Annotated in this window: 94 protein-coding genes and 1 pseudogene (1 of these 95 running past the window's edge); 43 read left to right on the plus strand and 52 right to left on the minus strand. The window is 58.8% G+C overall.

All coding sequences use genetic code 11. The features are described 5' to 3' along the window. Positions 1 to 127: 127 nt before the first annotated feature. The 3 genes from H8F21_RS12460 to H8F21_RS12470 form a co-directional block, all read right to left on the minus strand. The gene (locus H8F21_RS12460; protein WP_203584432.1) at positions 128 to 1234 is read right to left on the minus strand and encodes an NADH:flavin oxidoreductase/NADH oxidase; all 1107 of its coding nucleotides are present in this window, start codon (positions 1232 to 1234) and stop codon (positions 128 to 130) included. Positions 1235 to 1351: 117 nt separating this feature from the next. Beyond that, on the minus strand, positions 1352 to 3061 hold the full coding sequence (gene recJ / locus H8F21_RS12465) for a single-stranded-DNA-specific exonuclease RecJ (protein WP_203476166.1): 1710 nt from the start codon (positions 3059 to 3061) through the stop codon (positions 1352 to 1354). Between the two features lie 38 nt (positions 3062 to 3099). Further along, the gene (locus H8F21_RS12470) at positions 3100 to 3642 is read right to left on the minus strand and encodes a YaeQ family protein (protein WP_136477879.1); all 543 of its coding nucleotides are present in this window, start codon (positions 3640 to 3642) and stop codon (positions 3100 to 3102) included. A 131-nt stretch (positions 3643 to 3773) separates the two neighbouring features. Between H8F21_RS12470 and H8F21_RS12475 the strand changes: the two genes are divergently transcribed. The 3 genes from H8F21_RS12475 to H8F21_RS12485 all read left to right on the plus strand — a co-directional run bounded on the left by H8F21_RS12475 (position 3774) and on the right by H8F21_RS12485 (position 6765). After that, the gene (locus tag H8F21_RS12475; RefSeq protein ID WP_203542058.1) at positions 3774 to 4973 is read left to right on the plus strand and encodes a CaiB/BaiF CoA transferase family protein; all 1200 of its coding nucleotides are present in this window, start codon (positions 3774 to 3776) and stop codon (positions 4971 to 4973) included. Between the two features lie 106 nt (positions 4974 to 5079). Further along, the gene (locus H8F21_RS12480; RefSeq protein WP_203542127.1) at positions 5080 to 5907 is read left to right on the plus strand and encodes a TIGR02285 family protein; all 828 of its coding nucleotides are present in this window, start codon (positions 5080 to 5082) and stop codon (positions 5905 to 5907) included. 195 nt (positions 5908 to 6102) lie between these two features. Beyond that, positions 6103 to 6765: a response regulator gene (locus H8F21_RS12485; RefSeq protein ID WP_203542059.1), complete on the plus strand. Its 663-nt coding sequence runs from the start codon at positions 6103 to 6105 to the stop codon at positions 6763 to 6765. An 8-nt stretch (positions 6766 to 6773) separates the two neighbouring features. Here H8F21_RS12485 and H8F21_RS12490 read toward each other — a convergent pair whose 3' ends face one another. The 6 genes from H8F21_RS12490 to xerD form a co-directional block, all read right to left on the minus strand. Then, complete coding sequence (locus H8F21_RS12490) at positions 6774 to 7988, minus strand: EAL domain-containing response regulator (protein ID WP_203584433.1); 1215 nt, start codon at positions 7986 to 7988, stop codon at positions 6774 to 6776. A 76-nt stretch (positions 7989 to 8064) separates the two neighbouring features. Continuing rightward, the gene (locus H8F21_RS12495; protein WP_236042993.1) at positions 8065 to 11664 is read right to left on the minus strand and encodes a transporter substrate-binding domain-containing protein; all 3600 of its coding nucleotides are present in this window, start codon (positions 11662 to 11664) and stop codon (positions 8065 to 8067) included. Between the two features lie 83 nt (positions 11665 to 11747). Then, positions 11748 to 13157, minus strand: coding sequence for a threonine synthase (thrC, locus tag H8F21_RS12500; RefSeq protein ID WP_203542061.1), 1410 nt, complete (start codon positions 13155 to 13157; stop codon positions 11748 to 11750). A 104-nt stretch (positions 13158 to 13261) separates the two neighbouring features. Continuing rightward, a complete protein-coding gene (locus H8F21_RS12505) occupies positions 13262 to 14566 on the minus strand; it encodes a homoserine dehydrogenase (RefSeq protein ID WP_203476177.1) in 1305 nt (434 codons plus the stop codon). Positions 14567 to 14647: 81 nt separating this feature from the next. After that, entirely contained in the window at positions 14648 to 15382 is a 735-nt protein-coding gene (gene dsbC / locus H8F21_RS12510) for a bifunctional protein-disulfide isomerase/oxidoreductase DsbC (RefSeq protein WP_203476186.1), read from the minus strand. Between the two features lie 145 nt (positions 15383 to 15527). Beyond that, on the minus strand, positions 15528 to 16424 hold the full coding sequence (gene xerD / locus H8F21_RS12515) for a site-specific tyrosine recombinase XerD (RefSeq protein WP_203542062.1): 897 nt from the start codon (positions 16422 to 16424) through the stop codon (positions 15528 to 15530). A gap of 76 nt (positions 16425 to 16500) precedes the next feature. Here xerD and H8F21_RS12520 point away from each other — a divergent pair, with 76 nt between their 5' ends. Continuing rightward, complete coding sequence (locus H8F21_RS12520; protein WP_203584434.1) at positions 16501 to 18303, plus strand: cation:proton antiporter; 1803 nt, start codon at positions 16501 to 16503, stop codon at positions 18301 to 18303. Positions 18304 to 18358: 55 nt separating this feature from the next. Here the strand turns inward: H8F21_RS12520 and H8F21_RS12525 are convergent, their stop codons facing one another. From H8F21_RS12525 to ffh, 6 genes are all read right to left on the minus strand, one after another. Continuing rightward, a complete protein-coding gene (locus H8F21_RS12525; RefSeq protein ID WP_136477888.1) occupies positions 18359 to 18766 on the minus strand; it encodes an acyl-CoA thioesterase in 408 nt (135 codons plus the stop codon). Between the two features lie 94 nt (positions 18767 to 18860). After that, entirely contained in the window at positions 18861 to 19211 is a 351-nt protein-coding gene (gene rplS / locus H8F21_RS12530; protein WP_038996821.1) for a 50S ribosomal protein L19, read from the minus strand. A gap of 43 nt (positions 19212 to 19254) precedes the next feature. Continuing rightward, on the minus strand, positions 19255 to 20007 hold the full coding sequence (trmD, locus tag H8F21_RS12535) for a tRNA (guanosine(37)-N1)-methyltransferase TrmD (RefSeq protein WP_136477889.1): 753 nt from the start codon (positions 20005 to 20007) through the stop codon (positions 19255 to 19257). Positions 20008 to 20010: 3 nt separating this feature from the next. Continuing rightward, a complete protein-coding gene (rimM, locus tag H8F21_RS12540) occupies positions 20011 to 20547 on the minus strand; it encodes a ribosome maturation factor RimM (RefSeq protein ID WP_136477890.1) in 537 nt (178 codons plus the stop codon). A gap of 5 nt (positions 20548 to 20552) precedes the next feature. Further along, a complete protein-coding gene (gene rpsP, locus H8F21_RS12545) occupies positions 20553 to 20804 on the minus strand; it encodes a 30S ribosomal protein S16 (protein WP_136477891.1) in 252 nt (83 codons plus the stop codon). A 263-nt stretch (positions 20805 to 21067) separates the two neighbouring features. After that, positions 21068 to 22444 carry a signal recognition particle protein gene (ffh, locus tag H8F21_RS12550; RefSeq protein ID WP_203542064.1) on the minus strand — a complete coding sequence of 459 codons (1377 nt, stop codon included), beginning with the start codon at positions 22442 to 22444 and terminating at the stop codon, positions 21068 to 21070. 196 nt (positions 22445 to 22640) lie between these two features. Here ffh and H8F21_RS12555 point away from each other — a divergent pair, with 196 nt between their 5' ends. From H8F21_RS12555 to H8F21_RS12565, 3 genes are all read left to right on the plus strand, one after another. Next, positions 22641 to 23453: a cytochrome C assembly family protein gene (locus H8F21_RS12555; protein WP_203476195.1), complete on the plus strand. Its 813-nt coding sequence runs from the start codon at positions 22641 to 22643 to the stop codon at positions 23451 to 23453. A gap of 13 nt (positions 23454 to 23466) precedes the next feature. Then, positions 23467 to 24681, plus strand: coding sequence for a transporter associated domain-containing protein (locus tag H8F21_RS12560; protein WP_203584435.1), 1215 nt, complete (start codon positions 23467 to 23469; stop codon positions 24679 to 24681). 267 nt (positions 24682 to 24948) lie between these two features. Then, positions 24949 to 26253 carry an MFS transporter gene (locus H8F21_RS12565; RefSeq protein WP_203476203.1) on the plus strand — a complete coding sequence of 435 codons (1305 nt, stop codon included), beginning with the start codon at positions 24949 to 24951 and terminating at the stop codon, positions 26251 to 26253. 63 nt (positions 26254 to 26316) lie between these two features. Here the strand turns inward: H8F21_RS12565 and purT are convergent, their stop codons facing one another. The 5 genes from purT to H8F21_RS12590 all read right to left on the minus strand — a co-directional run bounded on the left by purT (position 26317) and on the right by H8F21_RS12590 (position 29503). Next, positions 26317 to 27498 (minus strand): formate-dependent phosphoribosylglycinamide formyltransferase, encoded by a 1182-nt coding sequence (gene purT, locus H8F21_RS12570; protein WP_203584436.1) that lies wholly within the window; start codon positions 27496 to 27498, stop codon positions 26317 to 26319. Between the two features lie 94 nt (positions 27499 to 27592). Continuing rightward, positions 27593 to 28060, minus strand: a complete 468-nt coding sequence (locus H8F21_RS12575) for a VUT family protein (protein ID WP_203476211.1) — start codon at positions 28058 to 28060, stop codon at positions 27593 to 27595. Between the two features lie 63 nt (positions 28061 to 28123). Continuing rightward, the gene (locus tag H8F21_RS12580; protein ID WP_203476213.1) at positions 28124 to 28336 is read right to left on the minus strand and encodes a DUF1289 domain-containing protein; all 213 of its coding nucleotides are present in this window, start codon (positions 28334 to 28336) and stop codon (positions 28124 to 28126) included. Next, the gene (locus tag H8F21_RS12585; RefSeq protein WP_203476215.1) at positions 28336 to 28860 is read right to left on the minus strand and encodes a gamma carbonic anhydrase family protein; all 525 of its coding nucleotides are present in this window, start codon (positions 28858 to 28860) and stop codon (positions 28336 to 28338) included. Before H8F21_RS12585 ends, H8F21_RS12580 begins: the two co-directional genes overlap by 1 nt. 43 nt (positions 28861 to 28903) lie before the next feature. Then, complete coding sequence (locus H8F21_RS12590; RefSeq protein ID WP_203476451.1) at positions 28904 to 29503, minus strand: CoA pyrophosphatase; 600 nt, start codon at positions 29501 to 29503, stop codon at positions 28904 to 28906. Between the two features lie 133 nt (positions 29504 to 29636). Here H8F21_RS12590 and H8F21_RS12595 point away from each other — a divergent pair, with 133 nt between their 5' ends. The 4 genes from H8F21_RS12595 to H8F21_RS12610 all read left to right on the plus strand — a co-directional run bounded on the left by H8F21_RS12595 (position 29637) and on the right by H8F21_RS12610 (position 37240). Continuing rightward, positions 29637 to 30191 carry an NUDIX hydrolase gene (locus H8F21_RS12595; protein WP_203476217.1) on the plus strand — a complete coding sequence of 185 codons (555 nt, stop codon included), beginning with the start codon at positions 29637 to 29639 and terminating at the stop codon, positions 30189 to 30191. A 19-nt stretch (positions 30192 to 30210) separates the two neighbouring features. Continuing rightward, entirely contained in the window at positions 30211 to 30768 is a 558-nt protein-coding gene (locus H8F21_RS12600) for a L,D-transpeptidase family protein (RefSeq protein ID WP_203584437.1), read from the plus strand. Positions 30769 to 30946: 178 nt separating this feature from the next. Further along, positions 30947 to 32653, plus strand: a complete 1707-nt coding sequence (locus H8F21_RS12605; protein ID WP_203584438.1) for a ShlB/FhaC/HecB family hemolysin secretion/activation protein — start codon at positions 30947 to 30949, stop codon at positions 32651 to 32653. A 30-nt stretch (positions 32654 to 32683) separates the two neighbouring features. Next, entirely contained in the window at positions 32684 to 37240 is a 4557-nt protein-coding gene (locus tag H8F21_RS12610) for a hemagglutinin repeat-containing protein (protein ID WP_203584439.1), read from the plus strand. An 84-nt stretch (positions 37241 to 37324) separates the two neighbouring features. Here H8F21_RS12610 and H8F21_RS12615 read toward each other — a convergent pair whose 3' ends face one another. Together H8F21_RS12615 and purL are read right to left on the minus strand one after the other, a co-directional pair. Then, the gene (locus H8F21_RS12615; RefSeq protein ID WP_203584440.1) at positions 37325 to 37636 is read right to left on the minus strand and encodes a YqfO family protein; all 312 of its coding nucleotides are present in this window, start codon (positions 37634 to 37636) and stop codon (positions 37325 to 37327) included. A 2-nt stretch (positions 37637 to 37638) separates the two neighbouring features. After that, the gene (purL, locus tag H8F21_RS12620) at positions 37639 to 41538 is read right to left on the minus strand and encodes a phosphoribosylformylglycinamidine synthase (RefSeq protein ID WP_203584441.1); all 3900 of its coding nucleotides are present in this window, start codon (positions 41536 to 41538) and stop codon (positions 37639 to 37641) included. Between the two features lie 245 nt (positions 41539 to 41783). Between purL and mltF the strand changes: the two genes are divergently transcribed. Continuing rightward, a complete protein-coding gene (mltF, locus tag H8F21_RS12625) occupies positions 41784 to 43244 on the plus strand; it encodes a membrane-bound lytic murein transglycosylase MltF (RefSeq protein ID WP_203542129.1) in 1461 nt (486 codons plus the stop codon). A gap of 30 nt (positions 43245 to 43274) precedes the next feature. On the opposite strand, the gene tadA is transcribed toward mltF, so the two are convergent. After that, on the minus strand, positions 43275 to 43757 hold the full coding sequence (gene tadA / locus H8F21_RS12630) for a tRNA adenosine(34) deaminase TadA (RefSeq protein WP_203476229.1): 483 nt from the start codon (positions 43755 to 43757) through the stop codon (positions 43275 to 43277). Further along, on the minus strand, positions 43757 to 45136 hold the full coding sequence (locus tag H8F21_RS12635; protein ID WP_203476452.1) for a multicopper oxidase family protein: 1380 nt from the start codon (positions 45134 to 45136) through the stop codon (positions 43757 to 43759). Before H8F21_RS12635 ends, tadA begins: the two co-directional genes overlap by 1 nt. A 227-nt stretch (positions 45137 to 45363) precedes the next feature. Here H8F21_RS12635 and H8F21_RS12640 point away from each other — a divergent pair, with 227 nt between their 5' ends. Continuing rightward, entirely contained in the window at positions 45364 to 48033 is a 2670-nt protein-coding gene (locus H8F21_RS12640) for a dermonecrotic toxin domain-containing protein (protein WP_203584442.1), read from the plus strand. Positions 48034 to 48098: 65 nt separating this feature from the next. Here the strand turns inward: H8F21_RS12640 and guaA are convergent, their stop codons facing one another. The 3 genes from guaA to H8F21_RS12655 all read right to left on the minus strand — a co-directional run bounded on the left by guaA (position 48099) and on the right by H8F21_RS12655 (position 51914). Continuing rightward, a complete protein-coding gene (gene guaA, locus H8F21_RS12645) occupies positions 48099 to 49676 on the minus strand; it encodes a glutamine-hydrolyzing GMP synthase (RefSeq protein WP_203476234.1) in 1578 nt (525 codons plus the stop codon). Positions 49677 to 49801: 125 nt separating this feature from the next. Then, positions 49802 to 51271 carry an IMP dehydrogenase gene (gene guaB / locus H8F21_RS12650; RefSeq protein WP_136477910.1) on the minus strand — a complete coding sequence of 490 codons (1470 nt, stop codon included), beginning with the start codon at positions 51269 to 51271 and terminating at the stop codon, positions 49802 to 49804. An 85-nt stretch (positions 51272 to 51356) separates the two neighbouring features. Then, positions 51357 to 51914 carry a sugar ABC transporter ATPase gene (locus H8F21_RS12655; protein WP_203584443.1) on the minus strand — a complete coding sequence of 186 codons (558 nt, stop codon included), beginning with the start codon at positions 51912 to 51914 and terminating at the stop codon, positions 51357 to 51359. A 72-nt stretch (positions 51915 to 51986) separates the two neighbouring features. Between H8F21_RS12655 and xseA the strand changes: the two genes are divergently transcribed. From xseA to H8F21_RS30000, 5 genes and pseudogenes are all read left to right on the plus strand, one after another. Further along, complete coding sequence (xseA, locus tag H8F21_RS12660; protein WP_203584444.1) at positions 51987 to 53366, plus strand: exodeoxyribonuclease VII large subunit; 1380 nt, start codon at positions 51987 to 51989, stop codon at positions 53364 to 53366. Between the two features lie 3 nt (positions 53367 to 53369). Continuing rightward, a complete protein-coding gene (locus tag H8F21_RS12665; protein ID WP_203584445.1) occupies positions 53370 to 54194 on the plus strand; it encodes a M23 family metallopeptidase in 825 nt (274 codons plus the stop codon). A gap of 311 nt (positions 54195 to 54505) precedes the next feature. Then, the gene (gene leuA, locus H8F21_RS12670; RefSeq protein WP_203476242.1) at positions 54506 to 56179 is read left to right on the plus strand and encodes a 2-isopropylmalate synthase; all 1674 of its coding nucleotides are present in this window, start codon (positions 54506 to 54508) and stop codon (positions 56177 to 56179) included. Positions 56180 to 56576: 397 nt separating this feature from the next. Next, a pseudogene (locus tag H8F21_RS29995) lies at positions 56577 to 57557 on the plus strand (nitrate- and nitrite sensing domain-containing protein); the annotation flags it as partial. 156 nt (positions 57558 to 57713) lie between these two features. Then, positions 57714 to 58421, plus strand: a complete 708-nt coding sequence (locus H8F21_RS30000) for a methyl-accepting chemotaxis protein (protein WP_408004445.1) — start codon at positions 57714 to 57716, stop codon at positions 58419 to 58421. An 80-nt stretch (positions 58422 to 58501) separates the two neighbouring features. Here the strand turns inward: H8F21_RS30000 and H8F21_RS12680 are convergent, their stop codons facing one another. Genes H8F21_RS12680 through zwf form a run of 3 tightly spaced genes read right to left on the minus strand, consistent with a single transcriptional unit; the run spans position 58502 to position 61363 of the window. Next, entirely contained in the window at positions 58502 to 59176 is a 675-nt protein-coding gene (locus H8F21_RS12680) for a bifunctional 4-hydroxy-2-oxoglutarate aldolase/2-dehydro-3-deoxy-phosphogluconate aldolase (RefSeq protein WP_203584447.1), read from the minus strand. Between the two features lie 17 nt (positions 59177 to 59193). Further along, a complete protein-coding gene (gene pgl, locus H8F21_RS12685; RefSeq protein ID WP_203476249.1) occupies positions 59194 to 59907 on the minus strand; it encodes a 6-phosphogluconolactonase in 714 nt (237 codons plus the stop codon). Then, the gene (gene zwf, locus H8F21_RS12690; protein WP_203476251.1) at positions 59894 to 61363 is read right to left on the minus strand and encodes a glucose-6-phosphate dehydrogenase; all 1470 of its coding nucleotides are present in this window, start codon (positions 61361 to 61363) and stop codon (positions 59894 to 59896) included. The genes pgl and zwf overlap by 14 nt, the downstream gene beginning before the upstream one ends. A gap of 215 nt (positions 61364 to 61578) precedes the next feature. On the opposite strand from zwf, the gene hexR reads away from it, so the two are divergent. Next, positions 61579 to 62439: a DNA-binding transcriptional regulator HexR gene (gene hexR, locus H8F21_RS12695; protein WP_176794343.1), complete on the plus strand. Its 861-nt coding sequence runs from the start codon at positions 61579 to 61581 to the stop codon at positions 62437 to 62439. On the opposite strand, the gene H8F21_RS12700 is transcribed toward hexR, so the two are convergent. The 10 genes from H8F21_RS12700 to edd all read right to left on the minus strand — a co-directional run bounded on the left by H8F21_RS12700 (position 62432) and on the right by edd (position 74128). Beyond that, positions 62432 to 63286: a D-hexose-6-phosphate mutarotase gene (locus H8F21_RS12700; protein WP_203476253.1), complete on the minus strand. Its 855-nt coding sequence runs from the start codon at positions 63284 to 63286 to the stop codon at positions 62432 to 62434. The genes hexR and H8F21_RS12700 overlap by 8 nt on opposite strands. A 116-nt stretch (positions 63287 to 63402) precedes the next feature. Continuing rightward, a complete protein-coding gene (locus H8F21_RS12705; protein WP_203584448.1) occupies positions 63403 to 64749 on the minus strand; it encodes a carbohydrate porin in 1347 nt (448 codons plus the stop codon). 54 nt (positions 64750 to 64803) lie between these two features. Beyond that, positions 64804 to 65961 (minus strand): ABC transporter ATP-binding protein, encoded by a 1158-nt coding sequence (locus H8F21_RS12710; RefSeq protein ID WP_203584449.1) that lies wholly within the window; start codon positions 65959 to 65961, stop codon positions 64804 to 64806. 6 nt (positions 65962 to 65967) lie between these two features. Then, a complete protein-coding gene (locus tag H8F21_RS12715) occupies positions 65968 to 66813 on the minus strand; it encodes a carbohydrate ABC transporter permease (protein WP_203476257.1) in 846 nt (281 codons plus the stop codon). Next, positions 66806 to 67714: a carbohydrate ABC transporter permease gene (locus H8F21_RS12720; protein WP_203476258.1), complete on the minus strand. Its 909-nt coding sequence runs from the start codon at positions 67712 to 67714 to the stop codon at positions 66806 to 66808. Before H8F21_RS12720 ends, H8F21_RS12715 begins: the two co-directional genes overlap by 8 nt. A gap of 56 nt (positions 67715 to 67770) precedes the next feature. Continuing rightward, the gene (locus H8F21_RS12725; RefSeq protein WP_203584450.1) at positions 67771 to 69033 is read right to left on the minus strand and encodes an ABC transporter substrate-binding protein; all 1263 of its coding nucleotides are present in this window, start codon (positions 69031 to 69033) and stop codon (positions 67771 to 67773) included. 142 nt (positions 69034 to 69175) lie between these two features. Continuing rightward, a complete protein-coding gene (locus tag H8F21_RS12730; protein WP_328824468.1) occupies positions 69176 to 70570 on the minus strand; it encodes an ATP-binding protein in 1395 nt (464 codons plus the stop codon). Positions 70571 to 70613: 43 nt separating this feature from the next. Then, the gene (locus H8F21_RS12735; protein ID WP_203476262.1) at positions 70614 to 71330 is read right to left on the minus strand and encodes a response regulator; all 717 of its coding nucleotides are present in this window, start codon (positions 71328 to 71330) and stop codon (positions 70614 to 70616) included. 15 nt (positions 71331 to 71345) lie between these two features. Beyond that, positions 71346 to 72305, minus strand: a complete 960-nt coding sequence (locus tag H8F21_RS12740) for a glucokinase (RefSeq protein ID WP_203476264.1) — start codon at positions 72303 to 72305, stop codon at positions 71346 to 71348. Then, positions 72302 to 74128: a phosphogluconate dehydratase gene (gene edd / locus H8F21_RS12745; protein WP_203476266.1), complete on the minus strand. Its 1827-nt coding sequence runs from the start codon at positions 74126 to 74128 to the stop codon at positions 72302 to 72304. Before edd ends, H8F21_RS12740 begins: the two co-directional genes overlap by 4 nt. A gap of 263 nt (positions 74129 to 74391) precedes the next feature. Between edd and gap the strand changes: the two genes are divergently transcribed. The 6 genes from gap (at position 74392) to H8F21_RS12775 (ending at position 81035) form a co-directional block, all read left to right on the plus strand. Beyond that, positions 74392 to 75393, plus strand: a complete 1002-nt coding sequence (gap, locus tag H8F21_RS12750) for a type I glyceraldehyde-3-phosphate dehydrogenase (RefSeq protein ID WP_203584451.1) — start codon at positions 74392 to 74394, stop codon at positions 75391 to 75393. A 152-nt stretch (positions 75394 to 75545) separates the two neighbouring features. After that, a complete protein-coding gene (locus tag H8F21_RS12755; RefSeq protein WP_203476276.1) occupies positions 75546 to 76064 on the plus strand; it encodes an RNA polymerase sigma factor in 519 nt (172 codons plus the stop codon). A 68-nt stretch (positions 76065 to 76132) separates the two neighbouring features. Continuing rightward, positions 76133 to 77095, plus strand: a complete 963-nt coding sequence (locus H8F21_RS12760) for a FecR family protein (protein ID WP_203476279.1) — start codon at positions 76133 to 76135, stop codon at positions 77093 to 77095. Positions 77096 to 77213: 118 nt separating this feature from the next. Then, the gene (locus tag H8F21_RS12765; RefSeq protein WP_203584452.1) at positions 77214 to 79808 is read left to right on the plus strand and encodes a TonB-dependent receptor; all 2595 of its coding nucleotides are present in this window, start codon (positions 77214 to 77216) and stop codon (positions 79806 to 79808) included. Between the two features lie 127 nt (positions 79809 to 79935). After that, positions 79936 to 80550, plus strand: coding sequence for a biliverdin-producing heme oxygenase (locus H8F21_RS12770; protein ID WP_203584453.1), 615 nt, complete (start codon positions 79936 to 79938; stop codon positions 80548 to 80550). A 59-nt stretch (positions 80551 to 80609) separates the two neighbouring features. Further along, the gene (locus tag H8F21_RS12775) at positions 80610 to 81035 is read left to right on the plus strand and encodes a YbaN family protein (RefSeq protein ID WP_203476285.1); all 426 of its coding nucleotides are present in this window, start codon (positions 80610 to 80612) and stop codon (positions 81033 to 81035) included. 169 nt (positions 81036 to 81204) lie between these two features. Here H8F21_RS12775 and arcD (H8F21_RS12780) read toward each other — a convergent pair whose 3' ends face one another. Further along, positions 81205 to 82632, minus strand: coding sequence for an arginine-ornithine antiporter (gene arcD, locus H8F21_RS12780; protein ID WP_203476287.1), 1428 nt, complete (start codon positions 82630 to 82632; stop codon positions 81205 to 81207). Between the two features lie 441 nt (positions 82633 to 83073). Here arcD (H8F21_RS12780) and arcD (H8F21_RS12785) point away from each other — a divergent pair, with 441 nt between their 5' ends. From arcD (H8F21_RS12785) to H8F21_RS12840, 12 genes are all read left to right on the plus strand, one after another. Continuing rightward, positions 83074 to 84501, plus strand: a complete 1428-nt coding sequence (gene arcD, locus H8F21_RS12785; RefSeq protein ID WP_203476289.1) for an arginine-ornithine antiporter — start codon at positions 83074 to 83076, stop codon at positions 84499 to 84501. A 31-nt stretch (positions 84502 to 84532) separates the two neighbouring features. Next, the gene (arcA, locus tag H8F21_RS12790) at positions 84533 to 85789 is read left to right on the plus strand and encodes an arginine deiminase (RefSeq protein WP_136477937.1); all 1257 of its coding nucleotides are present in this window, start codon (positions 84533 to 84535) and stop codon (positions 85787 to 85789) included. Between the two features lie 70 nt (positions 85790 to 85859). After that, the gene (locus H8F21_RS12795) at positions 85860 to 86870 is read left to right on the plus strand and encodes an ornithine carbamoyltransferase (RefSeq protein WP_203584454.1); all 1011 of its coding nucleotides are present in this window, start codon (positions 85860 to 85862) and stop codon (positions 86868 to 86870) included. A 105-nt stretch (positions 86871 to 86975) separates the two neighbouring features. Then, on the plus strand, positions 86976 to 87908 hold the full coding sequence (gene arcC / locus H8F21_RS12800; RefSeq protein WP_203476291.1) for a carbamate kinase: 933 nt from the start codon (positions 86976 to 86978) through the stop codon (positions 87906 to 87908). A 54-nt stretch (positions 87909 to 87962) separates the two neighbouring features. Next, positions 87963 to 88325, plus strand: coding sequence for a DUF5064 family protein (locus tag H8F21_RS12805; RefSeq protein ID WP_203476293.1), 363 nt, complete (start codon positions 87963 to 87965; stop codon positions 88323 to 88325). Between the two features lie 97 nt (positions 88326 to 88422). Next, positions 88423 to 89931, plus strand: a complete 1509-nt coding sequence (locus H8F21_RS12810) for a sigma-54-dependent transcriptional regulator (RefSeq protein ID WP_203476295.1) — start codon at positions 88423 to 88425, stop codon at positions 89929 to 89931. A gap of 273 nt (positions 89932 to 90204) precedes the next feature. After that, positions 90205 to 90588, plus strand: coding sequence for a glycine cleavage system protein GcvH (gcvH, locus tag H8F21_RS12815; RefSeq protein ID WP_136477941.1), 384 nt, complete (start codon positions 90205 to 90207; stop codon positions 90586 to 90588). 9 nt (positions 90589 to 90597) lie between these two features. Then, complete coding sequence (gene gcvP / locus H8F21_RS12820; RefSeq protein WP_203584455.1) at positions 90598 to 93453, plus strand: aminomethyl-transferring glycine dehydrogenase; 2856 nt, start codon at positions 90598 to 90600, stop codon at positions 93451 to 93453. A gap of 92 nt (positions 93454 to 93545) precedes the next feature. Next, complete coding sequence (locus tag H8F21_RS12825) at positions 93546 to 94922, plus strand: L-serine ammonia-lyase (RefSeq protein WP_203584456.1); 1377 nt, start codon at positions 93546 to 93548, stop codon at positions 94920 to 94922. A 28-nt stretch (positions 94923 to 94950) separates the two neighbouring features. Next, entirely contained in the window at positions 94951 to 96075 is a 1125-nt protein-coding gene (gene gcvT, locus H8F21_RS12830) for a glycine cleavage system aminomethyltransferase GcvT (protein ID WP_203542093.1), read from the plus strand. Positions 96076 to 96424: 349 nt separating this feature from the next. After that, positions 96425 to 96637, plus strand: coding sequence for a cold-shock protein (locus H8F21_RS12835; RefSeq protein WP_007931076.1), 213 nt, complete (start codon positions 96425 to 96427; stop codon positions 96635 to 96637). 172 nt (positions 96638 to 96809) lie between these two features. Next, positions 96810 to 97298, plus strand: a complete 489-nt coding sequence (locus tag H8F21_RS12840) for an RDD family protein (RefSeq protein WP_203476302.1) — start codon at positions 96810 to 96812, stop codon at positions 97296 to 97298. Between the two features lie 49 nt (positions 97299 to 97347). Here the strand turns inward: H8F21_RS12840 and lptG are convergent, their stop codons facing one another. Both lptG and lptF read right to left on the minus strand, forming a co-directional pair. After that, a complete protein-coding gene (gene lptG, locus H8F21_RS12845) occupies positions 97348 to 98409 on the minus strand; it encodes an LPS export ABC transporter permease LptG (RefSeq protein WP_203476304.1) in 1062 nt (353 codons plus the stop codon). Continuing rightward, complete coding sequence (gene lptF, locus H8F21_RS12850) at positions 98402 to 99517, minus strand: LPS export ABC transporter permease LptF (RefSeq protein WP_203476306.1); 1116 nt, start codon at positions 99515 to 99517, stop codon at positions 98402 to 98404. The genes lptG and lptF overlap by 8 nt, the downstream gene beginning before the upstream one ends. Positions 99518 to 99802: 285 nt before the next feature. On the opposite strand from lptF, the gene H8F21_RS12855 reads away from it, so the two are divergent. The 5 genes from H8F21_RS12855 (at position 99803) to rlmF (ending at position 106157) form a co-directional block, all read left to right on the plus strand. Then, entirely contained in the window at positions 99803 to 101296 is a 1494-nt protein-coding gene (locus H8F21_RS12855; RefSeq protein ID WP_203476307.1) for a leucyl aminopeptidase, read from the plus strand. Between the two features lie 53 nt (positions 101297 to 101349). Next, on the plus strand, positions 101350 to 101778 hold the full coding sequence (locus H8F21_RS12860) for a DNA polymerase III subunit chi (protein WP_203476308.1): 429 nt from the start codon (positions 101350 to 101352) through the stop codon (positions 101776 to 101778). Positions 101779 to 101783: 5 nt separating this feature from the next. Continuing rightward, the gene (locus H8F21_RS12865; protein WP_203584457.1) at positions 101784 to 102143 is read left to right on the plus strand and encodes a DNA polymerase III subunit chi; all 360 of its coding nucleotides are present in this window, start codon (positions 101784 to 101786) and stop codon (positions 102141 to 102143) included. A 121-nt stretch (positions 102144 to 102264) separates the two neighbouring features. Further along, positions 102265 to 105111: a valine--tRNA ligase gene (locus H8F21_RS12870; RefSeq protein WP_203584458.1), complete on the plus strand. Its 2847-nt coding sequence runs from the start codon at positions 102265 to 102267 to the stop codon at positions 105109 to 105111. 101 nt (positions 105112 to 105212) lie between these two features. Further along, a complete protein-coding gene (gene rlmF, locus H8F21_RS12875; RefSeq protein WP_203476316.1) occupies positions 105213 to 106157 on the plus strand; it encodes a 23S rRNA (adenine(1618)-N(6))-methyltransferase RlmF in 945 nt (314 codons plus the stop codon). A 77-nt stretch (positions 106158 to 106234) separates the two neighbouring features. Here the strand turns inward: rlmF and H8F21_RS12880 are convergent, their stop codons facing one another. Further along, complete coding sequence (locus tag H8F21_RS12880) at positions 106235 to 106516, minus strand: HU family DNA-binding protein (RefSeq protein ID WP_009398256.1); 282 nt, start codon at positions 106514 to 106516, stop codon at positions 106235 to 106237. 408 nt (positions 106517 to 106924) lie between these two features. On the opposite strand from H8F21_RS12880, the gene yejK reads away from it, so the two are divergent. Further along, positions 106925 to 107932, plus strand: a complete 1008-nt coding sequence (gene yejK / locus H8F21_RS12885) for a nucleoid-associated protein YejK (RefSeq protein WP_203476318.1) — start codon at positions 106925 to 106927, stop codon at positions 107930 to 107932. Here the strand turns inward: yejK and H8F21_RS12890 are convergent. From H8F21_RS12890 to murA, 8 genes are all read right to left on the minus strand, one after another. Beyond that, the gene (locus tag H8F21_RS12890; protein WP_203476320.1) at positions 107913 to 108212 is read right to left on the minus strand and encodes a GIY-YIG nuclease family protein; all 300 of its coding nucleotides are present in this window, start codon (positions 108210 to 108212) and stop codon (positions 107913 to 107915) included. The genes yejK and H8F21_RS12890 overlap by 20 nt on opposite strands. 39 nt (positions 108213 to 108251) lie before the next feature. Then, positions 108252 to 108722 carry a nuclear transport factor 2 family protein gene (locus H8F21_RS12895; protein ID WP_203476322.1) on the minus strand — a complete coding sequence of 157 codons (471 nt, stop codon included), beginning with the start codon at positions 108720 to 108722 and terminating at the stop codon, positions 108252 to 108254. Between the two features lie 128 nt (positions 108723 to 108850). After that, positions 108851 to 110134 carry a CynX/NimT family MFS transporter gene (locus H8F21_RS12900; RefSeq protein WP_203476324.1) on the minus strand — a complete coding sequence of 428 codons (1284 nt, stop codon included), beginning with the start codon at positions 110132 to 110134 and terminating at the stop codon, positions 108851 to 108853. Then, a complete protein-coding gene (locus H8F21_RS12905) occupies positions 110124 to 110801 on the minus strand; it encodes a FadR/GntR family transcriptional regulator (protein ID WP_203476326.1) in 678 nt (225 codons plus the stop codon). The genes H8F21_RS12900 and H8F21_RS12905 overlap by 11 nt, the downstream gene beginning before the upstream one ends. A 136-nt stretch (positions 110802 to 110937) precedes the next feature. Next, positions 110938 to 111984 carry a histidinol-phosphate transaminase gene (gene hisC / locus H8F21_RS12910; protein WP_203584459.1) on the minus strand — a complete coding sequence of 349 codons (1047 nt, stop codon included), beginning with the start codon at positions 111982 to 111984 and terminating at the stop codon, positions 110938 to 110940. A 2-nt stretch (positions 111985 to 111986) separates the two neighbouring features. Then, complete coding sequence (gene hisD / locus H8F21_RS12915) at positions 111987 to 113312, minus strand: histidinol dehydrogenase (RefSeq protein ID WP_203476330.1); 1326 nt, start codon at positions 113310 to 113312, stop codon at positions 111987 to 111989. A 126-nt stretch (positions 113313 to 113438) separates the two neighbouring features. Further along, entirely contained in the window at positions 113439 to 114074 is a 636-nt protein-coding gene (hisG, locus tag H8F21_RS12920) for an ATP phosphoribosyltransferase (protein ID WP_203476332.1), read from the minus strand. Between the two features lie 107 nt (positions 114075 to 114181). Beyond that, positions 114182 to 115343, minus strand: the 3' portion of a protein-coding gene (gene murA / locus H8F21_RS12925; protein ID WP_203476335.1) for a UDP-N-acetylglucosamine 1-carboxyvinyltransferase. It continues 104 nt past the right edge of the window; only the last 1162 of its 1266 coding nucleotides appear in the window; its start codon lies off the right edge, out of view; its stop codon occupies positions 114182 to 114184.

Genomic DNA, 115343 nt, shown 5'->3' on the forward strand with positions numbered 1-115343 from the left:
GAGCCTCATCACAAGCCCACCACCACCACCGGCTGCACTTGCGACAAAACTGGATCGCCAAAAAGCTCGACCCGATCGCATACGCTCTGCTGAAAGCCAGTCAGTGGCAGCAAGCTTGCCCCACGATTCAGTCACGCAAATCAGACTCATGAATGGGATTAGCCCGACTGGTGGCACGCTGATACTGTGCCGGCCAGGTCGCCCGATTCCCCCCCAGATCATCATCCGCATGCAATGGCCAGTACGGATCGCGCAGCAGTTCCCGGGCCAGGAAAATAATATCGGCCTGGGCCGTGCGCAGGATAGTTTCAGCCTGCATGGGATCGGTGATCATCCCAACCGTTCCCGTGGCGATGCCTGACTCCTCGCGCACTTTCGCAGCAAACTGCGTCTGATACCCAGGGCCGGTAGGAATCTCGGCGTTGACCGAGGTGCCACCCGATGACACATCGATCAAGTCCACACCCAGCTTTCTCAAGCGCTTGGCCAGCTCTACGGTTTCATCCGGGTTCCAGCCATCTTCCACCCAGTCGGTAGCCGACAGGCGCACGAACAACGGCAATTCCTCAGGCCACACTTCCCGAACCGCTTCGGTCACCTGCAAGGTCAAGCGAATGCGGTTTTCAAAACTGCTGCCATAGTCGTCGCGACGCTGATTGCTCAAGGGTGAAAGAAACTGATGCAGCAGATAACCATGCGCGGCATGCACCTCGACCACCTTGAAGCCCGCTTCCAGGGCGCGCCTGGCTGCGTCAGCAAAGGCCTGGATGATCTCGTCTATCTGCTCCTGAGTCATTTCCACGGGCGCAGTGTGCTGCGGATCAAAGGCGATTTTCGACGGTCCCATGGGGATCCAGCCGCCCTCCTCCACCTTGACGCTGCCATGCTTGCCAAGCCAGGGTCGATAGGTACTGGCCTTGCGCCCGGCATGAGCCAGTTGAATGCCGGGCACGGCGCCCTGGGCGGTAATGAAGCGGGTAATGCGCTGCAACGGCGGGATCTGCGCATCGTCCCACAACCCCAAATCCTGGGCGGTGATTCGTCCGTCAGCAGTAACGGCTGTTGCCTCGGTAAAAATCAACCCAGCGCCCCCCACCGCCCGGCTACCCAGATGAACCAGGTGCCAATCATTGGCCAGGCCATCGACACTGGAATACTGGCACATGGGTGAAACTGCAATTCGGTTGGGCAGGGTCAGGTGACGCAGGGTGTAGGGATCAAGCAGCAGGCTCATGGGGCACCTCTCAAATCAAGTGGTAAGGCTCCAGATGGTTGACCGGTCGACCACAGAATCTTCCCCGCAGGTTCATCGACCAATCATTCTGAGCCTAGACCAGTTTGATCCGAGGGTTCAGCGTGGCTCCATATGAGCGATCATCAATTGCACACTTTCCTGCCCGCGGAACTCGTTGACGTCGAGTTTGAAGGCCAGTTCGACCCAGCGCACCGTCGGATTGGGCCAGACATCACGGTCCACGCCGAATGCGATGCCGTCGAGCTTCACCGAACCACACTCGCTTTTGAGCACTACTTTCAGGTGTCGCTCACCGACCACCCGCTGCTCGACCAACTGGAATACCCCATGAAACAGAGGCTCGGGAAAATGTTGTCCCCATGGCCCGGCATGGCGCAGGGCGCGAGCAAGCTCCAGATGAAACTCCTCCACGGCCAGGGTGCCATCGGAAAGCAAGCGCCCGGTCAAATCGTCCTCGCACAGTTGACGACGAACTTCTTCGTCGAATGCCTGGGCAAAGGCCGGGAAATTTTCGCCGGGCAACGACAGACCCGCGGCCATGGCATGACCACCGAATTTGCTGATTAGTTGCGGATGACGAGCGGCCACTGCATCCAGTGCGTCACGAATGTGAAAGCCTGGCACCGAACGGGCCGAGCCTTTGAGCATGCCCTCGCCAGCATCGGCAAAAGCAATGGTAGGACGGTGATAGCGTTCCTTCAGGCGCGAAGCAAGAATACCGATCACGCCCTGGTGCCAATCCGCCTCGAACAGGCACAAGCCGAAAGGCATGGATTCCAGCGGCAGGTCCTTGAGCTGAGCGAGTGCCTCGCGCTGCATGCCCTGCTCGATGGATTTGCGGTCCTGGTTCAACTCATCGAGCTGCCCAGCCATCTCACGTGCCAGGTTTGGATCATCACTGAGCAGGCATTCGATGCCCAAACTCATGTCATCCAGACGACCGGCCGCGTTCAGACGAGGGCCGAGAATGAAACCAAGGTCAGTAGAGGTGATCCGCGCATGATCACGTCGCGCAACCTCCAGAATGGCCTTGAGCCCCGGCCGTGCCCGCCCCGCCCTGATCCGCTCAAGCCCCTGGTGAATCAGGATACGGTTGTTGGCATCCAGCGGCACGACGTCGGCAACGCTGCCCAACGCCACCAGATCGAGCAGTTCGCCAATATTCGGTTGTGGTGCATTGTTGTAATGCCCAAGGCTGCGCAATCGAGCACGCAAGGCCATCAGCACGTAGAAGATAACCCCGACTCCGGCGAGTGCCTTGCTCGGGAACTCGCAACCCGGTTGGTTCGGGTTGACGATGGCATCGGCTGCCGGCAGGTCATGGCCCGGCAAGTGGTGATCGGTCACCAGCACTTTCAGGCCGGCCGCCTTGGCCGCAGCCACCCCCTCCACGCTGGAAATGCCGTTATCCACGGTAATCAGCAGTTGCGGCTGGCGCTGCAGCGCAACCTCGACGATTTCCGGGGTAAGGCCGTAGCCATACTCGAAGCGATTGGGCACCAGATAATCGACGTGGGCCGCCCCCAGCAGACGCAAGCCCAGCACCCCGACCGTACTGGCCGTGGCGCCATCGGCGTCGAAGTCGCCAACGATCAGGATGCGCTGGCGCTGGGCCAGGGCTTCTACCAGCAGGTCTACCGCCGCATCAATGCCCTTGAGTTGCTGATAAGGCAGCAGTCGCGCCAGGCTTTTGTCCAGTTCGGCCGCGCTTTGTACGCCACGGGCGGCGTACAAGCGGGTCAACAGCGGCGGCAGGTCGCCGAGGAACGGCAAAGTAACTGGCAGGGGACGCGATTCGATACGCATGGGACAGTAAAAGCTTCTCTATGGATGAAGGGAAAGAATCAGCCGCGCTCGCCAAGCAGCCATTGCAGCTGCACTTCATGTTGGCCACGGTCGTCGGTAACGAACACCGTGCCTTCGCTAATCATTACGTCCCACTTGATCGCCCGCGGCATATCGGTGGCCAGGGTCTCGAGGACCTCCTGCGGCACTGCTGCAATATTCACGTTCTTCAAATTTTTGACGGCCGGGAGCACCTTGGTCTCCCACACCCGCAGGCTGCCATAGGCCAGCAGGCTGGTGCGTTCGGTACGACGCGAACACCAGGTCAGACGGTCAGCGTCCGGTTGCCCTACTTCGATCCAGTGGAGGATGCGATCGTCCAGACTTTTTTCCCACAGCGCAGCTTCATCCACATCTGAAAGACCCCGACCGAAGGACAACTGTTCGTTGTACCACAGGGCATAGGCCAGCAACCGAACGGCCATGCGCTCCTCGGTTTCCGACGGATGACGGGCGATGGTCTGCTTTACGCTTTCGTATACGCCGCGATCGAGGTCGGTGAGGTTCAGTTCAAACTTGTAGGTGGTGGACGGCTGGGCCATGGGCGGGGCTTCTTGCGACAGGGAAAGTCGCCCAGTCTAACCGATCCGCATGTTCCTTGCCCCGCGGCAGTATCTGAGCGCGCCAAGCTATGATAAAAACGGGAGTTCTGATCAGTTGCTACGGACGCCCCATGCCTACGCCCAGCAAACCCCTCGCCGGCCTCAAAGTCATCGAACTCGGCACCTTGATCGCCGGCCCGTTTGCCTCGCGCATCTGCGCAGAATTCGGCGCGCAGGTCATCAAGGTCGAGTCGCCCGATGGCGGTGACCCCTTGCGTAAATGGCGCAAGTTGTATGAAGGCACCTCGCTGTGGTGGTTTGTTCAGGCGCGCAACAAACAGTCTCTGACACTCAACCTCAAACATGCCGAAGGCATCGAGATTCTCAAGAAACTGCTGGCCGAAGCCGACATTCTTATCGAAAATTTCCGTCCCGGCGTGCTGGAAAAGCTTGGGCTGGGCTGGGACACCCTGCACGCCCTGAATCCGAAACTGGTCATGGTGCGCCTTTCAGGTTTCGGCCAGACCGGTCCGATGAAAGATCAGCCGGGTTTTGGTGCCGTGGGTGAGTCCATGGGCGGCCTGCGCTATATCACCGGTTTCGAGGACCGTCCGCCCGTACGTACCGGCATTTCCATTGGCGACTCGATTGCCGCGCTGTGGGGGGTGATCGGCGCGCTGATGGCGCTGCGTCATCGCGAAGTCAACGGCGGTGAAGGCCAAGTGGTGGATGTGGCGCTGTATGAAGCCATTTTCGCCATGATGGAAAGCATGGTGCCGGAGTTCGACGTGTTCGGTTTCATTCGCGAACGTACCGGTAACATCATGCCGGGCATCACCCCCTCCTCGATCCATACCAGTGCCGATGGCAAGCATGTACAGATCGGTGCCAACGGCGACGCGATTTTCAAGCGTTTCATGCAAGCCATCGGGCGCCAGGATCTTGCCGACGACCCGACCCTGACTAGTAATGACGGACGCGACCTGCGCCGCGATGAACTCTACGGGGTCATCGACCGCTGGGCGCGCACTTTACCGCTGGATGCGCTGATGCAACTGCTCAACGAGGCTCAAGTGCCGGCCAGTCGAATCTTCAGTGCCGAAGATATGTTCAGTGACCCGCAGTTCCTGGCTCGGGAAATGTTCCTGCAAGCCAAGCTGCCGGACGGCAAGCCATTCAAGATGCCCGGCATCGTACCCAAGTTGTCGCAGACGCCAGGCTCCAGCGAGTGGGTCGGACCGGAACTGGGCGCACACACCGAGCAATTGCTGGGTGAGCTGGGTTACGACGGGGCAGAGATTGCTCGTCTGCGTCAACAAGGCGCGGTATAAACATTGCGCCTGGCCCAGTGAGCAGCCCGACAGTGGAGACTGGTACATGACCCGACGCAGGCAACAGCGCTGGCGTACGCTGCTGGCATGGGCCTTCTCTGCCCTGATGGGGGTCGGCATTGCGGGTGCGGCCGGGGCCAAGGAACGTCTTGTCTGGCTGCTGCGTGATCTACCGCCGCTGACCGTCTTCGAGGGCTCGAGCAAAGGTCAGGGTATCGTCGATCAACTGCTGCCGATGCTGATCGAAAAAATGCCTGAGTACGATCACAGTATTCTTCGGGTCAACCGCGCTCGGGGTAACCAGATGCTGCAGGAGGGACGCTTCACCTGCGACCCGATGCTGCTCTGGACCCCGGAACGAGCCAAGTACATACACTTCTCGCAACCCAGCCTGGGCGTACTCAGCAGTGGCCTGGTAGTACGCCAGAAGGACCAGCAACTGCTCACCCCGTTCCTGAACAAGGGTGAGATCGACCTGCGCAAACTGCTCGAAGGCACCGAACTCAAGCTGGGGGTCGTCGCCGAACGCAGTTACAGCCCGTCAGTCGACACGTTGCTCAAATCACTGCCATCGGCAACCCTCAGTCGCCATTTCGGCAATGATGCCGTCACCAACCTGCTGCAGATGCAAAAGCGCGAACGCCTACAGCTGCTCCTCGGCTATTGGCCGGAAGTTCGCTACCTGATCAAGCAACAAGGGTGGACCGTAGCCGACTACGGCTTCTATCCGATCCAGGGTGTGGCACGCTATCAGTTCATCCACGTTGGCTGCGCCGACACCCCACAAGGGCGCGAAGCCGTCACCCATATCAACCAACTGCTCGACAGCTTGCGTCGGGACACCCTGCCAAACCTGTATGCCCAGTGGCTGGATCCGGAGCTGCGTGAGCTTTACCTCGATGACAGTCGGCAGTTCTTCGCCGCCCCCCAGTGAACAGGCAAAAGAAACCCCGAACGTTGGGGAGACCGCTCGGGGTTAAACAAAAGCCCCGTAGGACTTTTAGCGACAGTTGGAAGACATCGGAGCAAAATGCCAATCAACTGACCTTACATGTTCTGATTACCTAGCGGGGCAAAGGTTCATTCTCAGACAGTCCGAGTCTTCCCATTGGTCTACCGGAGCCGCAATTTGAGCACCTTTGCAAAGTCGCCTTTGCGTATCGTCCTGGCGGACGATCATCCGATTTTTCGCATCGGACTACAGGCTGTCCTGGAACAGATACCCAACGTAAAAGTGGTCGGCCAGGCAGCTAGCCCGCTGGAACTCAAAGACCAACTGCAGACACTGGAATGCGACATACTGGTGACCGACTTTATGATGCCGGTGGACCAGCAGAACGATGGTCTGAAACTACTCGAGCAGATTCGCCGTCAGCACCCGCAACTTCCGATCCTGGTGGTGACCATGCTCAACAATGCCGGACTGTTCAGGGCGATGCTTGGCCTGGGAGTGAGTGGCCTTTTGAGCAAGGCCAGCCTGGCTGACGAACTTCCCCAGGCGATTGGCAGCATGTCACGGGGCAAGGTTTATCTGGCCGCCTCGGTCCAGCATCTGCTGATGCAGGACGGTGCGGTACGCGAAGACATGATGGCGGTCAAAGATCCACTTTCACCCAAAGAACTGGAGGTCACCCGGCTGCTTGCCGCAGGTCATACAGTGAACCAGATCGCGACATTGCTCAGTCGTAGCAAGCAGACTGTCAGTTCCCAGAAAGTCAGCGCGATGCGTAAGCTGGGCGTAAGCAACGATGCGGCACTTTACCTTTATCTGCAGGAAAATGGCCTAGCCTGAACAATACCTCAAGCAATGGCCTGGTGGTTGAATCGCGTACGTTCATCCATCCATTGCTGCAGCTCGGCCTCGGGCATGGGGCGGGCGATGAAATACCCCTGCATGACCGGTTGCCCAAGGTCCTTGAGTGCCAGCAGATCGTCAGCGGTTTCCACGCCTTCGACCACCACATTCAAGTTCATGCGCCGCGCCATCATCAGGGCGCCTGCCACCACCGCAGCCTTGCGCCCGTCATGGGCCATGCCGCGAACGAACTCGCTCGGCAGCTTCAACTCACTGAACGGTAGCTCCAGCAGACGCTGGACATTGGAAACGCCCGTACCGAAATCATCGATGGACAACTGACAACCCAGAATCCGCAAGCGCAGCAACCCTTCGAGCTGTTGGTTATCCAATGCACTGCCAGCGGTTTCAACGATCTCCAGGGTCAACGCGCTTGCTGGAACGTCATGACGCTCCAGCGCTGACTTCACCTGGTCGTGGAAATCATCACGAACCAACAGATCGGGAGCAATATTTACCGCTACCGGCAATGCCTTACCCGCGCAGGCCTGATGCTGCGCACTCAGTGCCAGGGCTTGATCGAGAACATGCCAACACAGGGTATCGAACAAGCCAGTGCGCTCGATAAGCGGAAAAAACTGCGCGGGCGACAAAATACCCAGCCTAGGATGCTGCCATCGCACCAAAGCCTCGACGCCCACCAGCTTGCCATCGAAGCAGACCTTGGGCTGATAGTGAACGGTCCACTGATCTTTACTCTGCGCCAACTCAGCCGCAGTGACTTCCGACAGTTCCAACTGTAATACCGGCCTGGTAGGGCTGGGCTCGACCTGAACCTGCTCCAGGTAGCGGCGGAACAACTGGTTCAAGACAACGCTGTTGGCCGGTTTCTGCAGGCAACCCAGCACATTCAGTCCAAGTTGCCGAGCCAGCACGCCGACACTGTCGATAACACAGGCCTCGGCGCTGCTGAGAATGATCAACGCTGCGGCCAGATTGTTTTCCGCCAGATGGCGGATCAACGCCAGGCCATCTTGCCCGTCCATCTGCAGGTCACAGATGGCAATGTCAACGCGACCGCGACGCGCCAGGGTCTGCCGGGCGACCTCAACCGAGTCAGCGGTCAGTACGTCAAACACGCCGATGGCATTGAGCATCTGATGCAACGCCATAAGTTGGAAAGGATGATCTTCTAGAATCAGAACCTTGAGTGAGTGCATGAGTCTTACCCGCGTCTGCAAACATGTGCGTGCGACACTTTAGGAAAGAACCCCTCCGCAACCTATCGGACAAGTCCTAAAGTTGGACCGGAATTTTCGTTAGTTCCTTATCGATATCACGGTTGAGCTGCGATAACACCCGCGACATCTCCTCCCAAGCGCCATGCAAGGCACCCGGCACCCCATCAGCACACGCGCGACTCAAGGCAGAACACGCTTGCGCCAACTGCACTGCATCAACCAAGCAAGCAATGCCCTCGAGTCGATGCAAGGAAATTCGAATGGCGCCCACGGCCTGACTCGCGACCGCTTCGCTGAGCAACAACTGCTCCTCAATCAAATTTTTATGAAGCTCCTCCAGCATGCGCCGCATCACCAGGTGATTGGCTTGAGTCATTTGTTGTAGCAGTTGCATGCGAAAGCCACACACCGGCGCCTGTTCCTCGATCATGGCCGCCAGATGGTCGAGGGACACCGGTTTGACCAGCAGTTCATCCATTCCCGCTGCCAGGCAGCGCTCGCGCTCCTCTTTCATGGCATTGGCGGTGCACCCGATAATGGCTATGGCCGAACGCTGCTTACGGCCTTCCAACTGACGAATACTACGGGCCAAGGCATAACCACTCATGACTGGCATGTTGCAATCTGTGATTACCAGATCGAAGTGATCCGCTTGCCAGGCATCCAACGCCTCTTGACCATTTTTCACCGCCAGCACGTGATGCCCGAGGAACTCCAGTTGCTGGCTGAGAACCAAGCGATTGGCAGACAGGTCGTCAACGACCAGGATGCGCCTTGCCTGACTTTCCTGACGAAGCGTAACCATCGCGGCTTGAGCCGGCACCTGCGCCAGCGGTTCCAGAGTCAGTGTCACCCGGACCTCTGTTCCTTCGCCCAGATTGCTGTGCAAGCTGATGGTGCCGTCCATCAACTCCACCAGTTGCCGACAGATACTCAGCCCCAAGCCAGATCCACCGTACTCGGAAGCCAGGCGCGCATTGGCCTGGGCAAATGGGGTGAACAGTTCTGACTGCTGCTTCGCGCTGATACCAATACCCGTGTCGCGCACGCTCAAAAGCAGACCGACACCCGCTGGCGAGTCTTCCCCGGTACGACTGACCTTCAGGCTCACTTGCCCCAGGTGGGTAAACTTGAGGGCATTGCCCAGCAAATTGACCAGCACCTGGCGCAGTCGCAACGGATCGAACCAATACGTGCCATGTGCGTCGTCGGCAACCTGCAATTGCAGGTGCAAGCCTTGCGTTTGAGCCTGGTTTCGAAACTGGCTGACAATGTCTTCAACGAAAGGGAGCAGAGCGGTTGCCTGCGGTGCCAATTGCAAACTACCGGCCTCAATACGGGCCAGATCCAAACTGTCGCCAATCAAGGCAATCAACTCGTTCGCCGTTCGATACGCCGTCTCCAGCCCTGACGACGGCGCTTTGCCTTGGACTAGAGCGGTTTCCCGCTCCAATTCCAATAAGCCGACGATCACGGCAATGGGCGTGCGAATCTCATGGCTCATCGTCGCCAGAAACGTACTTTTGGCCTGATTGGCTTGTTCCGCCTGCTGGCGCGCCTGCATCAGGTCGGCCTCCAGTTGCTTACGCTTGGTGATGTCGATCCAGCCCCCCAGCAAACCCTGCAACTGCCCGTCAGCGCGGTAGAAAGGCACTGTCCATTGATAGGCCTCTGTACACTGTCCGTCCAACTCGATGCGCCGATCGACGAATAACGGCTTAGAGTCCTGTAACAACCTTATGTAGTCAGCATGAAGTTCATCTGCAAGCTCAGGTGGAATCATTGCGATATCAGTGAGGCGACGCCCCTTGACGTCTTCCAGGCGCAACGAGAACGCCTGTTCGTAGCTTTTGTTACAGGTGATCAAGCGCCCTTCTAAATCCCGCACATAGATGGGATTGGGAATGCCGTCGAGCAACGCGCGCTTGAAGGCCAGTTGATCGTTCAGCGCCTCCTCCGCCTTCTCTCGTTGGCGGATCTGGGCACGCAAGCGACTGCTCCAAAGCAGCGACACCAAACCCAACAGCACTGCGGCGCCAACAGCCCAATAAACCCAAGGTGCGATGCGTCGCCAGGCCGACGCTGGGGGGGCCTGCGCCCCCAGCCATCGCATCCGCAATGCCCGAAGCTCGGCAACCGGAAAGGCTTCCAGCACTTTATTGAGAATACTCAGGAGCTCCGGCGCGCTACGTCGCACCGAAAAGTGGTCGGGCGCCCATTGTCCCTCAACGCCACGCCCAACCTTGATTGTCGGATCGTCACTGAGCTCCATGTAAGCACCGACTTCGCTGTCGATGGTCGCGACGGCCTCGCCTCGGCGAACCTTTTCCCGGGCTTGCTCCAGCGAGTCCACCAGCAACAGGCGGATGTCGGGATGAGACTGACGAATACTGCTTTCCAGCGCATGCTTGGCTGGCAGCGCTAGCGTTTGTCCTGACAGCTCATCCAGCGAAGCCGGACCGAGGTCAGGCTGGCGAACAATAAACACCCAGCTCTGCCCACCCAGGGTATGGCTGAAGTCGAGAAACGCACGTCGCTCAGGTGAGTCACTGAGTGTGGTGCTCATGTCTGCCTCGCCGCTTTTGAGCAATGCCAAACTCTGGGCGATGGACGTCGAAGCGGTGAAGCGAAATTGTAGGCCGGTCAATTGCGCAATAGTTGCCAGCACATCGCTATTCAGACCCACCCAGTCGCCCTGACGATTGCGAAACAGGTAAGGCGGATACTGAATGCCTACCACAGCCACTGTGGGATGCTGGGTAATCCATTGACGCTCCTGTTCGGTCAATTCGATCCGATGGTGGGCTACATCCGATCCCAGCCCCGAGGTCCAGCGCGCAAGAATTTCACCGCGAATCGAATCATCAATGCTGATCAAGGCGCGGTCAAACACGTCACGCAAGGTGCGATCCTCAGCGCGCATGGCAAAGGCAAAGCCTATCGGCGGCAAGGCACTGGGGCCCACCACCTGCAACCCGAGATAGGGTCGCAAGCCGTTATAGGCACGAATGATGACCTCGTTACCAATAAACGCATCGACCTCACCCTGGCGCAGCGCTTCCAGCGCGCTGCTGAGGGTGGGTGCAAGGATCACCTTGCTCTGAGGGTAATCTCGCTGCATTTGCTGGAAATCGGCATAGCCATCGAGCAATGCGATTTTTTTCCCAGCCAGTGACGCTTGTGGAACCGGCGCACCGCCGCGCACCACGACCATGGAGCGGTCCGGAATGTAGTCACGGGTAAACACCAGGTCAGGCACACTGCGCTCAAATCCGTTGGCGCTGGTCAGCACATCGATTTCGCCCTCCTGCAGCGCTTTGATTGCTTCCTCGCGTCTGGCAAACGCCAGAACCTGAGTCTGCACTCCCAGGCGGGCCGCGACCAAGCTCAAGTAATCGGCACTGATACCCTGATAGCGGTTACGGTCGATAGTTATGTCGACAGGTTCGTAGTCGGCAAAGGAAATGCCCACCCGTAACACTCGTGAAGGTCCAAGCCACTGGCGTTCGACCTGATTCAACGGCATCGGCTGGAGGCTGATGAACGGGGGCACCAAGGTGAAAGGTAGCTGTGCAGCCAATGCCCATGCGCCTGCACAGGCCCACAACAGGCAGGCAATCACCAGCCCTATTGATCGTTGCTGCCACTTGCTCATCGGTTCCTCGTCGCTCTTGTCTGGCCCAGGCCAGTAAAAAAAAACCCGTCAGAGACGGGTTTTTCTGGGTGTCTATCGGATGATCACAACGGCTTGCCGCGGTTGCCATGCTGCGCGACGAACGCGTGAACAGCCTTCAAGTCGTTGGCCAGAACCGTGCAGCGCTCTTCCCGCGAGAACAGATCGTTCAGGTGCGCTGGCAGCTCAAGCGCTTTACCAACGCCAGCTTTCTCGACGGCCTCGGGGAACTTGACCGGGTGGGCAGTACCGAGCACCACCATCGGCGTGTCCAGGCTACGCCGGCATTCGCGTGCTGCCTTGACCCCGATTGCAGTATGCGGGTCGAGCACTTCACCGGTCTGGGCAAAGACTTCGGCAATGGTTTCGCAGGTTTGCGCATCATCGACAGCCAGCGAGTCGAACAATTTGCGCGCCTCGGTCCAGCGATCCTGTTCAACGCTGAAGCCGCCTCCTTGTTTGAAGTTGTCCATCAGGTCGGCAATTGCTGCACCGTTACGACCATGCAGATCGAACAACAGGCGTTCGAAGTTGGACGAAACCATGATGTCCATCGACGGCGACAGGGTCGCGTGCAGGGTTTCCTTGACGTACTGGTTGCCGCTCATGAAGCGGTGCAGGATGTCATTGCGGTTGGTGGCGACGATCAGTTGGCTGATCGGCAGACCCATGTTACGCGCCAGGTAACCGGCGAAGATGTCACCGAAGTTGCCGGTCGGCACCGAGAATGCAACCGAACGCGCCGGGCCACCCAGTTGCAGGGCCGCATGGAAGTAGTAAACGATCTGGGCCATGATGCGTGCCCAGTTGATCGAGTTTACCGCCACCAGGCGGGTGCCCTTGAGGAAGCTCTGGTCAGCGAAGCTGGCCTTGACCATTTCCTGGCAGTCGTCGAAGTTGCCTTCGATGGCGATGTTGTGGATGTTCTCGCCGAAGATGGTGGTCATCTGCCGACGCTGAACTTCCGAAACACGCTGGTGCGGATGCAGAATGAAAATATCGACGTTGTCGCAACGACGGCAGCCCTCGATGGCCGCTGAACCGGTGTCACCACTGGTAGCGCCAAGGATCACTACGCGCTCGCCGCGCTTGACCAGTACGTGATCAAGAAGGCGCCCCAGCAGTTGCAGGGCAAAGTCCTTGAAGGCCAGGGTCGGGCCGTGGAACAGCTCCAATACCCATTCATTACTGCCCAATTGACGCAGGGGGGCGACAGCGGCGTGAGCGAACTCGCCATAGGTTTCTTCGAGGATCTTCTTGAAGTCGGCATCGGCAATGCTGCCGGTGACGAACGGGCGCATCACCCGAAAAGCCAACTCGTGATACGGCAGGCCAGCCCAGGAAGCGATCTCCTCCTGGGTGAACCGTGGAAGGTTTTCCGGCACATACAAACCGCCATCGCTGGCCAGGCCAGCCAACAGCACATCTTCGAAATTCAGGGCCGGTGCCTGGCCGCGGGTACTGATATAACGCATAAGGACAAACCTTCGGTTTGGGCTTCAAGCTTTACGCTTCAAGCGACTAGCAGGAACGCGTTGCTCCCTGCCTGCCGCTTGCAGCCTATAACTTGCAACTAAAGTTAACTGAGTTGTTCGACGCGGATACGTACCACGTTGCCGACCACGTCCTGCAACGCTTCCAGGGCGGTGATCGCATCGTTCATGCGTTGTTCGACCACGCTATGGGTAAGCAGGATCATCGGCACCAGGCCGTCTTGTTCCTCGACTTCCTTCTGCATGATCGATTCGATGTTGATACCGCGCTCAGACAAGATGCTGGCCACCTGGGCGAGTACGCCTGGGTGATCCTTGGCCTGGATACGCAGGTAATACGCAGATTCGCAGGCTTCGATCGGCAGGATCGGGTGGGCCGACAGCGAGTCCGGCTGGAAGGCCAGGTGCGGCACACGGTTTTCCGGATCTGAGGTCATGGCACGCACCACATCGACCAGGTCAGCCACCACCGAGGATGCGGTAGGTTCCATGCCAGCGCCCGCACCATAAAACAAGGTGGACCCTGCGGCATCGCCGTTGACCATGACAGCGTTCATTACGCCATTGACGTTGGCGATCAAGCGATCGGATGGAATCAGGGTTGGATGTACGCGCAGTTCGATGCCGTTGGCAGTGCTGCGGGCAACGCCCAGGTGCTTGATGCGGTAGCCAAGCGCTTCTGCGTAGTTCACATCAGCAGTCGTCAGCTTGGTGATGCCTTCGGTGTAGGCCTTGTCGAACTGCAGCGGAATACCAAAGGCAATCGAAGCCAGGATGGTGAGCTTGTGCGCAGCATCGATACCTTCGACGTCAAAGGTTGGATCGGCTTCGGCATAGCCTAGGGCTTGGGCTTCAGCCAACACGTCTGGGAAGGCACGGCCTTTCTCACGCATCTCGGTGAGAATGAAGTTGCCGGTACCGTTGATGATCCCCGCTACCCAGTTGATGCGGTTGGCCGACAGCCCTTCACGGATTGCCTTGATCACGGGAATGCCACCGGCTACGGCCGCTTCGAAGGCAACGATAACGCCCTTCTCGCGTGCCTTGGCGAAGATTTCATTGCCGTGCACGGCAATCAGCGCCTTGTTGGCGGTGACAACGTGCTTGCCGTTATCGATAGCCTTGAGTACCAGATCACGGGCAATGGTGTAGCCACCAATCAGCTCGATGACAATGTCGATTTCCGGGTTCGTTGCGACCTCGAATACATCAGCGGTAATGGGGGTACCGGTAATCTGGCAATTCGGGTTTGGCGAACGCATGGCAATCTGCGCCACTTCGATACCACGCCCGGCACGGCGGGCGATTTCCTCGGCGTTACGCTGAAGTACATTGAAGGTACCGCCACCGACGGTCCCCAACCCACAGATGCCTACTTTGACCGGTTTCACTGTGAACTCCCCATTGAACGAATGGCGCTAAGCCGTCCGTGATATCAGCCGTCTCCCCATGGTGACGGCTCGCTTGTTGAATTATTTACCGCCGGCCAATGCCAGCTTGGCTACCTGTGGTGCCGGTTGATAACCCGGGATTACCTGGCCGTCTTCAAGAACGATGGCCGGAGTACCGTTGACACCAATGGACTGGCCCAACTGGAACTGCTTGCTGACCGGATTGGCACATTTGGCAGCTTTGATTTCTTTGCCGTCGATCATCTTGTCCAGAGCGCCCTTGCGGTCGCTGGAGCACCAGACGGCTTGCAGTTGTTCGTCGCCCGCGGAGCCGAGACCCTGACGCGGGAAGGCTACATAGCGCACTTCGATACCGCGGCGGTTTAACTCGGGAACTTCGGCATGCAGCTTGTGGCAGTACGGGCAGGTAGTGTCGGTAAACACAGTGATGTGCGATTTGGTTTCGCCCTTGGCAGGATAAACCACCATCTCTGCGGCTGGAATAGCATTGACGGTCTTGGCGATGGCCTGACGCTCGGTTTTTTCAGTCAGGTTGACCGGTTTGCCGTCCTGGATCTGGTACAGATAGCCCTGCATGACGAACTGGCCGTCGGGGCTGGCGTACAGCACACGGCCGCCCTGCAGCTTCACTTCGTAAAGGCCGTTCAACGGGCTGGAGGCAACACTTTCAACCGGCAAACCCAATTCCAGGGTCTGCAGGGTCTTGCGAATCGCCTGCTCGGCGGTCTCGGTAGCGGCAGCAAAGGTACTGACCAACGCCAGGGCGGCGGTGGCGATAATCTGGGTCACGCGCATGGGAACTCCTGAAGGCGGGCAAAGAGCCGGTGAGCAACGCGCGTCTTGAAATAACGGCGGTCGAACGGCCCTTGATGCAAACCGTCCAAGCCTACCACAACATCCCCGCACAGACCGCCCCCCAGGCGACACATGCGCGGTGCATTCAACCACGTGGATGATGGCGCGCATGCAACTCCTGCAATCGCGCACGGGCCACATGGGTATAGATCTGAGTGGTGGACAGGTCGCTGTGTCCGAGCAGCATCTGCACCACGCGCAAGTCGGCGCCGTGATTGAGCAAATGTGTGGCAAAAGCGTGGCGCAAGGTATGCGGCGAAAGGCTTTTACTGATGCCGGCGACCTGAGCCTGGTGCTTGATCCGGTGCCAGAACGTCTGCCGGGTCATCTGCTCACCACGTAGGCTGGGGAACAACACATCGCTCGGGCGACCGCCGAGCATTTCATTACGCCCATCGCGCATATAGCGCTCGATCCACACCACCGCCTCTTCACCCATCGGCACCAGGCGCTCCTTGCTGCCTTTACCCATCACGCGCAATACACCCTGGCGCAGATTGACCTGATCCAGGGTCAGGCTGACCAGTTCGGTTACACGCAAGCCACAGGCATAAAGAACCTCCAGCATTGCCCGGTCGCGCTGACCAATCGGCTCGCTCAAGTCTGGCGCCTGTAGCAACGCCTCTACGTCGTCCTCGGACAAAGACTTGGGCAATGGCCGCCCCAACTGCGGCATGTCGACTTGCAGGGTTGGATCGATTTCGATCAGTTTTTCCCTGAGCAAATAACGATAAAAGCCACGCACACCGGAGAGAAAGCGTGCAGTAGAACGAGGCTTGTAGCTCTGGTCCAGTCGCCAGGCCAGATGATCGAGAATCAACTCGCGTCCGGCAGCGGGCAACGCCACGCCTTGCTCCTGGAGCCAGCCATTGAACAAGGCCAGGTCACTGCGATAAGCGTCGCGGGTATTGTCGGACAGGCCTTTCTCCAGCCACAGGGCATCGAGGAATTGGTCGATCAGAGGATGCTCTAGTGCGGGCATGACAACTCGAAGGCAAAAGACAAAAACGAAAAATTGCCGCTAGTCTTCCACAACACGGTCAGCATAGGGAATTGGAATGAACGATCAACAAATATTGCTGACCTTCGGCGGCATCGGTGGTGCCGCCCTCGCCTGCCAGTGGCTGGCCTGGCGCTTGAAACTACCTGCGATCCTCTTTTTACTGCTCAGCGGCATTCTTGCCGGGCCGATTCTAGGCTGGCTTGACCCACAACAAATGTTCGGCCCGCTGCTGATGCCCCTCGTTTCACTGGCGGTTGCGCTGATTCTGTTCGAGGGAAGCCTGACCCTGCACCTGTCGCAATGGCGCGAAATCGGCACGGTTGTCCAACGCATGGTAACCCTCGGAGCGCTGTCCACCTGGATAGTCATCACTGTGGCTACCCATTGGCTGCTCGGATTCGACTGGCTGCTGGCGACCCTGTTCGGCACCCTCACGCTGGTCACCGGCCCCACGGTCATTGTGCCGATGCTGCGCGTGGTGCGCCCCAAATCCACGATTGCCAATATCCTGCGTTGGGAAGGCATTGTCATCGACCCGATCGGCGCCCTGCTGGCAGTGGTTGTGTACAGCTTCATCATTGCCAGTGCGGCCGGTAACGGCTTGAGCCAGAGCCTGCTGACCTTTGCCGGCGTGATTCTCTGCGGGAGCGCCTTCGGCGCTGCCGGTGGCTGGATACTTGGCCAAGTCATGCGCGAGCAATGGCTCCCCGAATACCTGCACAACCTGGCCTCCCTGGCAGCAGTGCTGGGTATTTTCATTGCCGCCAACCAGGTCATGCATGAGTCCGGCCTGCTGGCGGTGACCATCATGGGCATGTGGCTGGCCAACATGAAAGGGGTGGACGTCCGGCAAATCCTGCACTTCAAGGAAAACCTCAGTGTCCTGCTGATATCCGGACTGTTCATCCTCCTGGCCGCTCGCCTGGACCTCAATGCACTGCTTGGGCTTGGCCCGGCAGTACTAGCCCTGCTGCTGGTGATCCAGTTGATCGCGCGACCATTGAACGTGGCGCTATCAACCTGGGGCTCGCAATTGAACTGGCGAGAACGTGCCTTGCTGAGCTGGATCGCCCCACGCGGAATCGTGGCGGCCGCGGTGTCGGCGATCTTCGCCATTCGTCTGCATGAAGCAGGACACCAGGGCGCCCTATTGCTTGTACCGCTGACTTTTGCCGTGATTATTGGAACAGTCGTGCTGCAAAGCGCCACAGCGCGCCCCCTGGCTCGCATGCTCAAGGTTGCAGAGCCCGCGCCCAGCGGCTTTCTGATCGTTGGCGCCAATCCACCAGCCAGGACCATCGCCAAGGCGTTGCAGCAACTTGACTGCCGCGTACTGCTGACCGATTCGAGCTGGGAGAACATCCGCGCAGCACGTATGGAGGGGTTGCCCACCTACTTTGGCAACCCGGCCTCGCAACATGCCGATGCCCACCTGGACCTGGTCGGCCTGGGGCACCTGCTCGGGCTTTCGCCTTCTGGAGAGCTGAACACATTGGCGTGTGCGCGCTTTCGCCATGACTTTGGCCACGCGCGCCTGTTTGTTCTCGCCAGCGGCCTGGAAGCACGCCGCAGCGACAAGCATCGCGCCAGCAATGAACATCGCGGCCACATTCTCGGTAGTCAGGAGCTGACCTATGTACAACTGGCCAACCGCTTGCACCAGGGCGCAGAGCTGTACAGCACCCACCTGACCGACACCTTTGGCTGGGAAGACTACCAGGCGTTGCATGGCCAACGTGCGACCTTGCTATTTGCCCGAGACAACGGCGGTTGGGTGCATGTGTTTGGGCCAGAAAGCGTGCTCAAGCCAAGCGCAGGCTGGACGGTGGTCGCATTGATCCAGCCCGAGCTTGAATGATTGCAGACAGTCCAGCCTGCCCTGTACTCAGGGCCGCTGAGCCCCCGAGCTGGGTTCAGAACCCCGGCAACACCGGCACCGGACGCTTGTCTTCGTCGATAGCAACAAAGCTGAACAGGCCATGGATCGCCTTCTCGCGACTGTCACAGCTCATGCTTTCGACAAACACTTCAACCTCGACCTTGAGGCTGGTGTTGCCCACCGTCGCTACCCGCCCGACCAACTCAACGATGGAACCAGCGGCAATCGGGTGCTTGAAGTCGATTCGGTCAGTGGACACAGTCACCAGCGGCAACCGGCAAAAACGCGTGGCAGCGATAAACGATACTTCATCCATCCAGGCCAAAGCGGTACCACCGAACAAGGTGTTGTGGTGGTTTGTGGTGGACGGAAACACCGCCTTGGTAACGCGGGTTACCGACAGTTCGGTGCGGCGTTCGATTTCCTGCTCTCTTGAACTCATAAACTTCACATCTTGGACAAATTACAGACAACAAAAAAGCAGCCCGAAGGCTGCTTTTTTCGCATGGTGGCCGCAGCCACCGGTCAAACTGTCATCAGGACAGTTTTTCCTTGATGCGAGCGGCTTTACCGGACAGGTCGCGCAGGTAGTACAGCTTGGCTTTACGCACGTCACCACGACGTTTCACGGCCAGGCTGTCGATTTGCGGGCTGTAGGTCTGGAAAGTACGCTCAACACCAACACCGTTGGAGATTTTACGAACAGTGAAAGCACTGTTCACACCACGGTTACGCTTGGCGATGACAACGCCTTCGAAAGCCTGCAGACGCGAACGATCGCCTTCCTTCACTTTCACCTGAACGACGATGGTGTCGCCCGGGGCAAAGGTCGGGATCTCTTTGGTCATCTGCTCTGCTTCGAGTGCAAGGATGATTTTGTTAGTCATGCTGTGCTCCTAAGGTAAATCAAATGGATTTACCATCGATACGTTAACTATCGTCCCGCTCACGGAGATATTCCGTCAGCAGCTTCTTCTCTTCTCCAGAAAGTGAGCGACTTTCCAGAAGATCGGCGCGTCGTTCATAGGTCCGCCCAAGGGACTGCTGTAAACGCCATCGCCGGATATGTGCATGGTTGCCACTAAGCAACACGTCGGGAACACGCTGATCCGCATACACCTCCGGTCGGGTGTAGTGCGGGCAATCAAGCAGACCATCAGTGAAGGAGTCTTCCTCCGCCGAGTCCGCATGCCCTAAAGCTCCGGGCAGCAGCCGCGTAACCGCATCAATCAGGACCATCGCCGGCAGCTCACCACCGGACAACACATAATCACCAATCGACCACTCTTCATCGACATGAGCATCAATAAAACGCTCGTCAATGCCTTCATAACGACCGGCTATCAGAATCAACGATTCGTGCTTCGCCAGGTCCTTGACCGCCGACTGAGTCAGCTTGCGGCCTTGTGGGCTCAGGTAAATGACCTTTGCCGCCTCTCCGGTTGCCTGCCTTGCATCCACCAGGGCATCTTCCAGAGGCTTGATCTTCATCACCATGCCTGGACCACCGCCAAAAGGCCGATCATCCACCGTATGGTGACGATCTGTGGTGTAGTCCCGCGGGTTCCAGCAGGTCAATTGCAGCAACCCCTGTTTTACCGCTCGGCTGGTAATGCCGTACTCACTGATGGCCGAGAACATCTCGGGAAACAGCGTGATGACGTCTACGCGCAGGCTGGCCATTGCTTAGAAGTCCGCGTCCCATTCCACCCTCATTTCGCCTGCATCCAGGTCGATTGCCAGCACGCATTGCTCTGTATAGGGCAACAACCGCTCGCGATCATCCAGGCTGCCCGCGCAGGGCTTGACCACCAATACATCATTCGCGCCGGTCTCCAACAGGTGATCAACCTTGCCGAACAGTTGTTCGTCTTGGTTGATGACTTTCAGGCCTACCAACTGGTACCAGTAGTACTCGTCGCTAGACAGGTTGGGCAGCAGGCTTCGCGAGATACAAATCTCATAACCGCTCAGAAGACGCGCTTCATCACGATCGTCGAGGCCTTTGAGCTTGGCGACCAGATCCTTTTGAGTGGAACGGCCACTGACCAGCTCGACCTGTTTCACCACGCCTTCGCGCCGAAGCGTCCAGTTGCGGTACCCCAACAGGTTTTCAATCGGATCAGTAAAGGAATAAACCTTCACTTCGCCGCGAACGCCGTGAACCGAAAAAATCTTGCCGACAACGATCAAATCGTCAGCACTTTCTGGCGTCGCGTTCATATTGCTCAGGCAGCAGCCTTGGCAGCGTCCTTCAGCAGCTGAGCAACGCGCTCAGACGGCTGTGCGCCAACGCTCAACCAGTGAGCAACGCGGTCTTGCTTAACGGACAGACGAACTTCCTGGCCACGAGCGATAGGGTTGAAGAAACCAACCTGCTCGATGTGCGAACCGGTAACTGGGTTACGCGAGTCGGTCACGGTCAGGGTGTAGAATGGGCGCTTTTTAGAGCCACCACGGGCAAGACGGATGGTTAGCATTGAACATCGTTCCTGTAGTCGGTGCTGCAAATCATAATGCACAGCGGGCACACGGGTGCCCGAAAGGCCGCATATTCTCAAGGAATACACGGACTTTTGCAAATGCCTTTTTAGCTCAAGAAAAAAGGCCCGCCTGTAGATCTGCGAATAACGCTGCCTCTATATAAGGCAACAGTGTCCTACCGCACGGGCCAAGTATGTTTACCTCGACCCGAGGCAGGTTCCGATCGTCGGTGCGGTATGCACCGATAATCTGAATCAGGTTACAGCTTCGGCATGCCGCCGCCGGGCATCATACCGCCCAGGCCGCGCATCATTTTCGCCATGCCGCCCTTGGCAGAAAACTTCTTCATCATTTTCTGCATCTGCTTGTGCTGCTTGATCAAGCGGCCAATGTCCTGCACCTGGGTGCCGGAACCCATGGCGATCCGGCGCTTGCGCGAACCACTGATCAGTTCAGGGTCGCGGCGCTCAGCCGGGGTCATGGAGTTGATGATCGCCTCCATCTGCTTGAACTGCTTTTCGGCTGCGCCTTGGGCATTACCCATTTGCGCCAGATTGACCCCGCCGATACTTGGCAGTTTATCCATGAGGCCGCCGAGACCGCCCATGTTCTTCATTTGTTGCAGCTGGTCTCGGAAGTCTTCGAGGTCGAAGCCCTTACCTTTCTTCAGCTTCTTGGCCAGTTTGTCGGCCTTTTCCTTGTCGAGGGTCTGCTCGGCCTGTTCGATCAGGCTGAGCACATCACCCATACCCAGGATGCGCGAGGCAATACGGTCCGGGTGGAACGGCTCGAGCGCTTCGCTCTTCTCACCCATACCGATGAACTTGATCGGCTTGCCGGTAATGGCACGCACCGAGAGTGCGGCACCGCCACGGGCATCACCATCGACCTTGGTCAGGATCACACCGGTCAGCGGCAGCGCATCACCAAAAGCCTTGGCGGTGTTGGCGGCATCCTGGCCGGTCATGGCGTCGACGACGAACAGCGTCTCGATCGGCTTGACTGCAGCGTGCAGGTCCTTGATTTCGGCCATCATCTCGGCGTCGATATGCAAGCGACCTGCGGTATCGACGATCACCACGTCGATGAATTTCAGCTTGGCTTCGCGAATAGCTGCTTCAGCGATAGCCACCGGCTTCTGGCTGATATCGGACGGGAAGAAGGTAACGCCGATATCGTTTGCCAGGGTTTCCAGTTGCTTGATTGCAGCAGGACGGTAAACGTCGGCCGACACCACCATTACCGACTTTTTCTTGCGTTCCTTGAGGAAGCGCGCCAGCTTGCCGGCAGTGGTGGTCTTACCCGCGCCCTGCAAACCCGCCATCAGCACCACGGCCGGAGGTGCGGCATTGAGCGTCAGATCTTCGTTGGCGGCGCCCATCAAGCCTTCGAGTTCGGCTTGAACGATCTTCACAAACGCCTGGCCTGGTGTCAGGCTGCGCGACACCTCGGTGCCGACCGCACGCTCCTTGATCTTGTTGACGAAATCCTTGACCACCGGCAGGGCGACGTCAGCCTCCAGCAACGCCATGCGCACTTCACGCAGGGTGTCTTTGATGTTGTCTTCGGTCAGCTTGGCCTTGCCAGTGACATGGCGCAACGTCTGTGACAGACGGTCGGTCAGGTTTTCAAACATGGTGATCCTTTCGGGTTCTGTAGAACCGAGGTTTATCAGCTGCCTCTGGCGTATTCGACGGGCCTTGGGCAGGGGCAGATCGGCGATTATAACGAAGACTCGGGCAAGCGCACACCTCGCCGTCGGCTGACAGTCTTCCTTGGCAGGCGCGTTCTATGCCAAACTCAATTCTTTTCGGGCTTGCCTAACAGGACTTATGCTCCCCTTGTCACCCAGCTTGCTACCCAATCTTATCGCCGCCTGCCTGTATGCCGCCGCGACCTTCTATCAAGGCTCCCGTCTGGCGCAAGGTGCCAAGGCCGACAAACGCCTGCTCGGCCTGCTTGGCGCGCTTGCGGTCATCTCCCAGGGCACCGCGCTGTTCTGGCAGTTGCTCACGCCCCTTGGGCTGAGCCTGGACTTCTTCAGTGCTGCCAGCCTGATCGCAATGGCCGTGATCACCCTCACGCTGCTTGCCTGCCTGCGCATCCCGGTGGAAAACCTTTTAGTGCTGCTGTTTCCACTCGGCATGGCGACGGCGCTGATGGCCCAGTTCGCACCGTCGGGAACGGTACCGCTGATCAACGAAGAGACCGGCATCCTCGCGCATATATTGCTGTCGATACTGGCATACGGGCTGTTTACCATCGCCGTGTTCCAGTCCTTGCTGCTGCTGGTACAAGACCACCAGCTCAAGCACAAGCACCCTTCCGGCCTGATCCGCAACTTCCCACCGCTGCAGACCATGGAAAGCCTGCTATTTGGCTTTCTCTGGACCGGCTGGGGCCTGCTGTCGCTATCGCTGATATCCGGCTGGCTGTTCCTCGACAACCTGTTTGCCCAACACCTGGTACACAAGACTCTGTTGGCATGCCTGGCCTGGATAGTCTTCAGCGTATTGCTTTGGGGCCGCACCCGCCTAGGCTGGCGTGGCCACAAGGCAATCCGCTGGACCCTGGCCGGTTTCTGCCTGCTGATGCTTGCCTACTTCGGGAGCAAGCTGGTGCGTGAATTCATCCTGCATATCTGACAGGCACAGGTAAATGGACGAACTGCCGTTAGGACCCTTGCTTGGCATTCTGGCCCTGGCACTGCTCTGGTCGGCAATATTCACTGCGGTGGACGCCGCCCAGCAGCAACTCAACAGCGCGCGACGCAACGGCCTGACGGACGAACATCCGAACCTGGCTGTCGCCCCCCAATCGCTAGTGCTTTGCTCAACCCTGGGCAAGTTGCTGGTCCTGGCCCTGGCCTGCCTGCTGGGCCAACGCTATAGCGGCGAACAAGGTTTCTGGCTTAGCGGCCTGGCAGGCGCTGCCCTTGTACTGGTCCTGGCCGAATACCTGCCACGGCAATTGGCGCGGCGCAATCCACAAACGTTCATTACCTTGGGCAACAGCCTGCTTAAAGCGCCACTGAAGATACTCCAGCCCCTGGCCTGGCTGCTCGATGGCTGTGCGCGAGTACTGCTGCGTCCGTTTCGGGTTCAGCCCCCCGCGGTAACCCTGCACGACCAGGACAGCTACGATACAGATGCAGAAGAACACCTGCATGCCGACTACCGCCTCAATCTTCCCGACAGCCTGCTGGCCCTGGACAAAATCACCGTCAACGACATTCTGGTACCGCGCAATGATGTCGACGGCATCAATCTCGACGACTCGATCGAGCAGATCATCGAACAGTTGATCATCAGTCGTCACACGCGCCTGCCGGTCTATCACAGCGACATCAACCAAGTTGAAGCCATACTCAACACCAAGCTGATCAGCCACTTGCTGCCCAAGGCCGAATTGACCCGTGAAGCCCTGCAGGCGGCTTGCTACGATCCCTACTTCGTGCCTGAAAGTACGCCCCTGCAACTGCAGCTGCTCAATTTTCACAAGCAACAACGTCGCCTCGGCGTAGTGGTCGATGAATACGGCGAAGTGTTGGGCATCGTTACCCTGGAAGACATTCTCGAAGAAATCGTCGGCGAATTCGAAGACGAACACAGCCTGGACAACCCGCACATTCATCCTCAAGCCGATGGTCGCTTCGTCATCGAAGGAACGGTGTCGATCCGCGAGCTGAACCGCAGCCTGGGCTGGCACCTGCCCAGCGATGGCCCGAAGACGCTCAACGGCCTGGTTACCGAAGCCCTGGAAAGTATCCCAGCCAGCGCGGTATGCCTGAAAATTGGTCGTTACCGGCTGGAAATTCTCGAAACAGAAGACAATTGTGCCAGTCGCATACTGGTCTGGACGGTAACTCGCTAGCTATACTCGGCCAACGCTTACCCAGCCTGGCCGTCTCGCTTGCTACCCGCACCCAGCGTCTCCCGACCAGCCCGCATCACTGAATACCGCGCGTTTTTCCGGCACTGCTTCACACCCCCGAAGATTGCCTGCGCCGCCCCTATCCCCAACGGGCTTATGCTCAGTCACGCGACCAACAACAATATGCTTCGGCGCCTGCCCGCTGACACCTTCCCGTGCAGGTCGGCAAACGCGCCCATGGAGCACTCGACTGTCAGGGATAATCGCATGACAACCAGCAGCACCTACTCCGAAACGGCCCAGGCCAGCCCCGGCAATTCGCCAGCGAGAGTGGCAACCGCCAGCTTCATCGGTACCGCCATCGAGTTCTACGACTTTTATGTCTATGCCACTGCCGCCGCCCTGGTGATTGGACCGGTGTTCTTTCCGCAGACCTCTGGCACCGCCCAGATGCTTTCGGCTTTTCTGACCTTCGGCATTGCCTTCCTTGCCCGCCCCCTGGGTTCTGCCCTGTTTGGCCACTTCGGTGATCGTATCGGGCGTAAATCCACCTTGGTGGCATCGTTGCTGCTCATGGGGGTGTGCACCACCCTGATCGGTGTACTGCCAGGCTACGACAGCATCGGGGCCTGGGCACCGATCCTGTTATGCGTACTGCGTTTTGGTCAGGGCTTAGGGCTGGGCGGTGAATGGGGCGGCGCAGCGCTACTGGCCACCGAAAACGCCCCTAAAGGCAAGCGTGCCTGGTTTGGCATGTTCCCCCAGCTTGGGCCTTCAATCGGCTTTCTGGCCGCCAACGGCCTGTTCCTGACCCTGGCCATGACGCTGACCGACGAGCAGTTTCGCAGCTGGGGTTGGCGCATCCCGTTCCTGCTCAGCGCAGCGCTGGTCATTGTTGGCCTGTATGTACGACTCAAGCTTGAAGAAACCCCGGTGTTCGCCAAAGCCATTGCCCGTCACGAGCGCGTGAAAATGCCCGTGGTCGAACTTTTCTCCAACTACTGGATGCCGGTTCTACTCGGCGCCTCGGCGATGGTGGTGTGTTACGCCCTGTTCTACATATCCACGGTGTTCTCGCTCAGTTATGGCGTGTCCACCTTGGGCTACAGTCGCGAAACCTTCCTCGGCCTGCTGTGCTTCGCAGTGCTGTTCATGGCCCTGGCCACGCCACTGTCGGCCTGGTTGAGCGACAAATACGGGCGCAAGCCGGTGCTGATCATCGGCGCAATACTGGCGATTCTTTCGGGCTTTACCATGCAGCCGTTGCTGACCTCGGGCTCAACTGCCGGGGTGGCGCTGTTCCTGGCCATCGAGCTGTTTCTGATGGGCGTGACATTTGCCCCGATGGGCGCGTTGCTGCCTGAACTGTTCCCGACCCATGTGCGTTATACCGGCGCCTCGGCAGCCTATAACCTGGGCGGGATTGTCGGTGCTTCGGCAGCACCGTTCTTCGCCCAGAAACTGGTAACGATGGGTGGATTGAGCTGGGTTGGCGGGTATGTCTCGGCAGCGGCTGTATTAAGTCTGATAGCCGTCCTGTGCCTGAAAGAAACCCGGCACTCAGAGCTCTGAAGGCTGGAGCTGCAAGCTGCAAGTGATCGTACTTGCAGCTTGCAAACTGAGCACTTGCGGCGTTTAAAACTCGACGCTGACCGCTTGAGAGGCGCGTGTGGCTTTGGCTCGGGCGGCGTCGATCGATTCGTCACGGGCCAGGCACACACCCATGCGACGCTGGCCATTGACCTCAGGCTTGCCGAACAGACGAATGGCAGTATCCGGTTCGCTCAGGGCTGCGCCGAGGTTGGCGAACGAGGTCTGTTGCGATTGCCCTTCCACCAGGATAACCGCAGATGCCGATGGGCCAAACTGACGAATCAGTGGAATCGGCAGGCCCAGAATGGCGCGTGCATGCAAGGCGAATTGCGACAGGTCCTGGGAGATCAGGGTCACAAGGCCGGTATCGTGCGGACGCGGAGATACTTCGCTGAACCACACCTGATCACCTTTGATGAACAGCTCCACACCGAACAGACCCCGACCGCCTAATGCCTCAGTAACAGCCCTGGCTACGCGCTCGGATTCGGCCAACGCCACCGGGCTCATGGCCTGCGGCTGCCAGGACTCCTGGTAATCGCCCTTCTCCTGACGGTGGCCCACCGGTGCACAGAACGTGGTGCCGCCGACGTGGCGCACAGTCAGCAGGGTAATTTCGTAATCGAAGTCGATGAAGCCTTCAATGATCACTCGCCCCTTGCCGGCGCGACCACCCTCTTGAGCATAGTCCCAGGCTTTTTGCACATCGTCGGCACTGCGCAGCAAGCTCTGGCCTTTGCCCGATGAACTCATTACCGGCTTGACCACACACGGGAAGCCCAGGTCTTGGACCGCGTTGCGATAGTCTTCGAAGGTATCGGCAAAATGATAAGGCGAGGTCGGCAGATCCAGCTCTTCAGCAGCCAGGCGACGAATGCCTTCACGGTTCATGGTCAACTGGGTGGCACGGGCGGTGGGCACCACGGTGAAACCTTCGTTTTCCAGCTCGACCAGCGTCGCGGTGGCGATGGCTTCGATTTCCGGCACGATGTAGTGCGGCTTCTCGGCCTCGATCACTGCTCGCAGGGCCGCGCCATCGAGCATATTGACTACATGGCTGCGATGGGCCACTTGCATGGCAGGTGCATTGGCGTAACGGTCCACGGCAATCACTTCAACGCCCAGGCGTTGCAGCTCGATCACGACTTCCTTGCCCAGCTCGCCACAGCCACAAAGCAGTACGCGGGTCGCTGTCGGCGACAATGGGGTTCCGATACGAGTCATTTCAGGTCCTCAGAGGGAAGGAATCCCGGGCTGCCCCAAGCGGCGCAGGCCAGTGAAAAGGAGCGCCATTTTACATGAACTGCGGCGCATGGCCTCAGCCAACGATGGCACGCTTGCGCAGGCGCCAGGCCATGATCAGCCAGACTGCCGTCACACCGGCAAATTTTGAAGCCAGTGCGGTACCGACCACCGCCGGCGTCAAGGCGCCGATCATGCCGAAAAAGATCAAGGTGTCGATGGGAATACTCAGCGCCGAGCTCAACCACAAGCGGTCGTGCAAAGGCCGCTTGGTAACACTGAAAACCAGCCAGTCGATAAGCTCGGAGACGGCGAAAGCGGTCGCACTGGCCAAGGCAATGGCAGGCTCGGAGGTCACATAGGACAGCACCAGCGCCACCAGCATGGCCAACAAAGCGCCATGACCGTAACGGGTTTGCACCATGTCCCGCAGGATGAACACCAGCCCGCCCCAGGCAGACCAGATGACGTCCAGATGCGGGGCGCTGGAGAAGGCGTAGTTGATCAGCACGACGCTGCTGATGTAGGCAATCAAAAAAGGCATGGAATAGACCGCTGGACAAGCCCTACAGGGTACTGGAGCGGCTGCTTGCGGCCAAGTGCCAGTTCAGCACGTGACGCTACCGACGCTGAGCATCACTCCCGCCGCCACTGCCCGCTCGTGACACAACTTGAGCACCTGCCGACGCTCGATGTTGTCCATCCGTCCCCAACGGGTAATTTCTGCAGCGCTGCGCTGGCAGCCTGTGCAGATGTCGGCCTCGTCCAGGGCGCAGATATGCACGCAGGGCGACGCGACCGGGCGTTCACTACTGCTCATCAATCCTCCTGCGGGGCCAGGTCACGGGCATAACGCTCGGCGTTATGCACATAATGCGCGGCGCTTGCCTCGAGCATTTTCTTCTGTGACTCAGTCAGCTCGCGCACCACCTTGCCGGGAGAGCCCATCACCAATGATCCGTCAGGAATCTCCTTGCCCTCCGGAATCAGCGCATTGGCGCCAATAATGCAATATTTGCCGATACGCGCACCATTGAGGATGACCGCATTGATACCGATCAGGCTGTAGTCACCGACGCTGCAGCCATGCAGCATGGCGTTGTGACCGACAGTCACGCCTTTGCCCAAGGTGAGCGGCGAGCCCATGTCGGTATGCATCACTGTGCCATCCTGGACGTTACTGTTCTCGCCAATATCGATCAGTTCGTTATCACCGCGCAGCACTGCGCCGAACCAGACACTGGCCCCCGCCTGCAGTCGCACTTTGCCAATCAGCGTCGCGGTTGGCGCCGCCCAGCTGCGTGGATGGGTTTCGACCTCAAGGTCGCCCAAACGATATTTCATGCGTGGTTCCTCACGGTGCGACAATGTCGGCGGGTGGGCCCGCTCAAATTGGAATGAAGCGCTCAGGCGGGTGGTGCAGATTGATCTGTGCATCGTAAAGCAAGTTGACCAGCTCGACGATCATGATCGCCGACAGTCCCCAGATTTTGTACTCGCCAAAGCGATAACTGGGCACATACCAACTGCGCCCCTGGTAATCGATGCGATGAGTGTGGTCCCGGGGGTCTTGGCGGAAAAACTCCAGGGGCACGGTGAACACTGCGGCAATTTCAGCATCGTTGGCCCGGTATTCGACGAAGTCGGGAATCAAGCCGACGAACGGTGTTACCTTCAGCCCATGCAGTGAAATCAGCGGACTCAAAGGACCGATAATTTCCACCAGACCTGGCGGCAGGCCGATTTCCTCTTCGGCTTCGCGCAAGGCGGTGAACACCAGATCGGGGTCTTCAGGGTCACGCCGACCGCCCGGAAAGGCGACCTCGCCGCCATGAGTCGACAAACCCTTGGCACGTAACGTAAGTACCAATTCAGGCGCTTCGCTGCGGGTAATGGGCAATAACACAGCAGCCTCGGGAAAACGATGATCGGTTTCCAGGGTGCCCGGCGTATGACTGCTCACGCGGCGAAGTAGCTCGTCCAGCATTGCTCTCTCTCGATTCCAAAGCTTGGTCAGCATGATGCACCAAAGCCGCGAGCCGCCCAAGCCCTGCGGTGAACCGGCTTGCAGCGGCGATGAAAGTCGCGCCAAGATAAGCACAACCTATAGGAATAAAAGCATGAAATTCTGCAGTGCGTGCGCCAATCCGGTAATTCAGCGTATTCCCGAAGGTGACACTCGCCTGCGTTACGTCTGCGACCACTGTCACACTGTCCACTACCAGAATCCCAATATTGTCGCCGGGGTGCTCCCGACCTTGGGCCAGCAGGTGTTGTTGTGTCGCCGAGCCATCGAACCACGGCGCGGCTATTGGACACTGCCGGCCGGCTTTATGGAGAACGGCGAAACCCTGGAACAGGCCGCCCGTCGCGAAACCATCGAGGAAGCCTGTGCCCGGGTCGGGCAGATGACCCTCTACCAATTATTCGATCTACCGCACATCAACCAGGTCCATGTATTTTTTCGCGCCGAGCTTGCCGACCGGGACTTCGCCGTCGGCGTCGAAAGCCTGGAAGTGAGACTTTTCGATGAAAGTGAGATCCCGTGGGACGAGCTGGCTTTCAGGACCGTCAGTCGTACCCTAGAATGCTACTATCGCGACCGTATCGAGCAGCACTACCCGATTGGCAACGAATATTTGCCGCCATTGCTCGTTCCGTCACTCAACACCTAGTTTTCAGGGATATCGTTTCATGCGCTGGTTGCTTGCCCTTTTCTGCCTCAGTGTGGCTTCGGTGTCCCAGGCAGCGTTTACCGAAACCATTGTCACCAAGCCAATTGAGAAGGTCGCGCCGTCGCCTCTGCAACTCAAGCCCCAGCAGTCCACGGCGATCGATAAGATCCTGGTGCTGAAATCCGAGCGGCGCCTGCAACTGATCAGCGCCGGGGCCCCAATGAAAACCTATCGCATCTCCCTGGGCAAACAGCCCAAGGGCGCCAAACAGCGCGAAGGCGACAAGCGAACCCCTGAAGGCTTTTACTGGATTGATTGGCGCAAAGTCAGCGACCGCTACAACCTGGCCATGCATGTGTCCTATCCGAACATCAGCGATTCGGCGCGTGCGCGGCGCGAAGGCGTGCCGCCTGGCGGAATGATCATGATCCATGGCACTCCGCTGGACGAAGAGTATCCAGAAGAAGTCTTCCATACCCTGGACTGGACCGAAGGCTGCATCGCCATGACCAACAGCGACATGCGCGAGGTCTGGAGCTTGGTGCCAGACGGCACGATGATCGAAATTCGTCCCTGAGCACTCGCCAATTCTTTTCTCCGGCGCATCGCGCCGGAAACACCCTACGCAATTCCAACTCCCGCCCTACAAGGCTATCGGCCCGGTATCGCATCCAAACGAATAGTAGCGTCCATAAAATCCGTGCAATCGGATTAACGCGGGTGTTTTCAGCACCCAACGCCCTGGACGCCACCTTATGCCTTATGCCTGCAAATCTGCCGGCTCATGTCTGCGCCCCGGGCAACTGCCTGCTCTTGCCCTGGGCCTTTTGCTGTGGACCGGCCCGTCGACTGCATCCGAAAGCCATCCAGCGGTGCAACAACTGCAGGACCAGCGCCAGCAGCGCGAGCAACTGGAACAACGCCAACGCCTGCGCACGTTGCAACGCGCGGACGAAGCATCCACCGAAATCGACAAGCAACCTGCCCCTGCAGATACAGGTGCGTGCTGGCCATTGCAGGGCGTGCGCCTGGCGGGCAACCAGCAACTGTCATCGGCCCAACTCAGTGACGCGCTTACACAGCTGATCCTGCCGTGCATGAGCCCGGCTCAAATCAATCAGCTCCTCAAAGCCATTACCCAGCAGTACCTCCAGGCCGGTTACTTGGCCAGCCGGCCCTACCTGGCGGCGCCTCTGGTCGCCGGTGGCACACTGGATATCGTGATTGTCGAAGGCTATGTCGAGTCGATCGAACTGGCTGACCCTGCCTTGCCCCTGTCATTGAATAGTGCATTTCCTTCATTACTGGGAAAGCCCTTGCGCCTGACCGAGCTGGAACAAGGCATGGACCAGTTGAATCGGTTGAAGGCATTCGAACTGGGTGCCGACATTCTTCCGGGCAGTCGCCAAGGCGCAAGCCGGGTCGTGGTGGTTCCCAGGCAAATCAAGCGGCGCTGGCATCTTGGCGGCAGCTTCGACAATCGCGGCAGCGAACAAACCGGACGCGAGCGGCTGGGAGTCAACTTGAGCCTGGACAGTCCCCTGCAGCTCAATGACTTCGTGCAGATATCGGCCAACTCCACACTTCCGTCAGGTTCAAGCTACAGCCGCGGGTATGGCGTGTACTACAGCATTCCGTACGGCGCTTGGACCTACGCCATGAACTTCAACCAACTGCAGTATCAGGCGCAGCTTCCGGCCCGACGCCTGCACAGCAGCGGCCAAAGCGACTTCTACGGCCTGGGCCTGGAGCGCACGCTGTGGCGCAATCAGCAGGGCCTGCTCAGTGCCAGTGTGCGCATGGAGCAAAAACGCCTGGAAAATCGTCTGGGCAAACAGCGCCTGTCACTACAAAGCCCAACACTCACCACAACCGAGGCAGGTCTGAATCTACTATGGCTCGGTGACGGTCTATGGAGCGCATACCTGGGGGTGAGTCAGGGCCTGGACTGGTTTGGCGCCGATCGTGAAGCACTGCGCAACAATGCGCCTGAGCCGCGTTTTAGAAAGTACCGCGCCAACTTCATGCATCTGCGCCAAGGTCGCAATCCGAATTGGCCCTGGCGTTGGCAAAGTGACTTGAACCTGCAGTACAGCCCCGACGTGCTCCCTGCCGTCGAACAACAGCAGTTGAGTGATACCACTGCTGTACGCGGCTTTCGCCAGCAGGTGGTCGCCGGTGCCAATGGCGCCGTCTGGCGCAACACCCTAAGCCAGCCGCTCGCCCTGGACCTGCCCCAGGCCCTCGTGCTGCACCCACAACTGGGTGTGGATCTGGGTTGGAGCAAGTTCAGCCACGGCACTGCTGCACAACGTCTGGCCGGCGCGCATGCCGGCCTGGAGCTGAGCCTGCCCGACAGCCAACTCAAGCTCGACTACCAGCATGCCATCTATGCCAGCGTTGCTCCCCGCGCAGCGCTGGAAAAGGGCTACTGGCTGCTGGAGTGGGTAGTGAACATCTGACTTCCACCACAAAAAAAAAGAGAGACCACGATGTCCAGACAAACCCGAACACCCGCCCAAACATTCGAGCGAATCAGCCCTAATCACCTGCGCTGGATGATTGCCCTGTGCCTGCTTATTCCCTATGTCAGCGTGGCCGAGAATGGCCTGCAAGCCGCCGCAGGTGCTGGCGGCACACCGCTGATTAATAACCAGCATGGCGTGCCAGTTATCAACATTGTTGCGCCCAACGCCGGCGGCCTCTCACACAATCAATTTCTCGACTACAACGTCAACGCACCGGGCCTAGTGCTCAACAACGCAATACACGCCGGACAATCGCAACTGGCCGGGGCCTTGGCTGCCAACCCGCAATTTCAAGGCCAGGCCGCCTCGACCATCCTCAACGAAGTCATCAGCCGCAACGCCTCGCGCATCGAGGGCCCACAGGAGATTTTCGGCAGCCGCGCAGACTACATACTGGCCAACCCCAATGGCATCACGCTCAATGGCGGCACGTTTATCAATACCACTCGCGCCGGGTTTCTGGTCGGCAGCCCCGAGATCGATGGGCAAAGCATCAAGAACCTCGATACCCGCAATGCCACCGGCAGCCTGCGAGTGCTTGGAAGTGGCCAGAGCAACCTAGAAGGTGCTCTCGACCTGATTGCACCACGCATCGACAGCCAGGGCTCACTTGTGGCTCGCGACGACCTGAACCTTACCGTGGGCCGGAATCTTGTCCGCAGCACGGACCAACAGGTAATCGATCATCGTGCGGCGCCAACCTCGAGCGTTGATGCCAGCGTGTTCGGGGCAATGCAGGCAGGGCGAATCAGAATTCTCAGCACCGCAGAAGGCGCCGGCGTACGGATGGCTGACAACAACCTGCTAGCTCGCAACGGTATAAGCATTCAATCCCAGGGCCCCCTGGAAATCAGCGGCTCGGAAAACAAGCGCAGCGTGTTCAACACCGAGCATGGCGCGGTAACGCTGAATGCCGCAGATAACCTCAGCTTGTCCGCCGTTGAAGTCAAAGGGCAGCAGATTCTTGCCAAGGCGGGAACCAACCTGAGCCTCGACACGCGCGTGCGCGAAACGAAGAACCGTGAGCACGAAAACCGGGAAAAAAAGTGGTGGTTCGTTCCTACCGAAACCTACAACCGAGAAAGCACCCGTACCGAGCGCAAGTATCTCGGCAGTCAATTGCAGGCCAGTGAAAACATTGACCTGCAAGCCGGAAAAGATATCAGTCTGGTTGCCGCCACAGTGCAGGCCGAAGGTGAGCTGGGCGCAAACGCGGGTGGCGCGCTGAACATCAGTGCCGCAACCGACAGCCAGCAGATCGACGAACAGGTTCATCATCGCAAACATCTTTGGCGCGCAGATCAGAACACCCGTCAGCATCAGGAGAGTGCCAAGCCCAGCGAGCTTTCCGGCCAGCAGATTTCCTTGATATCGGCAGGACCTACCCAGGTGCTTGGCAGTACCCTTTCCAGCAAAGGTGACACCAACGTCAAAGCTGGCAGCCTGGAGGTTGCCGAAATTACCCTGAACAACAGCAAGCATGCCAAAGGTTATCGAGGAGACCTGGCTTCGGGCACCTTCTTCGGCACCAACGACCAATCCGACGGCGACGGCCAAACCGCCAGCGGCAGTTCCATTCACGCCGGGGGCACGTTAACCGTGGCTGCGGACCAGGTGCAGATCAAAGGCTCCAAGGTGAACAGTCGGGGCGACGCGCTGGTACTCAGCGAGAAAGGATTGCTGACAGTCGATGCAGCACAAAGCCAGTCTTCCCTCAATCAGCGTGCAAGCAACAGCAAGCTGTTCGGGTTGATCAAAGAACAGAGCGAACAGCAAGAGCAACGCAAGGACGTACTGACCAGTGACGTGGCGTCGCAAAGTAACCTGCGCCTGGCCAGCGCCGATGAACTGCGGATACATGGGGCCAAAGTCGATGCCGGACAGCAATTACAGCTTCAGGCTAAAAAGGACATCACCATTGGCACCGCAGAACAATCGCAGAGCCTGAGCGTCCGCCAGCAAAGCAAAGGTTTCACTGCCAGTGCCAGCCAGACCCAGGACGCCGCCGACGGTAAACCCGACTCTCATCAATACAACGCCTCGGTAGGCTACAACGTCAGCACAAGCGAAAGCACTCGAGCTGATAAAAAGCAGATTGCCAGCTCCCTTACCGGCGCACAGGTGAAAATCAACGGCAAAAGCGACGTTAACATCAAGGGCTCAAGCATCGGTGCAACCGCTGGGGACCTGCAGGTCGATGCGCAGAACATCAACCTTGTAGCAGCGCATGATGAGCAGTCTCAAAAGACCAGTAATCAGGAGGACGGTGGAGGCCTCTCTGTCAGCGGCGGTATCGACAAACTGGGTAGCGCGTTTGACGGTTATCAGCAGCAAAAGGGCCTCGAGGAGCATTCGAGCCAGGCGCAGCTAAGCAGCCTGCAAAGCAGTAAAGATTTGCATGTGGCAACCGGCACAATGGTCAACGAGGGCGCGAGGGTGACGGCAGGTCAAGCGCTGGTACTGAACACCGGCACCTTGGAAAACCGTGCAGTAGATAACATTCAGACCTCCAGCAAGACCGAACAGAACTGGCAGGCAAGCCTGGGTGCCAGTGTTGCCTACCGAGGCCTGACCCGTCCTATCGAGAGTCTGATCAAGGGCGAAGAAGCCAGTCGATTCCAGCAGGCATCAGTCGAAGACGCCCTGGCGCCTCCGGCAATAGGCGCTGAACTTGAGTTCAAGCATCTGAACCGTGAGGAGATCAGCCAAACCACCACTGCCCAGGTCGCCCAGCTGAGCGCTGGCAGCATAGATATCAAAGCCGACACAATCAAGGATACCGGCACTCAGTACCGCGCCGAGCAGGGGCCGCTGTCTATTCAGGCACAGAACCATCGCTTTGCCGCCGCCCAGAACAGCAGCGCGAACAGTGTCCGACGCCTGGATGTCGAAACCGCTGTACGCGCCGATACCAGCACAGGCAGCGATATCAACCTGCGTCTTTCGGGCAAGGGCGGCTCTGTGCAAAATGACCAACTCAAGCAGACGGCCAATCCCGGTAGCCTCTATGGGCACACAGGTATCCAGATTCAGCTGGGCAGCGACGGTGCCTACGAAGGTACGCACTTCGACGCAGGCCAAGGCTCATTGAAACTGTTGGCTGATGGCAACCTGAGCCTGGAGCAGGCCAACGACATTCAGCAAAGCCAGCTGAAACAGCTCGACGGTAGCGCTTGGGCCAAGGGGGGCAACAATCCCTTGGACACGAGCCTGGAGCTGCGAGGCTACCTCGATCACACCACACTCGACACTACCGATAGCCAGGCCCGAGTTACCACGATAGACGCCAAGGGTGATGTGCAGTTGCAGGCAGGTGGAGCACTTGAATTGGCAGGGCCGCGCATAGGCAGCAACAGTGCCAAAGTCGCAAGTATCAGCTTGCACGGTAACGATGCACTGGTAGTCAAGGCCGCTACAGACTCCCACGCCGCTCAAGGCAAGTTGTTAGGCGGTGGCGTTGAGCTGTTGGGCAACAGCACTGCCGCCGGCAAGGGCGGCGGAGTCGGTGGTCACGTGGGCATTGGTCACACTGAAGAGCGCAGCACCAGCAGCAGCGCAGCTCAATGGTTGACCACAGGCAAATTGACAGCAAGCAGTGCCGGGGCAAACGCCGACGCCGTGCATTTGCAAGGTGTAAAAGCCTCGGCAGCAGAAGTGGACATCAGCGCCAACAATGGCGGCGTACTCATCGAAGCGGCCAGCAATACCGAGCAGCGCAACAACCAGGAAATTACCGCAGGTGCCGGGGTCAGCGGCGCACCTGGCGCAACCTCCGAGCTATCCACTCTCGGGTTGTATGCCCGGGCGAAAGTGAACATTGATCGACGCGACAACCTAACTTACGCAAACAGCGAGTGGCGGGCCAAACACATCACCCTCAACAGCCTGACCGACACTCGCCTGGAAGGTGTGCGCATGGAGGCCGAAAGTATAGACGGCAAGATTGGCGGTGATCTTCGCGTTGCCAGTCGCCAGGACCGTATCAACACCTTGAGGGTGGATGCCGACGCACGACTGAGCCAGGAGAAAAACCCTCAAGGCTACATCAACGCCGCTACCGCCTTGGCTGGGCCGTTTGCCAGTAACGTGGAAAAACGGGTTGGACCTTTTGTACAGAAGGCCGACCCGAAGCTGTCGCCTACATTCAAGCTCGACATCGAACATAGCCAGCGTGACAGCGTGACCAGTCAAAGCCTGCTCAGTGGCCGTGACGGCGTAACCTTGATGGTCAGTGGCGAAACCGCGCTTTCAGGTGCCCGGGTACAGGCAGCCAATGGCAAGGTCGAACTCGGGAATGGTCCAATTAACCAGGAGACACTGAATGGTCGCGACTATCGTCGCGCAGTAAACGTCAACGCTTCAAATGCCCCTGTGGATTTGATCAGCGGCTTGATCGTGCACTACAGCTCGGCGAACAGCGGTAAAGGCGAAAACGCCGTCGACCTTGGCCTGGTCAGCACCAACGGCCATGACCGTAGCACCGTCCTGACATCAAGCCTGATCAGCAAATCCAGCAATTGAGTAGCTGAAAAGCACCGCGGGGCAAGCCCGCTCCTACCATAACGGGTAGGAGCGGGCTTGCCCCGCGATAAAGCTTTTAAAGCCTCAGACGCTGGCGAGCTGCCAAACCTCATAAGCCGGTGTCTGGTAAGGATGGCTGTGCTTGAGCGCAACAATTACCGACTGAATCAGCTCGTCGGCCACCACCAGTTCTACCCGCCACTCTTCGACCTGTTCAACCACGCCCGTATGCCCGATAAACGGCTGACTACCGTCCAACGGGCGAAACTGGCCCTGGCCCAACACCTGCCAGGCGCAGCAGTCGTAGTCGCCGATGCGTCCACCGCCTGCGGCGAACACAGCGGCCTTGACCACTTCCACATGGCTGGGCGGGACGAAGAAGGCGAGTTTGTACACCCTTAGTTCACCCACACCCGCGCGTTACGGAACATGCGCATCCAAGCGGCGTCCTCGTTCCAGTCATCCGGACGCCAGGAGTTCTGCACCGCACGGAAAACCCGCTCAGGGTGCGGCATCATGATAGTGACGCGACCGTCGCGGCTGGTGAGGCCAGTGATACCGCGCGGCGAACCGTTCGGGTTGGCAGGGTAGGTTTCAGTAACCTTGCCATGGTTGTCGACAAAGCGCAGCGCTACGCAACCGGACAAATCCGCTTCGAGCAGCGCTTCTTCGCTTTCGAATTCGGCATGGCCTTCTCCGTGAGCGATGGCGATTGGCATGCGCGAACCTGCCATGCCTTGCAGGAAAATCGAGTTCGACTCCTGAACCTGAACCATGGCCACGCGGGCTTCGAACTGCTCGGAGCGGTTGCGCACAAAATGCGGCCACAGATCGGTGCCAGGAATCAGTTCATGCAGGTTGGACATCATCTGGCAACCGTTGCACACACCCAGGGTGAAGCTATCGGTGCGCTCGAAGAAGCCTTGGAAGGCATCACGGGCACGGCTGTTGAACAGCGCCGACTTGGCCCAGCCTTCACCGGCGCCGAGCACGTCGCCATAGGAGAAGCCGCCACAGGCAACCAGACCTTTGAACGCGTCCAGGTCGATGCGGCCGGCGAGGATATCGCTCATGTGCACATCGATTGCGTTGAAACCGGCACGATCGAACGCCGCAGCCATCTCGACCTGGCCATTGACGCCCTGCTCACGCAGCACCGCCACCTGAGGACGAATGCCCTTCTTGATGTACGGCGCAGCGATGTCGTGGTTGACATCGAAGCCGAGCTTGGCGCTCAGGCCCGGGTTGTCTTCTTCGAGCAGGCCTTCGAACTCCTGATCGGCACAGTCGGCGTTGTCGCGCAGGCGCTGGATCTGATAGCTGGTCTCGGCCCACTGGCGCTGCAGCAGACGACGGTCACCCTGGAACAGCTGCTCGCCAGCGAAGTTGATCACCACTTCACCGTTGTTGATCGGCTGACCGATAACCGCGACGCAGTCTTCACCCAGGCCGGCAGCGCTGAACTGCGCCAGTACATCCGGGGTAGCGTCCTGGTGCACCTGGATGACCGCACCCAGTTCTTCGTTGAACAGAATGGCGGCAATCTTTTCGCGTTTGCTGGTCAGGGTGTCCAGTTCCAACTCCAGACCGCAATGACCGGCGAAGGCCATTTCCAGCACGGTGGTCATCAGGCCGCCGTCGGAACGGTCGTGATAAGCCAACAGATGGCCATCAGCGTTCAGGCCCTGAATCACTGCAAAGAATGCCTTGAGGTCTTCGGCATCATCGACGTCCGGTGCCTGGCTACCCAGCTTGCCGTGAGTCTGGGCCAGGATCGAGGCGCCCATGCGGTTCTGACCACGACCCAGGTCGATCAGGATCAGGTCGGTTTCGCCCTTATCCATACGCAGTTGCGGGGTCAGGGTCTTGCGAATGTCGGTTACCGGGGCAAAACCGGTGACGATCAGCGACAGCGGCGAGGTGACGGATTTCTCCGTCCCCTCCTCGCTCCACTTGGTTTTCATCGACATGGAGTCCTTGCCGACCGGAATGGTCAGGCCCAGTTCCGGGCACAGTTCCATGCCGACAGCCTTGACGGTGTCGTACAGACGCGCGTCTTCGCCTGGGTGACCGGCTGCGGACATCCAGTTGGCCGACAGTTTGATGTCAGAAAGCTTGGCAATACGCGAGGCGGCCATGTTGGTCAGCGTTTCGCCGATAGCCATGCGCCCGGAAGCCGGGGCGTCCAGCAGTGCCAACGGCGTACGCTCGCCCATCGCCATCGCTTCACCGGTGTAGACGTCGAAGCTGGTAGCAGTGACAGCAACGTCGGCCACCGGAACCTGCCAAGGACCAACCATCTGGTCGCGGGCAACCAGACCGGTAATGGTCCGGTCGCCAATGGTGATCAGGAAGCTCTTGCTGGCTACGGCCGGGTGACGCAACACGCGCTCGACCGAGTCATTCAACTCAAGGCCCGACGGATCGAAGTCGTCGCCCTGCTCAGCTTCACGGGTAACCGAACGGTGCATGCGCGGCGGCTTGCCCAGCAGCACTTCGAGCGGCATGTCCACTGGACTGTTGCCAAAGTGGCTGTCGGTCACGGTCAGGTGCGGTTCTTCAGTGGCTTCCCCGACCACGGCGAACGGGCAGCGCTCACGCTCGCAGATGGCCTGGAAGCGCTCGAAGTCGGCAGCATCGACTGCCAGGACGTAGCGCTCCTGGGATTCGTTGCTCCAGATTTCATGTGGTGCCATGCCTGGCTCGTCGTTAGGCACGTTACGCAGTTCGAAGCGACCGCCACGACCACCGTCGTTGACCAGCTCAGGGAAGGCGTTGGAAATGCCTCCCGCACCCACGTCGTGGATGAAAGCGATCGGGTTCTGCTCACCCAGCTGCCAACAGCGGTCGATGACCTCCTGGCAGCGGCGTTCCATTTCCGGGTTTTCACGCTGTACCGAAGCGAAATCCAGGTCCGCAGAACTGGCGCCAGTGGCAACCGAGGATGCCGCACCACCGCCCAGGCCGATCAGCATGGCCGGGCCACCGAGGACAATCAGCTTGGCGCCCACGGTGATTTCGGCCTTCTGGACGTGATCTTCGCGGATGTTGCCCATACCACCGGCGAGCATGATCGGCTTGTGGTAGCCGCGCACTTCTTCGCCATGAGGTGTGTTGATCGACTGCTCGAAAGTACGGAAGTAGCCAGTAAGGGCCGGACGACCGAACTCGTTGTTGAAGGCCGCGCCACCCAGCGGGCCGTCAATCATGATGTCCAGTGCAGTAACGATGCGCTCAGGCTTGCCGTAGGCCTTCTCCCATGGCTGTTCGAAGCCCGGGATCTGCAGGTTGGAAACGGTGAAACCGGTGAGGCCGGCTTTTGGCTTGGCGCCGCGACCTGTGGCACCTTCATCACGAATTTCACCGCCGGAACCTGTGGAGGCACCGGAGAATGGCGAGATGGCGGTCGGGTGGTTGTGGGTCTCGACCTTCATCAGGATGTGCACCGGTTCCTGCACCGCGCCGTATTGGCGGGTCTCAGGGTTCGGGAAGAAACGGCCGGCGACGTTACCGACGATCACCGAGGCGTTGTCCTTGTAAGCGGACAACACGCCTTCGCTGTGCATCTGGTAGGTGTTCTTGATCATGCCGAACAGGCTTTTTTCCTGGCTCTGGCCGTCGATATCCCAACTGGCGTTGAAAATCTTGTGACGGCAGTGCTCGGAGTTGGCCTGGGCGAACATCATCAGTTCGATGTCATTCGGGTTGCGCGCAAGCGTCTGGAAGGCCTCGACCAGGTAGTCGATCTCATCTTCTGCCAGTGCCAGGCCCAGGTCGGTGTTCGCCTGTACCAGTGCAGCACGGCCACCACCGAGGATATCCACCGAGGTCATCGGTTTGGGCTCGGCGTGACTGAACAGACCCGCGGCCTCTTCGAGCTTGCTCAGGACCATTTGGGTCATGCGATCGTGCAGGACGTCGGCAACGTTGGCAGCATCGGCTTCGCTCAACTGGCCGCTGACGTAGAAGGCAATACCGCGCTCCAGGCGCCGGACATTTTCCAGGCCGCAGTTGTGGGCAATGTCGCTGGCCTTGCTCGACCAGGGCGAGATGGTGCCGAATCGAGGCATTACCAGGAACAGGCGACCGCTTGGCTCCTGTACCGGTACGCTCGGACCGTACTTGAGCAAGCGCGCGAGCACTTGCTGTTGGTCGGCAGTCAGATCGCCGTCAACCTCGGCGAAATGAGCGAATTCAGCGTACAAACCACTAACAGCGGGGACTTTCTGGCTCAATTGCTCGAGTAATTTACCGTGGCGAAAGGCAGAAAGGGCAGGAGCGCCGCGCAGGATCAACATCGTCGGGACAGCCTCAGGAAGGGGGTGTGCTTAGAGGCCGTGCATTCTAGCCTAAATCCGTCGCTTCCGGCACCCGCAACACAGCATTCTGACGCAGCCGCATGTCGGTGGAGCAAAGCGGACTCGGGGGTCAAAAAACCGGCCTTTCCAGAGCCCCACCGCGTACATAGCGCAAAGCGTGCTAGCAGACAAGCAAACAGTTGTCGAGATATGGCGGGACCAGTCCTTTGCGTATACTGCAACCTATGTTCGCCCAAACTGCTTTGCGCCAGCGCTGCGCCAAATGGCTCATCGCAACCGGACTCTTCCTGATGCTCGGTGCCTGTGTTGAAAAACCCAGCACCCTGGAGCGCGTCAAGGAGGACGGTGTACTGCGCGTGATTACTCGCAACAGCCCTGCTACCTACTTCGAGGACCGCAACGGCGAAACCGGTTTCGAGTACGAACTGGTCAAGCGCTTTGCAGAGGACCTCGGGGTCGAGCTTAAAATCGAAACAGCCGACAACCTCGACGAATTGTATGACCAGCTCGGCAAGCCTTCCGGACCGGTGGTAGCAGCTGCAGGCCTGGTCAGCAGCGAGCACCGCAGGGCACAGGTACGTTTTTCCCATCCCTATCTTGAAGTGACCCCACAGATCATCTACCGCAACGGTCGTTCGCGGCCAACCGATGCCAAGGACCTGGTCGGCAAGAAGATCATGGTGCTCAAGGGCAGCACCCATGCCGAGCAGTTGGCCGAACTCAAAAAGCAGTATCCCGCGCTCGAATACGAAGAATCCGATGCAGTAGAAGTGGTCGACCTGCTGCGTATGGTCGATGAAGGGCAAATCGACCTGACCCTGGTCGACTCCAACGAACTGGCGATGAACCAGGTCTACTTCCCCAAAGTGCGCGTCGCCTTCGATCTTGGTGACTCCCGCGATCAACGTTGGGCGGTAGCTGCCGGCGAAGACAACAGCCTGCTCAACGAAATCAACGAATTTCTCGACAAAGTTCAGAAAAATGGCACCTTACAGCGTCTGAAAGATCGCTATTACGGCCATGTAGATGTACTTGGGTATGTGGGCGCCTACACTTTCGCCCAACACTTGCAGCAGCGTTTGCCACGCTATGAAAAGCACTTCAAGGCGTCCGCAAAAAAAGAACAGGTCGACTGGCGCCTGCTGGCCGCAATCGGTTACCAGGAATCAATGTGGCAGGCTGAAGTCACCTCAAAAACCGGTGTACGCGGCCTGATGATGCTAACCCAGCGCACAGCCCAGGCCATGGGCGTGTCCAACCGCCTGGACCCGGTGCAAAGCATTCGCGGCGGGGCCAAGTACTTCATGTACGTCAAGAAATCATTGGACGACTCGATCAAGGAGCCGGACCGGACCTGGTTCGCCCTGGCGGCTTACAACGTCGGCGGTGGCCACCTGGAGGATGCGCGCAAACTGGCCAAACGCGAGGGTTTGAACCCGAACAAATGGCTGGATGTGAAAAAAATGCTCCCGCGCCTATCGCAGAAACAGTGGTACAGCAAAACCCGCTACGGCTATGCCCGAGGCGGCGAGCCCGTGCACTTCGTGGCCAACATCCGCCGCTATTACGACATTCTCACCTGGGTGACCCAGCCACAACTCGAAGGCAGTCAGGTCGCCGATGGCAACCTTCATGTTCCAGGTGTCGACAAGACCAAGCCGGCCGAGCAGACACCTCCCCTCTGAGGCTTCCCGCGCCTGACACAGTGGCATGATTCAAGCTCTGGCTCGGCGCGCCTTGAAGAATTCGGAGAGGATCGTGCCGCACTCCTCTGCCAGTACCCCACCCTCGAACATCACCCGATGATTGAGGAAACCCTGGGTAAAGAACTGCCCCTGGCTCTGTACGATGCCCGCCTTGGGCTCCAGCGCCCCATACACCACCCGAGCAATGCGCGAGTGAACGATGAGCCCTGCACACATGCTGCAGGGCTCCAGCGTTACGTACAGGGTGCTGCCAGGCAGACGATAGTTACTCGCCGCCTGGGCGGCGGCACGAATGGCGACCATTTCAGCGTGCGCACTGGGGTCACTGCCGCTGATCGGGCAATTGAAGCCACGACCAATGACTTGACCATGTTGCACCAACACGGCTCCCACAGGCACTTCACCCAACGCTGCGCCCTGTGCGGCCAGTTCCAGGGCCTGACGCATGAACGCCTGGTCGCAGCTACGATCGATAATTTGCGGCTGACGCATCAGACGACCTCGATAGCGGCCATCAGGCCGGTTTCCATATGGTCGATCACATGACAATGGAACATCCAGGTTCCCGGGTTATCAGCAACCAAGGCCACCTGCGCACTCTCGTTCTTGCCTAACAGGTACGTATCAGTGAAGTACTGCTGCGCAAACTTGTGCCGGTTCGAGCTGAGAACCTTGAAACTCATGCCATGCAAATGAATGGGGTGCTGGTACTGGGTCATGTTCTTGAGTTCGAATATATAGCTCTTCCCCTTGGTCAGCGTCGCGATCGGTCGATCCGCACAGGTCTTGTCGGTGATATCCCAAGCCTGGCCGTTGATCTGCCAAAGGCTTGGCGGCTTGCCATTCTCGGTGTTCACCGACACCGCCCCCACCCATTCAAAATTGAAATTGAGCTTCTCGGCATTGGCCAGGTCTGGTTCGGCGATCGGATTGGCCGGCAACGCCTGGGGCCATTCGCCTGGTACTTCATTGCTGGCGACCGAGCGCAGGGTTCCCAGGCGTACGGAACCATCGCGCAGGGACAATTCCTCACCCGCAGATGGCATCTTGATTGCCAGGCAAATACGCATGCCAGGCCCAAGCCAGTAGTCCTTGCCCAGCGGCCTTGGCGTGATCGGATTACCGTCGAGCGCGTAAATACGCGCCTCGAAATTTCCTTTCAGGTTGATGCGGTAGGTCAGCGTGTTGTCCAGATTGAGCAGGCGCACCCGGACAATTTGCCCTTCGGGCATATCAACGACCGCATTGGCCTGGCCATTGATGGTAATCAGACGGCCGGCAGTGCCACCGCGGGCGGCTTCACGAGCAATGCTGAACGGCAGGTACGCACCCTGCTCGTCCACATGCCAGTTTTTCAGGCTCAAGGTGCGCTCATGCTTGAAACCGGTAGGCTCGCGCTCCTCGACAATCAGAGGGCCTACCAAACCCTTGCCGAGCTCTTCGGAACTGTTCACATGCGGGTGATACCAGTAACTGCCGGCATCCGGCACGCGGAACTTGTAATCGAAGTATTCGCCCGGCAATACCGGCAACTGCGAAACGTAAGGCACACCGTCCATTTCCAGCGGCAGGCGGATGCCGTGCCAATGAATGGTAGTGGCTACCGGCAGATGGTTAATGAAGCGTACGCGCAGCCATTCACCCTGACGCACTCGCAACTCGGTTCCAGGTGCCGACGGACCGAACGCCCAAGCCTCGGTCTTGTACCCCGAGACCAGCTCTACATCCAGCGGGGCAGCAATCAACTCATAGTCGTGGCCGGCATCAGGGTCAGTGCGCCCCAGCCAGTAGCGGGATGCGCCGCCGGCGCCCAAACCGATTGCCACCAGGCCAGTCAGGCCACCGAGTATTTGTCGCCGGGTAAAGGACATGCCGCAGGTACCTCGTAATGCCAGGAACAACATGTCGGCACCTTGCCAGGTGCCAACGATGAAGGGCGAATACGATACACCTGCAATTGCGAAATATTAAGTTAAGTCTTGTTCAATCACCGGTGCACGATGTCGCACCCACTCCGCGCACCGCCCAGCACTAATTACCACCTTTGCCACCATTGCCTGTTTCACGCTGAGCGCCCCCCTCTCTCACGAGAATGCTCATGTTAAAAACCGCACAGCAGAACAAGGATCTTGAAGACCTGAGGCTTATGGCTACCCAGGTAAGCAGCCATTGCCCGGACCTTCGCCAGATGGCCCGCGATGCTGCCATCGCCCTGCTCGACCGGCATAACCTTGCAGACCACGACCCCGACCATGTTTATTTCCACCGTTTCCACTCCGGCTCGAGCAGCCCCCGCACCTTTAGCGGCTGGCAACATCACAGCCCTCCCTATCAATCACTGACCCTGGCGCAATTGGTAGTACATCGCTTCAATGTTGCCGATCAGGACAGCACCGACGAACTCGGTAACTACACCGGCTTCTATTCGGATGGGCCAGGCAAGGATGCCTACGACGAAGGTAACGAAATCCGCTTGGCGCCCAAGGAAGTGCTCGAATACTTCTGGAGCATCAATTTAAGCACCGGCTATAGCCAGCGCCTTGAAAGCTTCTGGGCGAACTATTCAGACGCCTATCGCACATTAGCCAAGTCCACTTTCCTCAGCAAAGTACTGGAAGCCTGCGCCCAGCCGGGCGACAACAAGCTAGCCACCTGCCTGCACAAGGTCGCCATTGCCTTGGCCGGAGATACAACATGGCCGCCGACCTTGCAACAACTGCAAAATACCGTCACACCGGCACCGGGATTTCGCCTATGCACCTTCGACATCGGTGGCCATGTCGCCAGCTCTATCCTTAGGGTCGTAATGGATGATGGCTGTGAGTTGCTCTATCTGCCCGGCGATCTTGATCCACTGCAGCTGTTTGCCAATAACCTGGAGCTTCGTACCTGGGTGCTGACGCAAACCCGCACGGCAGAAAAGCGCGCACGCTTGCTGAGCCATTTTGCCCTCAGCAGTCAGGACCCGAATGATCAGGGTGTAGGGCTCGATCACCTGCTAGATGTCATGAAAACGCAATGGGACAGCCCCCGCCTCGACGGTTTGAACATGTTGGACACCCCACTGCACTCGGACGCATTCAGCCATCTACGTGACGCGGCACGTCAACGCATGCTCGACGATGCGCATTTTGCCCTGCGTTCAAATGCCGATTTGCGCAAACAACTCTGGATCGGCTACCTCGCTGCCTTCTCCAAGGTATTCGGGCCCATGGCGGCTTTCGATTGGCCGGTGGCGCTCGCCGTAGTGGGCGCCGGATTGGCGGAAACCGGACTGAATGTTGACCAGGCCATCAATGGACACACCACCGCAGAACGTCAGGCGGGTGTCACAGGCGCAATACTGGCGGGCATCAATACCTTGTTCAACGCCACCCTGTTGCGCGCTGGAGGCGTTGATGCTGCGGGGGAAATGACGGAAACAACTGCAGGGGGCGATGCCGCTGCGAACGCCCCTGAAAACCCACTCGCAAGCGAAGAGTTCGAACCCATCACACCTGCGCAAATGCAAACCTGGGTCCCCGAATCCTTCAGGTACGAAGGACAGGCGCGGTTGCTGGAATCACTTGAAAGCAACGATATCCTGAGGACCGCGCCTGACAGCGAGTTCAAAGGGATTTTCGTCCAGGACGGCAAACAATACGCCATGGTGGGCGAGCAAACCTACCAGGTGCGCTACGTAGGAGAGTTATCGACTTGGGTGATCATTGATCCAGACAACCCCTACTCGTTTTCCCGCAATATTCCCATTGCAGTGGATGACCAGGGGAACTGGCAGATCAAGCCGCGTTTGGGACTCAAAGGAGGTGCACCTCGATTCTTGCTGAAAATCTGGGGCAGAGTGGCACCACGACCTGGCCTACCAGCGTTGGAACCTAGCCCTTATGAAGTGCCACAGGCCGAGCGCGAGGCATTGAGGGCCGCAGCGGACGGCAGAGAAAACTTTGCATTGAGCGACCCAGACAGCGGCGCGCCGCACTCACTTTACAGGCAGCTACGTGACCAGCTGGCCCTTGACGCACACCAGTTCTATGGAGCCTTCGAACAACCGCCGCGCCCATCGATTCCCGAAATCCCCAGCACCGCCAGCCCCAAAGAAATACTGCGCAGCCTGTACGAAGAGAGTGAAGGACTTGTGATCGGCGAGTCCCACACCCAGGAAAGTGCCAAGCAATTTCTGATGAACAACATGCGTCAGTTGAAGAAGCTCGGGGTGGATGTCTTTTACATGGAACATTTCATGACCGACTTTCAGCAGGCCGACCTGGACTTGTTCAATCGAACCGGAACGATGCCTGCAGAGTTGAAAGCCTACGTTGAGAATCATGACTACATGGCCACTTTGGGCATGCAGACACCTCACACGCTCAAAAAAGTGATGTACGAGGCATTTCGGCAAAACATACGGATACAAGGCATCGACTGCATGGCCTCTTATCGCCAGGCCTGGTATGTGCAACCTTCGCTCACGATTCGCCAGGAAATGATGAATTTCTATGCCCACAGGATCATTGAGGCCGATCAGGCTCGTCGAGGCGCGGGGCGATGGGTGGCATTGGTAGGCAACTCGCACACCAATAACTTTGAGGGCGTTCCTGGGCTAAGTGAACTGCAAGGCGCCATTGGCCTGCGCATCGAAGACATTGAAATTGGTCAGTCGGGAAGCATTGGTGCCGACACTGGGATATGGGACGAGATACAAGGTGATGATTTGTTCGTCAGAAACGACCTGCTGTTGAAAGTACCGATCTCGCGCCCCTGGATGTAAGCGCAAGCTAAAAGCAACTGCACCAGATACAACAAGGGCGCCGTGAGGCGCCCTTGTTGTTCAACTTACTCCCACTCGATAGTGGCAGGCGGCTTGCTCGACACGTCGTAGGTGACGCGGGAGATGCCTTCGATTTCGTTGATGATGCGGCCACTGACGGTTTCCAGCAACTCGTAAGGCAAGTGCGCCCAACGTGCAGTCATGAAGTCGATGGTTTCTACCGCACGCAGGGCCACGACCCAGGCGTAACGGCGGCCGTCACCAACCACGCCAACCGATTTCACCGGCTGGAACACCACGAAAGCCTGGCTGACCTTGTGGTACCAGTCGGCCTTGCGCAGTTCTTCGATGAAGATGTGGTCGGCACGACGCAGCAGGTCGGCGTATTCCTTCTTCACTTCACCAAGGATACGCACGCCCAGGCCCGGGCCTGGGAACGGGTGACGGTAGACCATGTCGTACGGCAGGCCCAGTTCCAGGCCAAGACGACGGACTTCGTCCTTGAACAGTTCGCGCAGCGGCTCGACCAGCTTGAGGTTCATTTCCTCCGGCAGGCCACCCACGTTGTGGTGCGACTTGATCACATGAGCCTTGCCGCTTTTGGCGCCAGCCGACTCGATCACGTCAGGGTAGATGGTGCCCTGAGCCAGGTACTTGATGTTGTGCAGCTTGTTCGACTCGGCATCGAACACGTCGATGAAGGTGCGACCAATGATTTTGCGCTTCTTCTCAGGGTCCGCCTCGCCCGCGAGGTTGTTCAGGAACTGATCTTCAGCGTTGGCGCGGATAACCTTGACGCCCATGTTCTCGGCGAACATGGCCATGACCTGCTCACCTTCGTGCAGACGCAGCAGGCCGTTGTCGACGAAGACGCAGGTCAGCTGGTCGCCAATGGCTTTGTGCAACAGCGCGGCAACTACCGAAGAGTCAACGCCGCCGGACAGGCCGAGCAGGACGTTGTCGCTACCCACCTGGGCACGCACTTGGGCAATGGCGTCTTCAGCGATCTTCGAGGGAGTCCACAGGGCTTCGCAGCCGCAGACATCGAGGATGAAGCGCGAGAGGATGCGACCGCCCTGCTTGGTGTGGGTCACCTCCGGGTGGAACTGCACGCCATAATAGCCGCGAGTGTCGTCGGCCATGCCGGCGATCGGGCAGCTCGGGGTGCTGGCCAGGATGTGGAACTCTTCTGGAATGCGGGTGACCTTGTCACCGTGACTCATCCAGACGTCCAGGCCCAGTACACCATCGGCATCGACGTGATCTTCAATGCCATCAAGCAGGCGGCTCTTGCCGACTACATCGACACGGGCGTAGCCAAACTCGCGCAGCTCGGAACCTTCAACCTTGCCGCCCAGTTGCTCGGCCATGGTCTGCATACCGTAGCAAATGCCAAAAACCGGTACGTTCAGGTCCCAGACGGCCTGTGGCGCGCGCGGGCTGTTGGCTTCATGCACGGACTCCGGGCCGCCGGCAAGGATGATGCCGCGAGGAGCGAATTCGCGAATCGCTTCGTCATCCATGTCGAACGGGTGCAGTTCGCAATACACGCCGATTTCACGCACGCGGCGAGCAATCAGTTGAGTGTACTGGGAACCGAAGTCGAGGATCAGGATTCGGTGAGCGTGAATATCGAGGGCCATGACTCAATCTCTGATGCAGCTGCAAGCTTCGCGCTGCAAGCTGCAAGTTGATCGGGGAAACGCGGTAGCTGCTGTTGCGCAACTACCGCTTGAAGCAGGAAGCTTTCAACTGGCGACAGGAGGCGTTAGCCGACCCGGTAGTTTGGCGCTTCTTTAGTGATTTGTACGTCATGCACATGGGACTCGGCCATGCCAGCACCGGTGATACGCACGAACTCAGGCTTGGTGCGCATTTCTTCGATGTTGGCGCTGCCGGTGTAGCCCATCGAGGAACGCAGGCCACCCATCAACTGGTGGATGATCGCGGTCAGGGTGCCCTTGTACGGCACGCGACCTTCGATACCTTCCGGTACCAGTTTCTCGGCACCTGCCGAGGAGTCCTGGAAGTAACGGTCGGAGGAACCTTGAGCCTGGGACATTGCGCCCAGCGAACCCATGCCGCGGTAGGCCTTATAGGAACGACCCTGGAACAGTTCGATCTCGCCCGGCGCTTCTTCGGTACCGGCGAACATCGAGCCCATCATCACAGCCGAAGCACCGGCTACGATGGCCTTGGACAGGTCACCGGAAAAACGGATACCACCGTCGGCGATCAATGGGATACCGGTGCCTTCCAGCGCGGCAGCAACATTGGCGATAGCGCTGATTTGCGGAACGCCGACACCTGCGACGATGCGGGTGGTGCAGATCGAGCCTGGGCCGATACCGACCTTGACTGCGTCAGCGCCAGCTTCGGCCAAGGCCTTGGCTGCAGCACCAGTGGCGATGTTGCCACCAATGACCTGAACCTGCGGGAAGTTCTCTTTTACCCAGCGAACGCGGTCGATCACACCTTTGGAGTGACCGTGGGCGGTGTCGACAACCACTACATCGACACCCGCGGCGACCAGTGCGGAAACGCGGTCAGCAGTGTCTTTGCCGGTACCGACCGCAGCACCCACGCGCAGACGACCCTGGTCGTCCTTGCTGGCCAGCGGATAGGCCTTGGCTTTCTCGATATCGTTGACGGTCATCATGCCTTTGAGGGCGAACTTGTCGTCGACGATCAGCACGCGCTCGATGCGGTGCTTGTGCAGCAGCTCGCGTGCTTCGTTCTTGTCGGCGCCTTCCTTGACAGTGACCAGCCCTTCTTTAGGCGTCATCACTTCGCGGACGGTGGCATCCAGGCGGCTTTCGAAGCGAACGTCACGGGAAGTGACGATGCCGACCAGGTCGCCGTTATGCAGTACCGGAACACCGGAGATGTTGTTCAGGCGAGTCAATTCGAACAAGTCACGGACCGTGGCGTCAGCCTCGATGGTGATCGGGTCCTTGACCACGCCGGCCTCGAACTTCTTGACCTTGCGCACTTCGGCAGCTTGCTGCTCGATGGTCATGTTCTTGTGGATGATGCCGATGCCACCTTCCTGGGCCATGGCAATGGCCAGGCGGGCTTCGGTCACGGTATCCATGGCAGCAGAAACCAACGGAATATTCAGCTCGATGCCACGGGTCAAACGGGTCTTGAGACTGACTTCATTGGGTAGTACCTCTGAATAACCAGGCACTAGGAGAATGTCGTCGAAGGTCAGGGCTTCTTGGCTGATACGCAGCATCGCGGGGGCTCCCGGGCGGGAAAAATGGAAGCGCGCCATTATACTCATCCAGAGCCCTTCGCTCAATGCAAAGATGGGCCTTCGGTCAGTTACCTGCGCGCCTGACCTGCACCAAGGCCACAGGCTGATCCAGCCAGTCGGCAAAGTCATCGAGAAAGGCCTGTTTGAACCCCGCCGCGCTCCAGTTGTTGAAGATGAATCCCAGGTTGGAAAATGCGCAAGGTTGCAGGAACAGGAAGCCATTGATGTCGTCTTCATGCGCGCACAACGGGCAAATGAAGTTGTCGGTCTGTCCAGGCATCCACTCCTCCAGGCTTTCGAACAGGGCCACGCCAACCTCACGACGGCATTGCGGGCAGCCAGCTTCCTCGAGGAAATCGTCAAGCGGGGTATAGATGCAACGCTTGGTAATCACTTCCAGGCCGTTGACCGCCTTGTCGTAGGGCAATAGTTCAGGACGCTCCACCACTTTGCGCGCCCCCTCGCCAACGGCATACGCCATGCGGTTGCCAGTACCTCCGCACGTGCTCAATTGTTCCTCAATGATCTTTTCACGCACCAGCCAGCGCAGAATCGCCCGCGCACGCGGCTCATGCACAGGAACGCTGGAGATCTTCGGGACAATAATGCTCTGGGTAATCATGACGGCAGCCAAACATGCTTGAAAGCCGCCAGTTTACCATCGCAGCGCCACATTCCTTTATGATGCTGCCCCATGATCAAAGACCCTTTCGAAAGACTCGGCCTGGACCGCGAAGTCCTCACCGTCAGTCAACTTAACGGCCGCGCCCGAGTGCTGCTCGAAGACGTGTTCCGCAATGTCTGGGTGGAAGGCGAGATATCCAACCTCGCCCGCCCGGCGTCTGGTCACATCTACTTCACCCTCAAGGATAGCGGCGCCCAGGTGCGTTGCGCATTGTTCCGGCAGAACGCCGTGCGGGTTCGCCAGGCCCTGCGCGACGGTTTGGCGGTCAAGGTACGCGGCAAGGTTTCGCTGTTCGAGGGTCGCGGCGACTATCAGCTGATTCTCGACACCGTCGAGCCGGCAGGCGACGGCGCGCTACGCCTGGCATTCGAAGCGCTCAAGGAGAAGCTTGGCGCTGAAGGCCTGTTCAGCGCCGAGAACAAGGTCGCCCTGCCCGCTCATCCGCAGCGTATCGGTATTATCAGTTCGCCGACCGGCGCCGTTATCCGCGACATTATCAGTGTGTTCCGCCGACGTGCCCCACAGGTCGAACTCACCTTGATCCCCACTGCCGTGCAAGGACGCGAGGCCATCAATCAGATCGTTCGCGCCTTGCAGCTGGCTGACGGCCGCGGCTTCGATGCGCTGATCCTGGCCCGTGGTGGTGGTTCGCTGGAGGATCTCTGGTGCTTCAACGAAGAAGCGGTAGCCCGAGCCATCGCCGCCTGTGTGACGCCCATCGTCAGCGCCGTCGGTCATGAGACCGATGTTTCGATCAGTGACTTTGTCGCCGATGTTCGTGCCCCAACACCTTCGGCCGCCGCCGAACTGCTGGCGCCCGACAGCAGTGACTTGCAGCGACGCATCGACAGCCTCAAGCGGCGTCTGCTGCTGCGCATTCAAAGTCGACTGACGCACGACCGCTTGCGCCTGGACAGCTTGACACGTCGCCTGCGCCACCCAGGCGAACGCCTGCGCCAACAAGCCCAGCGCCTGGATGACCTGGACATGCGTCTGCGCCGGGCATTCGAGCAACGCCTCAACCAGCGCCGCGAACGCCTGGCCCGTCTCGACACGCGCCTGACGGCGCAGCATCCCGGGCGCACTCTGGCGTTGCTCAAACAGCGCTTGGACAGCCTCGCCGAACGCTTGCCACGCGCCATGCGCGACACCCTCAAGGACCGGCGCCAACGCCTACAAGCCCACGTGCAAACCCTGCAGGTTGTCAGCCCCCTGGCGACTCTGGGTCGCGGCTATAGCATTCTTCTCGATGAGCGCGGCCAAGCCATCCGCAGTGCCGCGCAGACCCACAACGGCCAGCGCCTGACTGCCCGCCTGGGTGAAGGTGAACTGCAAGTGCGGGTTGAAGACAATCACCTGACCCCGGTCACGCTATCTCTACTGGATTGAGCCATGCCCCGTCTGATTACGCCGCTGTTAATGCTGTGCCTGATGTTCGCCAGCAGTGCCCATGCCAGCTACATCACCCGTCAATTGAACAAACCCGTACCCGGAGGCGTTGCCGTCATCAACCTTGGCCCAGCCGCCCAGGCGCCAAGCGCTCGCTTTGACGGCAAACCCGTACTGGTGGTCAAGGAGCAGAACAACTGGCTGGCCATCGTCGGCTTGCCACTGACCCAAAAACCTGGACCGGCGCAGCTCAGCCAAGGCTCACGAACACTGAGTTTTACCGTGGGTAGCAAAAAATACCCCGAGCAACGCATCACCTTGAAGAACAAACGCCAGGTCAATCCAGACCCCGCCGACCTCAAGCGCATCGATGCCGAGCTTGCCGAACAGCTCAAGGCCTATCGCAGCTTCAGCCCCAACCTGCCGAGCAACCTGATTCTCGACAAACCCGTCATTGGTCCGTTATCGAGCAAGTTCGGCGTGCGTCGATTCTTCAATGGTGAAGAGCGCAACCCCCATGCCGGCCTCGACTTCGCCGTACCTGCCGGCACCCCAATCAAAACCCCGGCCAACGGCAAGGTGATCCTGATCGGCAATTACTTCTTCAATGGCAACACGGTTTTCGTCGACCACGGACAGGGCTTTATCAGCATGTTCTGCCACATGTCCAAGATCGATGTAAAACCCGGCCAGATGCTCAGTCGCGGCGCCGTAGTCGGCAAGGTTGGCTCGACCGGGCGCGCCACTGGCCCGCACATGCACTGGAACGTCAGCCTCAATGATGCACGGGTAGATCCAGCCATCTTCATTGGTGCGTTCCAGCCCTGACAGTGGCTTGCGCCAATTAAAAAGACCGCGCAATAGACGTGGTCTTTTTATTCATAAGCAGCCATAAAATCTCGATACGGTCCGCTTTTTAAGCATTTCTCTCAATTTTTCCTGAAGGCTTGCCATCCTCAATCCCACTGGTTAGGGTTGAAGCCATGAAGAACTTTCAGACCCTCATCCTGCTTCGTCAACATCGCAGCCTCTGCCTGGTCAGTGCACGACTACCAAGCTGAAACGCGTTGCCTCGCCTTTTCATCTCGTTTTCGTTCGGCAGGCCACCTTTCCAGGCCGCACACTCAAGGATTGCTTTCATGACCATGCTCAAAGACCCTTCGAAAAAATACAGTGCCTTCCCTACCGTCAACTTGCCTGACCGTACCTGGCCGTCGAAGACCATCACCCAGGCGCCCATCTGGTGCAGCTCTGACCTGCGTGATGGTAACCAGTCGCTGATCGAGCCGATGGATGCGGCGAAGAAGCTGCGTTTCTGGAAAACCCTGGTCAGCGTTGGCGTGAAAGAAATCGAAGCGTCGTTCCCATCGGCATCGCAAACCGACTTCGACTTCGTCCGCACCCTGATCGAAGATGGCCACATCCCCGACGACACCACCATCCAGGTGCTGACCCAGGCCCGTGAAGACCTTATCGCTCGGACATTCGAATCCCTGCGCGGCGCGAAAAAAGCCATCGTTCACCTGTACAACGCTACCAGCCCATCGTTCCGCCGTATCGTCTTCAACCAGGACAAGCAAGGCGTGAAAGACATTGCGGTGAACGCGGCCAAGCTGTTCGTCAAATATGCTGCCCAGCAGCCGGAAACCCAGTGGACCTTCCAATATTCCCCAGAGACCTTCAGCGCTACCGAACTGGAGTTTGCCAAGGAAGTCTGTGACGCGGTGATCGAGGTGTGGAACCCGACACCAGAGCACAAGGTCATCCTCAACTTGCCAGCGACCGTCGAGGTCTCGACGCCGAACATCTACGCCGACCAGATCGAATGGTTCGGCCGTAACGTCAGCCGCCGTGACAGCGTGCTTATCAGTCTGCACACCCACAACGACCGTGGTACTGGCGTCGCAGCCACCGAGCTTGGCCTGATGGCTGGCGCCGACCGTGTCGAAGGCTGCCTGTTCGGCAACGGCGAGCGCACCGGCAACGTCGACCTGGTAACCCTGGGCTTGAACCTCTACACCCAAGGTGTCGATCCCGAGCTGGATTTCTCCGACATCGACGGCGTACGCAAAGTGGTCGAAGAGTGCAACCAACTCCCGGTTCACCCACGCCACCCGTACGTTGGCGACCTGGTTCACACCGCTTTCTCCGGCTCGCACCAAGACGCCATCCGCAAAGGCTTCTCGCAGCAGAAAGACGATGCCAAGTGGGAAGTACCTTACTTGCCGATCGACCCAGCGGACATCGGCCGTAGCTACGAAGCGGTCATCCGCGTCAACAGCCAGTCGGGCAAAGGCGGCATCACGTACCTGCTCGAACAGGAATACGGCATCAGCTTGCCTCGCCGCATGCAGATCGAATTCAGCCAGGTAGTCCAGGGTGAAACCGACCGCTTGGGCCTGGAAATGACTGCCCAACAGATCTATAGCTTGTTGCACCGCGAATACTTACAAGCCAACTCGCCGTACGCGCTGGTCAGCCACCGCCTGCAGGAAGAGAACGGTAACAGCAATGTCGAGGTGGAAGTGTCCGGTGAAGGCGAGACCACCCTGCACTGGCGCGGCAAAGGCAATGGTGCTCTCGAAGCCCTGGTCGCCGGTCTGCCGGTAGCCGTAGAAATCATGGACTACAACGAGCACGCCATCGGCGCCGGCACCAATGCCAAGGCCGCAGCCTACATCGAGCTGCGTGTCGCCGGGGGTCGCCCAGTACACGGTGTGGGTATCGACGAAAACATCACCACCGCCAGCTTCAAGGCATTGTTCAGCGCGCTGAACCGCTCGCTGAGCCAGCAGGAAGCCAAAGCCGCATAAGCTGACGCTGTTAAACCGCAAAGGCCCGTATCCAAGGATACGGGCCTTTTTTATTAACCAATGTCCACCCACAAACTTATGTCTATAAGTTTTATGCAATTGACATTAATCAATTTTATAAAACTTAACTTATGTTAGCAGTATTATTAATTAACCCTTCAAGTTAGTTAAACCTATCTCCACTTATATTCACTCTAGTAGAATAATGGCTGCGTGCCATCAAACAATAAAAGGACCCGACCGCGCGCTTACTACAGACTGCATATGAGGTTGAATCAGCATGCTCAAGAACGCACCGCTTCGTTTGAAACTATTATTGCTGCTGGTATTACCCGTACTCGGATTCCTGAGCCTGGCGGGGTTGTTCATCACGGACAACTACCGAACGCTCAACGACATGAATACCACTGTCGAAGCCACCCGCACGGTAACACTACTGAGCCAGTTGATTACCACCCTGCAGCGCGAACGCGGCACCAGCGGGGTGTTTCTCGGCAGCCGTGGAACCGCTATGGCCGACCGTCTGGCGTCCATGCGCAGCGAGTCCACTGCGGCCGTTGAAGCGGTGAGCAGCCAGTCCAGCGACCAGGACGCCGGACTTGAGAAAGTACTTGCAGCCCTGCAGCAACTACCTGAAATACGCAGCCAAGTGGACAAACTGAGCATCGACAGCACCGAATCAGGAACACGCTACACGCACATTATCGATCAATTGATCGGCTACACCCAATTATTGGAAAGCGGCGTATCTAATACCCGTGTCATTCATGCGTTGAGCGCGCTTAACCAGTTCATTGAAATGAAAGAGCGGGCCGGCCGTGAGCGCGTAACGCTTGGTCTGGTCTTCCACCAGAACCGTTTTGATGAAACGTTGCTCTCGCGTTTTGCTCGCAACCTGGGAGAGTTCAGCGCATATGCCGACGGGTTTCGACGCAAGGCGCCAACTGCGGCACTGCGCCAATACGACGAAAAAATGCAATCAGCAGCCGCCGTCGAAGTTGCTCGTTTGCAACGCCTGGCATTTGAAGTACCCCTTGGCCAGCCGCTCGGCATAAATCCGGACGTCTGGTTTGAAACAGCCACCCAGCGTATCGATCAGATGAGCGAGGTCGAGCATTCACTGACCCAGGCGGTCGGCACTCTGGCCGAGCAGGCACGCAGCGAGGCAAGCAGGGCTCTGTGGCTGACCATCGGTAGCGCCCTTGTCGCGCTGCTCGCAGTTGCACTGCTGGCCTGGGCGATAATTCGCAGCATCGATGTAGCTGTACGCGATATCAATCAAGCACTGGACAAGCTGGCCCAACGCGACCTGACCGCCAGGACCACTTACCAAAGTGACGATGAGTTCGGCCAGATCGCCAACAACCTCAATCGCATGAGCAAAGAGATCACCCACATTGTCGAGGAAATCAGCAATGCCACCACGCAGGTAGCCACTGCCGCTGAAGAGTCCTCGGCGGTCACGCTGCAAACCAGCCGTAGCGTCGAACAACAACGCCAAAGCACCGAATTGGTCGCTACTGCCATCAACGAAATGAGCGCAACCGTACGCGAAGTGGCTCACAGCACCAGCGATGCGGCGAGTATGTCTCAACAAGTCAATGCCAACGCGGCGCAGGGTCGAATCGAGATTGAGAGCACCATCGAGCTGATTCGTCAGTTGTCGGACCAGGCAGAGCAGACTGCCAGCACCATTGATGACCTCAAGCGCGAAAGCGATGCCATCTCATCGGTGCTTGATGTCATCCGCGGGATTGCCGACCAGACCAACCTGCTGGCCTTGAACGCAGCGATAGAAGCGGCCCGCGCCGGAGATCACGGCCGCGGCTTCGCCGTGGTCGCCTCGGAGGTACGGACCTTGGCACAGCGAACCCAGGAATCAACCGGCAACATCCAGCAGATGATCAGCAATCTGCAAACCGGCTCTGACCGCGCCAGCACCTCGATGCTTGAAACCTTGAGCAAAGCTCAGTCAGGCGCCTGCAACATCGAACGCGCGGGCGAACTGCTCTCAGAAATTGCCGATGGTGTTGCCAGTATCAATGACCGCAACATACAGATTGCTTCTGCCGCAGAAGAACAGAGTGCAGTATCGGAAGACATCAACCGCAATGTGAACGAGATCAACGACCTGGTGATACAGGTGAGTGCGGGTGCGCAGCAGACGGCTGTGACCAGCCAGGAGTTGGCGCGACTGGCGGAGCAGCAGCAAGAACTGGTCAACCGCTTCAAGGTTGCCTAAGTGCTGTAGATACGTCAGGCAAAAAAAAGGGGGCGCCGACCAAGCGCCCCCATAAGCCGTACAGCACACAACGATTCTGTTTAATCCAGCAGCGCCAATGCCTCGGCACTGCAAGCCTGGACGCGCGCCCAGTCGCGGTTCTTGATCCAACCGCTATCGAGCATCCAGGTGCCACCCACGCACATCACATTGGGTAGCGTTATGTAGTTTTTGACATTTCCTGGGTTGACCCCACCGGTTGGGCAGAAACGTACATCGCCAAACGGACCGGCAAACGCCTTGATCGCCGCTACACCGCCGCTGATCTCTGCGGGAAACAGCTTGAAGCGTCGGTAACCCAGGGTGTAACCCATCATGATTTCCGATGGGGTACTGATACCTGGCAATAACGGAATTTCACTTTCCACACCCGCCTGGAGAATGTCCTGGGTAATACCCGGAGTCACCACAAACTGGGCACCGGCCGCCTGGACCGCAGCAAACATATTGCGGTCGAGCACTGTGCCGGCACCCACGCACAGCTCAGGGCGCTGTTCGCTCAGTACCTTGATGGCCTTCAAGCCATGCTCCGAACGCAGGGTTACTTCCAGGGTCTTGATGCCGCCGGCAGCCAAGGCATCAGCCAATGGCAGGATGTCTTCTTCGCGGGCAATGGTGATTACCGGCAGAATGCGCGCCTGGGTGCATATCTGATCGATCCGGGCAATCTTGTCGGTCATCGAAATTCCCGGCTGTTTCAGTTCATGCGTGGTCATAACGGCGGATCCTTGGTTCATGGGCACCAGTAAATATCCAGAGGGTCTTGAAGAAAAGCGCGAATCGGCATTTCGGCAATGTCTGCGCCCTGCAAGGCGGCGCGCAGGGTAGCGAGTTTGCCCGGACCTTGCACGGACAAGGCAGTGAACTGAGCGCTGGCCAGCAACGCACGGGTCATGCTCAGGCGTTGATGAGGAACACTTGGCGCCAGCATCGGCAGGCAACGGCGACTGCTTTGCGGGTCAAGGCCCTCGGCCAGATTCGGACTGTTGGGGAACAGTGAAGCGGTATGCCCGTCATCACCCATCCCCAGTACCAGCACATCGATCCCGGGCAGCTCGGCCAGGGCCTTGTCAGCGTCCAACGCTGCGGCCTCAAGGTTGCCAGCGGCGCGGTATAAGTTGAGGAAGCGCGCCTTGGCAGCCTTGCCGGTCAATAAGTGACGTTTAAGCAGACCCGCATTGCTGTCGGCATGCTCGACCGGCACCCAGCGCTCGTCGGCCAAAGTCACCAGCACTTTCGACCAGTCCAGCGGCTGCTGGATGAGCGCCGAAAAAAACGCCACCGGGCTACGCCCCCCGGACACCACCAACGTAGCCTGGCCGTTAGCCGCTATCGCCGCATTCAAGCGCCCCGCTACATCCTTGGCCAACCCTTCGGCCAATTGTGCAGCGTTATTGAAGTCATGCGCCGTCACGCCCTCAGGCAGTTGCAATTCAGATATCGCCATACCAAGACCTCCCATCACGGGTAATCAATGCAATCGAACTCATCGGCCCCCAGGAGCCCGCGGCATAGGGTTTGGGCGCTTCACCGCTGCGCTTCCAACCAGCGATAAGCTGATCACACCATTTCCATGCGTATTCGATTTCATCTTTACGAACAAACAGGTTCTGATTGCCACGCATCACTTCCAGCAACAAGCGCTCGTAGGCATCAGGGATCCTGGCGCTACGCCAGGTGTCGGAAAAATTCAGCTGCAACGGGCCACTGCGCAGTTGCATACCCTTGTCCAGCCCCTGCTCCTTGGTCATCACCCGCAGCGAAATACCTTCGTCCGGCTGCAAGCGAATGATCAGTTTGTTCCCGATCTGCAAGCGCTGTTCCGGGGCAAAGATGTAGTGCGGTGTTTCTTTGAAATGAATAACGATTTGCGAGAGTTTTTGCGGCATACGCTTGCCGGTGCGCAGGTAGAAAGGCACGCCGGCCCACCGCCAGTTTCGAATATCCGCGCGCAAGGCGACGAAGGTTTCAGTATCGCTCTGGGCGTTGGCGTTATCTTCCTCCAGATAACCGGGCACAGACCTACCTTCGCTGTAGCCCGCAATGTACTGACCACGCACCACATGTGTGCTCAGACCTTCACCGGTGATCGGTGCCAGGGCCTTGAGCACCTTGACCTTCTCGTTGCGGATGCTGTCGGCAGAAAGATCGCTGGGCGGGTCCATGGCGATCAGGCACAGCAGCTGCAGCAAGTGATTCTGGATCATGTCGCGCAACTGCCCGGCCTTGTCGAAATAGCCCCAGCGCCCCTCGATTCCAACTTTTTCCGCCACGGTAATTTCAACATGGGAAATCGAGTTCTGATTCCACTGGGTTTCAAACAGGCTGTTGGCAAACCGAAGGGCAATGAGGTTTTGAACGGTTTCCTTGCCCAGGTAATGGTCGATACGGTAGACGCGGTCCTCCGGGAAGTACTGGGCCACCGCGTCATTCACCCGGCGTGAAGAGTCCAGGTCATGGCCGATGGGCTTTTCCAGCACAACGCGAGTGCGCGCGCTGAGCCCGGCTTTGTCGAGGTTCTCGCAGATGGCGCCATAAACCGCCGCCGGCGTCGCGAAGTAAGCAATTAGCTGGGTATCATCACCAATCTGACTGGCCAGTGCGTGATAGTCCTCAGCCTTGAAAAAGTCCACATGCACGTAGCTCAAGCGCGCCAGGAAACGCTGCAACACCAGTGTTTCGACCTGATTTTGCGGGACGAACTCTCGCAGATGCCTCTCGATTGTTGCCAGGTGCTCATCAACGCTGCCCGACTCGCGGGCAAGCGCCAGCACGCGGGTTTCAGCGTGCAGTAAATCGGCGCGATCAAGCTGATAAAGCGCCGGAAACAGCTTGCGCAAAGCCAGATCGCCAAGGGCGCCAAACAGGGCAAAGGTGCAAGGTTCAACGCTGATCGATGCCATGACATGTTGGTTCTTTTATCAAGTTGACGTAGAAATACCGGTTTCAATCCGAGTTTTCAAGGAATAATGTAGTAAAAACCACAACATTTTGTTCAACAAATAGATTCGAGTGGTGTGCCATCCATGCCATCAGTACGATAGGCCACCGCTTCAAAAGCCCGCAGCTCAAAGCGCGGGCCGCCTCATCGACCCAAGGACACATACCCATGGACCGCGTGCGAAACCTCTTGGAGCAGATCCAGGGCCGCCTCGAAGAACTGAACAAGGCTGAGCGCAAAGTCGCCGAAGTCATTCTGCTCAATCCTCAACAAGCCACTCGATTCAGCATTGCTGCCCTTGCCCAGGCGGCCAAGGTCAGCGAGCCGACCGTAAACCGCTTTTGCCGCTCGTTCGGCGTCAGTGGCTACCCCGAGCTCAAACTGCAACTGGCCCAAAGCCTGGCCAGCGGCGCCGCCTACGTCAGCCGAGCGGTTGAAGCCGATGATGATCCGGCCTCCTACACTCAGAAAATCTTCGGCAGTGCCATCGCCTCGTTGGACAGCGCCTGCCAGCAACTCGATCCACAGTTGGTCAGCCGCGCCGTCGATATGCTGATCCAGGCGCGGCAGATCCATTTCTTCGGCCTCGGTGCTTCCGCTCCGGTGGCACTGGACGCTCAACACAAGTTTTTCCGCTTCAACCTGGCTGTGTCGGCCCACGCCGATGTGTTGATGCAACGTATGCTGGCCTCGGTGGCTCACACTGGCGAACTGTTCGTGATCATCTCCTATACCGGACGCACCCGCGAGCTTGTCGAGGTGGCACGCCTGGCCCGGGAAAACGGCGCCTCGGTACTCGGCTTGACCGCTGCCGACTCCCCCCTGGCCAAAGCCAGCAGCCTGAGCCTGAACATACCGCTGCCAGAAGACACCGATATTTACATGCCGATGACCTCACGCATCATCCAACTGACTGTACTCGACGTTCTGGCCACCGGCATGACATTGCGTCGGGGCGTGGACTTCCAGCCGCACCTACGCAAAATCAAGGAAAGCCTCAACGCCAGCCGCTACCCGATCGACGACGAACTCAACTGAACAATTGTGCCTGCAAGCGCAGGTGAGCCTGTTCACCCGGTGCAAGGCTAAGGCTGTCGCTGCTGCCACTGGCGGCCTCGACGCAAACGAAGCCCAGGGTTTCACTGCTGCTGACGCCCAGTAGGGGACGATTGCCCGGATGCCAGACTATTGTGTCTTCACTGTCGCCGGTATCGATACTCAACTGCCGCTGCCAGGCCGAATCGTGCAACTGTACATTCGCCGCATGAGGAAACACGCGCTGACAACCGCCATGGACCTTCAAGGCGCCTTTCTGGCGGCAAGCCTGACGGTTCAACCGGTCGTACCCTTCAATGTTTTCAAGTCCAGATAGCGCTATCTCAGCAACGTCACTAATACGCCAGTAAGCCAGCAGAGCATGACTCAACTGACAGGGCTGGCTGTCCTGATGCGACGTACTCAGTTGCAACTCCATACGGCTGCCTAACCTGGCCAACAGGTCGACCTGCCAGTCGCACAGTTGCAAACGCCACTTGAGCGTCACGCCGTCTTCATCCTCGCGGCTGTCGATCAACTTCCAATCGAGCAGGCGCGCCCAACCATGTGCTGGCCACATATCTTCGCTGGGATGACGACCGTACCAGGGCCAGCACACCGGCACACCACCGCGAATGGCTCCCACCTGCGGCCATTGCGCCGCACACCATAGCCACGGGCGTTCGCCAGTGGGCTGGAAGTGCAACAACTGCGCGCCCTGACGGCTGAACGCAGCCTGGCACTGGGGGTGATCGATGATCAGCACATCGCGCTGTTGATAACGCTCCCACTCAAAGGTCGGCCTCGGCCTCTGTGAGGTGAAGAAGCGCTGTAGCGGGTGCTCGGGCATGTCTGGAACTCTTGTTGTTAGTAAGGGCCGGATCGCGGGGCCAGCCCGCCCCCACAACGCATTGAGTGGGAGCGGGCTTGTCCCGCGATCAGCTCGTAAATTTACAACATATTCCTTCAGAACGACGACTGAATCTTCAAGCCGGCGACCAGCGCGTTATCCACTTCGTCCACCCCGCCTGGACGCTTGATGTACTGCAAGTTGGGGCGCACGGTCAGCCAGTTGGTTACATGAACGCCGTAATACAGCTCGGCGTTGTACTCGGTCTTCTGAATAGGCACAAAGTTCGGATTGTCGTAATCGCTGATACCGCTCTGTTGGTTGAGCAATTTGGCGCGGTCTTTGACGTCGTCATTGACGTGAATCCGCGCCACACCAAAACCGATGTCATCCTTGGGGCGTGCGTCGAACGGGCCTTTGTAGACCATGCCAAGCTGTTGGTAGTTATCGACAACGTTGGTGGCCTTGTCATGCACGGTGAAGTTGGCAAACAGGCTCAAGCCACGACTGGCATCACCGTTATGAGCGGTTACCTGCTGTTGCGCCACTACCCACCAGCCATGCTTGCTGGAGTGCGATTTGAAGTCATTGCCGGTAACCGCCTGGGGCTGGCCGTTGACATCATCGAAGACATCGTCCGCCTTGGCCGTGCTGTAGTAATAACCCAAACGATATTCGCCCGGCAGCTCGTTGACCTTCGGCGACCAGACCAGCTCCACCGGCAGGATCATACCCTTGGTGCCGCTGCCGCTGAGCTTGAAGCCATTACCGGTTTCAAGATTGGAAGGGTTCTGCTCGTATACCCCGACCTGAGCAAAAAACTCCGGAGTGAGGTTGTATTTCACCCGCATTGCCCACTGGCTGACGGGCCAGTTGTACCAGATGCCGCCGACCCAGTTGCCGACCTGCGAACCGCAGAACGCCAGGTTCTGGAAGTCGCAAGGGAAGCTATTGAAGTCCTCGCCCTCACCGAAACGGCCGGCTTTTATATCCAGGGCGCCATCGAAATACTTTTGTTTGACCCACATCTGCGTCAGGCGCCAGGTCTGACCGCGCCCCCATACCTCCTGCACCGAACTGAACTGCCCAGCCCGTGGGTCGCTGATGCGATCATTGGACAGGTTGCGCCCACTGCGCTCGGTAATTGCCAGCTTGAACTCGGCATCGTGCCAGCCGAGGATTTTCTCCAGATCCAGGTGCGCCCCCAAGGCAAACTGATCACTGTAGCGGGCCGTCTTATCGTCGTTGTAGCCACCGTTGAGGTTACCCGCCACCTCACCCACGTAGTCCAGGGTAAAGTCGTAGCCCTGCTCAAGCAGTTCGGTACGCGTACCGCCCCAATCGCCGCTCATCCATTTCGATTCGGAGGCAAAGGCACCTGCCGCCTGCGCCGCACCGCTGACCCCAAGGGCAGCCAGCAGGGTCAACGAACCCAACGGCGTGATGCGTTTGAAGTAATCCATCCTTTGTTTCCTCATTTTATTGTTCTTGATGGGTTCATACGGCTTACAACGAATTCAACGGCCCTTGAATTGCGCTACGTTGTCTTTGGTCACGCTTGGCGGCGCAACGTTCACACCAAGGCGTTCGCCGCTGACAGCATCGAACAACAGCACCCGTGCAGGATCGAACTGGAGCTTGAGCGTGTCGCCAACCCGCACCGACACATCCGGTGCCAATCGACAGCAAACCTTGGTCTGGTTGAGGGTGACGAAGGCCAACAGGTCGGGGCCGGTGGGTTCGGTAATCTGCACCTCGGCGTGAATACTCGGCAAACCATTTCCCTGCGCAGGTGCCAGGCTGATCTGCTCGGGACGAATGCCAAGAATCACTTCACGCTGATCAAGACTCGCATCACTGATACCCAACGGTAGCTCGCAGCGGGCCTGACCACTGTCGAGCGTTGCCTGCAAGCGGCCATCCTTGTGCTGCAAACCTACACGCACGAAGTTCATCGGTGGCGAACCAATGAAGCTGGCCACAAACAGATTGGCCGGATCGCTATAGATCTGTTGCGGGGTGCCGAATTGCTGAATCAAGCCATCCTTCATCACCGCCACTTTGTCCCCCAGGGTCATTGCCTCGATCTGATCGTGGGTGACGTATACCGTGGTCGTCTTGAGGCGCTGATGCATCAGCTTGATCTCGGTGCGCATCTCCACCCGCAACTTGGCGTCGAGGTTGGACAACGGCTCGTCGAACAGATAAATCTTCGGCCGCCGGGCCAACGCCCTTCCCATGGCCACGCGCTGCTGCTGCCCCCCGGAGAGCTGGCCCGGCTTGCGTGTCAGCAGGTGCTCGATCTGCAGCAATTTGGCCACCCGAGCGACCTCGTCATCGATGGCAGCCGCAGGCATCTTGCGCATCTTCAGGCCGAAAGCGATGTTGTCGCGCACGCTCATGGTCGGGTACAGCGCATAGGACTGAAAGACCATGGCGATATCGCGATCCTTGGGACTCACCCCGCTGATATCGGTATTGTCGAGCAGAATCGCGCCACCACTGATCTGCTCAAGACCGGCAATACAGTTCATGAGGGTCGACTTGCCGCACCCGGAAGGCCCGACCAGAATCAGGAACTCCCCGGAATCGATCGACAGGTCGATATGCTTGAGGGTATCCGGCAAACCACTGCCGTAGGTCTTGTTGACGTTGCGCAGTTCCATCGTTGCCATAGTGATTTACCCCTTGACCGCGCCGGCCGTGAGCCCGCGCAGAAAATACTTGCCAGCCAGCACATAGACCAACAGGGTCGGTAACCCGGCGATCATCGCCGCCGCCATGTCGACGTTATATTCCTTGGCCCCGGTGCTGGTGTTGACCAGGTTGTTCAGGGCTACAGTGATCGGTTGCGCATCGCCGCTGGCGAACACCACACCGAAAAGAAAGTCGTTCCAGATCTGGGTGAACTGCCAGATCAGGCAGACCATGATGATCGGCACCGACATCGGCAACAGAATGCGTCCGAAGATGGTGAAGAAGCCTGCCCCGTCCAACCGTGCTGCGTGCACCAGGGCACCTGGCACACTGCAGTAGTAGTTGCGGAAAAACAGCGTGGTGAACGCCAGGCCGTAGACGATGTGCACCAATACAAGACCTGTGGTGGTACTGGCCAGGCCAAGTTTGCCGAGCGTAAAGGATGCAGGCAGCAATACCGTCTGGAATGGCAGGAAACAGCCGAACAGCAACAGGCCGAAGAACAATTGCGATCCGCGAAAGCGCCACATCGACAGGACATAGCCGTTGAGCGCGCCAAGCAAGGTCGAGATCAACACCGCCGGAACGGTGATTTTTACCGAGTTCCAGAAGTATCCGCCTACGGCGTCCCAGGCCGTGACCCAACCGATCCCGGTGACTACCTCGGGCCAGCTCAACAAGTTACCGGTACGGATGTCATCCACTGATTTGAAACTGGTCAACAGCATGACGATCAATGGAATCAGGTAAAGCAGGCAAGCCAGCAACAGTGTCGAGTAGATGGCTATACGGCTGAAGCTGAAGGTTCGCGGTGCCAGGGCTCTAGTCATGGCGCTTGTTCCTCAGTTCCGAATACAGGTAGGGCACCAGAATCGACAGAATCGCGCCCAGCATCAGCATCGCACTGGCCGAGCCCATCCCCATCTGCCCGCGACTGAAGGTGAAGGAATACATGAACATTGCCGGCAGGTCCGAGGAGTACCCAGGACCGCCTGCGGTCATCGCGGCGACCAGGTCGAAACTCTTTATAGCGATATGCGCAAGAATCATCACCGCACTGAAGAACACTGGACGCAGGCTCGGCAGCACGATGCGCAGGTAGATACTGGGCAGGCTGGCGCCATCGACCTGAGCTGCGCGAATGATTGACGGGTCGACGCCGCGAAGCCCGGCCAGAAACAGCGCCATGACAAAACCCGAGGCCTGCCACACTGCTGCGATTACCAGGCAATAGACAACCCGGTCCGGGTCGACCAGCCAGTCCAGGCGAAAGCCTTCCCAGCCCCAATCACGCAGCATCTTGTCCAGGCCAAGGCCTGGGTTGAGCAGCCACTTCCAGGCTGTACCGGTAACGATCATCGACAGCGCCATGGGGTACAAGTAAACCGTACGGATAAAGCCTTCACGGCGAATGCGCTGGTCCAGCAACACCGCCAACAGCACGCCGATCGCCAGGCTGATAGCGATGAACATACCGCCAAATAACATCAGGTTCTTGCTTGCCACCCACCAACGATCGTTCTCCATCAGTCGGGCGTACTGCGCCAGGCCAACCCACTTGTAGCTGGGCATGAAACTGGAATTGGTAAAGGACAGAATGAAGGTCCAGAGGATGTAGCCGTAGAAGCCCACCAGGACAATCAGCATGCTTGGCGCCAGCACCAGCTTGGGCAGCCAGCGCTGCAAGGCGTCGACAGGCGAAGCCTTGTTGAATGTGGCAACAGTGCTCATCAGAGATTCTCGAGTGAGGTGGGATCAACGCGGGGCAAGCCCGCTCCCGCAGGTATTCACTTGGCCGACTTGATTGCCGAGTTAAGCTGCTTGACCGCCGTTGCGGGGTCCGCTTTCGGGTCGTTGAGGAAGTTGGTCACCACGTCGAATATTGCCCCCTGCACCGCCAGGGTCGTCGCCATGTTGTGGGCCATGCTCGGTTGCAGGCCATCGCCTTTTTCGGCTTCCTTGAAGTCCACCGCAGACTTCTGCGTGCAAGCGTCGAACTGGCTCATGTCCATGTCCTGGCGTACCGGCAGCGAACCTTTGTTCTGGTTGAACACAGTCTGGAATTGCGGTTCAAGAGCGACTTTTGCCAAGTCGTTCTGGGCCTTGATGTCGTTTTCGTTCTTGAGCTTGAACATTGCCAGAGAGTCGATGTTATAGGCGAAGCTGCCCTGGGTGCCCGGGAAGGCCACACACTGGTAGTTCTTGCCGGCGACTTTGCCGGCGGCGGTCCATTCGCTTTTCGCCCAGTCACCCATGATCTGCATGCCAGCCTTGCCGTTGATGACTTCGGCAGCGGCGATGTTCCAGTCACGGCCGGCGCGATTGGGATCCATGTAGGTGCCCAGGCGCTGCAGGGTCTTGAACACCTCGATCATCTGCGTTCCGGTAAGGGTGTCTTGATCAAGTTCGACGAACGCCGCGCGATAACCCTTGGGACCGAGGATGCTCAAGGCAAGGTCCTCGAACACGGTGCTGTCCTGCCAGGGCTGGCCACCATGGGCCAAGGGGATAAAACCGGCTGCCTTGAGCTTATCGGCAGCAGCAAAGAGCTCATCGAGCGTGGTCGGAACCTTTGCCTCGGCCTTGGCGAAAACCTGCGGATTGATCCACAGCCAGTTGACCCGATGAATGTTCACCGGTACTGCCACGAAGTGGCCGTCGTACTTCATGATCTGCGCGACTTTCTGCGGCAACAGGGCATCCCAATTGTTGGCCTTGGCGACATCGTCGAGCTCGGTAAGCAGACCCAGCGCGCCCCACTCCTGGATGTCCGGTCCCTTGATCTGTGCAGCCGCTGGCGGGTTACCGGAAATGGCCCGGGTTTTGAGCACAGTCATGGCGGCTGCTCCGCCGCCACCGGCGACGGCGTTGTCCTTCCAGGTAAAGCCGTCTTTTTCCACCTGGGCCTTGAGGGTTTCAACGGCCTTGGCTTCACCACCGGAAGTCCACCAGTGCAGCACCTCTACGGTACCGTTGTCAGCAGCCATGGCGTTGAAGGGCAACAAGGAGGCAAGAGAAACGACAGCGGCGAGGCGATTGATCGCATTCATGGGCAAAACCTTTTCTTGTTGTTATGCAGGTGCAAGTCTGGGTGCTTGCGCTTGCCTGGAGTCTAACCAGACCCTAGCGCGGCAGAAGTAACGAAGGGATGCGTGAATGTCACCAGTTGGTGACATTGAGCAGAAAGACGCCTCAGTCGCTGTAACGAGGCAGGCTCAAGGTCACGCGCAAGCCACCGCCACGCAAATTTCGCAGGCTCACTTCCCCACCGTGGCTGTGCGCGATGTTGCGCGCGATTCCCAGGCCCAGACCATACCCTTGCTGTTGCCCGGCGAGGCGAAAATGAGGTTCGAACACCTGTTCCTGACTGTGTTCAGGCACACCAGGCCCTTCATCGTCTACCTGCAGGACAAACCCCGTCTCACTGTCGAGCACGCGCAGGTGCGCGCGCTCACCATATTTCAAGGCGTTGTCGATCAGGTTGCCCATGCACCGACGCAACGCCAGCGGCTTGCCCGGATAGAGCGCAAGCGCTCTCCCCTCTACCGTGACCCGCCCACTGACCAGATAAGGCTCGACCAGGCAATCGAGCACCTGATTGAGGTCGATAAGCTCGATGTTCTCGTGAATATCAGTGTCTTTGACACACTGCAGCGCACCTTTGACCAGCATCTCCAACTCATCGAGGTCACGACTGAACTTGATTTGCTGCTGTGGATCCTCAAGCAACTCCACGCGCAAGCGCAAACGAGTAATCGGGGTGCGCAGGTCATGCGAGATTGCACTGAACAACTGACTGCGCTCGGTCAGATAACGGCTGATACGCTCACGCATGGCATTGAACGCCCGGCCGACCTCGACCACCTCACTTGCGCCACCCTCCACCACCGGCTGCACATCGGCGCCCAGCGACATCTCTCGGGCCGCTCGCGCCAGGCGCTTGAGTGGTCGGCTCTGCCAATGCACCAGCAAGCCAATGAACAGCAGCAGAAAGAAGCTGGTCAGGCCGATGAACCACACCTGTTGGCGCGGCAAACCTTCATCTTCAAGACTGGTATAGGGCTGGGGCATCAGTGAGGCGATATACAGCCACTCGCCTTCGCCAAGCCGAATCTGAGTGACCAGTATCGGGGGATCTACCGGCTCCAGGGTCAGCGCATAATGTGCCCAGGAACGCGGTAATTCATCGAGTTTCAGGCCGCTGTTGAAAATACGCAGATCCCGAGGGCTTACAAACTCGAGGGAGATGTCTACCTGCTCGCCCAGGCGCTGACGCAGTACCTCACCCACCGCTGTGATCACCGCGCGCTTGCGCGGGGTCTCGGGCAACACGTGCATGTCCAGCGGCTTGTCGTTGAGAGAAACAACGAAGCGGGTGCCGCCCATGCTGCGCAACTGATCGAGCACCATGGGCCGGTAGGCCAGCGGTAACGAGCGAAAGTAACTGACGCTGGCACTCATCGAATGCGCCAGGCTGCGTGCGCTGGCAACCAGCCCTTGCAACTGGCTGGCACGCAGTTGTGACAGCCAGATCAAGCTCGACAACCCCTGGGCCAATAGCACCACCAGCAGGGTCAATAGCAGCATGCGCCCGAGTAATGATCGAGGCAGCGGCAAACGCCAACGCCCTTCAGTGCGCAGGCGCAACACTGGCCGCCAACAGGTAACCGCTGCCCCGCACGGTACGAATCAATCGCGGCGGCTTGTGTGTGTCGCGCAAGCGTTGGCGCAAACGGCTGACACCCATATCGACAATACGATCCAGCGGCATGGGTTCACGCCCACGAGTGGCATTGCCGATCGTGTCACGATCAAGGATCTGCTGGGGATGATCGAGAAACAGTTTGAGCAAGGCAAAATCAGCGCCAGACAAAATCACCTCTTCACCATCGCGGTGAAACAAGCGGTGACTGACTGTATCGAGCCGCCAGTCATCAAAAGCCAGCACGTCGCCACTGCTAAGCTCCTGGCCGAAACTGGCGCGACGCAACAATGCCTTGATACGGGCTTGCAACTCGCGCGGACTGAACGGTTTGCCCAGGTAATCATCCGCTCCCAACTCAAGGCCGATGACGCGGTCCGCTTCATCGGAGCTGGCGGTCAACATGATGATCGGGATCTGCGCCTGGCGCGGATGCTGACGTACCCAGCGACAGAGGCTGAAGCCGTCTTCATCCGGCAACATCACATCGAGAATCACCAGGTCACAGTCGCTGTCTTCCAGGGCCTGGCGAAAGCCGCGACCATCGGCGGCGGCCTGGACAGTGAAACCGCAGCGACTCAGGTAGGTTTGCAGCAGTTCTCGAATGTCCTGGTCGTCGTCGACCAGCAGTATCGACTTGCTCACAGTACTGTTCCTTGTTCAGTGACAGCGGATTTGCTGCAGTGCCACACCTGCACCCAGCAAGCCTGAGAATTCAGCGGTCACCAGCCACACAGGGATGCCATTGAAATAGCCGCTCATGCAGCCCTTGGCGGCAAAACTGTCGGCAAAGCCGCTGCGCAAGAACAACTCGGCAAAACGAGGCACGATGCCGCCGACAATGTACACGCCACCGCGCCCACCCAGGGTCAGAACATTGTTACCGGCGACCCGCCCCAGGAAGCGACAGAACTGCTCGATTACCGCCAGCGCCAGCGCATCACCGGTCAATGCGGCATCGGTAATGGCCGCAGGACTCTGCAGCACAGGCGCTTGCCCGTCCAACGCACACATCGCCTGGTACAGGCGCAATAAACCACCACCACTGAGCACGGTTTCGGCGCTGACATGACCGGTCTCGCTGGCGATTTGCTGACGGATCTGCGCCTCGCGGGCATCACCGACCGGCAGGTCGACATGCCCGCCTTCACCCGGTAACGCCATCCAGCGGCCGTCATCCAGACCGAGCAAAGTACCCACACCCAACCCGGTTCCAGGTCCAATGACCACAGCCGGGCGCCCCGCCTCGGCCTGACCAGGGCAGACGCCAAGACGCTCGTGCGGCTGCAGCCGCGTCATGCCCAAGGCCATGGCGGAAAAGTCATTGATCAGCAGCAGTTGCTCAATATGCAAGGTCTTGCAAAACGCCTCACGGCTCAGGCGCCAGTGATTGTTGGTGAAGCGAAACTCATCACCACTGACCGGCCCCGCGACTGCCAGGCAGACCGCGCCCAGATCCCCTTTGACCAGTCCCTGTGCCAGCAGGTACGCACCGATAGCCTGCTCAGGACTTGTATAGTCGGCAGTGGCGAACACCTGTACCGAGTGCATACGGTTATTTTCCCAGAGGGCAAAACGTGCGTTGGTACCGCCTATGTCACCGACCAGGGCACGCTTCATTTAAGCGCCTCCAGCGCCGAGGTAAAGGCGCTGGCACCCTGTTCGGCGGGGCTCAAGGCCATGCGCAGGAACCCGAAAAGCTCACGTCCACAGCCCAGGTCGTTGCCCGTGGGCGCAGGGGGAATTTCGCGATCTGCCAGTTCAGCGGCATCGAGTTTCACCGTCAGCGTGCCGGCAACGCCATCGACGCGAACGATATCGCCGTCGCGCACACGCGCCAGCGGCCCACCATCAAATGCCTCGGGGCAAACATGAATAGCCGCCGGGATTTTCCCTGATGCGCCAGACATGCGACCGTCAGTCACCAGCGCGACCTTGAAACCGCGGTCCTGAAGCACACCCAGGAACGGCGTCATCTTGTGTAGCTCCGGCATGCCGTTGCAACGGGGTCCCTGAAAGCGCATCACCGCGACGAAATCGCATTCCAGCTCGCCAGCCTGGAAGGCATCTGCCAACGCTTGCTGATCATGAAATACCCGTGCCGGCGCTTCGACAACCTGATGTTCGGGGGCGACGGCAGAAACCTTCATTACCCCGCGACCCAGGTTGCCCTCCATCACGCGCAAGCCACCCTCGGGCGAGAACGGCCGCGCGACCGGACGCAAAATGGCCTCATCAAGACTCGCTTGCGGCCCTTCGCGCCAGATCAGCTTGCCATCCTGCAGGAAGGGCTCCTGGGTGTAGCGGCGCAAGCCGTGGCCAGCCACGGTATTGACGTCTTCATGCAAGAGCCCGGCATCGAGCAGCTCACGAATTAGAAAGGCCATACCGCCCGCCGCCTGGAAGTGGTTGATGTCAGCCTTGCCATTCGGATAAACGTGAGACAGGGTCGGCACCACTTCGGACAGCTCGGCCATGTCCTGCCAGGTCAACTGGATGCCGGCCGCTTGTGCGATGGCAGGCATGTGCAGGGTATGGTTGGTCGAGCCGCCCGTTGCGTGCAGGGCAACGATGGAGTTGACCAGGGATTTTTCATCGACTATTTCGCCCAGCGGCATGAAATCACCGCTGGCCTTGGTCATGCGCGTGACCTGCTGCGCAGCCTCGACCGTAAGTGCATCGCGCAGCGGCGTATACGGATTGACGAACGAAGCCCCAGGCAAGTGCAGACCCATTACTTCCATCAGCAGTTGGTTGGTGTTGGCAGTGCCATAGAACGTGCAGGTGCCGGGGCTGTGGTAGGACTTCATTTCCGATTCGAGCAGCTCTTCGCGGCTGGCCTTGCCTTCAGCGTAGCGCTGACGCACATCGGCCTTTTCCTTGTTGGAAATACCAGAAGGCATCGGGCCACCAGGGACGAAGACAGTCGGCAGATGACCAAAGCGCAAGGCCCCCATCAACAGGCCCGGTACGATCTTGTCACAAATCCCCAGCATCAGCGCGGCATCGAACATGTTGTGAGACAAGGCAATGGCCGCAGACATAGCGATCACTTCACGGCTGGCGATCCCCAGCTCCATGCCCGGCTCGCCCTGGGTTACACCGTCGCACATGGCGGGAACGCCGCCGGCAAACTGACCCACCGAACCGATTTCACGCAACGCCTGCTTGATCTGCTCGGGGTAGTGTTCGTAAGGCTGATGCGCCGAGAGCATATCGTTATAGGCGGAAACGATAGCGACGTTAGCGGCGTTCATCATGCGCAGGCTGTTCTTGTCCTGGCTGCCACAACCGGCCACGCCGTGGGCAAAGTTTGCGCATTGCAGCTTGGCCCGCATCGGCCCGTCACTGGCTGCCCCGCGAATCAACTGCAAGTAGCGTTCACGGGTAGGACGGCTGCGGGCGATCAGCCGTTGGGTGACCTCAAGAATGCGCGGATGCATGTACTGAACTCCAGGCTAACGGTGGTTGCGACCTCTGCGGCAGTTTCCCTAATCAGCGTTCGCCACCTAGGCTCAAAGCCAGGGACAACTGCTGCGGGAGGACGGCTTGGCCGATCGCTCGTTGTAGATTGAATAAAATACTGCCAGCAAAAAGGCTTGTTTTCTATTTTTTTACGAATAATCTTGTAATTCCAACAACAAAAACGTTTAAGTGAAGCAGTTCCTCGTTGTACCACGGCTTCACCGCTAGCAGAGGTAGCTCCATGACCCTACGCATCGCAATCAATGGCTTTGGCCGCATCGGCCGCAATATCCTTCGCGCACTCTATACCGAAGGCTACCGTCAGGACCTGCAGGTCGTCGCGATCAACGACCTGGGCGACAGCGCGATCAATGCGCACCTGCTCAAATACGACAGCGTTCATGGCATCTTTGCTGCCAGCGTCGAGTCCGATCACGAAAGCCTGACCGTCAATGGCGACCGTATAGCCGTCAGCGCTATTCGCAACCCGGCTGATCTGCCATGGAAAGCCGAAGCCATCGATGTGGCATTCGAATGCACCGGCCTGTTCACCGAACGCGTCAAGGCTGCCGCTCACCTTACTGCCGGGGCGCGCAAAGTGATTATCTCGGCACCGGCCAAAGGTGCGGATGCAACCATTGTTTATGGTGTGAACCACGATCTGCTGCGTGCCTCGCACCAGATCATTTCCAGTGCCTCCTGCACCACCAACTGCCTGGCACCCGTGGCCCAGGTACTGCACCGTGAGCTGGGCATCGAACAAGGCTTGATGACGACCATCCACGCCTACACCAACGACCAGAGCCTGACTGACGTCTACCACAGCGATCCATTTCGCGCCCGCTCAGCCACCCAGTCAATGATCCCGAGCAAGACCGGTGCAGCCGAAGCTGTCGGCCTGGTGCTGCCGGAACTTGCCGGTAAACTCACCGGCATGGCCGTGCGAGTACCGGTGATCAATGTCTCTCTGGTCGACCTGACGGTTAACCTCAAGCGCGACACCAGCGTCGAAGAGGTCAACAACCTGCTCAAGGACGCCAGCCGCCACTCCAAGGTGCTCGGCTACAACAGCCTGCCGCTGGTGTCTTGCGACTTCAACCACAACCCGCTGTCGTCAATATTCGACGCCAACCATACCCGTACCAACGGGCGAATGCTCAAAGTGCTGGCCTGGTATGACAACGAGTGGGGGTTCTCCAACCGCATGCTGGATAACTGCCTGGCGTTATGTAACGCACAATAGTTCGGGTCTGTTACCGGGCGGGTCTCATCGCGAGGCAAGCCCGCTCGCACAAACTGGCCAGGGACGGTAAAACGGGTTCTAACGCCGCAACTACTTGACCATCAGGTTTATGATAAGCATTATCATTCGCTTCTCATTGGTCGGGTATTGCTGTGAGTCAGTCTCAGTTCAACGCGGTATTCCTTGCCCAGCGGCACAGTCTGCTGCGTACCCTGCAGCGCATGGTCGACAATCCCAGCACCGCCGAAGACCTGCTGCAAGAGACTTACCTGCGCGTCACCCGCGCCTTGGGCGAGCGCCCGATCGAACACCTGGAACCGTTCGTTTTCCAGACCGCTCGCAACCTGGCGCTGGACCACCTGCGCGCTCGTCGGGCGCAGTCGCGCAACCTGGTTGACGACGTGCCCGAGCAAATTCTGCACAACGTCGCAGCTCCAAGCAGCAGCGCCGAAGACGCAGCCCATGCCGAGCAACTGCTCAAGCGCCTCAGTGTCAGCATTGGGCAATTGACCCCAAGGCAACAGCAAATTTTCATCCTCAGCCGCTTGCACGGCGCCAGCTATATGGAAATTGCCGAGCAGCTCAATGTCTCGGCCAGCACGGTTCAGAAGGAATTGAAATTGATCATGGCTATCTGTGTCGGCGTCGCCAATCGCCTGAACCGCGATTAGTCCCGGCTTGCCACGCAACGCGTTACGCTTGATCATAAATAGAACGACAAGACCACCCAGGATTCTCCGTGACCGATAGCGCCTCTGACCGCCCTTCGCCGCCGGACCCGGCTGCCTGCGCTAGCGCCATGGATCAGGCGCTGGACTGGCTCATACGCCTGCAATGTGCCACCGCCGAAGACACTCAGGCGTTCGAAGCCTGGCTGGAAGCCGATCCAGCCAATGCCCAGGCCTATGTCGATGCTGAAGCACTTTGGCTAGGTGAAACGGTGCGCCAGGCTGCCAGCCAGATTGCCCAGGCCCACCGCCCCTCGCGCCTGGCGCGTTTGCGCCCGCACTGGAAGCCCATGGCTGCGGCTGCAGTTTTGCTGGTTGGCGTGTTTACTCTCGGCAATCTGCCGGTGCGCCTTCAGGCCGATCACCTGACAGTCGTTGGCGAGCGTCAGCGCCTGCAACTTGAGGACGGCTCGAAGGTTCTGCTCAATACCAACTCAGCGTTCTCCAGTGACATCGATAACCGTAAGCGCGTCGCTCGCCTTTATCAGGGCGAGGCATTCTTCGAGGTTCCCGCCGGCCTTGAACAGCCACTGGAACTGCAGGCAGGGCCGTTGCGTGCCAGTGTTCGTGACAGCGACTTCGCCGTACGCTACCTCGACGGGGAAGCCCTGGTGCGGGTACAGCGCGGCGATGTCGATCTCCAGGCAAGCAGCGACCAGCGTATTCGCCTCTCCAGTGGTGACAGCATCAGGGTCGGGCCACACGGCTTTGGCCAGCGTGAGCGCGTCGACGCGCAGAAAGACCTGGCCTGGGTTCAGGGTCGACTGATTTTTGAGAATTGCCCACTCAATCAGGTACTGGCCGAACTGCGCCGCTACTACCCTGGCCTCATCATCTCCCGCAATGAGCGTCTGGAGCAGGTCGCCGTTACCGGCAACTATCGCCTCGATCAGCCGCTGGAGACGTTGCGCTCTCTGGCACACATAACCTCGGCACAACTGTACGAGTTTCCGGCAGTAGTTATTCTCAACTGAGCGAAAGTATTTTTACGCGATCCCCTGCGACGATTCGTCTCGTTATAGCCAATGCAACTGATTCTTATTTTTGAATCGGGTAGCACCTATAACATTCGCGCGACAGGGAGCGCTTTCGATGTCTACTGGTTTCACTCGTCGGTCCTCGGACACTTCACGCACACCCGGCCTGCAACGTTGCACCCTCTCCCTGCTGACCCTGGCCATGTTTGCCAGCGGCGCCTGCAGCTTGCCTGCATTGGCCGCCGAACCCGCTCAGGCCAGTGCCTCGCGCATGGGCGACTACCGTTTTGCAATCAACCAACAGCCACTGGTATCGGCGCTTAATGCGTTCACCGCAGTGACGGGTTGGCAGGTCGGGCTGTCTGCCGAACTGGCAGAAGGTGTGGCCTCGCCAGGCGTCCAAGGTTCGCTGAAACCGGATGCTGCCCTGCAGCGCCTGCTCGTGGGCACGGGCCTGAAGTACCGCAAACTCGGCCCAGGCAACGTGGTACTGGAGCGCAGCAACTCCAGCGCTATCGCTCTGCAGCAAATCACAGTCACGGCCACTCGCAGCGCCCAGGACATCAGCCAGGTACCGAGCACGGTGTCGGTCCAGACCCGCGAACAACTCGACCGGCAGAACGTCAACAACATCAAGGATCTGGTGCGCTACGAGCCGGGTGTATCGGTAAGCGGCACCGGTCAGCGCAGCGGTCTGAACGGCTACAACATTCGCGGTATCGATGGTGAACGGGTACTGACCCAGATCGACGGCGTGTCGATCCCCGACAGCTTCTTCTTCGGTCCCTACGCACAGACCCAACGCAATTATGTCGACCCGGAAATCGTCAAGCGTGTAGAGATCCTCCGAGGCCCGGCTTCGGTGCTGTATGGCAGCAACGCCATTGGCGGCGCGGTCAGTTACTTCACCCTGGATGCCGACGACATCATCAAGCCTGGCCAGGATGTCGGTGCACGGTTGAAAACCGGCTACAGCTCGGCAGACGAAAGCTGGTTGAACGCCGCCACCGTCGCCGGGCGCCAGGGCGACTTCGACGCTCTGTTACACCTGAGCCAACGCAATGGCCATGAGACAGAGTCCTACGGCAATCACGGCGGAACCGGCCTTGAGCGTACCGAGGCCAACCCTGAAGACGTGCAAACCACCAACATTCTGGCCAAGGCCGGCTGGAACTATACCGACGACTCGCGCCTGGCCCTGACTTATGAGCATTACAAGGACGATCGCGACCTTGATCAAAAGAGCGCCGTAGGTGGACCGTTCATTCCTGGTTTCGGCGCCATGAATTCCTACCGCGACCGCACCGGCAACGATACCGTGACCCGCGAACGTTTCGGCCTCAACCACGAATTCGCCTTGGGCAGTTTGCTGGCTGACAACATTAAGTGGAGCCTGAACTACCAGATCGGCAAAACCGACCAACGTACCGAAGAACTGTACGCTGCCCGGGGTCGAGAAGTTTTCCGTGACCGCAAGACCACCTACAAGGATCGCCAGTGGGTCTTCGACGCCCAGTTGGACAAGGCTTTCAGCATCGGTGAAACCGAACATCTGCTCACCTACGGCACCACGCTCAAGCATCAGAAGGTCACCGGCTCGCGCAGCGGCACCGGAACCTGCCTGAACGTCGGCGGCACCTGTACCGCCATCGGCGCCGACAGCCCAGGTGATGGCCAGGAGCGGGTGAGTGACTTCCCGGACCCGACCGTCAACACCTACAGTTTGTTTGCCCAGGATGAGATTCGCTGGAATCAGTGGACCTTCCTGCCTGGCGTCCGCTACGACTACACCCAACTCAAGCCCCACATGAGTGATGAGTACCTGCGTGGTGTCGACGCTTCAAGTTCCGATCCGGTCAACGATGACCAGAAGAAGTGGCACCGGGTATCGCCCAAGTTCGGCGTGACGTACGCCTTCAACGATAACTACACCTGGTACGGCCAGTACGCCGAAGGCTTCCGTACACCAACGGCAAAAGCACTCTACGGCCGTTTCGAAAACCCAGGACTGGGCTACAGCGTACGGGGGAACTCCAATCTCGACCCGGAAACCAGCAAGAGTTATGAAACCGGCCTGCGTGGCAACTTTGATGCAGGCAACTTTGATGTCGCGGTGTTTTACAACAAGTACCGCGACTTCATCAACGAAGACGCCATTCAAGGCTCCAACATTGGCACCACGTTTGAAGCCAACAATATCAAGCACGCCACTATCAAGGGTGCCGAGTTCAAAGGTCGCTTGAATCTCGATCACTTCGGTGCGCCTCAAGGCCTCTACACCCAGGGCTCGCTGGCTTACGCCTACGGTCGCAACGACGACACCGGGCAACCACTCAACAGCGTCAACCCGCTCACAGCAGTGATGGGCCTGGGTTATGAACAGGAGCAATACGGTGCATTGCTGAGCTGGACCCTGGTCAAGCGCAAGGATCGCGTCGACGACACTACCTTCTTCGCCCCCGACGGTACCAGCAAGCAATTCCGCACGCCTGGCTACGGTGTACTCGACCTTACCGGCTTCTACAAAGTTACCGACGACATTAGCGTCAACGCCGGTCTCTACAACCTGACTGACAAGAAATACTGGCAGTGGGACGACGTGCGCGGCTATGACGGCCTCGGTGAAGCAGCAGTGACCTCACCTGCCAACCTCGACCGCCTGACCATGCCCGGCCGTAACTTCGCCATCAATCTGGTCTGGGACATCTGAGTGCATCGCGGGGCGAGTCGATGACCCGAGTAGCCCCGTGACATTCCACTGAGGTGAGGAATTTTTACTGTCGTACGTCCTCTTGTTCGTCTAGTAACAAGGCACGCCCATTTCGCAAGGAATCACCATGACCGCCGCAACCACCACCGAACGCGCCAGCCTGCGTTCGCAGCGCCTGAATCAGCTCACCCATGCTCCGCACACCGAGCTCGATGCCCTGGTCAAATCACACGCGCCTTTCGAAACTCGCGAAAGTTTCGCCCGCTTCGTTGTTGCCCAGTACTTGTTCCAGAATGAACTCAAAGCGCTGTACACCGACCCAGCACTGATCGCCATCGTTCCAGATCTGGCCGAACGCTGCCGCGCCGAGCAGGCTGGTCTTGACCTGGCTGACCTGAACACAGAAATTCCCGCTGATTTCGCCGGCGCCGTGCAGAACCCAAGCCTGGGTGAGGCCATGGGCTGGATCTTCGTTTCCGAAGGCTCCAAGCTCGGTGCTGCCTTCCTGATCAAGCGTGCGGTAGGCCTGGGCCTGTCCGACAGCTTCGGTGCTCGTCACTTGGGCGAGCCAGCCGGCGGTCGCGCCGAGGGCTGGAAGCAGTTCACGCGCATTCTCGACGCCCTGGAATTGAGCGCCGAAGAAGAAGCCAAGGCCGAGCAAGGTGCAGTCGCCGCATTCGAGCGTTTCACCGAACTGCTCAAACACGCTTACGCGACTGCGCCTAAAGCCGAACTGGCCTGACGCGCCGTACCCGGTTACCCTTTTGGTAACCGGGCCCTCCTCGTGCAACCGACGACACCATGACTCGCCCCTCCAGCTCGAAACTAGCTCGCCTGCTGTTCGGCCTTCTGGCCTATGTCAGCCTCGCCATTGGCCTGGTCGCAATCGTCGTGCCTGGTTTACCCACCACCGAATTCATTCTGCTCGCGGCCTGGGCGGCCACCCGCAGTTCGCCGCGCCTGAGTGCCTGGCTGGAAAATCATCGATTGTTCGGTCCGATCCTGCACAACTGGCGCAATGGCAAAGTAATTCAGCGCCGCGCAAAACTCAGCGCTACGGTGAGCATGGTTATATGCGCAAGCGTGATGCTGGTATTTCTCGACCATCGTTGGCCGGTTTTTCTTGCGATTGGCGGCATGGCCCTGGGCAACCTGTGGATCTGGTCACGTCCGGAATCTGCGCCCTTGAACCACGCCGATCGCTCATCAACCCCCACCCAAGGCTAGCGCTAAAAACGCCGAAACATCTGACCAAGCTCATGTGAACTCCCACCTATCGTCGCTCATTTTTTGGCCGCCAACTGCTGGCGACCACCTGAAACACGACGTTAGGCGTTCAACTCACCCTCCCACAACTAACAAAATTGCCAGGCAATAGGTGACCGGTAGCGCGCCTCTACAGGCTCAACAACCCGCTATACAACGAATAAGCCGCCACTCCCGCCCCCACCAGCACCATCAGAAATATCAGCTTTTCCCAGTGGGTGAACAACGCCTGGCCCTGCTCATGCTTGGCCCGAGCAAAAAGGATCACACCGGGGGCATACAGCAACGCCGAGAGCAGCAGATACTTCAACCCGCCGGCGTACAGCAGCCAAATGGCGTAGACCAGCGCGATTCCCGCAATCAGGAAATCCTTGCGTCGCGCCCTGGCGTGCTCCTGATAACTTTCCCCGCGTATCGTCAATAACAAGGCATAGGCTGCCGACCACAGGTAAGGCACCAGGATCATCGACGAAGCCAGGTAGATCAGGCTGGTATAGGTACCTGCCGAGAACAACGTAATCAGCAGGAATAGCTGAATCATCACGTTGGTCAACCACAAGGCATTAGCAGGCACATGATTGGCGTTTTCCTTGGCCAGGAAGCGCGGCATGGTCTGGTCCCGCGCAGTGGCGAAGAGAATTTCGGCACACAGCAGTGCCCACGACAACAATGCCCCCAACAACGAAATAGCCAGGCCAATACTGATCAGCAATGCGCCCCACGGCCCGACGATATGCTCCAGCACCGACGCCAGCGACGGGTTCTGCAACGCTGCCAGTTCGGGCTGGGTCATGACACCCAACGACAGCACGTTGACCAGCACCAGCAAAGCCAGCACACCGACGAAGCCAATCACCGTGGCCTTACCTACGTCCGAGCGTTTCTGAGCCCTGCCTGAGTAAACGCTAGCGCCCTCGATGCCGATAAACACGAACACGGTCACCAGCATCATATTACGCACCTGGTCGAGCACACTGCCGAACTTCGGGTTGCTCAAGCCCCAGATGTCGCGGGTAAAGATGTCTGCTCGAAACGCCACCGCAGCGATGACGACAAACATCAGCAGCGGCACGATCTTGGCCACCGTGGTCACCTGGTTGATGAAGGCAGCTTCCTTGATGCCGCGCAGCACCAGAAAGTGAACGGCCCACAGCAGCAAAGAGGCACAGGCAATGGCGATTGGCGTGTTGCCCTCACCAAAAACCGGGAAGTAGAACCCCAGGGTGCTGAACAGCAGAACGAAATAGCCGACGTTACCCAGCCAGGCGCTGATCCAATACCCCCAGGCGGACGAGAAGCCCATGTAATCGCCAAACCCGGCCTTGGCATAGGCGTAAACGCCCGAATCCAGGTCCGGCTTGCGGTTAGCCAGGGTCTGGAACACAAACGCCAGGGCCAACATGCCCACCGCAGTGATACCCCAGCCGATCAGCACTGCGCCAACGTCAGCACGCGCAGCCATGTTCTGTGGCAAGGAAAAAATTCCGCCACCGATCATCGAGCCGACCACCAACGCGATCAACGCACCCAAGCGCAGTTTTTGTCCCGGTTCGGACATGCAGATCCCCTTTTGTCTCGTCTTTGTAACCTCAGCGAGGCACCCTGAAGTTAAATATATGTGCAGTTTAGGCGTTTATAAATAATGCGTCTTTAAAACTATGCTTTTCATAACTATGACGCCTATGCCGGACGAACTAGATGGTGAGTTTTGTGCACTAGCTCGGGCCTTTCAAGTAAATAAGAGAAAATCTCGTTAAAAATTTGCTAAAGCTGTGAAACGGGCTAGCTTCAATTCTCGCAGGCTGTCAGAGCGAATGCTCTAAAACACCATGGAGGTGCCTGTGTGCGAGGCTTTCAGCAAGGCCATCGGCATACTCCGGGGGGAGCTTTTTCTGTCAACGATGCAACGGACCGCACCATAAACTGACTTGAATCAGCTTACGAATACGTCGCTGGATTTACTCTAGCTTCATCTTTTCAACTGATATGGAGTTATTCGATGTCAGACACTCCCGGGAAACTACGACTTGGTGCGCTTGTTGCACTAGTAGTCGGCTCAATGATTGGCGGCGGGATCTTTTCGCTGCCGCAAAACATGGCTGCAAGTGCTGACGTAGGTGCAGTACTGATCGGCTGGGGCATCACCGCCATCGGTATGCTGACCCTAGCCTTTGTGTTCCAGACCCTGGCCAACCGAAAGCCGGATCTTGACGGTGGGGTATACGCCTACGCCAAGGCTGGTTTCGGCGATTACATGGGCTTTTCGTCCGCCTGGGGGTACTGGATCAGTGCCTGGCTGGGTAACGTCGGCTATTTCGTTCTGCTGTTCAGTACCCTGGGCTACTTTTTCCCGATCTTTGGCGAAGGTAATACCCCAGCGGCCATCATCGGTGCCTCGGTGCTGTTGTGGGCCGTACATTTTCTGGTACTGCGCGGCATCAAGGAAGCCGCCTTCATCAACCTGGTCACCACGATAGCCAAGGTTGTGCCGCTGGCGCTGTTCATTCTGATCGCATTGTTCGCGTTCAAACTGGACATCTTCACCGCTGACATCTGGGGCACCATGAACCCGGACCTCGGTAGCGTGATGAACCAGGTGCGCAACATGATGCTGGTCACCGTCTGGGTGTTCATCGGTATTGAAGGCGCGAGCATCTTCTCCGCTCGGGCAGAAAAGCGCTCGGATGTGGGCAAGGCAACCGTCATCGGCTTCATCACCGTGCTGCTGTTCCTGGTTCTGGTGAACGTACTGTCGCTGGGCATCATGACTCAGCCTGAGCTGGCCAAACTGCAGAACCCATCGATGGCTGCCGTGCTTGAGCACGTGGTCGGTCACTGGGGTGCAGTGCTGATCAGCGTCGGCCTTATCATCTCGCTGCTCGGTGCCCTGCTGTCCTGGGTACTGCTGTGCGCCGAGATCATGTTCGCCGCTGCCAAAGACCACACCATGCCGGAGTTCCTGCGCCGCGAGAACGCCAACCATGTACCTGCCAATGCGCTGTGGCTGACCAACGCCATGGTGCAGATCTTCCTGGTCATCACCCTGTTCTCGGCCAGTACTTACCTGTCGCTGATCTACCTCGCCACCTCGATGATCCTGGTGCCTTACCTGTGGTCTGCGGCCTACGCCTTCCTGCTGGCATGGCGCAGCGAGACCTACGAGCAAGCACTGGCGGAACGCAAGAAAGACCTGATCATCGGCGGTATCGCCCTGGTCTACGCCATCTGGCTGCTGTATGCCGGTGGCGTCAAATACCTGCTGCTCTCGGCCCTGCTCTATGCCCCTGGCGTGATCCTGTTCGCCAAGGCCAAGCGCGAGGTCGGCCAACCGATTTTTACCAACGTGGAGAAACTGCTTTTCGCCGCCGTGGTTATTGGCGCCCTGGTGGCTGCCTATGGCCTGTACGACGGCTTCCTGACTCTGTAACCCCCGTATTCGCAACTTGGAGGAAATAACCATGTCCACGGAAAAAGTTAAGTACGGCGTACATTCTGAAGCCGGCAAACTACGTAAAGTAATGGTCTGCTCCCCTGGCCTGGCGCACCAGCGCCTGACGCCGAGCAACTGCGACGAACTGTTGTTCGACGACGTCATCTGGGTTAACCAGGCCAAGCGTGACCACTTCGATTTCGTCACCAAGATGCGTGAGCGCGGTATCGAAGTGCTGGAAATGCACAATCTGCTGACCGAGACCGTTCAGAACCCAGAAGCGTTGAAATGGATCCTCGATCGCAAGCTCACCCCTGATACCGTGGGTATCGGCCTAACCAACGAAGTACGCAGCTGGATCGAAGGCCTGGAGCCACGCAAGATTGCCGAATTCCTGATTGGCGGCGTGGCCGGTGAAGACCTGCCGGAAAGTGAAGGCTCCGGCGTCATCAAGATGTACCGCGACTACCTGGGCCACTCCAGCTTCCTGCTGGACCCACTACCCAACACCCAGTTCACTCGCGACACCACCTGCTGGATCTATGGCGGCGTCACCCTGAACCCGATGTACTGGCCAGCACGACGTCAAGAAACCCTGCTGACCACCGCCATCTACAAGTTCCACCCAGAATTCACCGAAGCAGACTTCGAAATCTGGTACGGCGATCCTGATCAGGATCACGGCAAAGCCACACTTGAAGGCGGCGACGTGATGCCAATTGGCAACGGCGTGGTGCTGATCGGCATGGGCGAGCGCACCTCGCGCCAAGCCATCGGCCAACTGGCTCAATCGCTGTTCGCCAAGGGCGCGGTCGAGAAAGTCGTTGTCGCCGGCCTGCCGAAGTCCCGGGCAGCGATGCACCTGGACACCGTGTTCAGCTTCTGCGACCGCGACTTGGTCACGGTCTTCCCTGAAGTGGTCAAGGAAATCGTACCGTTCGTCATCCGTCCGGACAGCAGCAAGCCTTACGGTATGGATGTACGCCGCGAGAACAAGACCTTCATCGAAGTGGTTGCCGAATCCCTCAACCTGAAAAAACTGCGTGTCGTCGAAACCGGTGGCAACAGCTTTGCCGCTGAACGCGAGCAGTGGGATGACGGTAACAACGTGGTGGCTGTGGAGCCTGGCGTAGTCATCGGTTATGACCGCAACACGTATACCAACACCTTGCTGCGCAAGGCGGGTATCGAAGTCATCACCATCAGCGCTGGCGAACTCGGCCGCGGCCGTGGCGGCGGTCACTGCATGACCTGCCCAATTGTTCGCGACCCTATCGATTACTAAAACGACCATCAACCCAGCCGCGCCTACCCGGCGTCGGCTGGGCCGATTACCGAACTCAAGGAATATCATCATGGCGTTCAATATTCACAACCGTAACCTGCTGAGCCTGGAACACCACACCCCTCGCGAGTTGCGCTACCTGCTGGACCTGTCCCGCGACTTGAAACGTGCCAAGTACACCGGCACCGAACAGCAACACCTCAAAGGCAACAACATCGCGCTGATTTTCGAGAAAACCTCGACCCGCACCCGATGTGCCTTCGAAGTGGCCGCTTATGACCAGGGCGCCAACGTTACCTATATCGACCCGAACTCCTCGCAGATCGGCCACAAAGAAAGCATGAAGGACACCGCGCGGGTCCTTGGCCGCATGTATGACGCCATCGAATACCGTGGCTTCAAACAGGAAATCGTCGAGGAGCTGGCCAAGTTTGCCGGTGTACCGGTGTTCAACGGCCTGACTGACGAATATCACCCAACCCAGATGATTGCCGACGTGCTGACTATGCGTGAGCACGCCGACAAGCCAATCCACGAGATCAGCTACGCGTACCTGGGTGATGCCCGCAACAACATGGGCAACTCCTTGCTGCTGGTGGGTTCTAAACTGGGCATGGACGTACGCATCTGCGCACCCAAGGCACTGTGGCCGCACGACGACCTGGTTGCACGCTGCAAAAAATACGCTGAAGAAAGTGGCGCACGCATCACCCTGACCGAAGACCCGAAAGCTGCTGTCAAAGGCGTCGATTTCATCCACACCGACGTTTGGGTATCGATGGGCGAGCCAGTGGAAGCCTGGGCCGAACGCATCCAGCAATTGCTGCCATACCAGGTCAACGCCGAGCTGATGAAAGCCACCGGCAACCCTCGGACCAAGTTCATGCACTGCCTGCCAGCGTTCCATAACTCCGACACCAAAGTCGGTAAACAGATCGCCGAGCAATATCCGCACCTGGCCAATGGCATCGAAGTGACCGACGATGTATTCGAGTCCCCAGCCTGCATCGCCTTCGAGCAAGCGGAAAACCGCATGCACACCATCAAGGCCATCCTGGTATCGACCCTGGCTGACCTGTAACACCTCTGTAGGAGCGGGCTTGCCCCGCGATGCGATGTGCCCGGCACATCGTAATCGCGGGCCAGGCCCGCTCCCACAAATCACTTCTTCAGAAGGAAATTCATCATGCGTATCGTTGTTGCATTAGGCGGTAACGCCCTGCTGCGCCGTGGCGAACCCATGACCGCGGAAAATCAACGCGCCAATATCCGCATTGCCACCGAGCAGATCGCCAAGATCCATCCAGGGAACGAGCTGGTCATTGCCCATGGCAATGGTCCACAGGTTGGCCTGCTGTCGCTGCAGGCGCAGTCCTACAAGCCGGACGAAGCCTATCCGCTGGACGTTCTCGGGGCTGAAACCGAAGGCATGATCGGCTACATCATCGAGCAAGAGCTGGGTAACCTGCTGGCGTTCGAAGTGCCGTTCGCCACCCTCCTGACCCAGGTTGAAGTCGACGGTAAAGACCCGGCGTTCCAGAAGCCGAGCAAGCCAATCGGGCCGGTCTATTCCAAAGAAGATGCTGAGCGCCTGGCCGCAGAAAAAGGCTGGGCGATCGCCCCGGACGGCGACAAGTACCGCCGCGTTGTCGCCAGCCCTCGGCCAAAACGAATTTTTGAAATTCGCCCAATCACCTGGCTACTGGAAAAAGGCACCGTGGTGATCTGTGCAGGTGGCGGTGGCATCCCGACCATCTACGACGAGAGCGGCAAGGTGCTCAGTGGCGTAGAGGCGGTGATCGACAAAGACTTGTGCTCATCCTTGCTGGCTCAACAACTCAAGGCCGACCTGCTGGTTATCGCCACCGACGTTGATGCTGCCTATATCGACTGGGGCAAGCCAACTCAGAAAGCGGTGGCCCAGGCCCACCCAGACGAACTGGAGCGCCTTGGTTTTGCCGCAGGTTCCATGGGGCCTAAGGTCCAGGCCGCGTGCGAATTTGCCCGTGAAACCGGCAAGGTCGCGGTGATTGGTTCGTTGGCGGATATCGAAAAAATTGTTGAAGGTACTGCCGGAACCCGTGTCAGTACGGCCAAGCCTGGAATAAGCTACCGTTGATGCAGTTGGGCGGACTCAAGGTCCGCCCGTTTCACCCTTCCAGAGGAGCCTTCCATGGCCAAGTTCGAACCCGGTCATCTGCATATCGAGCGCCACGCGCTGACCAAGGATGACTGCAATTACAATCTGTTCATCGACTACGAAGTCACGACCGACCCCAAGGAAGGCAAGGGCATGCAGTTCACCATGCATGGCACCATCGAAGGTAAGGAATTCAAGGAAGTCTTCTTCCTGGCCAAAGAACAGGCCTACAACTTTGCCAGCAACGTGACCAAGATCGCGGAAAAGTACGGTATTCCAAAACACCTGAGCAGCATTGGCTCGATGCACAAACCCTACGACGCGATGTTCGAGGATGTGCGTAAACAGCTGAGCATGAAGTCAGGCGATCCGGTAAACCCCGAGCACTTCGAGTAACCCACCCGTTCTCTTCACGGGGCACGGCGGCTATCCGACTTGCCCCGCGATTTAAGGCATACTTGCCCTCTTCGGCAGCCTTGAAACCTCTCGCCCAATGCGCATCCACGTCAGCTTCATCGACCGCGTCGGTATCACCCAGGAAGTGCTGGCCCTGCTTGGTGCCCGCAATCTCAACCTGGATGCGGTGGAGATGGTGCCGCCCAATGTCTACATCGATGCCCCGACCTTAAGCCCGCATGTGCTTGAAGAACTGCACGACGCATTGCTGAATGTGCATGGCGTGCAATCGGTGCGCGTTGTCGACATTCTCCCCGGTCAGCGCCGCCACCTGCAACTCGACGCCCTGCTCGCAGCCATGAGCGATCCGGTACTGGCCCTGGACAGCGCCGGCCATGTACTCCTGGCCAACCCGGCGCTGATAGCCCTGTGTGGTCAAGAACCCTCCGATCGCTCGGTAGTCGATCTGTTCGACGACCCCGGCCTGTTGGAGGCACTGATCGAACAGGGCTTTCGCCTGCCAATGCGTGAGGTGGTGCTCAATGGCCAGACCTTGCTGCTCGATGCCACTCCAATCACCAATGCAGGCGCGCTGCTGACCTTGTATCAGCCTAACCGTATCGGCGAACGGCTCTCGGCACTGCATCACGACCACGCTGAAGGTTTTGACGCCCTACTCGGCGACTCGCCCCCCATCCGCACCTTGAAGGCCCGCGCCCTAAGGGTGGCAGCACTCGATGCACCCTTGCTGATCCATGGCGAGACCGGCACGGGTAAAGAGTTGGTAGCCCGCGCCTGCCATGCCATCAGCAGTCGCCACAGTGCCCCATTCCTGGCCCTGAACTGCGCAGCGCTGCCAGAGAATCTCGCTGAGAGCGAACTGTTCGGCTATGCCCCAGGCGCCTTTACCGGCGCCCAGCGCGGTGGCAAACCGGGCCTGATGGAGTTGGCCAACCAGGGCACGGTGTTTCTCGACGAAATCGGCGAAATGTCCCCCTACCTTCAGGCCAAGCTCCTGCGTTTTCTCAATGACGGCAGCTTTCGCAGGGTTGGCGGTGATCGCGAGGTCAAGGTCAATGTGCGAATCCTCAGCGCCACGCACCGTGACCTGGAAAAAATGGTCGCCGAAGGCAGTTTTCGTGAAGACCTGTTCTACCGCCTGAATGTGCTTAATCTCCAGGTTCCACCGCTGCGCGAACGCGGCCAGGACATTCTTCTGCTGGCCGGCTACTTCATGCAGCAAGCCTGCACCCAGATTCAGCGACCGCTATGCCGGCTGGCTGCGGGTACCTATGCAGCCCTGCTCGACAACCGTTGGCCTGGCAATGTCCGCCAACTGCAAAACGTGATTTTTCGCGCTGCGGCCATCTGCGAAAGCACTGTGGTCGACATAGGCGATCTGGATATCGCTGGCACCTCGGTAGCCCGCAGCCACAATGGCGACGTGAGCAGCCTGGAGCAGGCCGTGGAGGATTTCGAACGCACTCTGCTGGAAAAGCTCTACACCAGCTACCCCTCTACTCGCCAACTGGCCAACCGTCTGCAGACCTCCCACACCGCTATCGCCCATCGCCTGCGAAAGTACGGCATTCCCTCCAAGCTTTGAGCCCTAACACCCGTATTGAAAACGCTACAGTGTATCGATTTCAGTACAGCCCTGGGGAAACGTTGCCCTGCAAGGTTCTGATCCCTTTAAGCTTTTTTTCCTACGCTGCGGTGTAGCGATTTCGCTACAGCCCAGACGCGCACTTAACTCATAAATTTCATATCCTATTGTTTTTAAAGATATTTTTATAAATGGCAGTGAAATTGCAAAGAGAACGCTCATTATCAGGGCTCAGCGCCGAACCTGGGCCACGCCTACCCTTGAGGAGTTTCCATGAGCGAGTTGCGTTTTACCGAAGATCACGAATGGCTGCGTACCGAAGCTGACGGCAGCGTCACTGTCGGCATTACCGCCTTCGCTCAGAACGCCTTGGGTGATGTGGTCTATGTGCAGTTGCCGGAACTGCAAAGTTACGAGCAGGGTGCTGAAGCGTCGACCGTAGAATCGGTAAAGGCTGCCAGCGGCGTGTACATGCCACTGAGCGGTGAAGTGGTCGCCGTCAACGACCAACTTGCAGACAATCCGGAGCTGGTCAACGAAGACCCTCTGGGCGAAGGCTGGTTCTTCCGCTTCATTCCAGCCGATGCCGACGCCGTTGCGCAACTGCTCGACCAGGATGCCTACGACCGCCTGATCAAAGCCAACGCTGACGCCTGAGGAATCACCATGACCATCAACCTCGGCACTGCCAACGAATTCATCGCCCGCCATATCGGCCCACGCCAGAATGACGAGCAACAAATGCTCGCGACCCTGGGTTTCGACTCCCTGGAAGCCATGAGTGCTGCAGTCATTCCCGACAGCATCAAGGGCACCAGTGTGCTGGAGCTGGGCGCAGGCCAAAGCGAAGCCGATGCCCTGGCCTCGCTCAAAGCCATCGCTGGCAACAACCAACTGTTCAAAAACTTCATCGGCCAGGGTTACTACAACTGCCACACCCCCGCGCCGATTCTGCGCAACCTGTTGGAAAACCCGGCCTGGTACACCGCCTACACCCCGTATCAGCCAGAGATTTCCCAAGGCCGTTTGGAAGCTCTGCTAAACTTCCAGACCATGATCAGCGACCTCACCGGCCTGCCGATTGCCAACGCTTCGCTGCTCGACGAAGCCACTGCTGCTGCCGAAGCCATGACCTTCTGCAAACGCCTGAGCAAGAACAAAGGCAGCCACACCTTCTTCGCTTCCGTGCATTGCCATGCTCAAACCCTCGATGTGCTGCGCACCCGTGCCGAGCCGTTGGGCATCGAAGTGGTGGTGGGTGACGAGCGCGAGCTCGACGATGTCAGCGCCTTCTTCGGTGCCCTGCTTCAGTACCCAGCCAGCAATGGCGAAGTTTTCGACTACAGCGAACTGGTGGCACGCTTGCACTCAGCCAATGCCCTGGTCGCGGTTGCCGCTGATCTGCTGGCACTGACCCTGCTGACCCCGCCTGGCGAGTTCGGCGCCGACGTCGCCATTGGCAGCGCCCAGCGCTTCGGTGTGCCGCTGGGCTTCGGTGGCCCGCATGCGGCCTATTTCTCTACCCGCGATGCGTTCAAGCGCGACATGCCAGGCCGTCTGGTCGGTGTGTCGATCGACCGCTTCGGCAAGACCGCCCTGCGTCTGGCCATGCAGACCCGCGAGCAACATATCCGTCGCGAAAAGGCGACAAGCAACATCTGCACCGCCCAAGTACTGCTGGCCAACATTGCCAGCATGTATGCCGTTTACCACGGCCCACAGGGTCTGAAGCAAATCGCAGGCCGCACCCATGCCTTGACCGCGATTCTCGCCGCGGGCCTCCAGCAGCTTGGCGCCAGCGTCGAAAACCAAGCGTTCTTCGACACCCTGACCCTGGTCACCGGCACCGCCACTGCAACCCTGCAAGAGCAGGCGCGCGCCCAACGCCTGAACCTGCGCCAGATCGACACCCAACGCCTGGGCCTGTCGCTGGATGAAACCAGCACTCAGGCAGACGTGGAAACACTCTGGCAGCTGTTTGCCGATGGCAAAGTCGTACCCGACTTCGCGGTCCTCGCCGCCAGTGTTCAGGTTCAACTGCCTGCCGCCCTGCTGCGCCAGTCTGCAATCCTCGAACACCCGGTGTTCAATCGCTACCACAGCGAAACCGAGCTTATGCGCTATCTGCGCCGCCTGGCCGACAAGGACCTGGCGCTCGACCGCACCATGATTCCGCTGGGCTCATGCACCATGAAGCTCAACGCCGCCAGCGAAATGATCCCGGTCACCTGGGCCGAGTTCGGCAACCTGCACCCGTTTGCACCCGCCGAACAGAGCCAGGGCTACCAGCAACTGACCGACGAGCTGGAGGCCATGCTCTGCGCCGCAACCGGTTATGACGCGGTGTCGCTGCAACCCAACGCCGGCTCGCAAGGCGAATATGCAGGCCTGTTGGCCATTCGCGCCTACCACCAGAGCCGCGGTGATGCCCGTCGCGACATCTGCTTGATTCCGTCTTCGGCTCACGGCACCAACCCGGCCACCGCCCATATGGCCGGCATGCGCGTGGTAGTAACCGCCTGTGACGCACGTGGCAACGTCGATATCGACGACCTGCGCGCCAAGGCCATCGAGCACCGCGAACACCTCGCGGCACTGATGATCACCTACCCGTCGACCCATGGTGTGTTCGAGGAAGCGATCGGCGAAATCTGCGCGATCATCCATGACAACGGTGGTCAGGTTTACATCGACGGTGCCAACATGAACGCCATGGTCGGTCTCTGTGCCCCGGGCAAGTTCGGTGGCGACGTCTCGCACCTGAACCTGCATAAAACCTTCTGCATTCCCCATGGCGGTGGCGGCCCGGGCGTCGGCCCGATTGGCGTCAAGTCGCACCTGGCGCCGTTCTTGCCTGGCCACGGCCATATGCAGAACAAGCAAGGCGCGGTCTGCGCCGCACCGTTCGGCAGCGCCAGCATTCTGCCCATCACCTGGATGTACATCCGCATGATGGGCGGCGCCGGTCTTAAACGTGCCTCGCAAATGGCCATCCTCAATGCCAACTACATCGCCCGTCGCCTGGAAGAGCACTATCCTGTGTTGTACACCGGCAGCAATGGTCTGGTAGCGCATGAGTGCATCCTCGACCTGCGTCCAATCAAGGACAGCAGCGGCGTCAGCGTTGACGACGTTGCCAAGCGCTTGATCGACTTCGGCTTCCACGCCCCGACCATGTCGTTCCCGGTGGCCGGTACGCTGATGATCGAACCTACCGAAAGCGAGTCCAAGGAAGAGCTGGATCGCTTCTGCGAGGCAATGATCCGTATCCGCGAAGAAATTCGCGCGGTTGAAAACGGCAGCCTGGACAAGGATGACAACCCGCTGAAGAACGCCCCGCACACTGCTGCCGAAATTGCCGGCGAGTGGAGCCATCCGTACAGCCGCGAACAAGCGGTGTATCCGGTAGCTACGCTGGTCGAAGGCAAGTACTGGCCACCAGTCGGTCGCGTCGACAATGTCTTCGGGGACCGCAACCTGGTGTGTGCCTGCCCATCGATCGAGAGCTATCAGGACGTTTGAGGGGGCTGATCGCGGGTAAAGCGCGCGCCCACACGCAGACTGTGGGCGCGGGTTTGTCCCGCAAAACCCTTCACCATTACGAGGGCATAACCATGTCACTTAGCGTCTTCGACCTGTTCAAGATCGGCATCGGCCCCTCCAGTTCTCATACCGTCGGCCCGATGCGCGCCGCTGCGCGCTTTGCCGAAGGACTGCGCCGCGACGACCTGCTCAAGGCCACCACCAGCGTTAAAGTCGAGCTGTATGGCTCGCTGGGTGCCACCGGCAAGGGGCATGGCAGCGACAAGGCTGTGATTCTGGGCCTTGAAGGCGAACATCCAGACAGCGTCGATACCGAAACCATCCCTACTCGCCTGCAGGCCATCCGCAGCTGCGGCCGGCTCAAGCTGCTGGGCGAGCACGACATCGAATTCATCGAGAAACAGCACCTGGCGATGATTCGCAAGCCCTTGGCCTACCACCCCAATGGCATGATTTTCCGCGCCTTCGACAGCGCCGGCCTGCAAATCCGCAGCCGCGAGTATTACTCGGTGGGCGGCGGCTTTGTCGTCGATGAAGACGCAGCTGGTGCCGACCGCATCGTCGAAGACAGCACCGTCCTGCCCTACCCATTCAAGACTGCCAAAGAGTTGCTTGGCCACTGCACCGCGCAGAATCTTTCCATCAGTCAGGTGATGCTGGCCAATGAAGCGGCCTGGCGTACGGAAGGCGAAACCCGCAAAGGCCTGTTGCGTATCTGGCAAGTGATGCAGGACTGTGTCGCCGCCGGTTGCCGCAACGAAGGCATCCTGCCAGGTGGGCTGAAGGTCAAACGTCGGGCCGCCGCGCTGTATCGCCAGCTCTGCAGCAACCCTGAGGCAAGCCTGCGTGATGCCCTCTCGGTACTGGACTGGGTCAACCTCTACGCGCTGGCCGTCAACGAAGAAAACGCTTATGGCGGACGCGTGGTTACCGCACCCACCAACGGCGCCGCCGGCATCGTGCCTGCGGTATTGCACTACTACATGCGCTTTATCAATGGAGCCAATGAAGACGGCGTCGTGCGCTTTCTGCTCACCGCAGCGGCCATCGGTATTCTCTACAAGGAAAACGCTTCGATATCCGGCGCTGAAGTCGGCTGTCAGGGCGAAGTCGGTGTCGCCTGTTCAATGGCTGCCGGTGCCCTGTGCGAAGTCATGGGCGGCAGCGTGCAACAGGTAGAAAACGCCGCTGAAATTGGCATGGAACACAACCTCGGCCTGACCTGCGATCCAATTGGCGGGTTGGTCCAGGTGCCTTGCATCGAGCGCAATGCAATGGGCTCGGTGAAGGCCATCAATGCGGTGCGCATGGCCCTGCGCGGCGACGGTCAGCACTTTGTTTCTCTCGACAAGGTCATTCGCACCATGCGCCAGACTGGCGCCGACATGAAAAGCAAATACAAGGAGACCGCCCGCGGCGGTCTGGCCGTCAACATTATTGAATGCTGACACCCTCTCAAGCCCCAAGGAGTCATCAATGTCCACCGAAACGCTGCACAAGACCCCGCTGCATGCCCTGCATCTGGAACTGGGCGCACGCATGGTGCCTTTCGCAGGCTACGACATGCCGGTCCAGTACCCTCTGGGCGTGATGAAGGAGCATTTACATACCCGTGCACAGGCGGGTCTGTTCGATGTCTCGCACATGGGCCAGATCCGTCTGACCGGCGCTGATGCCGCCAAGGCCCTGGAAACCCTGGTACCGGTGGATATCATCGACCTTCCAGTGGGCATGCAGCGCTACGCAATGTTCACCAACGAACAAGGTGGCATCCTGGATGACCTGATGGTTGCCAACCTGGGCAACGATGAACTGTTCCTGGTGGTCAACGCCGCCTGCAAGGACCAGGACCTCGCCCACCTGCGCCAGCACCTCGGTGATCGGTGCCAGATTCAGCCGCTGTTTGAAGAGCGAGCGCTACTGGCCCTACAGGGGCCGATGGCAGTCAAGGTGCTCGAGCGCCTGGCACCAGACGTGGCAACAATGACCTTCATGCAATTCAAACCTGTACAACTGCTCGGCGCCGACTGCTTCGTCAGCCGCTCCGGCTACACCGGTGAAGATGGCTTCGAGATTTCCGTTCCGGCTGATCAAGCCGACGCCCTGGCCCGCCGACTGCTGGACGAGCCGGAGGTAGCGGCAATCGGCCTAGGTGCCCGCGACTCCCTGCGCCTTGAAGCCGGCCTGTGCCTGTACGGCCACGATATGAACACCCAGACCACACCTATCGAGGCCAGTCTGCTGTGGGCGATTTCCAAGGTGCGCCGCGCCGATGGCGAACGCGCAGCGGGATTCCCCGGTGCCAAGCAGATTTTTGCCCAACAGTTGAACGGCGTCGTTCGCAAGCGCGTGGGCTTGCTGCCACAAGAGCGCACACCGGTGCGTGAAGATGCAGAGATTGTCGATGAAGCCGGTACTGTCATCGGTAAAGTTTGCAGCGGCGGTTTCGGTCCAACCCTGGCCGCTCCGGTGGCTATGGGTTATCTCGATACTGCGCATACCGCAATTGATACACCGGTCTGGGCAATTGTTCGCGGCAAGCGTGTCGCCATGAAAGTTAGCAAGATGCCGTTCGTTGCCCAGCGCTATTATCGCGGCTGAAACGATAGTTGAAACTTTGTGTCATAACGCGTTCGGATTTTCGAATTCGAACGTGTTTTATAACTTTCGAAAAGCACCTCTGTACGGTCTGGAATGAGCAAAAAAAAATCGACCGAAGGACAGCTAAAAGGTAGAGAGGGAGCGGCTTCCAGGGCTTGTTTTTGCCAACTGAGTTAGCGTAGAGTCACTGCACTGTGTTTGCATGGGTCGCTATGGTTCGTGACCTGGGCAGTAGCGCTGAGATTTGCTACAACCCGTTCGACGTCTGTTACTTTCCTGCAACCCAGCCCAGTACTCTTTCATTTGGAAGAAACTGTTACTAATTCTAAGTTTCAAAGGAAATAAGACAATGTCCCAACGTCAGAGCGGTACCGTCAAGTGGTTTAACGACGAGAAAGGTTTTGGTTTCATCACTCCAGAAAGCGGTCCGGATCTGTTCGTACACTTCCGCGCTATCCAAGGTAACGGCTTCAAGAGCCTGAAAGAAGGCCAGAAAGTTACCTTTATCGCCGTGCAAGGCCAGAAAGGCATGCAGGCTGACGAAGTTCAAGCCGAAGGCTGATCTTCCTCAACAAAAAGCCCCTGCTGGCAACAGCAGGGGCTTTTTTGTGCGCGCTCGGTGACCGCGCGCTGGCGCGGCGATAACAACCTGACATCTAAACCCTGCCACAAGGCAACGATTTCTCCGCGCAATTCCGTAGAATGGCTCCTTTTGCCCAAGGAGGGCACTTTGTATGCCCAAGCAGTTGTTGCAGCCCCAGGGTGATTTTCCCGCTGTCGGCCTAGGTCGGCGCCTGGCTGCCATGTTCTATGACTTTCTTTTGTGTACCGCGTTGCTGATCGTGACGGCTGGCATCTACAAAATGATCCAGATGGCAGTTATCGGAGAAGCGCAAATGCGCGCAATGACCGATGCCGGCGCACTGGACGGTGATCCGCTGCTGTCGACAGTACTGCTGTTCGTGCTATTCGGTTTTTTCGCCAAGTTCTGGACCCACGGCGGGCAGACGCTCGGCATGCAAGTTTGGCGCATTCGCGTACAGAACGCCGACGGCAGCGCCATCAGCCTGTGGCAGGCACTGTTGCGTTTCCTCGTCTCCATCGCCTCCTGGCTGTGCCTGGGCCTGGGCTTCATTTGGTCGCTGTTCGACAAGCGCCAGCGTACCTGGCATGACATGTACTCCGAAACGCAACTGGTTCAGTTGCCCAAAAGCAAAAAGTGACAGAACCAAAAAAGCCGACCCTGGGGTCGGCTTTTTTACGTGCGTGAACTCAACCCGCTCGACGCAACATCCATAATCCTGCACCCGCACAGATCGCCGCGGGGATCACTACCGCCAGCAGCGGTGGGAAACCGAATACCTGGCTGGACGGCCCCAGCAAGTCCTGGGCAATGCGGAACACAAAGCCTACCAGTACACCGGTAAACACCCGCTGACCCAAGGTCACCGAACGCAACGGACCGAAGATGAAGGAAATGGCCATGAGCACCAGCGCTGCGGTAACCATTGGCTGCAAGACCTTGGTCCAGAAAGCCAGCCAGTAGCGAGCATTGTTCAGGCCCTGGTCGGACAGGTAATGGATGTAATCCCACAAGCCAGTAATCGATAGAGATTCTGGTGCCAGCACCACGGTGTTGAGCAGTTGCGGGGTAACCGTAACGTCCCAGCGCTCTGCCGGTGCCTTGACGACTTCGGTGTGGTCACCACGGAAATGCGTGGTGGTCACGTCGCTCAACTGCCAGTGGTCTTCCTGGTATTGCGCACGACGCGCAAAGCTTGAGGTAATCAGATGACGCTCGTTATCGAAACGGTAGCGAGTTACACCGTACAGCAGGCCATTGGGCTGCACCGAGTTGATGTGCACGAACTCATCGCCCTGGCGGTGCCACATGCCGCGCTTAGAGCTCTGGGCCTCACCGCTACCCTGGGCCAGGGAACGGTCGGCCTGGGCTTTGTTCTCGGTTACCGGGGCCAGGTACTCACCGATCAGAATACCGGCGAGCATCAGTACCAGCATGGGCTTCATTACCGCCCAAACGATGCGCCCGATGGAAACCCCGGCAGCACGCATGATGGTCAGTTCGCTGCTACTGGCCAGGCTGCCGAGGCCGATCAGGCAACCGATCAGCGCCGCCATCGGCAGCATGTCGTAAAGGCGTCGCGGCGCAGTCAGCAACACGAAGTTGCCCGCATCCATCAGGGTATAGCTGTCAGTGATGTCGCCCATCTCATCGATGAAGGCAAACAGCGATGCCAGGCCCAGGATGATCCCGAGTACGGCAAGAATGGCCACCAGCACACTCCTGCCGATGTAGCGGTCGAGCTTAACCATGGGCCACCTCCGCACGACGCGCGGCACGCTTGAGGCGCAACGGCTCCCAATACATCAAGCCCAGACCGATGAGCAGGAACAGTCCGTGGACCCACCAGATGCCCAGGCTGATCGGCAACTTGCCTTTTTCCAGGGCACCGCGCACAGCAATCAGCATTGTCAGGTACGCCATATACAGAAGAATTGCCGGCAGCAGCTTGAGGAAGCGACCCTGGCGAGGATTGACCCGTGACAATGGCACTGCCAACAGGGTTACGACGAATACCAGCAGTGGCAACGACAGACGCCATTGCAGCTCGGCACGCTCGCGGCGCCCGTCGCTGGCAAACAACTCGGAAGTTGGAATGGCCTCGCGATCAGTGATTTCTTCGCTGACCTCGGGCTTGGGCAGCAATACGCCATAGGTGTCGTACTTGATGGCACGGTAGTCGGCCTGTCCTGGGTTGCCATCATAGCGATAGCCGTTTTCCAGGATCAGGTAACGGTTGCCGTCGGCACCGATTTCCTGGCGACCCTTTTCAGCCACCAATACCGAGGGTGCTCGCTCCTTGGTCTTGTCCTGGGAGAAACGCTTCTCGGAGATAAACACACCCGCCAGGTTGCCACGATCTTCAGACAATTGTTCGGTGTACGTCACACGGCTGCCATCGCGCAAGGTCTGGAAACGGCCCGGTACCAAGGTATCGAACTCGGTCAGGGCATCCTGCTGATTGATGATCTGCGCAACCTTGGTAACGCCCTGCGGTGCCAGGCCCAGGCTCAACCAGGCGACCAGCAAGGCCACCAGTGCAGCTGGCGCCATGGTCATGCCCAGCAATCGCTGTTGGCTCATGCCGGTGGCCGAGAGCACGGTCATCTCGCTCTCAAGGTAAAGGCGACCGTAGGCCAGGAGAATTCCCAAGAACAGCCCCAGAGGCAGGATCAGTTGCAGGAAACCCGGCAGGCGGTAGCCCATGATCAGAAAAAGCACACCCGGATCGAGTATGCCCTGGGCCGCCTGGGCCAGGTACTTGATGAAGCGCCCGCTCATGATGATCACCAGCAGCACTGCGCTGACGGCACTCAAGGTCACCAGGACCTCGCGGGATAGATATCGGAAGACGATCAAACCAGACACTCCTGGGTTGTCAGGCTCGGACAGCCAAACAAGAAATCCATAACAGCCAAGATAGTTGCTGGCTCGCCTGAGCGAACCTGCACAAAAGTTGGCGCATTATCCTGTGATTGGCCGTGCCTGTCACTGGCGACGCACAATGCGTGGTCAACGGGGTTGTCAGGGCGGTCCGAGCAGGCTCAAACTGGCAGCTTTCTCACTGGTGCGCGACCACGCGGCCAGCTCGCTCAAGCGCCTGCATAGACAACGCGCAAAGACAGATCATTCGGGGACCCTGACATGGAACTGGTTGTAAAAAGTGTAGCCGCTGCATCCTTGAAAACCGCCACACTGGTGCTCGGCGTGGGCGAAGGGCGCAAGCTTGGCGCCAGCGCCAAGGCTGTCGATGAAGCCTGCGCCGGCGCGCTCAGCGCTGTTCTCAAGCGAGGCGACCTGACTGGCAAGCTGGGCCAGACCCTGCTGCTGCAAAGTCTGCCCAACCTCAAGGCCGAACGCGTTTTGCTGGTAGGCACCGGAAAGGACAACGAACTGGGTGACCGCAGCTGGCGCAAAGTGGTTTCCTGCGTACTGAACGTACTCAAGGGTCTCAACGGCAGCGACGCAGTACTGGCACTGGACGAAGTGGCCGTGTCCGGCCGCGACGCCTTCTACAGCAAATCGCGCCTGCTGGCCGAGACCCTGCTCGATGGTGAATACGTCTTCGACCAGTTCAAAAGCAAGAAGGCTGAGCCTCGCGCCCTGAAGAAAATCACCTTGTTGGCCGACAAGGCCGGTACCGCTGACGTCCAGCGCGCCATCAAGCACGCCAGCGCCATTGCCTCCGGCATGAGTCTTGCCCGTGACTTGGGCAACCTGCCACCTAACGTCTGCCACCCAAGCTTCCTCGCCGAACAGGCCAAGGGGCTGGGCAAGGCCTACAAGGGCCTCAAGGTCGAAGTCCTTGATGAGAAAAAAATCAAGGAGCTGGGCATGGGCGCCTTCTACGCCGTAGGCCAGGGTAGCGACCAGCCACCACGCCTGATCGTGCTCAACTATCAGGGTGGCAAAAAAAGCGAGAAGCCCTACGTGCTGGTGGGCAAAGGCATCACCTTCGATACCGGTGGCATCAGCCTCAAGCCCGGTGCGGGCATGGACGAAATGAAATATGACATGGGGGGTGCTGCCAGTGTCTTCGGCACTGTGCGTGCAGTGCTCGAACTGCAGCTGCCGATCAACCTGGTGTGCCTGCTGGCCTGTGCCGAAAACATGCCAAGCGGCGGCGCTACCCGCCCAGGCGACATCGTTACTACCATGAGCGGCCAGACCGTCGAAATCCTCAATACCGACGCCGAAGGCCGCCTGGTACTGTGTGACGCCCTGACCTATGCCGAGCGCTTCAAACCTCAGGCAGTGATCGACATCGCCACCCTCACCGGCGCTTGCATCGTCGCCCTGGGCAGCCATACCTCAGGCCTGATGGGCAACAACGACGATCTGGTCAACCAGTTGCTCGACGCCGGCAAGCGCGCCGACGACCGCGCCTGGCAGTTGCCACTGTTCGATGAGTACCAGGAACAACTGGACAGCCCGTTTGCTGATATCGCCAACATTGGCGGCCCCAAGGCAGGCAGTATCACCGCTGGCTGCTTCCTGTCGCGCTTTGCCAAGGCCTACAACTGGGCGCACCTGGATATCGCCGGCACTGCCTGGATCAGTGGTGGCAAGGACAAAGGCGCCACTGGCCGTCCGGTCCCGCTGCTGACCCAGTACCTGCTCGACCGCGCCAACGCCTGAGACAGTGCCCGCCGCCTGCGCCCCTTCGGGCGTAGCCGGCAGGCCCGCTGATCATGAATAAAGTCGACTTCTATATTCTGCCCAGTGACGCGCCGTCGGCGCGCCTGGATTTTGCCTGCAAGCTCTGTGAGAAAGCCTGGCGCATGGGCCATCAGGTCTACCTGCACTGTGCCGACGCCGCCCAGCGTGACGATCTGGACGCCCGCCTATGGGCTTTCAAGGCTGAGGCGTTCGTACCGCACAACAACGCTGATGAGTCGGCTCTGGGTGGTGTAGTGCTGGGGCTCGGTGATGACTGCGGCAGCCACACGGACCTGCTGATCAATCTTGATCTGAAGGTGCCATCGTTCGCCGCGCGCTTTGCCCGCATTGCCGAAATCGTTGTCGAAGAGCCCACGATCCGCCAGGCCGCCCGAGAGAGTTTCCGTTTTTATCGCGAACAGGGCTATGCTCTGCAGGATCACCGCTTACAGCGACTCTAAAGACAATGGACAAACCCACTCCCTTGCCCCAATCGGCCCACCTGCTGGACGACCTCGAATCAATTCGCCAATTGCTTGGCGATGAATCCCTCGAGCCGCCACTGCTGACAGACACCGTCGAAGAGCAGATTCCGCTTCTACTCGAAGAAGCCGATCCAGCCCCTGTGCTGACGCCAGAACCTGAGCGACAAGCACCTGCCGACCCACAGGCAAAGCGTCAGGAAACCCTGCTGCACCTGGACAGCGAACTGCGCGCAGCGGCGCAGTTGATCATGCAGGACGTGATCAACGACTTTACCCCGCACATCGAGAACGAAATCAAGCGTCGTCTTGATGCCCGGCTCGAACGCCTGCTCAATCAATAGGCAATAGCTCCAAGCTGCAAGCTTCAAGAGCCGTGCGGCGCTCTGAGCTTGTCGCTTGAAGCTTGCCGCTTCGTTATACTCTCCGGCTTTCCTGAATAAATGCCATAGGGTCCCGCCGCGCATGGATAAGACCTACCAGCCGCACGCTATTGAAACTTCCTGGTACAACACCTGGGAGTCCGAGAATTATTTCGCTCCGCAAGGCGCGGGCGATGCCTACACCATCATGATTCCGCCGCCGAACGTAACCGGCAGCCTGCACATGGGTCATGGTTTCAACAACGCGATCATGGACGCACTGATCCGTTTCCGTCGTATGCAGGGCCGCAATACCCTGTGGCAGCCGGGCACCGACCACGCCGGTATCGCTACCCAGATGCTGGTCGAGCGTCAGCTCGAAGCCAAAGGCCAGAGCCGCCACGACCTGGGCCGCGACAAATTCCTGGAAAAAGTCTGGGAATGGAAAGATCAGTCCGGTGGCAATATCAGTCGTCAGATCCGCCGCCTGGGCTCCTCCGTCGACTGGAGCCGTGAGCGCTTCACGATGGACGACGGCCTGTCCGAAGCGGTCAAGGAAGCCTTTGTGCGTCTGCATGAAGACGGCCTGATCTACCGCGGTAAGCGCCTGGTCAACTGGGACACCAAGCTGCACACGGCGATCTCCGATCTCGAAGTGGAGAACCATGACGAGAAAGGTCACCTGTGGAACCTGCGCTATCCACTGGCTGACGGTGCCAAGACCGCCGACGGCAAAGACTACCTGGTGGTTGCCACTACCCGTCCGGAAACCATGCTCGGCGACGCCGCCGTTGCCGTTAATCCCGAAGACGAGCGTTACAAGGCACTGATCGGCAAGTTCGTCGAGTTGCCGCTGGTTGGCCGTCGCATCCCGATCATCGCCGACGACTATTGCGACCCGGCGTTCGGTACTGGTTGTGTGAAGATCACCCCGGCCCACGACTTCAACGACTATGAAGTCGGCAAGCGCCACAACCTGCCGCTGCTCAATATCTTCGACAAGAACGCCTTCGTATTGCCTGTCGCCCAGGTATTCAATCTCGACGGCAGCGTCAATGAAAGCGTCGACGCCACCCTGCCCGCCCAATACGCCGGCCTGGACCGTTTCGTTGCACGCAAGCAAATCGTCGCCGACTTCGACGCCGCGGGCCTGCTGGTAAGCGTCGATGACCACGCCCTGAAAGTGCCAAAAGGCGACCGTTCGGGTACGGTCATCGAGCCATGGCTGACCGACCAATGGTATGTGTCGACCAAACCGCTGGCCGAACCTGCCATCGCTGCTGTTGAAGATGGCCGTATTCAGTTCGTGCCTAAACAGTACGAAAACATGTACTTCTCCTGGATGCGCGATATCCAGGACTGGTGCATCAGCCGCCAGCTCTGGTGGGGCCACCGCATTCCGGCCTGGTACGACGAGTCCGGCAAGGTTTATGTAGGCCGCAGCGAAGAAGAGGTTCGCAGCAAACATAATCTCGGCGCCGACGTGGTCCTGAATCAGGACAACGACGTACTCGATACCTGGTTCAGCTCGGGCCTGTGGACCTTCTCGACCCTGGGCTGGCCGCAGCAGACCGAATTCCTCAAGACCTTCCACTCCACCGACGTATTGGTCACCGGTTTCGACATCATTTTCTTCTGGGTTGCCCGGATGATCATGCTGACCATGCACTTGGTGAAGAACGAGGATGGCACCCCGCAGGTTCCGTTCAAGACTGTCTACGTTCACGGCCTGGTTCGCGATGGCCAGGGCCAGAAGATGTCCAAGTCCAAGGGCAACGTCCTTGATCCGCTGGACATCGTCGACGGCATTACCCTGGACGAACTGCTGGAAAAACGCACCAGCGGCTTGATGCAACCCAAGCTTGCCGAGAAAATCGCCAAGCAGACCAAGGCCGAGTTCCCCGAAGGCATCGCCAGCTATGGCACCGATGCCCTGCGTTTCACCTTCTGTTCGCTGGCATCCACCGGTCGTGACATCAAGTTCGACATGGGCCGCGTAGAAGGCTATCGCAACTTCTGCAACAAGATCTGGAACGCCGCCCGCTACGTGTTGGACAAAGGCGAAGACTGTGGCCAGAACGGCGAAGCCTACGAGCTGTCGCTGGCTGACCGCTGGATCATTTCGCAACTGCAGCGAACCGAAACCGAAGTGACCCGCCAGCTGGAGCAGTTCCGCTTCGACCTGGCCGCCCAGGCGCTCTACGAGTTCATCTGGAACCAGTATTGCGACTGGTACCTGGAACTGTCCAAGCCTGTGCTGTGGGACGAAAACGCCCCGGTCGAGCGCGCTCGTGGCACCCGTCGTACCCTGGTGCGCGTGCTGGAGGTGGCCTTGCGCCTCGCGCATCCGTTCATGCCATTCATCACCGAAGAAATCTGGCAGCGACTCGCGCCGCTGGCCGGTGCCGAAGGCAAGACCATCATGCTGCAGCCATGGCCGGTGGCCAATGAAAGCCGCATCGACGCGGCGGCCGAAGACGATATCGAGTGGCTCAAGGAGCTGATGCTCGGTGTCCGTAATATCCGTGGCGAAATGAACATCGGTCCAGGCAAGCCGCTGCAATTGTTCCTCAAGAACGCCAGCGCTGAAGACCAACGCCGTCTGCAGGAAAACGAAGCGCTGCTGAAAAAGCTGGCGAAAATCGAGTCCTTCACCGTACTGGGCGAACAGGACGAAGCACCGCTGAGCGCCACCGCGCTGGTGGGCGACCTGCAAGTGCTGGTGCCGATGGCTGGCCTGATCGACAAGGACGCCGAGCTGGCACGCCTGAACAAGGAAATTCAGCGTCTGCAAGGCGAAGTTCAGCGTGTGGGCGGCAAGCTGTCCAACGCAGCCTTCGTCGACAAGGCGCCGCCAGCAGTGATCGACAAGGAACGCGCCAAGCTGGCCGAGGCTGAACAAGCCCTGGCCAACTTCACCGAGCAGCATGCACGGATCGCCGCCCTGTAAACATCGCTGATTTCAGTGATGCTATCGCGGGTCAAGCCCGCTCCCACAGGACACCCTGTAGGAGCGGGCTTGACCCGCGATGCTTTTCACCGGACCTTAAAATGACGACACCTGACAAACCGACCCTGCATCCGCGCAACCGCCACCAGGGCCGTTACAACTTCCCCGAGTTGATCAAGAGTAGCCCTGAATTGGGCCAGTTCATGATCACCAATCCATACGGCAAGCCCAGTATCGACTTTGCCAATCCCGAGGCAGTCAGGGTGTTCAACCGTGCCCTGCTCAAGGCTCAGTACGGTATCCAACACTGGGATATTCCCGCCGACTACCTGTGCCCACCGATTCCTGGTCGTGCCGACTACATTCACGTAGCAGCCGATCTACTGGCCCTGGACAACGGCGGCGAAATCCCCCGTGGGCCCCAGGTACGCGCCCTGGATATCGGTGTCGGTGCCAACTGCATCTACCCGTTGCTGGGCCACAGTGATTACCGCTGGCGCTTCCTCGGCTCGGACATCGACGCCACGGCGCTAGCGGCAGCGAAGGCCATCGTGCACGCCAACGGCCTGGACAAAGCCATCAGCCTGCGCCAGCAAAGCAATCGCAAACACATTTTGCTGGGCCTGCTAAAAGACGACGAGCGTTATGACCTGACCCTGTGCAACCCGCCGTTTCACGCCTCGCGAGAGGAAGCCACGCGGGGCAGCCAGCGCAAATGGCGAGCCCTGGGCAAGGCCGACCCCAAGCGCAAGTTGCCGGTGCTCAACTTTGGCGGGCAGAACAACGAACTCTGGTGCGAAGGCGGAGAAATCCGTTTTGTCAGCCAGTTGGTGACTGAAAGCGTTGCGCTTGGCAAACAGGTGATGTGGTTCACCTCATTAGTGTCCAAGGCGTCCAACCTGCCCGGCATCGAAGCTGCATTGAAGAAAGCCGGTGCGCAGGAAGTGCGCATTGTCGAGATGGGCCAAGGGCAGAAGCAAAGCCGCATGGTGGCCTGGACCTTCCAGGATGCCAGCGCCCGCCACGCACGCTGGGCGACCAAATAATACCTGCAGCCAGCAAAAAGGCACAAAAAAACCGCGTCTGGCTCACACCAGACGCGGTTTTTTTTTGCTGTTTACAATTACTTGTTTACAGCGTCGGTCAGCACTTTGGCTGGCACGAACTTAACAACTTTCTTGGCAGCGATTTCGATGGCAGCGCCAGTCGAAGGGTTGCGGCCGGTACGGGCAGGACGCTCGGTGATTTTCAGTTTGCCAATGCCTGGCAGAGTGATTTCGCTGCCATTTTCCAGTTGATCAGCAACGATCTGACCCAGTTGCTCCAGAGCGTTACGCGCGGTGGTTTTCGGCGCGTCGATAGCTTCGGCGATGTCGGCGATCAGTTGGTCTTTGGTCAATGCCATGGTGGTGTTCCTTCCCTATCAAATTCAGTGAGTATGCAGAGTGCTGCGTCAGTCATCGAGCCAGACCTGCGGGGTAACCAGCGGTCCGGAGTTAAAGCCATGTCAATCGCGTATGTAGATACGCAAAAAGACGTTTGGTTCGACCTGACGCGAGCGGTCTGCCAGCAATGCGCCACACACGGTGCGCAAGACCGGGCAAAACTACCACAGGAATGGATAAATATCCGCTGCTGACACGGTAAATGTGCAGGTTTTTCGGGGGTTTGCGCGAAAAAACGCAAAAAATTGAACAAAAAACGAACAACCGACATTTCTGCCAACATCTGGCCGCAGAATCACCTTCGGCCTGAGGTACACTTGGCCACTTTGCAACGCGGCCCGCACCGCCCATTTTCAACCGAGAATCCCATGCCGATCCGTCATTGCATCGTCCACCTGATCGACAAGAAGCCCGATGGCAGCCCCGCTGTATTGCACGCACGCGACTCTGAACTTGCCGAGTCCGGCGCCATCGAAAACCTTCTTGCCGACCTCAACGACAGCTACAACGCCAAACAGGGCAAAGCCTGGGGCTACTTTCACGCCGAATCCGGCGCCCATCCGTTCAGCGGCTGGCTGAAAGAATACCTGGAGGATGGCAGCACCTTCACTGCCTTCAGCCGAGTTGCCGTCGAGCATCTGCAAAAGCTGATGGAGGAATCCAACCTTTCGGTGGGTGGCCACGTCCTGTTTGCCCACTATCAACAAGGGATGACCGACTACCTGGCAATCGCCCTGCTGCATCACAGCGAAGGCGTAGCGGTGAACGCCGAGCTCGATGTCACTCCGTCCCGTCATCTGGATCTTGGCCAGTTGCACCTTGCCGCGCGGATCAACCTTTCGGAGTGGCAGAACAACAAGGCGTCGAAACAGTACATCTCGTTCATCAAAGGCAAGAACGGCAAAAAAGTCTCGGAGTACTTCCGCGACTTCATCGGCTGCCAGGAGGGCGTCGATGGCCCCGGCGAGACCCGTACCCTGCTCAAAGCCTTCAGTGATTTTGTCGAAAGCGAGGATCTGCCTGAAGAAGCCGCCCGGGAAAAAACCCAGACCCTGGTCGACTACGCCACCAGTCAAACCAAGGCTGGCGAACCGGTGACCCTGGAAGAACTGTCCGGGTTGATTGACGAGGATCGTCCGCGCGCGTTCTACGAGCACATTCGCAACAAGGACTACGGCCTGTCACCGGAGATTCCCGCTGACAAGCGCACCTTGAACCAGTTCCGCCGCTTCACCGGACGTGCCGAAGGCCTGTCGATCAGCTTCGAGGCGCACCTACTGGGTTCGAAGATCGAGTACGACGAAGAGAACGGCACGCTGATCATCAAGGGGCTGCCGACCCAGCTCACCGATCAGCTCAAGCGTCGCAAAGACTGAGCCCCTGCCAGGAGGCCACCAAGGCCTCCTTCGCGCTCTTGCGCAGCTTCTTTACCAGGCGCTCCTGGCGCAATGCCTCGGCCTTGTCCGGCCACGCCTCGACATATACCAGCGCCACTGCCGGGCTAGTGCTGAAGTAACGGGCACCCTGACCTTTTTGATGAGCAATGAAACGCCGCTGCGGGTTATCGCTGATCCCGCAATACAACGAACCGTTGGCCGCGCGCACCAGATAGACATACCAGGTTTTTTTCAGCGCTTGGGCATTAGGTTCTGTCACGGCATCGACTGCAAAGGAGAAAGCGCCCAGCTTAACGCCTCAGCGGCCTGCCTGAAACGCTCGCAAGCCCTTAAGCGCCTGCCCACGCACTTTGCCCTGCACCAACGGCGTCCACCCCAGCAACAGCCCCGAGGTGCCCAACGCCTGCCGTGACCAGCGCCACAGACTGAAACTGTCATGGTGCTCGCAGATTTTTCCATCGCGAATAACGAAACGGGCCTGAATGTCATTGATCACGATACGACCGGTCTGGCTGAACAGGTAAGTAGCAACCCAATGCGCACTTGCGCTGCGATCATCGGCGCGCACGCTGTCAAAGGTCAGGGAGAAGTCCTTGGCGCGCGTGGTGAGCATGCGCCACATGTCGCCAGCGTCTTTACCACGCAAGGTACCAAAGGCCGGGTCACTGAAAACGATGTCATCGCTGTAGCACGCCACCATGGCTTCTGCATCCAGGCGCTGGAAAGCCTGGTAGAAGCGATTGATCAAAGCAGAGTTGACAGCGCTCATGAGGCGGGTCCGTTTCCGAAAGGAGGGACCCGCACGATAGTCTGCGCAAGTGGCAAAAAGCTACGAGCATTTAGCGGATGAATATCGGCAACATCCAAATCGCCAGCTAATGCATGACTCGTGACGCCTCACACACGCTCACTGACTACCTGAACATGCAGATTACGCCCAGCCTTTAAGCCAAAGCCAATGGCGCCGACGCCCAGGACGGCAAAGATCCAGCCGACTGCGTTCCAGCCACCGGTCAGGTCATGCACCAGCCCCACCGCAAATGGCCCCATGGATGCCAAGGTGTAACCCACGCCCTGAGCCATACTCGATAAATTGGCCGCCACATGGGCGTCTTTGGAGCGCAGCACGATCAGCGTCAACGCCAGTGCAAAGGTACCACCCTGCCCCAGGCCCAATACCACAGCCCAGCCCCAAAGACCTTCAATCGGCGCATAGAGGCATCCAAACAAACCAGCCAACGCCAACAGCATGACCAGCACAATGGCCAGGCGCTGATCTTGCCCGCGCGTTGCCAGCCAAGGTGCACTGAGTGAACTGATCAATTGCACTATCACCGAGCCGGACAACACCAAGCCCGCTTCGGTCGGCGACAGGCCACGGCCGATAAGAATTGATGGCAACCAGCCGAATACGATGTAAGCCAGTGACGACTGCAATCCCATGTACAGGGTTACCTGCCATGCCAGTGGATCACGTAGCAGGCCGCGTACTCGATAGGCCACATGGTGCGGCCCATGGCCCTGGCGCGCCTGAGGCAGCCACACCAGCGCAGCGAATAGCGCCGGAATCAACCAGAACCCCAGGCCCAACTCCCAGCTATTGCCCAAGTGCTCGCTCAACGGTACTGTGCCACCCGCCGCCATCGCCGCCCCCAGACACAGGGCCATGGTGTAGACCCCGGTCAAGGTTCCCGCATGCTTGGGGAAATCGCGCTTGACGATACCCGGCAGCAGCACGCCGATCACTCCAATACTGGCGCCGGCCATGACACTGCCGACGAAAACACCAGTGGCACCAAAAGCGCTACGCACGGCAATGCCCGCAGCCAAGGTCAGGAGGATGCCGAGAATGACTCGCTCACTGCCAAAACGCCGAGCCAATACTGGCGCCAACGGTGCGAACAACCCCAGGCAAAGCACTGGCAAGGTCGTTAGCAGTCCAGCCTGAGAGGCACTGAGGCCAAGGCTTTCGGAAACCAGGCCGAGCAGCGGCGCCATGCTCGACAATGCCGGGCGCAGATTCAATGCCACCAATACCAGGCCGACCAGAAGCAACCAGGGCCGCCTCAACAACAGCGGCTGCTGCTGAACCTGCTCGTCGTCAACCTCGGCATCGATCAGCAATTCTTCAAGCTCCGGGCCACTGGCCGCAGGAGCGCTAGGGGTAGTGTCATGCGCCATGGCAGTCTCGCAAGGTTGAGGATTCGTTTATCAACGTCCGACTCAGCGCTTTGGCTTTGTCCGAATCGCGTTGTTCGATGGCGTCGAGAATCTGCCCATGCAGGTCGAAAACCAGCTGGCAGCGCGGAGCGTGGCTCAAATTGTGATGGACGGTCGCAGCTACCACGCCGGAGAGGTAACGATACAGTTCGCTCAGGGCCGGATTGTGCGCAGCGTCGACCAGGCGCTGGTGAAAGATCAGATCGCAGTCTACGTAACGCTCGAGGTCTGCATGGAAATGCGCGCTGCTGTGCGCGAGCGCCTCACGCAGACCGTGCAGGTCTTCCTCGGTGCGGCGCAAGGCTGCCAGGCCAATCGCCTCTGCTTCCAGAATGTGCCGGGCTTCGCGTGCCTGCTCCAGGTTGCAACGCGACAAAGCCTGCACCGCCTGCAGCGGATCGACAGCCGTACGCAGGTAGCTGCCATCGCCCTGGCGGACTTCGACCAGGCCACTGAACGCCAACACACGCATAGCTTCACGCACAGTATTACGGCTAATGCCAAGCTCGGCGGCCAGCTCAGGTTCGGTAGGCAGACGCTGCCCTATCGACCAAGCACCGTTGGCAATGCGTTGACGGAGTTGATCGACAGCCTGTTCGACTAGAGAACGTTTGATTAGTAGCGTCATTTGCACTTACATCCAATCATCGGATGAATTTAGATGAGAGAGAATACCCCTCTCAAAAGTGCAAAAGCAATCGCGGGGGCAAGCCCACTCCCAATTTGTGAGAGCCAGCTTACCCCACGAACAACTCGAACGCGTTTCAGTTCAACGCATCAAGCAACGCTTGGTTCATCTCCGGTGTACCGATAGTAATGCGCAGGAATTGAGCTATACGCGATTGCTTGAAGTGACGCACGATTACCCCCTGCTCGCGCAGTTTTGCCGCCAATTCGCTGGCATCGTGCTGCGGATGGCGGGCAAAGATGAAGTTAGCGGCCGACGGCAGCACTTCAAAGCCACGCACAGTAAGTTCGCCCACCAGCGCTTGGCGACTGTCGATCACCTTGCGGCAGGTTTCATCGAAGTAGGTGCGATCGTCGAATGCCGCCGCAGCACCGACGATTGCCATGCGATCGAGCGGGTAGGAGTTGAAGCTGTTCTTGATCCGCTCCAGGGCCTCGATCAAGTCTGGATGCCCTACCGCCAGGCCAACTCGCAGACCCGCCAGCGAACGCGACTTGGACAACGTCTGGGTGACCAGCAGGTTGTCGTAGCGATCCACCAGGCTGATTGCCGTCTCGCCACCGAAGTCGATATAGGCTTCATCGACAACCACTACCGAGTTGGGGCTAGCCTTGAGCAACTGCTCAATGGCATCAAGCGCCAACAGGCAGCCGGTAGGCGCGTTGGGGTTGGGAAAAATGATGCCGCCATTGGCTTTGGCGTAATCGTTCACACGAATCTGGAACTGCTCGTCCAGCGCAATCTGCTCGAAAGGAATGCCATAGAGGCCGCAGTAGACCGGATAGAAGCTGTAGCTGATGTCCGGGAACAGCAAGGGCGCGCCGTGCTGGAACAGGCCATGGAAAATGTGCGCCAGCACTTCATCCGAGCCGTTGCCCAGGAACACCTGGTTGCCTTCTACCCCGTAGTAGTTCGCCACCGCCTGCTTGAGCAGATCGCTGTTGGGATCAGGGTAAAGGCGCAGATTGTCGTTCAACTCGCCACGCATCGCTTCAAGCGCCTTTGGCGATGGGCCATACGGGTTCTCATTGGTGTTGAGCTTGACCAGCCTGGCCAGTTTCGGTTGCTCACCCGGAACGTAAGGCACCAGGTCCTTGACGAAGGGGCTCCAGAATTTACTCATGCTCAGTTCCCCTTTTTGTCTGCAACGATGCGGTATTCGGCACTGCGGGCGTGGGCTGTCAGCGATTCGCCGCGCGCCAGGATCGACGCGGTGTGGCCGAGTTCCGATGCACCCTGCTCGGAGCAGAAGATGATCGACGAACGCTTCTGGAAGTCGTAGACCCCCAGTGGCGATGAGAATCGCGCGGTGCCCGAGGTAGGCAACACGTGGTTTGGCCCTGCGCAGTAGTCACCCAACGCTTCGCTGGTGTGGCGACCCATGAAGATCGCACCGGCGTGGCGAATCTGTGGAAGCCAGGCCTGTGGATCCGCTACCGAAAGTTCCAGGTGCTCGGGCGCGATACGGTTGGCCACTTCCATGGCCTGCTGCATGTCACGTACCTGGATCAGCGCACCGCGGCCGTTGATCGAGGTCTTGATGATCTCGGCACGTTCCATGGTTGGCAGCAGCTTGTCGATGCTCGCCGCAACTTTGTCGAGAAACGCGGCATCCGGGCTGACCAGAATGGACTGCGCGTCTTCGTCGTGCTCAGCCTGGGAGAACAGGTCCATGGCGATCCAGTCCGGATCGGTCTGGCCGTCACACACCACCAGGATCTCCGAAGGTCCGGCAATCATGTCGATGCCCACTTGGCCGAATACGTGGCGCTTGGCAGTCGCAACGTAGATGTTGCCGGGCCCGACCACCTTGTCCACCTGCGGCACGCTTTCGGTGCCATAGGCCAGCGCGGCTACCGCCTGCGCTCCACCAATGGTGAACACCCGATCGACCCCGGCAATACAGGCCGCCGCGAGCACCAGTTCGTTGACCTCACCGCGCGGGGTTGGCACCACCATGACTACTTCACCAACGCCGGCCACCTTGGCTGGAATCGCATTCATCAACACGGAGGAAGGATAGGATGCCTTGCCCCCCGGTACATAAAGGCCGGCGCGATCCAGTGGCGTGACCTTCTGCCCCAACACGGTACCGTCAGCTTCGGTGTAGCTCCAGGAGTCCTGCTTCTGCCGTTCGTGGTAGTTGCGCACGCGGCTGGCAGCTTTTTCCAGGGCATCGCGTTGGGCTTGGGTGATGCGAGTCAGAGCCAGCTCCAGGCGCTCACGACCGAGGATCAGGTCATCGATCGATTTGGCGTCTACGCCATCGAAACGCTGGGTAAATTCCACCAGTGCCGCATCACCGCGCTCACGTACAGCCTTGATGATGTCGAGCACACGCTGGTTGACCGCATCGTCAGACACACTTTCCCAGCTCAACAGATGATCCAGATGTCGGGCGAAATCCGGGTCAGCGGCATTGAGTCGGGCAATTGCAGTGGACGTGGTCATAGCGAGGGCCTCAATAAATGGCGATTGCTCAGGCACCCTAAGCTACCAGTCCATCCGCGCGGGCACCCGAGAAAATTGGCTATGACGCGGATAGACGGGCGCGACAGCGAAGGTCGCGCGCAGAGGTCAGCCGCGGTGTCGCGATTCGACAGCCTGGCGCAGGGTGTCGATCAGGCTTTGGATGCGGGCATGCTGCATCTTCATCGAAGCCTTGTTGACCACCAGCCGGGAGCTGATGGTGGCAATCATTTCCTGGGGTTCCAGGCCATTGGCGCGCAGTGTGTTGCCGGTATCGACGACGTCGATGATCTTGTCAGCCAGGCCGATCAGCGGCGCCAGCTCCATCGAACCATACAATTTGATGATATCGACCTGACGGCCTTGCTCGGCATAGTAGCGCTTGGCAACGTTGACGAACTTGGTCGCCACGCGCAGCCGGCCCTTTGGCTCGGGGGCGCCGATTGCGCCGGCAGTCATCAGCTTGCACTGGGCAATCTGCAGGTCCAGCGGCTCATAGAGACCCTGGCCGCCGTACTCCATCAGCACGTCCTTGCCGGCCACACCCAGATCGGCGGCGCCATGCTCGACATAGGTCGGCACGTCGGTAGCCCGTACGATCAACAGGCGTACATCGTCCTGCGTCGTAGGAATGATCAGCTTGCGGCTCTTGTCCGGGTTTTCGGTCGGAACAATACCCGCTTCCGCCAGCAGTGGCAGGGTATCGTCGAGAATCCGACCTTTGGATAGCGCGATGGTCAACATGGGAAACGTCGGTCCTTATGCGGCTACAGCCGGCCGGACCTGAGTTGGCCCGACCGCATTCAATTCGGTGCAGCAATTGGCTGGCGCGTCCCTGCGCCGATAACAGACTAGCCCGGTACGCGACGGATCTTGGCGCCCAGCATCTGCAGTTTTTCTTCGATGCACTCATAACCACGGTCGATGTGGTAGATGCGATCGATCAGGGTGTCACCCTCGGCTACCAGAGCCGACAACACCAGGCTGGCCGAAGCCCGCAGGTCGGTGGCCATTACTGGAGCACCCTTGAGGGTCTTGGTACCGGTAACGATAGCGGTGTTACCTTCGACCTGGATCAGTGCGCCCATACGATGCATCTCGTAGACGTGCATGAAACGGTTCTCGAAAATCGTCTCGATCACTGCGCCAGTGCCTTCGGCAATCGCGTTGAGAGAGATGAACTGCGCCTGCATGTCGGTCGGGAAAGCCGGGTACGGAGCGGTACGCAGGTTGACGGCTTTTGGCCGTTTGCCATGCATGTCCAGCTCGATCCAGTCTTCACCGGTGGTGACTTCGGCGCCGGCTTCCTTGAGCTTCTCAAGGACGGCTTCAAGAATGGTCGGGTCGGTGTCCTTGACCTTGACACGGCCACCGGTGACGGCAGCAGCGACCAGGTAGGTACCGGTTTCAATACGGTCTGGCATGACGCGGTAGGTTGCAGAACCCAGACGCTCAACGCCATCGATAGTGATGGTATCGGTACCGGCACCCTGAACCTTGGCGCCCATGGCGTTGAGGAAGTTGGCCAGGTCCACCACTTCCGGTTCACGTGCGGCGTTCTGCAGGACACTGCGGCCCTTGGCCAGAGCTGCGGCCATCATGATGTTCTCGGTACCGGTCACACTGACGGTATCGAAGAAGAAGTGTGCGCCACGCAGGCCGCCTTCAGGCGCCTTGGCCTTGATGTAACCACCTTCGACCTCGATCTTCGCGCCCATGGCTTCAAGGCCACGGATGTGCAGGTCGACAGGACGCGAACCGATGGCGCAACCGCCAGGCAGCGCCACTTCGGCTTCGCCGAAACGGGCAACCATAGGGCCCAGAACCAGGATCGAGGCACGCATGGTTTTAACCAGCTCGTACGGTGCGATCAGGGTCTTGATGGTGCGGGGATCGATTTCAACCGCGAGTTTCTCGTCGATCACAGGCTCGATGCCCATGCGTCCGAATAGCTCGATCATGGTGGTGATGTCGTGCAGGTGCGGCAGGTTGCCCACCGTTACCGGACCATCA

The organism is Pseudomonas arcuscaelestis (genome assembly GCF_016881005.1).
Classification (GTDB): domain Bacteria; phylum Pseudomonadota; class Gammaproteobacteria; order Pseudomonadales; family Pseudomonadaceae; genus Aquipseudomonas; species Aquipseudomonas arcuscaelestis.

Excerpts from the sequence above, each read along its gene's own strand:
- pgl (WP_203476249.1), bottom strand. The coding sequence starts at position 59,907 with ATGGCGATATCTGAATTGCAACTGCCTGAGGGCGTGACGGCGCATGAC.
- H8F21_RS12605 (WP_203584438.1), top strand. The coding sequence starts at position 30,947 with ATGCCTTATGCCTGCAAATCTGCCGGCTCATGTCTGCGCCCCGGGCAA.
- xerD (WP_203542062.1), bottom strand. The coding sequence starts at position 16,424 with ATGCCCGCACTAGAGCATCCTCTGATCGACCAATTCCTCGATGCCCTG.
- ffh (WP_203542064.1), bottom strand. The coding sequence starts at position 22,444 with ATGTTTGAAAACCTGACCGACCGTCTGTCACAGACGTTGCGCCATGTC.
- H8F21_RS12770 (WP_203584453.1), top strand. The coding sequence starts at position 79,936 with ATGACCGCCGCAACCACCACCGAACGCGCCAGCCTGCGTTCGCAGCGC.
- H8F21_RS12900 (WP_203476324.1), bottom strand. The coding sequence starts at position 110,134 with ATGGCGCATGACACTACCCCTAGCGCTCCTGCGGCCAGTGGCCCGGAG.
- rplS (WP_038996821.1), bottom strand. The coding sequence starts at position 19,211 with ATGACTAACAAAATCATCCTTGCACTCGAAGCAGAGCAGATGACCAAA.
- H8F21_RS12600 (WP_203584437.1), top strand. The coding sequence starts at position 30,211 with ATGCGCTGGTTGCTTGCCCTTTTCTGCCTCAGTGTGGCTTCGGTGTCC.
- H8F21_RS12520 (WP_203584434.1), top strand. The coding sequence starts at position 16,501 with ATGAACGATCAACAAATATTGCTGACCTTCGGCGGCATCGGTGGTGCC.
- H8F21_RS12905 (WP_203476326.1), bottom strand. The coding sequence starts at position 110,801 with ATGACGCTACTAATCAAACGTTCTCTAGTCGAACAGGCTGTCGATCAA.
- gcvP (WP_203584455.1), top strand. The coding sequence starts at position 90,598 with ATGACCATCAACCTCGGCACTGCCAACGAATTCATCGCCCGCCATATC.
- rimM (WP_136477890.1), bottom strand. The coding sequence starts at position 20,547 with ATGAACGCGACGCCAGAAAGTGCTGACGATTTGATCGTTGTCGGCAAG.
- H8F21_RS12705 (WP_203584448.1), bottom strand. The coding sequence starts at position 64,749 with ATGGATTACTTCAAACGCATCACGCCGTTGGGTTCGTTGACCCTGCTG.
- recJ (WP_203476166.1), bottom strand. The coding sequence starts at position 3,061 with ATGCGTATCGAATCGCGTCCCCTGCCAGTTACTTTGCCGTTCCTCGGC.
- H8F21_RS12655 (WP_203584443.1), bottom strand. The coding sequence starts at position 51,914 with ATGATTACCCAGAGCATTATTGTCCCGAAGATCTCCAGCGTTCCTGTG.
- arcC (WP_203476291.1), top strand. The coding sequence starts at position 86,976 with ATGCGTATCGTTGTTGCATTAGGCGGTAACGCCCTGCTGCGCCGTGGC.
- H8F21_RS12565 (WP_203476203.1), top strand. The coding sequence starts at position 24,949 with ATGACAACCAGCAGCACCTACTCCGAAACGGCCCAGGCCAGCCCCGGC.
- gap (WP_203584451.1), top strand. The coding sequence starts at position 74,392 with ATGACCCTACGCATCGCAATCAATGGCTTTGGCCGCATCGGCCGCAAT.
- hisC (WP_203584459.1), bottom strand. The coding sequence starts at position 111,984 with ATGAGTAAATTCTGGAGCCCCTTCGTCAAGGACCTGGTGCCTTACGTT.
- purL (WP_203584441.1), bottom strand. The coding sequence starts at position 41,538 with ATGTTGATCCTGCGCGGCGCTCCTGCCCTTTCTGCCTTTCGCCACGGT.
- hisD (WP_203476330.1), bottom strand. The coding sequence starts at position 113,312 with ATGACCACGTCCACTGCAATTGCCCGACTCAATGCCGCTGACCCGGAT.
- arcA (WP_136477937.1), top strand. The coding sequence starts at position 84,533 with ATGTCCACGGAAAAAGTTAAGTACGGCGTACATTCTGAAGCCGGCAAA.
- H8F21_RS12490 (WP_203584433.1), bottom strand. The coding sequence starts at position 7,988 with ATGCACTCACTCAAGGTTCTGATTCTAGAAGATCATCCTTTCCAACTT.
- H8F21_RS12610 (WP_203584439.1), top strand. The coding sequence starts at position 32,684 with ATGTCCAGACAAACCCGAACACCCGCCCAAACATTCGAGCGAATCAGC.
- trmD (WP_136477889.1), bottom strand. The coding sequence starts at position 20,007 with ATGGCCAGCCTGCGCGTAGACGTCATCACGCTGTTTCCCGAGATGTTC.
- thrC (WP_203542061.1), bottom strand. The coding sequence starts at position 13,157 with ATGCGTTATATCAGTACCCGCGGCCAGGCACCGGCCCTGAATTTCGAA.
- gcvH (WP_136477941.1), top strand. The coding sequence starts at position 90,205 with ATGAGCGAGTTGCGTTTTACCGAAGATCACGAATGGCTGCGTACCGAA.
- H8F21_RS12635 (WP_203476452.1), bottom strand. The coding sequence starts at position 45,136 with ATGTCCTTTACCCGGCGACAAATACTCGGTGGCCTGACTGGCCTGGTG.
- H8F21_RS12665 (WP_203584445.1), top strand. The coding sequence starts at position 53,370 with ATGCCCCGTCTGATTACGCCGCTGTTAATGCTGTGCCTGATGTTCGCC.
- H8F21_RS12680 (WP_203584447.1), bottom strand. The coding sequence starts at position 59,176 with ATGACCACGCATGAACTGAAACAGCCGGGAATTTCGATGACCGACAAG.
- hisG (WP_203476332.1), bottom strand. The coding sequence starts at position 114,074 with ATGTTGACCATCGCGCTATCCAAAGGTCGGATTCTCGACGATACCCTG.
- H8F21_RS12880 (WP_009398256.1), bottom strand. The coding sequence starts at position 106,516 with ATGGCATTGACCAAAGACCAACTGATCGCCGACATCGCCGAAGCTATC.
- purT (WP_203584436.1), bottom strand. The coding sequence starts at position 27,498 with ATGACTCGTATCGGAACCCCATTGTCGCCGACAGCGACCCGCGTACTG.
- H8F21_RS12825 (WP_203584456.1), top strand. The coding sequence starts at position 93,546 with ATGTCACTTAGCGTCTTCGACCTGTTCAAGATCGGCATCGGCCCCTCC.
- H8F21_RS12865 (WP_203584457.1), top strand. The coding sequence starts at position 101,784 with ATGGACAAACCCACTCCCTTGCCCCAATCGGCCCACCTGCTGGACGAC.
- H8F21_RS12805 (WP_203476293.1), top strand. The coding sequence starts at position 87,963 with ATGGCCAAGTTCGAACCCGGTCATCTGCATATCGAGCGCCACGCGCTG.
- H8F21_RS12855 (WP_203476307.1), top strand. The coding sequence starts at position 99,803 with ATGGAACTGGTTGTAAAAAGTGTAGCCGCTGCATCCTTGAAAACCGCC.
- arcD (WP_203476287.1), bottom strand. The coding sequence starts at position 82,632 with ATGTCCGAACCGGGACAAAAACTGCGCTTGGGTGCGTTGATCGCGTTG.
- H8F21_RS12580 (WP_203476213.1), bottom strand. The coding sequence starts at position 28,336 with ATGAGCAGTAGTGAACGCCCGGTCGCGTCGCCCTGCGTGCATATCTGC.
- yejK (WP_203476318.1), top strand. The coding sequence starts at position 106,925 with ATGCCGATCCGTCATTGCATCGTCCACCTGATCGACAAGAAGCCCGAT.
- H8F21_RS12730 (WP_328824468.1), bottom strand. The coding sequence starts at position 70,570 with ATGCTGCTATTGACCCTGCTGGTGGTGCTATTGGCCCAGGGGTTGTCG.
- mltF (WP_203542129.1), top strand. The coding sequence starts at position 41,784 with ATGTTCGCCCAAACTGCTTTGCGCCAGCGCTGCGCCAAATGGCTCATC.
- dsbC (WP_203476186.1), bottom strand. The coding sequence starts at position 15,382 with ATGCGCGTGACCCAGATTATCGCCACCGCCGCCCTGGCGTTGGTCAGT.
- H8F21_RS12740 (WP_203476264.1), bottom strand. The coding sequence starts at position 72,305 with ATGAAGCGTGCCCTGGTCGGTGACATAGGCGGTACCAACGCACGTTTT.
- rlmF (WP_203476316.1), top strand. The coding sequence starts at position 105,213 with ATGACGACACCTGACAAACCGACCCTGCATCCGCGCAACCGCCACCAG.
- lptG (WP_203476304.1), bottom strand. The coding sequence starts at position 98,409 with ATGGTTAAGCTCGACCGCTACATCGGCAGGAGTGTGCTGGTGGCCATT.
- leuA (WP_203476242.1), top strand. The coding sequence starts at position 54,506 with ATGACCATGCTCAAAGACCCTTCGAAAAAATACAGTGCCTTCCCTACC.
- H8F21_RS12810 (WP_203476295.1), top strand. The coding sequence starts at position 88,423 with ATGCGCATCCACGTCAGCTTCATCGACCGCGTCGGTATCACCCAGGAA.
- H8F21_RS12710 (WP_203584449.1), bottom strand. The coding sequence starts at position 65,961 with ATGGCAACGATGGAACTGCGCAACGTCAACAAGACCTACGGCAGTGGT.
- H8F21_RS12860 (WP_203476308.1), top strand. The coding sequence starts at position 101,350 with ATGAATAAAGTCGACTTCTATATTCTGCCCAGTGACGCGCCGTCGGCG.
- H8F21_RS12590 (WP_203476451.1), bottom strand. The coding sequence starts at position 29,503 with ATGCTGGACGAGCTACTTCGCCGCGTGAGCAGTCATACGCCGGGCACC.
- H8F21_RS12575 (WP_203476211.1), bottom strand. The coding sequence starts at position 28,060 with ATGCCTTTTTTGATTGCCTACATCAGCAGCGTCGTGCTGATCAACTAC.
- H8F21_RS12460 (WP_203584432.1), bottom strand. The coding sequence starts at position 1,234 with ATGAGCCTGCTGCTTGATCCCTACACCCTGCGTCACCTGACCCTGCCC.
- H8F21_RS30000 (WP_408004445.1), top strand. The coding sequence starts at position 57,714 with ATGAGCGCAACCGTACGCGAAGTGGCTCACAGCACCAGCGATGCGGCG.
- H8F21_RS12585 (WP_203476215.1), bottom strand. The coding sequence starts at position 28,860 with ATGAAATATCGTTTGGGCGACCTTGAGGTCGAAACCCATCCACGCAGC.
- H8F21_RS12470 (WP_136477879.1), bottom strand. The coding sequence starts at position 3,642 with ATGGCCCAGCCGTCCACCACCTACAAGTTTGAACTGAACCTCACCGAC.
- gcvT (WP_203542093.1), top strand. The coding sequence starts at position 94,951 with ATGTCCACCGAAACGCTGCACAAGACCCCGCTGCATGCCCTGCATCTG.
- H8F21_RS12480 (WP_203542127.1), top strand. The coding sequence starts at position 5,080 with ATGGGGGTCGGCATTGCGGGTGCGGCCGGGGCCAAGGAACGTCTTGTC.
- H8F21_RS12840 (WP_203476302.1), top strand. The coding sequence starts at position 96,810 with ATGCCCAAGCAGTTGTTGCAGCCCCAGGGTGATTTTCCCGCTGTCGGC.
- H8F21_RS12775 (WP_203476285.1), top strand. The coding sequence starts at position 80,610 with ATGACTCGCCCCTCCAGCTCGAAACTAGCTCGCCTGCTGTTCGGCCTT.
- H8F21_RS12725 (WP_203584450.1), bottom strand. The coding sequence starts at position 69,033 with ATGAATGCGATCAATCGCCTCGCCGCTGTCGTTTCTCTTGCCTCCTTG.
- rpsP (WP_136477891.1), bottom strand. The coding sequence starts at position 20,804 with ATGCTAACCATCCGTCTTGCCCGTGGTGGCTCTAAAAAGCGCCCATTC.
- H8F21_RS12895 (WP_203476322.1), bottom strand. The coding sequence starts at position 108,722 with ATGAGCGCTGTCAACTCTGCTTTGATCAATCGCTTCTACCAGGCTTTC.
- H8F21_RS12715 (WP_203476257.1), bottom strand. The coding sequence starts at position 66,813 with ATGACTAGAGCCCTGGCACCGCGAACCTTCAGCTTCAGCCGTATAGCC.
- H8F21_RS12640 (WP_203584442.1), top strand. The coding sequence starts at position 45,364 with ATGTTAAAAACCGCACAGCAGAACAAGGATCTTGAAGACCTGAGGCTT.
- H8F21_RS12765 (WP_203584452.1), top strand. The coding sequence starts at position 77,214 with ATGTCTACTGGTTTCACTCGTCGGTCCTCGGACACTTCACGCACACCC.
- H8F21_RS12495 (WP_236042993.1), bottom strand. The coding sequence starts at position 11,664 with ATGAGCAAGTGGCAGCAACGATCAATAGGGCTGGTGATTGCCTGCCTG.
- guaA (WP_203476234.1), bottom strand. The coding sequence starts at position 49,676 with ATGGCCCTCGATATTCACGCTCACCGAATCCTGATCCTCGACTTCGGT.
- H8F21_RS12595 (WP_203476217.1), top strand. The coding sequence starts at position 29,637 with ATGAAATTCTGCAGTGCGTGCGCCAATCCGGTAATTCAGCGTATTCCC.
- H8F21_RS12795 (WP_203584454.1), top strand. The coding sequence starts at position 85,860 with ATGGCGTTCAATATTCACAACCGTAACCTGCTGAGCCTGGAACACCAC.
- zwf (WP_203476251.1), bottom strand. The coding sequence starts at position 61,363 with ATGGCATCGATCAGCGTTGAACCTTGCACCTTTGCCCTGTTTGGCGCC.
- arcD (WP_203476289.1), top strand. The coding sequence starts at position 83,074 with ATGTCAGACACTCCCGGGAAACTACGACTTGGTGCGCTTGTTGCACTA.
- H8F21_RS12720 (WP_203476258.1), bottom strand. The coding sequence starts at position 67,714 with ATGAGCACTGTTGCCACATTCAACAAGGCTTCGCCTGTCGACGCCTTG.
- xseA (WP_203584444.1), top strand. The coding sequence starts at position 51,987 with ATGATCAAAGACCCTTTCGAAAGACTCGGCCTGGACCGCGAAGTCCTC.
- H8F21_RS12700 (WP_203476253.1), bottom strand. The coding sequence starts at position 63,286 with ATGCCCGAGCACCCGCTACAGCGCTTCTTCACCTCACAGAGGCCGAGG.
- H8F21_RS12560 (WP_203584435.1), top strand. The coding sequence starts at position 23,467 with ATGGACGAACTGCCGTTAGGACCCTTGCTTGGCATTCTGGCCCTGGCA.
- H8F21_RS12870 (WP_203584458.1), top strand. The coding sequence starts at position 102,265 with ATGGATAAGACCTACCAGCCGCACGCTATTGAAACTTCCTGGTACAAC.
- tadA (WP_203476229.1), bottom strand. The coding sequence starts at position 43,757 with ATGCGTCAGCCGCAAATTATCGATCGTAGCTGCGACCAGGCGTTCATG.
- H8F21_RS12525 (WP_136477888.1), bottom strand. The coding sequence starts at position 18,766 with ATGAGTTCAAGAGAGCAGGAAATCGAACGCCGCACCGAACTGTCGGTA.
- H8F21_RS12835 (WP_007931076.1), top strand. The coding sequence starts at position 96,425 with ATGTCCCAACGTCAGAGCGGTACCGTCAAGTGGTTTAACGACGAGAAA.
- edd (WP_203476266.1), bottom strand. The coding sequence starts at position 74,128 with ATGCATCCGCGCATTCTTGAGGTCACCCAACGGCTGATCGCCCGCAGC.
- H8F21_RS12555 (WP_203476195.1), top strand. The coding sequence starts at position 22,641 with ATGCTCCCCTTGTCACCCAGCTTGCTACCCAATCTTATCGCCGCCTGC.
- guaB (WP_136477910.1), bottom strand. The coding sequence starts at position 51,271 with ATGCTGCGTATCAGCCAAGAAGCCCTGACCTTCGACGACATTCTCCTA.
- H8F21_RS12475 (WP_203542058.1), top strand. The coding sequence starts at position 3,774 with ATGCCTACGCCCAGCAAACCCCTCGCCGGCCTCAAAGTCATCGAACTC.